This window comes from Flavobacterium movens, assembly GCF_039581425.1.
Lineage (GTDB): Bacteria > Bacteroidota > Bacteroidia > Flavobacteriales > Flavobacteriaceae > Flavobacterium > Flavobacterium luteolum.
Window position 1 is genome coordinate 1 of the sequence record NZ_JBCPXY010000011.1, and the last position, 113086, is coordinate 113086.

Genomic DNA, 113086 nt, shown 5'->3' on the forward strand with positions numbered 1-113086 from the left:
TATGTCGTCGCCTTTCTTTTGAAAAACCCTATCCGGATCGGATAGGGTTTTTCTGTTTATATTGGTTTTGGAAAAGATGCCGGCCGGCCGAGGGCAATAGCCGCTCATAGGCCGTATGCCGCGTTAGCGATGGAAGCGGCATCCTTTTGCGGGACACCTAAAAGCCTCTTTCGCCATTATCCTTGCCCGCAGGGAAACACCATAGAAATATAATCGTCTGATATTTTAAGCTTAGTTTTTGTTTTAATTCCGTTAATATTTATTCATAAAGGAAGAATATCAAATTTTAATTGTTAAGTCTTTAAAGTTCTTAAAATCTGTTAAAAACAAGGTTTGTTAATTTGGTTTAGCTTTTGTCTTAAATTCGTTTTAAATTTGGTTATAACGAAATAAAAAATAGATGGAAGAGCTAATTCAGATTATAAATAGTTTTGAGAAATTAGATTCGGAGACAGAGCTTGCTATAAAAGAAAATTTTGTTGAAGTAACTTTTAAGAAAGACGAATTTATTATTGAAGAGGGTAAAGTTTGTAATAATATCTATTTTATAAAATCGGGTGCAGTTCGAAGGTTTTGCATCGAAGATGGGGAAGAAGTTACCAAATGGATTTATACGGATAATCAATTTGTAACTTCAATGAGTAGTTTCTTTGAGCAGAAACCAGCATTTGAGAATTTTCAAACTTGTGAAAAAACAGTTGTCTATTCGCTGTCTTATTCTGATGAGCAGACTTTATTGGAATATCCGTTATTTACTAAATTTCATATAAAACAGCTTCGGTATTATCTTTCTCAAATAAATGAGTTTAATCATTTATTTCGTTTAATGACTGCCGAGAAAAAATACTTATTTCTTTTAGAGTCATTTCCTCAGATTATTAAAAAATCCAAATTGAAGCATATTGCGTCATTAATCGGCGTAAGCCAGGAAACATTGAGCAGGATTAGGACATCAATTATTTGATATTACATCAATAAAAAGTATTTAAACTTTTTGAATTTTTGTGGCTAATTAATGACGCAAAAATTGAAAGATACTTTTATTAATAAAAATGCTGTTTTAGGTAATAATATTTGCATAGGAAATGGTGTAACTATTGAGGAGGATGTTGTAATTGGCGATAATACTCGAATAGGAAATAACGTAACAATTTTAGGTGGATCAAGAATTGGCGAAAATTGTGAAATTCATTCTAATGCAGTTTTAGGCGGTATTCCTCAAGATTTGAAGTACAAAGGAGAATATACTCTTTTAGAAATTGGCGATAACAATATAATTAGGGAATTTGTAACAATTAATAAAGGGACAGTTTCTAAAGGAAAAACATGTATTGGTAATTCTAATTTAATTATGTCCAATGCACATATTGGCCATGACTGCATTATTGGAAATAATTGCATTATAGGTTTTAGTGTTGGAATGGCTGGTGAAGTAACTGTTGAAGATTGGGTAAATATTAGCGGACTAACAGCTATACATCAATTTTCAATTATTGGTGAGCATGCTATGATTAGTGGCATAAGCCGAGTTGTTAAGGATGTTCCTCCTTATATTGTTGCTGCTCATGAACCTTTAAGATTTGCAGGGTTAAATACTGTTGGTCTAAAAAGAAGAGGATTTAATTCTCAAAAAATTGATGAACTTCGGTCAATTTATAGAATTTTATTTCAAGAAAAGAGAAATACAAAATTTGCTTTGGAAATAATTAATGAAGAATTCGTGAAAACAGTTGAACGTGATAAGATTCTAAATTTTGTTCATCGATCTAAAAGGGGAATTATTAAAGGCTTTGACATTTAAATATATAAAAATGCTAAATTTATATATTTAATAAATTAACTCATCATGACAAAATATAGTACCAATTCTAAAGTTGATTTTTATTTCGAAAAAGCTGAAAAATGGAAAGCTGAAATTGAACAAATGAGAGAAATTGTTTTAGACTGTCATTTGTCTGAAGAATTGAAATGGGGATCTCCTTGTTATACTTTTGAAAAAGCAAATATTGTTTTGATTCATTATTTTAAAGAATATTGTGCTTTTTTGTTTTTCAAAGGCGCTTTAATGAAAGATCCAGATAATATCTTGATTCAACAATCAGAGAATGTTCAGGCGGCACGCCAAGTTCGATTTACAAATGTTGAAGATATTTTAGCTAAAAAAGAAATTCTGAAAAAGTATATTTTTGAAGCGGCCGAAATTGAAAAATCTGGACAAAAAGTAGAGTTGAAGAAAGTTTCTGAGTTTGAAATTGCAGAAGAACTTCAGAACAAATTTGATTCTGATGTTGATTTTAAAAAAGCGTTCTATGCTTTAACTCCTGGAAGACAGCGAGCGTATTTGCTCCATTTTTCTCAACCTAAACAATCTAAAACTAGAGAAGCTAGAGTAGAAAAAAATATTCTGCGTATTTTAGACGGAAAAGGATTGAATGATTAAAAAAATAAATAAAAATAAAAACTCCTTTTATACAAAGGAGTTTTTCTGTTTTAAGAGATTTGCTCTGTGATGTTGTTTTTCTTTCGAATGGAAATTAAAGATTGGAAAAGAACGGAAGTCATAACCAAGCTTATTCCTATGTAAAAAGAGAAATTAACCGATTGCCCTTCATTAAAAAATAAAAAGGCTAATATTATGGAATAAATTGGCTCTAGGTTAAATGTTAGGTTGATGGTAAACGCAGGAATCTTTTTAAGTGATTCTGCAAACATTACGTAAAGAGCAACAGTACAGCATGAAGCTAAAATTAACAGATAAAAGATATCTTTTAAATTTGGAATGAATGTTTGATCTGGAAAATTATAAAAATAAACAGGTAGAAGGAGCCCTAATGCTAAAGTTCCTCCAAACATCTGGTAGAAGTTGATTAGTTTGCTGTCATAAAATTGTACCAGCCTTTCATTGTAAATAGTGTACAAGGCAGCAAAGGCAGATGAAATTACTCCGAGTAAAATTCCAAGTTGATAGGAGGAGTCAAAATGAAAAATCAAGCTTATTCCTAGCAAGGTTAGCATACTTAGCAAAACTTGAACTAGGTTGAACCTTTTTTTATTGAGTATAGGTTCAAAAAAAGCTGTAAAAAAGCTAGTCAGGCAATAACAAACTACACCAATTGAGATGTTAGAATATTTAATGCTGGCATAGAAGAAAATCCAGTGAATGGTAATCAATACTCCGGCTTTGGAAATTTTTACGGCTTCAGAAAATGACTTCAGCATTTTAAGATTATAAATTTTTAAAATGAAAAAGAGAATAATTGAAGCAAATAATACTCTATACCAAACTAAAGTGATTTCATTAAGAGAAATAAGTTTTCCGAAAACGCCAGTAAAACCGGCCAGTAAAACTGCAGCATGCAGTATCAAATAAGATTTTTTCATAAGAAGTTGTCTATCCTTTTTGAGGATATATAGAAATTAATAATTGTTTAATTGGAGTAAAGACACAAGAAATCGGACTGAAAGCATACAGTCAAGTGTCAATACTAAAAAAGCATTATTAATTTATGGAGGAGGAAGACAACCTTTAAAACTCATGATAAAATTTGATTTTCGGTAAAATTAATAAAAAAGCATTCCGTGAAAAAGCATAAAAAGTTATTTAAATGTGAAACTTCAAACAATTTAACAGCTGAATTGAATAAATCTGATTTTGATTTGAATATTAATTTGTAGAACTTGCAACGATACCAAATTACCTAATTTATAAGTTTATTGCAATCTAATGAGTACAAGCCAGTCCACTACAGCAGTTCTTGAAACCAAACAGCATTTTGAAATTTTAGACGGATTAAGAGGCATCGCAGCTTTTGCTGTTGTTGTTTTTCATTTTATGGAATGGATTTTTACTGATCCAAGTCAGAACTTTATTGGACACGGATTTTTAGCTGTCGATTTTTTCTTTTGCCTGTCAGGATTCGTGATTGGATATGCTTATGATGACCGTATTGCAAAAATGGGACTTCGCAATTTCTTTATATCAAGAATTATAAGATTGCATCCTTTAGTGATTGCTGGATCTATATTAGGATTGTTGGCATTTTTATTCGATCCGTTTGGCGGTCATTTAGAATTATACAGTACAGGAAAAATTATTTTGACATTTATCTGTTCTCTGTTTCTTATTCCACTTCCAGTTATCGCCGATCGCGGATTTAACCTGTTTAGTTTTAATGCGCCTGCTTGGTCATTGTTTTGGGAATATATCGCTAATATAGTTTACGCATTTGTACTTTATAGAATCAGTAGGAGCTTTTTATTACTGCTAACTATATTAGCAGCAATTGCGATTTGCTATGTTGGATATAATTCAGGAAGTTTATTAGGAGGTTGGAGTGGTCCGACTTTTTGGGATGGATGTGCTAGAATTTCCTATTCTTTTTTAGCAGGATTACTTATTTACCGTTCCAACTGGATTATAAAAAATAAACTTGGTTTTGGCGGATTGACTTTTTTATTACTGTTAGCTTTTATTATGCCATTTTCAGAATGGAACTGGATTTCTGAACCTTTAGTAGTTTTATTGTATTTTCCATTGCTGATTTCTTTAGGAGCAGGTGCTGTTTTAAAACCAAGATTAAAAAGAGCATGCGTTTTTTCTGGAAAAATATCTTATCCGTTGTACATGACACATTATGCCGTTTTATGGATGTTTGGAAATTATTATACCAATTATAAACCCGATACAACACAATTGACTTTAATTGTAATTACTTCTGTAGTTCTACTTGTTGGTTTTGCATATTTAGTAATGGTGATTTATGATATTCCAGTACGAAATTATCTTAATGATAAAAGAAAGAAAAATATAGCGACAAATTCTTAAATAAGAACTTTCGATAAAAGGTCTTCGGTATTTATTTTTTGTATTAAAATATTAAAACTGATATCCTGTGGAAAAACATAGTATATTAGCTTTATAATCTTACAAATGTTTTAGTAACTTAAAATGAATAAACTTGAAAATTAGTATTGTAATAAAGTATTTGTTTCTCTTTTTAACCTTACAGACATTTGGACAAAATGCCTCTTTCAAAATTAAATATTCGGAGCAGTTGGCTGTTTTTGTTTTTTTAGAAAATCTATCCGAATATTATCCAGACAATGTTTTTAAAACAGAGTTTCAAAACTCAAAATATAATAGTGAGAAGTATAAAAATATAATCTCAAAATTTGATCAATTGTCTATTTCTTATAGTTTTCGCTTCGAAGATTTTCTGTATGGATCAAAGAAAACAATGCAGACACAGGATATTTTGAAAAAGAATTTGATTGAAACCGACAATTTAACTGATTTCAAAATTCGTTCTGCAGGAATGATTCCCAATAAAACGCTGAGTGATTTAGGAGAATGTATTTCAGAATTTATTCCTATCTATAATGACTTGATCTATAATCCGAATAAAGAAAAGTTTGAAAAACAGTTAGATGAAATTAAAAAATATTCTAACGATCACGAGATTGAAAATTATTTTAAAACCGGATTAGTATTTTATAATTCCAGTTGGGATAATTCGATCCCGTTTGTGGCTGCTTTTTATCCGTTGCCTAATTCAAAAGGCTTTACTGCTTCTGCATTTTGCAATAATTTTGTCAGCGCTATTCAAACCGATTTAAAATTGCATAAAGATTTATTTAGTGTAATGATGCATGAAACGTATCATATCATTTACGACGAACAATCGTTGGAAGTAAAAACTGAAATTGACACTTATTTTAAAGAGAATAAATCAAAATGCAGCAACTATGCTTATCAATTACTGAACGAAGTTTTGGCAACAGTATTAGGAAACGGCTATGTTTATGAAAAATTGGACGGAAAAGTTGACGTTGGAGAATGGTATAATAATAAGTATATCAATTTGATGGCAAAGCAGATTTATCCGTTAACCATAGAATACATCGAACAAAAGAAGCCGATCGATAAAAATTTTATAGATCAGTATGTCCATCTTTATGAAACCAATTTTCCAAATTGGATTAATGAACTTGATAATATAATGACGTATCGTTATGTGATTACAGAAAATGAAAAAGATTTTAAAACTATAAATAAAATATTCAGATATCGCTCCAGAACAGAATACGAAGATCAAATTTCAGAAAGTAGCATTGAAAAAATGAAGCAGACACCATTGACCAAAATGGTAATTATTTCAAAAGATAGTAAAGAAAAAATAAAACTTTTGAAAAGTAAGTTTACAGAATTGAAAAACTGGAAAGCAAATCCTGATAAAGAATTTGTAGAGAAAATTCTTTTAGACAATAAAAGTCAATTGATAATTGTCAACCAGAAAAAAACGGAATTGGAAACATTAATTAAATCTATAAATGAAAAAAGTAAATAGTTATTTAGTATTAGTTATTTGTATCTGCTTTTCGTCAGCAACCGCCTTTGGGCAAATTACATCACAAAATATTGATGTATTGATGGAATCTGCCTTAGCGAAATTTAAAGTAGCAGGAGCATCAATTGCAGTTGTTAAAGATGGAAAAATAATTCATTTAAAAGGCTACGGAGTTAGTTCTATAGAGACAAAAAAAGCTGTAAATGAAAATACTAATTTTCAAATTGCCTCTAATAGTAAAGCATTTACAACGGCAGCACTTTCTATTTTGGAGGATGAAGGAAAATTAAAATGGACTGATAAGGTAAAAGATTATGCTCCTGAATTTAAAATGTATAATGATTATGTAACGGAAAATTTTAATATACAGGATTTGCTGACTCATCGTAGCGGATTAGGATTGGGAGTAGGTGATTTGATGTTTTTTCCTGATGGTACTAATTTTACCATTAAAGATGTTTTGACAAGTTTTCAGCATTTTAAGCCTGTTTCAGCTTTTCGAACGAAATGGGATTATGATAATTTGCTTTATATAGTAGCCGGTGAAGTAATTGCAAGAGTAAGCGGTATGAGTTATGAGGAATTTGTACAAAAAAGAATTATTGATCCTTTACAAATGAACAATACTTTTGTTGGAAGTAGTTTAATAAAAGATACATCTAATTTTGCAGTTTCGCATTCGTCTGAGTCTGGAACGATAAAAAAAATAGAAGGGTTTAATGATCAAATTAATGCTGCTGCGGGCGGTATATTTTCTAATGCCCAAGATATGGCGAAATGGATGATAGTTCGTTTGAATAAAGGCCAGTACGGACCAGATTTGAAAACGACGCTTTTTTCCTTAAAAAACCACAATGAAATGTGGAGAATACATACTGTTCAGGAAACAGATCAAAACCCGAGATACAATTCTCATTTTAATGGTTATGGTTTAGGCTGGCAATTATCAGATGAAAAAGGAAATTTAAAAGTATCTCATACTGGAGGTTTGCCTGGAATGCTTTCTATTGTAACCATGTATCCAGATTTGAATTTGGGGATTGTAATTTTAACTAATACTGAAAATGGAGGAGGAGGACTTTTTACAGCAGTTAGCAATACCATTTCTGATAGTTATTTAGGTTTAGATGATTTTGGATGGACCGATAAATTGGTGCAGTGGATGAATGAAGATAGAAATTCTGGTGATGATGTAACTAAAAAAGTTTGGGAAAAAGTAAAGCTTTCAAAAAATGTAAAAATAAAGAATGAAGATTTTATTGGTGTTTATGCTGATAAATGGTTTGGTGAAATTGAAGTATTTGAAAAAAATAAACAATTATGGTTTAAATCGTACCGATCACCAAAATTAAATGGTCCAATGGCTTTTTACAACGCCAATACATTTGCCATAAAATGGGAATATCAAGCGATGAATTGCGATGCATTAGCAATGTTCTCTTTGGATGAAAATGGCAAAGCTCAATCTATTAAAATGAAAGGCATCTCTCCAAACATTGATTTTAGTTTTGATTTTCAGGACTTAGATTTAGTAAGAGTGAGATAACAATTAGTGTAAATAAAAAAAACTCCATTAGAAATAATGGAGTTTTTTATTGGGTTTCATAAAGTTGTAATTCAATAAACTAATTACGCTATTTTACAAATTATCCTTAATACGTTTTGTTATTTCTTCAATTGTACCCATTCCATCAAAAGTTAAGACTTTGATTTTTGATTTCATATATTCAATTGCAGGTCTAGTTGAACTTTCAAAAACCTCGATTCTTTTAAGATGGATGCTGGCATCTTTGTCGTCTTTTCTGTTAGAAGTTTCGGCTCTTTTTTGTGCTCTTTTTAAAAGCTCTTCTTTGGGAACATCAATATTGATTACTTTTCCAATTTCCAGATTTTTAGATTTTACGAGTTCCAATAAATCATTTACTTGGGGTTCAGTTCTTGGGTAACCATCTAAAATTATTCCTTTAGCATTTCTGTTTTCATCCAATATTTTACTAAAAAGATCTTTCATGATAGAATCAGGAACTAGATCTCCTTTTTCTTCATATTGAGACATTATTTTTCCAATTTCCGTTTCATTTTGTTTTTCCAAACGGCATCTGTCTCCAGTTGAAATATGCTCAAATTTAAGTTCGTCTTTTAAAATTTCGCATTGTGTGCCTTTTCCTGAGTATGGAGGTCCTGTAATTATTAATATTTCCATTTATTTGTGATGTTTATAATTCTATAACGTTCATCAAGATTATGAATGTTTTTTCTTTTTCATAAGAGTAACTAATTTACAAGAAAAACAATTGTTATTTCCAAAGCTTAAAAATAAAAAAACTCCATTTTGTTAAATGGAGTTTTTCATTCAAATATTTGCAATTATTGTAAACTACACCATTTGATTAATTCAGGATACAACTGATCAATTTTCTTTTTCTTGTTTTTGTTTCTAAGACTTTTCAATTCTTCGTTAAACTCTTTCATTTTAATGAAGCCTCTGTCAATCATTACAGAATTTACCTCATTGTTGATTTCTTGAAGGAGTTTTATGTCACTTTTGTAAATTTCTTCAGCATATAATATAAAGACGCCATAAGTCATATATTCATTAAAAACTTTAAAGCCATCGGGATAATATTCAGTTCCATATGCTTTTGTATTCACCCATTTTTCTCTTTCTTTTAGCGCTGTATTTAATTCTTCTTTATGTTTTACGCTTGGTTTTTCGACATAATTATGATCAATTTCGGTAAACATACTGCGTGTATTAAAAGCTTCACTGTTTTTTTCTGATCGGCCTTCTACTTTTTGTATAGTTGGTAAAACCATTTCGATAAGATGAAAATTGTTGTTTTCGTAGCCTCCAGTATAATTAAGACCGTTTATTAATGCAGAAGTATAGACAATATAACTATTGATTTTTGTGTCAAAGTTTTTTTCTAGCCAATTCCATTGTTTACGAAGATTTGAATATTTCTCATAATCAGAAATTATCTTGTCATAAAAAGGTTTTTCAGATTTATAGAATTCATTAAAATGAGATTTTTTAGCAAAATCTTCAATCTCTTTTTTATAAGTCGTAATCGGATTTACTTCAATCTTAACATTAGCTACTTTATTAGCAGGCAAAATGTAAGCATTGTTCGGAATTAGAACATCATTTTTTAAAAAATAGGTTTGAGCATTTCCAGTAAAGAAAATATACTCAAGCGGATTTTTCATTAAAAGAGAATTCATTGTTTTGATGATTTCTTCCTCTTTATAAGGTTTGAAATGTTTGAGAACACGTTGATAATAATCTCCTTTTTGTTCAAACATGTCGTCATTTTCCAAACCAAAATCGGTAATAGCTAACATGATTGTTAGAAGCTCTTTTACTTCGTTAATTTCAACAGTAGATTTTCCTTGGTTTTCTTTTTTAAATTCTTCTGTAAAATTTACTTTTTCTTGAGCGAATACGGTAATTGATAAAAATAAAAAGAAGGCAGATAAAATTTTTGTTTTCATAAAATGGTATTTGTTTTTTGAGTTCAATCAATTTACACTTTTGATGATATTAATCAAATGGGTAAAAGAAATTAGCGCTGTAAATGTCTTATAAATACAAGTGTAATTCAATATATTTTTTGTGTTTTTTATGGGGTTTTTATAAGTTTTTGATTTTAAACGGTTTGGTTTGTTTCTTCGAAAAATGAATTTCATAATTTTTAAAACATAAAAACAATTCATCTAGTAGAAACAACAATTCGGTCAATAAAAATTGAATGTTTTATTGAATAAAAATACTTTTACATCAAAATCAAAACAACCATAATTCAAAACCATGAAGAAAATTTTAAAATTTATCAAAATCACGTTTATTAGCCTTTTGAGTATTATTTTGCTTTTTATGGCCTATTTATTTATCAGCAATAAATTATTTTTAGAATCTAAAAATGATGATAATATCAGCTATTTATCAAAAAATAATGTTCAGATAGGAACTTCTATTGACGAAAAACTATTTGATGATGAGTTTTATAAATCGCAAGTTTTCTTATTAGGTGAAATTCATGGTTATGCAGATAATCAGAAAATAGATCAGGAAATGCTTTTTTTCTTGAATAAGAAAGTGGGAATCAAATATTATATTGCCGAAATGGATAGTTTGACAGCTAAAAAGTTGAATGCTTTTTTGTCTGAGAAACAAAAGAATAAAGCAATTTTGAAAGAAGTTGTTGAGTCTATTAAGAGAAGAATTCCGCAGCAAGCTAGCCAGGAATTATTTGATAAATGGAATGCCATATACGATTACAATCAAAATTTGGCTGATTCTCTAAAAATTACCGTGATCGGAATTGATAAAAATTTTGACGATGAATCTAAAGGTTCAAGAGATGAAGCAATGGTGAGTAATTTTAAAAATGCAATTCAGAAGGAGCATCTTGAAAATGAAAAATTCTACGGACTTTTTGGATATTTTCATACACTGCAAAAGAAAACAGAATCGGGCAGAGCAACTTTTGCTGCAGGATTAAAAGATTCGGGAGTAAAAGTGACAAGCTTTGTAAGCTATACAATTGATAGCGAAATGTATCTTCCTAAAAATCCTCAGTTTCCAACTCCTGAAAATGAAAAAGTAGATTGGATAAATGCCGACGGACCATTAATGCTTGTAAAAGGAATTAATGATATAAAAGAATTGAGCAAACCAGAATCAATCACACTTTTTAAAGTTAATTCGAAAAATTCACCTTACCTGAAATCGCAAAATTTAATAACAGTAAAATCGAGAGCTTTTGGAGAAAATATTGTGCCGCTTAAAGATGCTGTTACGGCTGATTATTTTCAATATGTGTTTTTGTTGAGAAATTCTAAAGCGCTGACGAAATTGAAATAAAGATTCCTCTTTAATTTTCAAAAACTCCATTAGAAATAATGGAGTTTTTTTATGTAAAATCTCATTTCTCGTGTTTTAAAATTTTAAAAGTAAAAACAATTAGTATATTTGTAACCGATAAGTATAGACTATACTCTATACTTTATTGTTTTTTCATCAAAAAAATAAAATTATGCTTGTAAACGAATTGTCAAAAAGAACCGGATTGTCAATCCACACTATTAGATATTATGAGAATTTAGGAATGATTAAAGGATTGACTGATGAAAAAGTGACCTCTAATAACTATAAACATTACGATGCTAATACTATTGAGCGTTTAGAAATTATTATAGAAGCAAGAGAAGTCGGATTTACTTTAGCAGAAATAAAAAAAATATTGATAAGCTGGTTCGAGACAACAGATTCGAAACCAGAAACACTAGAACTTTTTCAAGCCAAAATAAAAGAGATCGATGATAAAATGAAATATTTCAAGCAAACCAAAAGTCTTCTTGAAAAAGTATGCGAGAAAATACAAAGTAATAATGATTGATTATTAAAGTTTAAAAGCGTGTAAAGAACTCCTTAAGAAATTAAGGAGTTTTTTTATGATTCTTATTTTAACTGTTTAAGAAAAGTTTTATGCGGAATTTAAGAAATTAATAAGAGATTTTGCAAATAGTCTTATATTCGCTTTTGAATTTATAGAGTTAAATAGCGTACTAAAATAAACTTCAAATAACAACCCAAGTTAAAACTAGAAAACTAAATTATGCAAGAAGAGATAACCAAGCATTCAAACAAAATTTACAAAGCTGTCAAAAAATCAGAACACACAGTAGGTGAGAAAGTAAAAGAAATCATTATAGAAATATGCATTATCGTTTTTGCTGTTACACTTTCAATATCGCTGCACAGTTGGAGCGAACATAGGCACCAGCAAGAAGAAGTACAAGCGTTTCTTGGTAATTTAAAAAATGATTTAAAGAATGATATCGAAAGTATTGATAGAGAAGTGGGAATGTACCAAAAGACAAACGCAGACTACGAAAAAATTTTGGCATTAACGTCTTCTCAACTAGATAGTATTTATAAATCTAAAAGTAAAGTAAACTTTCCAATTCATTCGCACGGACAAACATTGACTATAGGTAATTACGAAAGTTTTAAATCAAGCGGTAAACTTGGCTATATTGAAGACGAAAAATTAAAACAGAAAATCTTAAACTACTACCAAATATTTGTTCCAGCTGCTAACGAAGTTGATAAAATGTACACTGAATTTTTGTTTAAGTGTTTTGATAAAGAAATAGAAAATGCAGATAAGCCAGAAAAAGAATTATATTCTGATCCAAAATATAAAAAGACACTTTCATATCTTGTTAAACTAGGTAAAAACAACATAAGGGTTTATAAAGAAAATACAAAACCACTTGCAGTTGAACTTATTAAAGAAATTGAAAAAAAGTTAGACAAATAAAAAAGCGAAAGCATAAAAAAACTCCATTAGAAATAATGGAGTTTTTTTATGCTTTAAAAAGGTTATTTTCCTTTTGCTATTTTTTCGAGATATTCAACTTTGTCTTTTTCGGCTTGGATTAAGCGTTCGTAAAGTTTTTCTTTTTCTCCGTAAAGTTCTACAATTTTATCAAGCGGATTAAAATTAGGTTGAACATTAATTGAATTAATTGTTGAACTATCGTGGCTAGTATTGGTAAAAGTATTGTTTATGATATTCAATACCATATCATCACAATAATTTTTAATAGCCTCTGCAGTTACTCCAAGTGCTTTTGCAACTTCAGCTAGTCTTGTGTCGTCTATAGTTTCGCTGTTTTCAATAGCGGAAACCGTTTGCTGGCTTGTGCCTAAAGCTTGCGCCAAAGCTTCCTGCTTCATGTCGCGAAGTTCACGAATACGACTAATATTTCTTCCGATATGTTTTGGTCTTGATAGTGTGCTCATAATTCAAAGATAATAATTAAGTGAATAAACCAGAACTGTAAAAAACAGATTTTAAATGTATGTTACAGATTTTCTTGGGGAGCGGTAAACAAAAATACAATTTTTATAGTAAGAATAAGACCATGAATAGTTGTTTGTGATTCTGGAATTTATAATACTATATTAGCATTTGTAAATTTTAAAATATAAACTCACTGTAGAAATGGATTGTATTATTATTGAAAATTTAAAAGTGCTGTCAGAAAACTTCAAACACAAATTTGATACTTTTTCAAATTCTGTCCTTTTTGTTAGCGAAGTGAATAAGATAAAAATACAATTTGAGGATGATGGCAATTTTAAAGTTACTTACAATTTATGTTTTAGTGAAAAAATAGTGTTTGTTCCAAAAGAGGCTCTTTATGATTTTTGTTTTGATTTATTTAGGAGACCAAATGATGATGCAGAAGTGATTTGTAATGCGGGTAAAACAATTGAAATAGAGAAGTGGCTGGAAATCGAAAAAAGCGAATCTTTAGATATACTTAATAATATTCATAAAGAATTGAATTACAATTATAGAATAAAACATTTAGCTCTGGAGAGTTCTCAATTTAATATGTTTTATTTCAATGGATTGCTTGTTTTTGAGCACAAAAACAAGGAGTATTTGTCTAATGTTTTTGATTTTAAAAGCATAAAATATTGATAGAAGGCTCTCGGTTAATTAAATAGTTTGGATTTAGTTATTCTTCTGTTTCTTCATCTTCATATTTCCAATATTCTGTTCCGTATTTTTCTCTTAACAAATGATATTTTTTAAGACCATTAGCTATAACTTCAAAATCATTTTTGTTACAGAAACCTAGTTTTACGTAATCTTTTGGTCTAGTGTCTCCATGAGTTTCTTCCTTATGTAATTTGAAAAGTATTTTTGGAATTTCTTTTTCAAATCTAAAAACTAATAAATTTTTGTGTCCCCTGTCAATAGTGTCCGTTGGCGCCCATCCTTCATAGATTGATTGAGTTAAAATAAATTTTTCGAAAACAAACTCATCAAGGTTGTTGATGTTGAAAATGCAATCGAATTCTTTATTTATCTTTAAGTCTGCATAAGCATAAAGTGTAAAGACAATAATTTCATTTTTTTTTCTTTCCCAGTTTATGTATCTATGATAAAACTCATCTTTATTGCGATCTGCGAATCGTTTAATTATGGCTTTTTTTGATAATTCAATCCCATCGTCAGATAGATACATGTCAGAAAATAAATATCGATGAATTCTTGGGCAATCTTCTTCGTTTTTCATGTATGCTTTTTTTTTGCTAAGTAAAGAGTTCTTTAATTAATCCAAAAGTAGAATATTAATAGATAAAAAAACACCTGCTGGCGCGAGCGTCTCGCTCGTGAATCCAGTTTATGCACGAGCGAGATGCTCGCGCGAGCAGGAGATATTAGTATTGATGAAAATGATAATTTTAATACTGAAATTACTTTACAAGATTATCTTCAAAATGATTTTGGTTTTAGGTTAAAAATTGAAAATTTTATTATCAAGCAAATAGAATATGATCCGATTCTATAAAAAGACAATATTTTGCTTTTTCAGTATGCGTAATTTTATATACGTAAAATGATTTTAATTCAGTTTAATTCCTGATTTTTACCATTCTCTAGGTGCGATTATTTCTTCCTTATCAGCATCAAATCCGTAAGATTTTGCAATAATATCAAAATCTTGTCCAATTGATTCTCTTGCGGCAGTTTCAATTTCACTATTATTCTCGTAAAAATCATCTTGTAATTCATTGATTTTTATTGTTGCAGAATGTGTTAATTGGTAGAATTCATCAAGATTTTTTGGAGATGTTTTCTCGATTTCAAAACATAGGTCGATAAGTATTGTCTTTACTTTATCAACAAGAAATTTTGGAAAGTATGAATCTGCATACATATCTTTCAAAAAGATATAATCTTTCATTTTCTCATTTTTTAAATCCTTTTGGGTTATTATTCTGTCTTGATTTTTTGATTGCTGACCATTGCAGGAAATTAAAATCAGGGAAACTATTGCTATTATATAACCTTTCATTTTTATAAGTTTTTTATTGTGTTTGTAAAGGTGTTTTTTGAAAAAAGAGCATAAAAAAAACTCCTTAATTTCTTAAGGAGTTTCTTAGTGGGCGATGAGGGGTTCGAACCCCCGACCCCCTCGGTGTAAACGAGGTGCTCTGAACCAGCTGAGCTAATCGCCCTATTTTACTAGGTCGCTATCATTTCGTGATTGCGAGTGCAAATATACGCTAGTTTTTGAGTTCTGCAAAGAAATTCGAATAAAAAATAAAACTTTTTTAAAAATAGTTTATATCTCCTTGTTTATGAATTTGTTATTAAAATGATTTTTTTGAAGTTTTTTCTACATCAAAAGTATATTTTAGTTCAAAGGCAGTTCGGCAACCACAAAAGTGCTTCCGCCAACATAAATAAAATCATTTTCTGAGGCATTTTTCTTTGCTTCCGCGAAAGCGATTTCAACAGAATCGTATTTTTCTCCTATTAAACTGAATTTTTCAGCCGCATTTTTTAAAGTTTCTGCAGGCAAAGCTCGCGACGAATCTGGATTGCAGAAATAATATTGCGCATCTTTTGGGAAAAGTGGCAAAATAGAATCTAAATCTTTATCATTTACAACCCCCAAAACAATATGAAGTTTATCGTATTTTTCGTTTTTCAGCTGATTCATTACAACCGTTAATCCGTGTTTGTTGTGTGCCGTGTCGCAAATGATTTTCGGGTTTTCTCCCAATTGTTGCCATCTGCCTTGCAAGCCAGTATTTTTTACCACATGCAATAAACCTTCTTTTAATTGTTCGGTCGAGATTTTAAAATTGGTTTCGTTATTCAAAATCGAAATCGTCTGCTGAACCGTCTTTTTATTATGAAACTGATAATCTCCAATCAAGTCCGACAAATAAATCTGATCAATCAAATCTGAAGCAAAATAAATCGGTGCGTTGTTTTCTTCGGCTTTAGCCAAAAATACAGGTTTTGTCTCATCTGTATATTCACCAATAACCACAGGAACATTCGGTTTAATAATTCCCGCTTTTTCGCCAGCAATCGCTTCCAAAGTATTTCCTAAAAACTGAGTATGATCTAAACCAATATTGGTAATTACCGATACCAAAGGCGTGATAATATTGGTAGCATCCAATCTTCCGCCAAGACCAACTTCGATAATAGCAACATCCACTTTTTCTACCGCAAAATAATCAAATGCCAAACCAACCGACATTTCGAAGAAACTCATATCATTGGCTTCAAAAAAAGATTTATGTTTTGCGATGAATTCAATCACGAATTCTTCAGAGATTTCTTTTCCGTTTATTTTAATTCTTTCTCTAAAATCTTTCAAGTGCGGAGAAGTATATAAACCTACTTTGTAGCCCGCTTCTTGAAGAACAGAAGAAAGCATGTGAGAAGTAGAACCTTTTCCGTTTGTTCCCGCAACGTGAATGCATTTTAGCTCGTTTTGCGGATTATCAAGATGAGCTGCCAACAATTTGATATTCGTTAAATCTTCTTTATACGCAGAAGCACCTTGCAATTGGTACATTGGAAGTTGATTAAACATCCAATTGGTAGTTTCTTGATAGTTCATTTGTTTAGATAAAATGGTTGTTGATTGAAATAAATTTCGATTTTTGTAGTTTAATATTACAGCGAAAATTATCTTTATTGCAAATTTCAAATATTTTTTAGAATTAATTATTAAAAACCAGAATTAATATATGTTTAGTTTTATTCAGTTACAAACAGATACAATCGCAAATGCTTCAAATGTAGTGATCGAGAAGATCGCAGCGCCACAAAATGAAATTTCAATGTTTGGTTTCATCATGAAAGGGGGAGTGTTCTTAATTCCAATCGCGATTTTATTGTTTTATACGATCTACCTGATTTTTGAACGTTATATGTACATTAGCCGAGCATCTAAAATTGACAGCAGATTGATGCAGGATATTGGCGAAAAATTACATTCTGGGAATATTGAATTGGCAAGAACTATTGTAGAAAGAAATAATACCGCAGCTGGAAATATCTTAAAAGAAGGTGTTTTGGTAATAGGAAGACCAATTGCTGAAATTGAATCTAACATGGATCGTGCTGCCGATATCGAGATTGGCGAAATGGAAAGGCATTTAGGCCATCTTGGACTTATTGCTGGTATCGCGCCAACGTTAGGTTTTATCGGGACGATTTCTGGGGTTATCAAGATTTTCTACAGCATTTCGGTTACTGAAAATATTAGTATCGGAAACATTTCTGGAGGTTTGTACGAGAAAATGATCAGTTCTGGTTCTGGATTAATTGTGGGAATTATTGCTTATAGCGCTTACCACTTATTAAACGGAAAGATTGATAATTTTGCTTTAAAGATTCAGAAACAGATTTTAGAATTTGTCAATATAATTCAAAGAGCATAAGCCATGTCTATTAAAAGAAAAAGAAGATTTCACGCCGAAGTTGCGACTTCATCTTTGAGCGATATCATGTTTTTCCTGCTGTTGTTTTTCTTAATTATTTCAACACTGGCAAATCCGAACGTAATTAAGATGACATTGCCAAAAGCTAAAGCGAATGAAAAGACCAATAAACAGCTAATAAGTTTATCGGTTACCGAAGATAAAAAGTTCTACATAGACAAACAGGAAGTAGATTTCGAAAATCTAGAAACCAGTTTAATGTCTAAAATAGGAACAGACAAAGAACAAACTGTCGTAGTTCGAATTCCGTTTAATCTGCAAGTTCAAGACTTAGTAGATGTTTTGCAGATAGGAGTGAAGAACAATTTGAAGTTTGTAATTGCTACAAGTCCGAAGTAAAAATAATTATTGTGGCGTGACCATACCAAGATAAAAAGGCAAATATACTTTGCGCATATACGCCTTTTTATCTCGGTACGGTCGGGCTATCCGCGCTACTTCGGTAGCTAGCTTCTATCCCTCACGCGAACTAATTGGTAATCTAGACCTAGACAGGTTTTTAAAGCCTGTCAGGTCTAATTGGAGAAGTAAAAGAACACAATTTTGTCATTTCGACCGAAGGGAGAAATCTTCACAAGTAACTCCGCAACGAAAATCCAATCTTTGTAGAGCTTCTCGCGGAGATTTGCTTCGCCTATTCGCTATCGCTCGAGTCTCCTTCGTCGAAATGATAAACTAGACGAAGTGGGCGAGTCGAAACAAAACTCAATAAAAAAAGGCTTTCAGAATTTCTGAAAGCCTTTTTTTATTGAAAACAGATTTAGTGTAAATCTGTGACTCGAGCCCGAAGGGCGAACAGACGAAGTAAATTCGTGTTTTTTAATCCAAACTAAAATTATAAATAATTTTCCCCACCTGTTTAGCAGCAGCATTCGAATCAGCAGACCATTTGGTATTTAATGCTGCAATTTTAGCTTGTTCCAATAAACAGCTTGCAGTATTGGTTGTTCCTTTTACTCCAGGCGTTGCGCTTATCGTTTTTCCGTTTTGATCGACCGTAACTTCAACCACTACTTTTCCTTCTTCGTTACAAGTATATTTTGGTGCTGGTTTAGATAATGCTTTTCTGTTTCCTAGAGAATATCCAGATCCTCCGCCAGAACCACCACCAGATCCTGCTCCGTAACCGCTTCCAGTGCCAATACCATTTCCAGTTCCGTTACCGCCTCCAGTTCCTCCGCCAGAACCACCAGAACCATAATATCCGTTTGAGTTTAAACTTCCGTTTGCTTTTCCTTTATTTCCTGCTGCTTTATCATCTCCGTCTCCGCCTTTGTTCGAACCTTTCATAATACTCGCCAAAGCATCGTTTGTTGAGTTAGAAACTTTTGGTTTTTCGGGTACAGGTTTTTGTGTCGGTTTTTCAACAGGAACAGGCTTCTTCGGTTTTTCTTTTGTCGGAATCACAACGTCATTATCTGTTGTCGTGTTTTCCTGCGTAATGATCGATTCTTCTTCTGGAGTTGCTTTTGCAGGAGCTTGTTTTACATTGTTTTTTACATCCAAAACTTCGCTTTTATAATTGGCACCAGAACCTAAATCGCTATCTCCGAAATTTACTGTAACGCCTCCGCCACCTCCGCCGCCATCTGCAAGGGCAACATTATTTTCAGGATTATATGGAGGCCAAAAACGTATAAAAAACAGCAACGCAATAACGACCGCATAAATAGCGATTGTGAATAGTAATGATTTCTTTTGATCTGAAGAAATAGAGGAACTCATTTAAATTCTGAATTTTGAAATGTATTATTTTAAAAACGTTTAAAAGTAGTAAAAATTGTTTAGAATGGAAGTCTCCGATCTATTTTGCATCGAATGTTTTTCTCGCAGATTTGGCAGATTGAACAGATTAAATGTAAAGCACAAAAAAAATCTGCATAATCTGCCAAATCTGCGGGAAACAAAAAAAAGGACCAAATTTAAATTTGATCCTTTTGTAATAAAGTAGAATATATCTTTATTATATCAACTGTTTCAATGCAATCTCAAAAGCAGTTGCACTAATATTTGTTTTTGACGAACTCAAAGCGTGAGCTTTAACGATCGCATTTTTAATCGTGTCTGATGTATCATTAAAAATAGCCTCGTCTGTCATTTGAACTTTTTTCTCCATGAAATAAGCAAAAACTCTTGCCATTCCGCAGTTTGAAATAAAGTCTGGAATCAAACTTACTTTGCTGTCTACTTCTTCCATAATAGAACCGAAGAAAATTTCTTTGTCAGCAAAAGGAACATTGGCTCCACAAGAAATTACTTCTAATCCGTTTGCGATTAAGCTGTCAATTTGCTCTTGAGTAACCAATCTTGAAGCCGCGCAAGGAGTGAAAATCTCAGCACCAATAGTCCAGATTTTAGAATTGATTTCTTCAAACGGAATCATATTCTCAGCAACTAATTTATTTCCGTCTTTATTTAAAAACAAGCTTCTGATTTCTTCAAAAGAAAAACCTTCCTCTTTAATTAATCCACCATCACGATCAATAATTCCGATAACTTTTGCTCCCATTTCAGCTAAATAAAAAGCTGCTGCCGAACCTACGTTTCCAAAACCTTGAACGATTGCTTTTTTACCTTTAATGTCTCCACCGTAAGTTGCGTAAAAATGACGAACTGCTTCTGCAACACCAAAACCAGTAATCATATCAGCAACTGTATATTTTCTAGTTACGTCTGGTGAGAACTTTGGGTTTTCAATCACTTTAATTACACCTTGACGCAATTGCCCAATTCTATTAATTTTATCAGCTTCAGTTGGTTTAAAGTGTCCATTAAAAACACCTTCCTGCGGATGCCAAACACCACATTCTTCCGTCATTGGAATTACTTCGTGAATCTCATCAACATTTAAATCTCCTCCAGTTCCATAGTAGCTTTTCAATAAAGGAGAAACGGCTTTGTACCAACGTTGCAAAACACCTTTTTTGCGAGGATCGTTTGGATCAAAATTTATTCCAGATTTAGCTCCTCCAATTGCAGGACCAGAAACTGAGAATTTAACTTCCATAGTTTTAGCCAAAGACAAAACTTCGTTCATGTCTAGACCTTTTCTCATTCTTGTTCCTCCACCCGCAGCTCCTCCACGAAGTGAATTAATAACAGTCCACCCTTCGGCTTCTGTTTCTGAATCTTTCCAATTGAAAACAATTTCAGGTGCTTTGTTTTCAAATTGTTGTAATAAATCTTTCATTTTGTTGTGATATGTTTATTTTGCGTAAATGTATAAAATAGAATAATGCGAATAATGTATTTTGCAGCAAATTTATAAAACATAAAAGAAAAGCCGTCCCGAAATTTTTCGGAACGGCTTTTTGAATATTTAAAAAATTAAGAACTATTGTCCTAATAAATGTTTTTTCAAAGTTTCGTCAACTGGTTTGTCAGAAAGCCAGATTCCGAATAATGCTTTTTTGAAATCGAATCCAGGAATTTTTCCTTTCAAAACTTCGTTTTTAGAAATGTAAACATTTTGGTCTAATGGGTTGTATGCTAAAATGAAAACATCTTTTTCTGTAATGGCATCGCTTAAGAAACTTTTTAATTGTTCAATTCTTGGACGTAACTGCTCAAGATTTGCACCCGCAGATTTTTCAAAACCTGTGTTCATAGCTTTTGTCAATTTGTTTGAAGAAACCATAGAAGAAGTGATTTCTATTCGAACAGCCATTTCAGTATCACTGTCAATAATGAATTGTGGGTCTTGAGTCAATTGAGATAAATACAATGCCTGAACATAAACTTCCAACCACATTTTTGATCTTCCGCCTGCTCCGTTTAATTGTAATGACTTACCTTGAAATTCTATTTTTCTTGGTACAGTTACACCATTAACATCAATTTGCGTTTGCGCTGAAACAGTCGAAAATTGCAAGCTTAAAAGCATTGTCAGCAAAAGTAAAATCTTTTTCATGTTCTATCAATTATTTATTTTTTGGTCAAAAATAATGTTAATTTCTTAATATTTGGCTCATATTGGTAATGTTTTTTTCTTCTCAATTTGATGTTTAATTTTTGTATTACATTAGAAATCACTTTAGTAAGACTAAGTTTACGTAGTTTTACTCATTTTAAGAATTGTTTAATTTTTTTAGATTTAATTGCCTTCAATTTTTTAATTAATAATGAAAATTCAAGCTAATTCGAATCTTAAATTTTAGAAAATTTGTTGCTAAATTGACGCTCTTTTGAAAAAAAAGCTAAATAATAGCGAAAACGTTATCGTAATCTTTGCTGATCTATCAATTTTGTATGCGTGCATTGTAATTTACACATTTAAAAAGTATCTTTGGAAGCCTTTGAACTGAAAAGTTTAGGCATTGAAAAAAACAAAAACATAAAAAACCATCAACTAAAAAGCTCTGTTTGAAATTTGGTTGAAAAAACTTTAAAGAATACTACTATGGATTTTAATCTTACCGAAGAACATTTAATGATTCAGCAGGCAGCAAGAGATTTTGCTCAAAATGAATTATTGCCGGGAGTTATTGAACGAGACGAAAAACAAATTTTTCCAACTGAGCAAGTCAAAAAAATGGGCGAGCTTGGGTTTATGGGAATGATGGTTGATCCTAAATACGGAGGAAGTGGTCTTGATGCCATTTCTTACGTTATTGCAATGGAAGAAATTTCTAAAGTAGATGCTTCTGCTTCTGTTGTAATGTCTGTAAACAATTCGCTAGTTTGCTGGGGATTACAAGAATATGGTACCGAAGAGCAAAAACAAAAATACTTGCCAGGTTTAGCTTCTGGAGAAATTCACGGAGCATTCTGTTTAAGTGAACCTGAAGCAGGAAGTGATGCTACTTCGCAAAAAACTACTGCAATTGATATGGGTGACCATTATTTAGTGAACGGTACCAAAAACTGGATTACAAACGGAAACACAGCTTCTGTATATTTAGTAATTGCACAAACTCATCCAGAATTAAAGCATAAAGGAATCAATGCTTTGATTATGACCAAAGATATGCCAGGTTTCTCAGTTGGTCCGAAAGAGCAAAAAATGGGAATCCGTGGTTCTGATACACATTCTTTAATGTTTACAGATGTAAAAGTTCCAAAAGAAAACAGAATCGGAGAAGATGGTTTCGGTTTTAAATTTGCTATGAAAACTTTGGCTGGTGGTAGAATCGGAATTGCATCTCAAGCATTAGGAATTGCTTCTGGAGCTTATGAAATGGCTTTGAAATATTCTAAAGAGCGTAAAGCCTTTGGAACTGAAATCTGCAATCATCAGGCAATTGCTTTTAAATTGGCAGATATGGCAGTGAATATCGAAGCAGCACGTCATTTATGTATGAAAGCAGCTTGGGATAAAGACAATCATAAAAATTACGATGTGAGTGGTGCAATGGCAAAATTATTTGCTTCGCAAGTTGCAATGGATACATCTGTTGAAGCTGTCCAAATTCACGGAGGAAATGGATACGTGAAAGAATATCATGTAGAGCGTCTAATGCGTGATGCTAAAATCACTCAGATCTACGAAGGAACTTCTGAAATTCAAAAAATTGTAATTTCTAGAGCAGTTATTGCAGGATAAATAAATTTCAAAATAAATTTTAAAACCCTTTCAGCTTTTAGTTTGAAAGGGTTTTTTTATGAATATTCTATTACTTTTCATAAGTTTATGCCTTCAAGTAAATTTTTGTTTTTTACTCAGTATTAAATCAAACCAAACATTATGAAAAAGCTATACTTTCTGCTTCCTCTTGTTTTTCTAGCATGCAAATCGGGAACTTCCACAACAAAAGAGAATGAAATAAAAGGAGCTTCAAAACCCATAGAAATCAGTTATAAAGTAAAGGAATCTGAAATTTCAGATTTTCTAAAATATCTTTCTTCTGATGAATTAGAAGGACGTGAGACTGGAACGAAAGGAATTGAAAAAGCGGCAGTTTTCTTGGAAGACTTTTTAAAGAAAAATAAAATTAAACCGTATTTTAAAACTTATCGTGATACTTTAACCAATTTCGAAAAACCAGCGTTTAATATTGTTGGAGTTATTGAGGGAACAGATCCCGAACTAAAAAAAGAATTTGTGGTATTGAGCGCGCATTATGATCATATTGGCCTGGAGACAAAAGATCAGGCTGATAAAATTAATAATGGTGCAAATGACGATGCTTCGGGCGTAACTTCTGTCGCAGCAATGGCAAAATATTTTAGCACAACTAAAGCTAACAAACGAAGTATATTAATTGTATTTTTTGCGGGAGAAGAAAAAGGATTATTAGGATCTAAAAGTTTAGTAGAGAAATTAAAAAAGCAAAATTTCAATCTTTACACACAATTAAATATCGAAATGATTGGTGTGCCAATGAAACGAGATTATCTAGCTTACATAACAGGTTTTGATAAATCGAACATGGCGCAAAAAATAAATGAATATACAGGAAAAAACACCATCGGATTTTTACCAAAAGAAGCAGAATATAAGCTGTTTTATAGATCTGATAATTATTCGTTTTTTCAAGCTTTCGGAAAACCATGTCAATCTCTAAGTACTTTTGACTTTGAGAATTTTGATTTTTATCATCATGTTTCAGATGAATTCAAATTAATGGACATTCCTCATATTACGGCTTTCACGCAGGAATTATTGCCAGCGGTAACAAAAATTGCCGATTCTCCAACGCAAGAAATAACCATGAACAAATAAGAGGCTGTTTTACACCATTTGATTATTTTTGCTCCATGAAAAATATTATTGTTACCGGAACGAGTAGAGGAATTGGTTATGAATTGGCATTGCAGTTTGCAAATGCAGGAAATCAAGTATTGGCCATTTCGAGAAAAATACCAAAAACACTTTTAGAACATCAAAATGTAACTTGTCTGTCGGTTGATTTAGCAGACGAAACTGCTTTGCATGAAGTAGAAAGTTTTCTTTCTTCAACATGGAAAAAAGTAGATGCAGTAGTTCATAATGCAGGCGCATTACTTTTAAAACCTTTTGCAGAAACTACACAAGCAGATTTTGAAAGCATTTATAAAGTGAATGTTTTTGCTGTTGCTAATTTGACTAGAATTTGTCTTCCGTATTTAGAAAAAGGAAGTCACGTAGTTACGATTAGTTCGATTGGTGGAGTTCGCGGAAGTTTGAAATTCGCAGGATTAGCCGCTTATAGTTCGAGCAAAGGTGCTGTAATTACTTTGACTGAATTATTAGCGGAAGAATATAAAGAAAAAGGAATTTCATTTAATGTTTTGGCTTTGGGTTCTGTTCAAACCGAAATGCTAAACGAAGCTTTTCCAGGATATCAAGCGCCAATTTCAGCAGAAGGAATGGCAACTTATATTTATGATTTTACGCTTAACGGTAATAAATACTTTAACGGAAAGGTACTTGAAGTTTCATCAACTAATCCGTAAGTTAAATTTCAAATTCCAATTTTAAAACGTTTAATATCTAACAAATAACATTTAACTTAAAATTGAGCGATACTTTAGCTAAATATATTCCAGAACATGCGGTAAAACCCGTTTTCGATTTGATAGTGGCCAATCAGGTTCACTTGAAAATTGTAAACGAACGTCAGACGCGTCATGGAGATTATAGACGCGGACCAAGCGGTAAGCATGAAATTACGGTCAATGCAAGTTTAAATAAATACAGATTTTTAATTACACTGATTCACGAAATTGCACATTTAGTTGCTTTTGAAAAGTTTGGACGAAATATAAAGCCACATGGAAATGAATGGAAGTATACTTTTCAGCGTTTAATGGTTCCGTTTATTCGACCAGAAATATTTCCGGGTCATATTTTACCTTTGTTAGCAAGACATTTCAAGAACCCATCTGCAAGTAGCGATACAGATACTACTTTGTCTTTGGCTTTAAAGCAATACGACAAAGAAAATGATAAAAATTACGTTTTCGAAATTCCTTACGGAAGTATTTTTAGAATTAAGAATGGCAAAGTCTTTAAAAAAATAGCCGTTAGAACAAAGCGTTTTGAGTGTTTAGAAATCAGCTCTGGGAAAACGTATCTTTTTAATCCGAATGCTGAGGTTGAATTAATCACTTTAAAAAATTCCAGTACCTAAATTCCAAATTCCAATTACTGGAGAAGTCAATAAAAAAATCCCAAATTCCAATAAGCAACTTGGAGTTTGGGATTTTTAATATTTTGGGTTTTAAAGTCTATAGTCCTTTTAAATAAGCTTCACGTACTTTCTTAAATAGGTTAGAAGAATATACGAATTTAACTATTGCTTCATTATCGGTTTTAAAGATTTCTTCTTTAGTTCCCTGCCAAGCTTTTAAGCCTTTCTTTAGAAAAACAATATTTTCACCGATTTCCATCACCGAGTTCATATCGTGTGTATTAATTACTGTAGTGATATTGTATTCTTTTGTAATTTCCTGAATCAAATTATCAATCAAAGTCGAAGTATTTGGATCTAATCCAGAGTTTGGTTCATCACAAAACAAATATTTCGGATTGTTTACAATAGCTCTTGCAATAGCCACACGTTTTTGCATACCTCCAGAAATCTCAGAAGGTAATTTTTTGTGAGCGTCAACAAGATTTACTCTTTCTAAAACAAAGTCAACTCTTTCTTTGATTTGTGCTTTGCTATTATTAGTGAACATTTTTAGCGGGAAAGCTACATTTTCTTCAACTGTCATCGAGTCAAATAAAGCAGAACCCTGAAATACCATTCCAATTTCAGTTCTCAATTCACGTTTTTCATCTTTATCTAAATCAGAATAAACTCTTCCGTCAAATTCGATTGTTCCTGAATCTGGCGTATGAATTCCTAATAACGTTTTTAATAAAACTGTTTTTCCAGATCCACTTTGTCCAATAATCAAGTTGGTTTTTCCAGTTTCAAATACCGTCGAAACGCCTTTTAAAACTTTACTATCGCCAAATGATTTCTCTATATTTTTTACTTCTATCATTATCCTAATAATAATTGAGTTAATATATAATTTAGAAGGATAATAGTAACAGATGTCCATACAAACGATGTCGTACTTGCCTTACCAACTTCTAATGCACCACCTTTCATATAATAACCATGAAAAGATGGAATTGTTGCCAATAACATCGCAAATATTAAAGTTTTGATAAATGCATAAGTAATATGAAACGGTATGAAATCTTTTTGAGCTCCCATAATAAAATCTGCACCAGTTGAAAATCCTCCATAAGCACAAGCAAGCCATCCTCCAAAAATCCCTAAAAACATACTAATTCCAATAACAAAAGGGTACATTAATAAAGCAATAATTTTAGGGAATACAAGATAATTTACAGAGTTAACCCCCATAACTTCTAAAGCATCAATTTGTTCTGTAACGCGCATTGTTCCGATACTTGAAGTGATGTAAGATCCCATTTTACCGGCCATAATTACCGAAATAAAAGTAGGGGCAAATTCCAAAACTACAGATTGACGTGTAGCAAAACCAATAAGATATTTAGGAATTAATGGGTTAGTTAAGTTTAAAGCTGTTTGAATGGCAACAACTCCTCCAATGAAAAAAGATATAAAGCAGACAATTCCAAGGGAGTCAATAATCAAATCATCGATTTCTTTGAAAATTAAATTTTTCATAACAGGCCATTTGGTCTGTTTATTGAAAATTTCTTTCAGCATTAAAAAATATTTTCCTATTTGGGATAAATAACGAATTAGCATCATAAGTTTTAAATATTGGCTAAGGTAAAAAGAAGTTATGAGTTATGAGTTATGAGTTCAGTTTTTTCGAGTGTTTTACTGATCAAATTAACTTTTCTTTCATTTTTTTTAAACGATAATTTCTAATAAACTTAGCTTGTTCGGGAGTTACTAATAAAGGAGTTTTGGCGCTTTTTGCTTTCATAAATCCTTTAATGTAATCTAAAAATAGAAATGGTTTTTTCTTCATCATTGCCAGTTTTGCCGAAGCAATCGCCGTGATCCAAAAACCATAACCTAAAGTGTAAAAAGCTTCGCCTTGTTTGTAACGAGCTGTTTTATTGTAGTTTGCACCTGTCGGTTTTAGGTGTTTTACATGTAAAGATTCGTCGGTAACTATTTTCCAATCGTAATACTTGCAAAGCAATTCGTCTACAGTATCCCATCCCATTGCTGGTCGCAAACCTCCAATTTGCTGGAAAGTTTCTTTTCGATACGCTTTCAAAGCACCACGAATGTGATCTTTATCAGTTAGATTTTCTAAAACCCATTCGCCGTTTTTATCAATATAGCAGAATCCGCCAGCCATTCCGATTTTAGGATCAGATTCAAAATGTTTGATTATGGTTTCAAAATAGTTTGGAGGAAAAATTAAGTCGCCGTCTATTTTTACAATAATATCATAATCAGAATCCAGAGTTTCAAAGCCTTTCTGAAAAGCCTGAATTACTTTACTTCCTGGTAAATGAATCGCATCTGAAGTTTTGTTTACAACAGAGATGTATGGGTTTTCTTTTGCAAAACCCAGTACAACTTCTTCTGTTTTATCTGTAGAATTGTCATTTACAACCACAACTTTTGTAGGCAAAACAGTTTGAGTAATTAGAGACTGCAATGTCAATCCAATTAAATCTTGTTCGTTATGTGCGGGAATGACGATGTAATATTTCATTTTAAGAATTTTAGATTTTAGATTTTAGATTTTAGATTGTATGGAAATCATCTAAAAATCAAAAATCAAAAATCGTTAATCTGCAATCTTAGTTCTTAACTTTTTCCGCGACAACAATATAATATCTCGGAGTGAAGTATCTTAATAATGGTCTGATTCCAAGTTTTTTTACTGGATGTGTAAATTGAAGACGATCTGTGATTTTCCATCCTGTTTTTTCTAAAAGCCAGTCCAGCTGCCAATCTTCAAATTCATGATAATGTCTGTCCCACATATCGGTTTTAGAACGATAAGCAGGCGAAAACCATAAACGTAACGGAATTGAAATTAACAATTTATCACACTTTACATTTTGCAAAATAGTGTACGGATTTAGTAAATGTTCGAAAATTTCAAAAGCTGTAAAAACGGTATAATCTTCTGTTTGTAAAGCCGTTTGGTCGTTGTCTAAATCTTCTCCTTTTGTATTTTTTACAGTATAACCGTTTTCTTCCATTATTTTTGAAAATGGATTTGGAACACCAAAATCAAAAATGGTTTCAGATGTGCTAACGTGCTTTTTTAAAAACTCTAAAGTAAGTTTGAATCTTTTATTCGGAAACGTTTTTTCGTACATATTCATTGTGAACGAATTAATCTCTCGTTCATGATTTGTTAATTAGGTCGCAAATATACTAAAAAAGTCCGCATCTTATAGTGCGGACTTTTTTAGTTTTCAGTCTCAATCACAGTTTACAGTTAGTTAAACTGAATACTGTGACTGTAAACTGCGACTAGTATCGGTAAACAAAAGCATTAATATTCATTCCGGCTCCAACTGAAGCAAAAATAAGAACATCACCTTTATTTATTTCATGATTTTCAACTTTTCCCTGAAGTATTAAATCATACAATGTCGGGACAGTTGCAACACTACTATTTCCTAAATCGTGAATACTCATTGGCATGATATCTTTAGGAGCCGTTTTGTCGTATAGTTTGTAGAAACGTTCGATGATTGCTTCGTCCATTTTTTCGTTTGCTTGATGGATCAGGATTTTTTTCACTTCATCTATTGCAATTCCGCTTTTATCTAAACAGCTTTTCATCGCACACGGTACATTGCTTAAAGCAAATTCGTAGATTTTGCGTCCATACATTTTAATATATTTCGTATCTGGATCTAAATCTTTATTGTATGATTTTCCGAAGAAAAGATAATTGGCTTCATCAGTTGCATAAGTCGCGCTTTCATAAGCTAATAATCCAGCTTCATCAGTTGCGGCTTCTAAAATTGAAGCACCGGCACCATCAGAATAAATCATTGAATCACGATCGTGATCATCAACAACTCTTGATAGCGTTTCAGCTCCAATTACCATAACCCTTTTTGCCATTCCAGATTTGATGAAAGCATTGGCTTGTAAAACACCTTCGATCCATCCTGGACATCCAAAAATAATATCGTAAGCCACACACTTAGGATTTTTGATGCCTAGTTTGTTTTTAACACGTGTTGCTAAACTCGGTAAAATATCTGACTGAGTAGTTCCTGGTTTTACATCTCCAAAATTATGAGCGATGATAATATAGTCTAAAGTTTCTGCATCAATGGCAGCATTTGCAATAGCTTTTTCAGCAGCAAAGAAAGCTAAATCGGAAGCATTGTATTGTGGTTCAGCATAACGACGATTTTCAATTCCCGTAATACCTTTAAATTTTTTAATAACAACTTCGTTCGGATAACCAAAAGGAGTTCCATCCTCATTTAAAAAAACATGTTTATCAAAATCTGTGTTTTTTACTTCTAGATTAGGAATATAGCTCCCAATACCAATAATTTTTATTTTCATTTTTCCCTTTAATTATCCGATAAATTTAATGCTAATGTATAAATAATATTATGATAACTATCATAAAAAATACTATGCATGCATATAATTGTCAAAAAACGATTTTTCGGTTGATATATTGTTTTTTTTCTAATGATTTTTTAATATTTCCTAGATTTCAAACGATTGAAGACGATTTGGAGACCAATGTTTTTTGACTATTATTTCAATTTTATTGAAATAATTTCACAAAAGATTAGCAGAAAGTTATGTTTCTTTAAATCAGATTTCTTCTTTGCTATTTGGTTTAAAAAAGTTTCAGGTTTCGGGTTTCAAGTTATGCTGAAACCTGAAACTTGAAACTTGAAACCTGAAACAAAAATAAAACCCGACAAGTTTTTAAATCTGTCGGGTTTGGATATTTATAAGAAAACTAAATTTTAGCTTTCCATGTAAGCTTCAATAGGAGCACAGCTACAAACTAAGTTTCTGTCACCATAAGCATCGTCAACACGACGAACTGATGGCCAGAATTTATTGTCAGCGATATAATCTAAAGGATAAGCCGCCGTTTCTCTTGAATAAGGGAAATCCCAAGAATCAGCCGTTAACATTGCTAATGTGTGAGGTGCATTTTTCAATACATTGTTTTTGTCATCAGCAGTTGCAGTTTCGATCTCTTTTCTGATTGAGATAAGCGCATCACAAAAACGATCTAATTCTGCTAAATCTTCAGATTCAGTCGGTTCGATCATTAAAGTTCCAGCAACTGGGAAAGAAACTGTAGGAGCGTGGAAACCGTAATCCATTAAACGTTTTGCGATATCACCTACTTCAATTCCGTTTTCTTTAAATGAACGGCAATCTAAGATCATTTCGTGAGCCGCTCTTCCACATTCTCCAGTATAAAGAATTGGGTAGTGGTCTTCAAAACGAGATTTCATATAGTTGGCATTCAAAATCGCATGTTCTGTAGCACTTTTTAATCCGTCAGCACCCATCATTGTGATGTAACCGTAAGAAATTAAACATACTAAAGCAGATCCGTAAGGTGCAGATGAAATAGCAGTAATTGCTTGCTCGCCACCAACTTTTAAGATTGGGTTTGTTGGCAAGAACGGAACTAATTTTTCGTTCACACAAATTGGTCCAACTCCAGGTCCACCACCACCGTGAGGAATAGCGAACGTTTTGTGTAAATTCAAGTGACAAACGTCAGCGCCAATTGTAGCAGGATTTGTTAATCCAACTTGCGCGTTCATGTTTGCACCATCCATATATACTAAACCACCATTATCGTGGATTAATTTTGTGATTTCGATAATTGAAGATTCGAAAACTCCGTGAGTAGAAGGATATGTTACCATTAAACAAGATAAATCATCTTTGTGCTCAATCGCTTTTTCTCTTAAATCTTCTACGTCAATATTTCCTTCTGGAGTCGTTTTCGTAACAATGATTTTCATTCCGGCCATAGCTGCAGAAGCAGGATTGGTTCCGTGAGCTGATGATGGAATTAAACATACATTACGGTGCCCTTCGTTTCTTGACATGTGGTAAGCACGAATCGCCATTAAACCTGCATATTCGCCTTGAGCTCCTGAGTTTGGCTGTAAAGTTGTTCCAGCGAATCCAGTAATTACATTTAATTGCTGTTCTAATTTTTTAAGCATTGTGATGTAACCTTCAGCTTGCTCTACTGGTGCAAACGGGTGAATACTGTTCCAGTTTGGCATTGAAAGAGGCAACATTTCAGAAGCTGCGTTTAATTTCATTGTACAAGAGCCTAATGAAATCATCGAATGATTCAATGATAAATCTTTACGCTCTAATTTTTTGATATAACGCATTAACTGGCTTTCTGAATGATGATTGTTGAAAACATCATGCGTTAAGAAAGAAGAAGTTCTTTCTAAAGAAGCCGGTAATTGACTAGCCTCAGTTAATTCAGAAACTGTGAAAGCTTCTTTTCCTAAAGCTTCAGCGAAAATCGCAATAATTTGGTTGATGTCAGCAATTGAAGTTGTTTCGTTGAACGAAATAGAAATTGTATCAGCATCAACATAGAAGAAGTTTACTTCATTTTTCTCTGCAACAGCTTTTACTTTTTGAGCATCAGCTTTTACTAAAATAGTATCAAAGTAAGCCGTATTAGTTTGGTAAACTCCTAATTTATTTAAAGCTTCAGCAGCAGTAACCGCCGATGCGTGAACTTTGTTTGCAATGTATTTTAATCCTTCTGGTCCGTGGTAAACCGCATACATTCCTGCCATAACTGCCAATAAAACCTGAGCAGTACAAATATTTGAAGTCGCTTTTTCACGTTTAATGTGTTGTTCGCGAGTTCCTAAAGCCATACGTAAAGCACGGTTTCCATTTGTATCAACAGAAACTCCAATAATACGACCCGGCATAGAACGTTTGTATTCGTCTTTAGTTGCAAAGTAAGCTGCGTGAGGCCCGCCGTAACCCATTGGCACACCAAAACGTTGAGTAGTTCCGACTACAACTGCTGCACCCATTTCTCCCGGAGAAGTTAAAGCAGCTAATGATAAAATATCAGCAGCAAAGGCAACTTTGATTTCGTTTTCTTTTGCTTTAGCAACAAAAGCGCTGTAATCGTTTACTTGACCGTATTTTCCTGGGTATTGTAAAATAGCTCCAAAGAATTCATTTGAAAAATCAAATGTTTCATGGTTTCCAACAACTAATTCAATTCCAATTGGAGTTGAACGCGTTTGAAGTACAGATAAAGTCTGAGGTAAAATTTCTTCAGAAACGAAGAATTTATGTGTATTATTTTTCTTTTGATCTCTTGTACGAACGTCAAATAATAAAGCCATAGCTTCTGCAGCAGCAGTTCCTTCATCTAATAAAGATGCGTTTGCAATTTCCATACCTGTTAATTCGATAACCGTAGTCTGGAAATTTAAAATTGCTTCCAAACGACCTTGAGCAATTTCGGCTTGGTAAGGTGTGTAAGCTGTGTACCATCCTGGGTTTTCAAAGATGTTTCTTTGAATTGGAGCAGGAACAATAGTTGGGTGATAACCCAATCCAATATAAGATTTGAATACTTTGTTTTTTCTTCCTAACTCTTGAATGTGATTTGCAAATTCGTACTCGGTCATTGCAGGATCTAAATTCAAAGGTGCTTTTAAACGAATGTCATCTGGAAGGGTTTCATAAACAAGTCGCTCGATTGAGTCAACTCCAATAGTTTTCAGCATATGCTGAAGATCAGTTTCTCTTGGACCAATGTGTCTTAAAGCAAAAGCATCTGTTTTCATGTAGCTATCTAAGTTTTTTTAATTAATGTGTTCGTACACCATTTTATGGTGCGAATCACATTTAAAAGTAAATGTGTTGTTTTTTTGTGGCGCAAAATTAAGTATTATTACTAATTTAATAGGTATTTTTAACTTCATTTTTTATCAAATTTATAATCAAAGACTTGGTTTGTTAATAAAATATTAGATTTGAGGTATGATAGTATCAAAACGAATCTTAGATTTTTATCTAAATAGCAGTATTCATGTGGCTTTATCGTGTTACGCTCTTGTGCGAATTACGTTTCATGTATTTCATATTCAATATGATGAGCCGATGGCACTTTTTGTTTTTTTTGGCACAATTGTAGGATATAATTTCGTAAAATATGATGCGCTGGTTCGCGTAAAGAAAAATCAAATAGGAACGCAGCTAAAAATTATAGCCGTTTTGAGTTTTATTTCGCTGATTTTGGTTGGGTATTATTTTTTCCATTTAAAGCGAATTACCCAAATTGTCTCCGTTGGAATTTTTGCCATAACGGCGCTTTATACTTTACCCTTTTTTCCAAACCGAAAAAATGCTAGGAATTGGGCTGGCGTAAAAATTTATATTGTAGCGCTCTGCTGGGTTGGTGCAACTTTGGTTTTGCCTCTCATAAATGCCGAAATTCCATTTACAATAGATTTCTTTATCAAATGTATTCAGCGATTTATATTGGTTTTTGTGTTGATTTTGGTTTTTGAGATTCTGGATCTCGCAAATGATGATCCGCATCTTCAAACCGTTCCGCAGACAATTGGCGTTAAGAAAACCAAACTTTTAGGATTTCTGTTATTGATTCCGTTTTGGTTTTTAGAAGTTTTTATTTCAACATTCAATTATCACGATGCAATTATAAATCTTATCATGGTTATTATGCTGATGTTGTTTATTGCATTTGCCAATCCAAATCGGTCCAAATATTATACTTCTTTTTGGGTAGAAAGTGTACCGATTTTTTGGTGGCTGATGATTCTTTTTCTATAAAAATATTTAGGGCGTGCCCCCGATAATACAGGCGGGTAAAATTACTTTGCGCTTATTTGCCCGCCTGCATTATCGGGGTCGGGCTATCCGCGCTACTTCGGTAGCCAGCTCCTATCCCTCACGCAACCGTAAAACGAGGAAAATTCATTTTTAAAATATATTCAGAGAAACAACATATTAAGAATATTGCAAATAATTTTAACCATTGAAACCACGGGCTATGTTTAAAATTAGAATTTGAAAAATAAATTTTAATTTAATTGTTTTGAATTGCCTCCAGCTTTAGCTGGAGGTAAAAGAAGTCTTCAAACAGGGCTTTAGCCAAATGACAAAGTTCAGCTAAAGCCAAGACAATCTATCATAATTTATCCTCGAGCTAAAGCTGTAGGCAATTGAAATTAGCTTTTTTTATCTGCCCAATCTGTTAAATCTGCGAGAGAAAATTATTTCGTTTTCTGTTCCGCCAAAGCTTTATTTAAATCAGCTTTAGCTTCATTTAGTTTTTTCCTTTTTTTGTCGATTTTTTCTTTGCTTTCATTCTCTTTAATAGCTTTGTTCAACTCGGCTGTTCTTTCATTTACTTCTTGCTGTTTCTCTTTTACCTTTTTGTCAAGATCTTTATTTACTGTTTTAGTAGTGCAGTTTTTCTTGGTTTGCGCAATAGCCTCTTCAAGACCTTTTATCTGATTTTGATTTCCGGCTTTTTTTGCAGCAGCTAATTTTGTGTTTAATTCACATAATTTTCTTTCGCATCCTTTTAAAGCGGCGCAATTACTTTGAGAAAATCCAACAAAAGAAATGGTAAAAAGAAGTATAATTAATATCGTTTTCACTTTCATAAGTATATTTTTTGATTTGTAATTAATTCTTTTTGAGAATAATACTTATAAAGTTAAATAAATTATCTAAACGTACTTCTCTGAAACCAATTTTAAAATTTTATTTCTTTCCAAAAGAAAATTCGTCAAATGTTTTTTCAAAAACAAAACATCAAACAATTTTCCAAATATCCCAAACGGAGTTTCATATTGCAATTTATCTTTCATGACTGTAATGCCATTTTCTTCTTCAAAAAAATGTTCATGTTTGAAGGTTTTGAATTTGCCTTTTTCCATTTCATCTACAAAACAATCATAAAAATTCATTGCAGTAATTCGGCTTTCGTGAATGATGTAAAATCCAAAATGTTTGCCGCGCCAAGTTACCGTTTCTCCAAAATTTATTAAACCAGATGTTATTCCAGCAATCGCTTTTTCTTTTGAAGGACTAGCAGATTGCTGGTGAACATCGATATTTCGAGATGCATCAAAAACGATTTTTTTTGATGCTTTTATTTTGGTTGTGAGGTTTATTGTTGTCATGATTTTCTTGTTTGTGCGTTGTTTTGTCATTTCGACGAAGGAGAAATCCTCGCAAGAAGCTCGACAAAGATTGGCTTATTGGCGCGGAGTTACTTGTGAAGATTTGCTTCGCCTATTCGCTATCGCTCGTGTCTCCTTCGTCGAAATGACAAAACTATGTGAATTTGGGTTTTAAATTAAATCTCGAAAAGCCTCATCAATATCCCCAAACTTAAATAGAAACCCATTTTCTAAAAGTCGTTTCGGAATCACATTTCTGCTTTTTAAAACCAATTCAGTTTCTGTTCGAATAAAGAAAGATCCAATTTCAAGAAAGAATTTGTTCAACGGAATTCCAAAAGGAAAACCAACAGCTTTTCGAAGTTTTTCCATGAAATCAACATTTCTAATTGGAGTAGGAGAAACGATATTGATAACGCCAATAATTTCTTTTTCAATTATAAAATCAACAGCATTCGCAAAATCTTCTTCGTGAATCCAGCTTACAAACTGATTGCCACTTCCTTGTTTTCCTCCAAAACCTATTTTTGTCAAAGTCTTTAACGGAACAAAAGCACCGCCATTTTTACCTAAAACAATTGAAGTTCGCAAAGCTGTTTTTAAAGTCTTTGGAGTTTCGGTTTTAAAGAATGCTTTTTCCCAAGAAAGCGCCACATTTATAGAAAAATCATTTCCAATTTCGCCGTCTATTTCATTCATTTGTTTGTCAAGTGAAAAGCGGTAAATAGTTGCTGTTGAAGAATTCAGCCAATGTTTAGGAGGATTTTTACAATTCAAAACCGCTTTATTTAAGACTTTTGTACTGTCAATTCGTGACCAAAGAATCTCTTTTTTGTTCTCTTTCGTATAACGGCAATCAACAGATTTTCCTGCGAGATTGATTAAAACGGTTGCATTTTCTAATTCCTTTTCCCAACCAGTAAAAGTTCTGGCATTCCAGTTTACATATTTAATTCCGTTTAAGGTTTGAGATTTTCCTCGAGTCAGAATTACAATTTCTTCAAATTTATCTTTGAAATGATTCACTAAAACTTGTCCTAAAAAACCTGTTCCGGCCGCGATTATGAGTTTTTTCATTTGAGTTTTTTTTTTAGCCACGAATCACACGAATTTTCACGAATTTAAAAATGTATAAAAGCAATTTGAAAATTAATTCGTGAAAATTTGTGTAATTCGTGGCAAACTATTTTAAGCTTTAAAAACCAATCTTTCTTCTCTTTGAGCTTCTTTTGCTTTTCTTTTTCCTCTAAAAAAGAAATACAAATTAAAGAACAACATAATACCAAGATAAATAGAAAATCCGCCGATTTTATAACTCAGTCTTTCAATTAATTCCTGATAGCTATCTTGATTTAATTGAAGTTCCAAAATCATTAATGCAAAACCAATATTTAAAAGATAGAATCCAGTTTCAAAAAGTTTGTTCGTCGCTTCAGCAATTTCTTCACGGCCTTTAAATATGTCGAGCATAAAGATTTTTCCATTTTTGAAAAGGGTTTTAGAAACGTAATAAGTTAAAAATAAAGCGACTGGTAAATAAATTCCGTAACCGATTAAGATTTTTGTAGTTTCCATAATATTTGAATTTTAGTTGTTGTGAATTAGTTTTTGAACGTATTTGGTTATAATCAAAATGTTGAGGTAATGCAGAATTGAGATAATAAAAATTATAACAGATGTTTTGATACAGAGTATTTCGACCAATTGAGATGAAGAAATAATTTTTTGCCAGGAAATTAAAGTCATTGCACAATAGCCAATGTTTAAAAGGCAATAGGCTAAAAGTAAAACCTGATTAATTTTTTGGCAGAGATCGGCGTGATTTGGAATTAGTTCTAAAACAAAAATATTTCCGTTTTTGTAGCAGATTTTCCCAACTTTTAGGATAATGAAAATGGTTATGCTGAGGTAAACAAAATACCCAATGATATTAAAATTCATGATTTCCCAATTTATGAGGTTAATACATCTCTTTCAGAGCAGGAAGCATTTGCAATTTTCTTTTGTTCTTCACTGTAATTTTTGAGCCTTGAGCTAAGAAAACCGAAGTTGGTTTTTGAGTTTGAAGGAATCCAAAATCACTTCCATAATTTTTTTCGAAATCAATATCAATTTTATGATTTACAACTTCAAATTGTTCCCATCTCGGATATGTCACTTCATATTCAAAAGTGGTTTCTTCATCGATTTTTGTATACCCGAAGTAATGCTCTGTAATGAATTCAGCTTCAGAATCGATTTCGATTTTGCTTAAGTCTTTTTTGGTTTCAATTTCAATTGTATTCCATTCCTTGTCATTCTTCCATTGATATATAAAAGTATTCGTGTTTTGATTTTCTATTATTTCATGTCTCATTTTCTGAGTTTCATAATGTTCTTGATACAAAGTATTGGCGATAAAAGTGATGGCTTTTTTAGGAACAATTTCTTTAATGAAAACTACACCACGTTTCCATTCACCGTTTTCAAAACGTTTTACATAAAATCTCAGATTCACTTCTTCAAAATCGATATGAAACGGAACTTTCAATCCTAAAACTCTGGTATTTTTAAACATAAATCCAACTAGACTGACATAACATTTGTTGTCCCAAATATCGATATCAGTTCCTGCAGGAAGATATTTTTCTAAGATTTCAGCATCAATTTCATAATTGGCAAGTGCTAAGTTTTTCCATTCTGCTTTTAAGAAGTTCATATCAATTGTTTTTAAGATTTTAAACTTTCAGAAAAAAATGAAAGTTTAGGTTAAATTTTTTTACTTCATCATTTTCATGACCAATTTACCTAACCAGTTATCATTGAATTCAGTCATTTTGTCTAACATATTATCTGCTTTCAAAACAAAATCGTATAATTTGGTGGTTTGATCTACAAAGTGTTTTTCTTCTGCTGAATCTTTCGCTTCAATTGTCGAAACTTCTTTTAAGATTTTAAGCGTTGGTTTAATTTCTCTTTTACTTCTTTCTCTGGAAATTTTAACTGCTAATTCGTCTAAATCTTTTTCTGCGGTGAAAAATTCTTTTCTTTCTCCTGCTTTAAATTCTTTATAGACAATTCCCCAATCCATTAAACTTCTTAAATTCATGCTTGCATTTCCGCGAGAAATTTGCAATTCTTCCATAATGTCTTCCATAGAAATAGGTTCGTTTGAAACCATCAATAAAGCGTGGATCTGTGCCATTGTTTTATTAATGCCCCATTGAGAACCTAATGCTCCCCAAGTTTGAACGAACTTATTTTTTGCTTCTTTGAATTCCATGAAACAAATGTATGTAAAAGTTTTTAAACTTTCAAAAATAATTGAAACATATTTAACGAATAATAAAGTTATGTTAATTCAACGCAAGAAATTTTTGATTAAATAATGGTACAGTTATTTTTGTAAAAATCACAATTTATGGAATTATACTACACATTTTCGGTGCTAATTGTATTGGCATCTTTCTTCGCCTATTTGAATTTAAGATTTTTAAAACTTCCTGGAACCATCGGAATCATGATTATTGCCATGTTGGTTTCAGTCGGAATTCGTCTTTTGGGAGATTCTTATTTTCCCGCAACTACCAAGCATTTTTTCGATCTGATAAAAGAATTCGACTTCAACGAAATCCTAATGGGAGCCATGTTGAATTTTCTTTTATTCGCTGGAGCATTGCACGTAAATATGGCTGATCTGAAAGAACAAAAAGTGCCTATTATGATTTATTCTACAGTAAGTGTTGTCTTATCAGCTTTGATAATTTCGATGCTTCTTTTTTATATCGCGCCACTTTTAGGGATAAAAATACCTTACATATTTTGTTTAGTTTTTGGAACTCTAATTTCTCCAACTGATCCAATTGTGGTTTTAGGAGTTTTAAAAGAAGCGAAAGTTCCAAAAAGAATAGAAACTAAAATTGTTGGTGAGTCATTGTTTAATGATGGAGTGGCAGTAGTAATGTTTGCTGTTGTTCTAAAAATGGCAACCGATCCAACATTTGATGCGACTTTTGGCTCAATCTCTTTGCTGTTTATAGAAGAAGGAGTCGGCGGACTTTTATTAGGAGCGGTTTTTGGATTCACAGCTTCAAGAGTCATGAAAAAAGTTGATGACTATAAAGTTTCGGTTTTAATTACTCTCTCTATAGTAACGGGCGGATTTTTAGTTGCCCAAGCATTACACGTTTCTAGTCCGCTGGCGATGGTAGTTGCAGGATTGATTATTGGAAATTACGGTAAAAAAGTTGCTATGAGCGAAGTCACTAAAGATTATCTTGGGAAGTTTTGGGAGCTTATCGACGAAATCTTAAATGCGGTTTTATTCCTGTTTATTGGTTTTGAATTGTTGTTGCTGCCAGATTTAAACAAACAATTATTAACAGGTTTTGTAGCTATTTTTATCGTTCTTTTTTCAAGATTAACGGCTATCGTTTTACCTTGGAAGTTCTTTGATATCTTTAAGTTTTTTGGAATAAGGTCTGCATATAACAAAGGTTCTCTTATGGTTTTGGTTTGGGGCGGAATTCGCGGAGGAGTTTCTATTGCATTAGTACTTTCTATGCCCGAAGGAGAATACAAAAACCTTTTACTTGAAGTAACTTATATCGTAGTATTATTTTCAATTGTAGTGCAAGGTTTGACAGTTGGAAAGCTTGCAAAACGAGTTTTGGAGAAAGAGTAGAGAAAAAATATAGAATAAAGAGTAAAGAAAATAGATGCTAGAATAAAGATTTTATTTTTAAACTATTTAAAAAAAAGACTTGCAAATATTCTTGCAAGTCTTTTTTTATGAATTGTTTTCGTTAGATATTTTAACTTTAGGATATTTCGGTTTTGAAAGGCATTTCTTATTTTTGTAGCATGATTCGATTTGCGACTAAATTATAGTTGCAAATTAAAGATATAATGATAAATTTGTATGAGTAAGGTTGAAAAACTTATTGAAAGATTAAAATCAAAACCAAAAGATTTTTCTTGGGATGAAATGCTGAAAGTTTTAAATCACTTTGGTTATAAACAAATCTCACAAGGAAAAACTGGTGGTTCAAGAAGAAAATTTGTGAATGAAAATAAACAGATTATTAGCTTGCACGAACCACATCCGCAAAAAGTCTTGAAAGGATATCAACTTGATATAATTATTGAATATTTAGAATTGTAAGATGAAAAACTACTTAGAATATAATGGGTATATTGGTACATTAGAATTTTCTGCAGATGATAAAATGTTCTTTGGAAAAATTCAAGGTATAAATGATTTGGTGAGCTTTGAAGGTTCTTCTGTTACAGAATTGGAAGAAGCTTTCAAAGAAGCTGTTGAGGATTATTTAGAGACATGTAAATTATTAAATAAAATCCCAGATAAAACATATAAAGGATCTTTTAATGTGAGAGTTTCACAAGAATTACATCAAAAAATAGCCCTTTTGGCTTCTAGAAAAGGATTGAATTTAAATGAAGTTGTAAAGGAGGCTTTGTCTTATGTGGTCAAACATGAAGAAATTTTAAATTAAGAAAACCCGAAACATTTCTGTTTCGGGTTTTCTTTATCGCTTATCTTCTTTAGAATAATTAGATTCTCCATTAATATTAATTTCTCCACCTAAAAAACGAGGTTCACGATTTCTTAAAACATCGAAAAAAGATTTAAAAACCGAACCATATTCTCTAAAGCGAACATAATTATATCCAAGATATTCTCCTTTATTGGCAGAATATCCAGAAGATTTAATGCCTAGTTTTTGTCCAATATAAATGGCGCGATTTAAATGATATTCTTGCGAAATTAAAGTTGCTTTTTTAATCTTAAAAATGTGTTTGGCGCGATACATTGTTGAATACGTATCAAATCCCGCGTAATCAATAAAAATTTTTGTAGTGTCAACGCCATGATTGTAACAATAATTTTTCATTACTGTCAATTCATCGTATTCGTCACGACCATTATCTCCAGAAAGCAGAATTTTATTGATACGTTTTGCTTTCCAAAGCATAATTCCTGCATCTAAACGATCTTTTAAATATTTGCTTGGCTGATTTCCATTAATTCCTGCGCCAAAAATAATTCCGACATCATTTTTAGGAAATTTTTTTATGGAATAATAAATGTTCTTTTTAGTCGAAGATTTAACATAATAGTTTACCGAAACAATGGCAATCAATCCGATAATTGAAAGATAAAGCGCTATTTTAAAATATTTTTTCATGGCTTGTATTTGTAAGATAAGATTTAAAAATACGAAGGTAGTTAAAGTAAAATCAAATAAAAAACCGAAGTATTTCTACTTCGGTTTTAAAATTTAATTCTGTAAGAAGCTTAGCAACTTAGGAGCTTAGTATCTTAGAAGCTTTATAACAATCCAGCTCTTTTCAATAAAGCCTCTGGTTTCGGTTCTTGACCTCTAAAGCGTTTGTATAAAATCATTGGGTGTTCTGTTCCTCCTTTTGAAAGAACGTTATCTTTAAATTTCTTAGCAATATCTTCGTTAAAGATTCCATTTTCATGGAAATATTCAAAAGCATCTGCATCTAAAACTTCAGCCCATTTGTAGCTGTAATATCCAGAAGAATATCCACCTTGAAAAATATGTGAAAAAGCGGTACTCATCGCGTTTTCTTTTACATCAGGATACAATTGCGTGTTGGCAAATTGCTCAGTTTCGAAGGTTTTTAAATCGGTAATATTTGTTGGATCTTGTCCGTGCCAAGCCATGTCTAATAATCCAAAACTTAACTGACGCAATGTTGCTAAACCTTCTTGAAAACTCGCACTTTCTTTGATTTTCTGAACGTACTCAATCGGAATAATTTCTCCCGTTTCATAATGATTCGCAAACAAAGCCAAAGCTTCTGGTTCGTAACACCAGTTTTCCATAATCTGACTTGGTAATTCTACAAAATCCCAATAAACTGAAGTTCCAGATAAACTTGGGTAAACTGTGTCAGCCAACATTCCGTGCAAACCGTGCCCGAATTCGTGGAATAAAGTTGTTACTTCATTAAAAGTCAATAATGAAGGTTTTGTTTCGGTTGGTTTTGTAAAATTACAAACGTTTGAAATGTGTGGTCTTTCGTTTACGCCGTCTTTTACATATTGTGATTTGAATGAAGTCATCCATGCACCGTTTCTTTTTCCTTTTCTTGGGAAGAAATCAGCGTAGAAAATCGAAACTAGATTATTATCAGCATCTCGAACTTCATATGTGGTTACTTCTTCGTGGTATTTATCTATGTCAAAAACCTCTGTAAAAGTTAAACCGTATAATTTTTTGGCAACTGTGAATGCACCGTCTAAAACTTTTTCTAATTGAAAATAAGGTTTCAATTTTTCATCATCTAAATTAAAAAGCTGTTGTTTTAATTTTTCAGAATAATAAGCGCCGTCCCATTTTTCTAATTGCTCGATTCCGTCTAATTCTTTTGCGAAAGCAGTCAATTCGGCAAATTCTTTTTGAGCTGCTGGTTTTGCTTTTGCCAATAAATCATTCAAGAAAGAGAAAACTTTCTCCGGACTTTCGGCCATTCTTTCTTCCAAAACAAAATGAGCATGCGTTTTGTAGCCTAATAAATTGGCTCTTTCATGACGAAGTTTAGCAATTTTCAGAACGTTTTCTTCATTGTTGAATTCGTTTTTCTGAAAACCTTTTGCGCCAAAAGCGATTGCCATTTTTTTACGCAATTCACGATTGTCAGCATAAGTCAAAAACGGAACGTAACTTGGATAATCTAAAGTAAAAATCCAGCCTTCTTTTTCCTGATTTTTTGCCAATAATCTTGCCGCTTCAATTGTGCCTTCTGGTAAACCGGCTAAATCTTTTTCATCAGTTAAATGCAATTCGAAGTTGTTGGTTTCAGCCAAAACATTTTCGCCAAATTGTAAACTCAATTTCGATAATTCTTTGTCGATTTCTCTTAACTGATTTTTCTTGTCTTCTGGCAAATTGGCTCCGTTTCTCGAAAAGCTTTTGTATTTTTTATCTAATAAAGTAGTTTGTTCCGGATTCAGATTTAAACTTTCTTTCTGGTCATAAACCGCTTTTACTTTTGCAAATAATTCAGCATTTAAGCGAATGTCATTTCCAAATTCTGAAAGTAAAGGCGAAACTTCCTGTGCAATTTTCTGCATTTCGTCATTCGTTTCAGCCGAATTCAAATTGAAGAAAATGCTAGAAAGACGATCTAAAATATCTCCAGAATAATCCATTGCCACAATTGTATTTTCAAAAGTTGGTGCGTCTGGATTATTTACAATAGCATCAATTTCGGCTTTAGCCAAAGCAATTCCTTCTGTAAAAGCAGGAACGTAATCTTCGGTTTTAATTTGCGAAAAAGGTGCTGTGTTATGTTTGGTATTGAAATATTGTGTTAAGATACTCATATTGCAGTTTTTTATCCTGCAAGGTTTTCAAAACCTTGTAGGTATTTTAGAAGTATTTTATTTTGATTGTGATAATAAGACCTACAAGGTTTTGAAAACCTTGCAGGAATTTATGGGAGAATTATTTCTTCAAACCTTCAGCCGCTTTATTAACCGCCGCTTTCAATTCTTCTTTATAAGAAATAATAGTATCTAAAACTTTTTTGTCGTGACTTCCGATGATTTGCGCCGCTAAGATTCCAGCATTTTTTGCTCCGTTTAAAGCAACAGTCGCAACTGGAACGCCCCCTGGCATTTGCAGAATCGATAATACTGAATCCCAGCCATCAATTGAATTGCTTGATTTTACAGGAACTCCAATTACTGGAAGCGGCGACATTGAAGCCACCATTCCTGGTAAATGTGCTGCACCACCCGCACCGGCAATAATTACAGAGATTCCACGATTGTGTGCATTTTTGCTGAAATCGAATAATTTCTCCGGTGTTCTGTGTGCTGAAACAATATCTACTTCAACTTCTACATTAAATTGTTTTAATATGTCGATTGCATCTTGCATAACTGGCATGTCTGAGATGCTTCCCATTATAATAGCTACTTTGCTCATGTTTTTTATTTAAAGATTAAATGATTGAAAGATTTAAAAATTATCGCATGAATCTTTAAATTTTTCAATCTTTAAATTTTTTAATTATTGTGAAATCACTCTAATCGTGTTCTTAACTTCCTGCGCAATTCTTCTGGCTTCTGCCATATCTTCATTTACGATTGTAACGTGACCCATTTTTCTGAACGGACGCGTTTGTTTTTTACCGTAGATATGTGGCGTAACGCCATCCCATCCTAAAATAGTTTCGATGTTTTCATAGACTACATTTCCAGAATGACCTTCGGCACCCACTAAATTTACCATAATTCCGGCAACTTTACTGTCGGTATTTCCTAATGGAAGATCTAAAATCGCACGTAAGTGATTTTCGAATTGTGAAGTATAACTCGCTTCAATAGAATAATGTCCTGAATTGTGTGGGCGAGGCGCAACTTCGTTTACTAAAATCTCGTCGTCTTGAGTCTGGAACATTTCAACAGCCAAAAGACCAACGTGGTTGAAGTTCTCTGAAACTTGTAAAGCAATCGCTCTAGCTTTTTCAGCTACTTTTTTGTCAATTCTTGCTGGACAAATTACATATTCAACTTGGTTTGCTTCTGGATGAAATTCCATTTCGACAACCGGATAGGTTTTCATTTCTCCCGATGGATTTCTTACCACAATTACCGCCAATTCGTTTTTGAACGGAACCATAGTTTCTGCAATACATTCTACATTTGGAAGATTATCTAAATCTGAAACTTCGCGAACTATTTTTACTCCGTTTCCATCATAACCAAATTCGGTGCATTTCCACACGAAAGGCAATTTGATTGTTGATTGTTGATTAACGATTTCTGATTTTAGATTTTCAAGGTTCTCAAATCTTTTGAAAGGTGCGGTTGGGATATTATTTTTAGCGTAAAATTCTTTTTGAACGCCTTTATTCTGAATTCCTTTTAAGGTTTTTGGAGATGGATATACTTTTAAACCTTCATTTTCTAATTGCGTTAAAGCTTCAAGGTTTACCAATTCGATTTCGAAAGTCAAAACATCGACTTGTTTTCCAAAGTTGTAAACCGTTTCATAATCCATTAAATCGCCTTGAAAAAATTTGTTGCAGGCAATTTTACTCGGTGCTTCGTCGCTTGGATCAAGAACGTAAGTTTGTATGTCAAATTTTCGGGTATCAAACAAAAGCATTTTGCCTAATTGTCCGCCACCTAATATTCCTAATTTAAAATCAGAAGAAAAATAATTCATTTTGTGTTGTGTTTTTGCAAAGATACCTTTTAATCTTTTTTTAGCCAAAATTTAGTTTTTCTGTCACAAATTGATAAAGTTTTGCCACAGATTAAAAGGATTAAAAAGATTCTTCTCTATGTGTTTTTTTGGTTGCCACGAATAACACAAATTTTCGCGAATTATTTTTTTAAGTTCAGCTTAAAAAATTAGTGTGAATTTGTGTAATTAGTGGTAAAATGACAAAATAGAAAATCCTTTCTAATCCTTTTAATCTGTGGCTAACCCAAAACTATTTTATTTTTTTCAACACTTCTTTGGCGACGGCTTTATAGGCTGCTGAATGATCTCCGAAATCTTTATCAATAATCACTTTGAGTTCGGGGTGAATCCAGTCGTAATGATTTCCTAAAACATATAAAGTTCTTATAGAATAAGCTTTTGTTGCCACTTTGACATCGTTTATCAACCAATCAAAAGAAGCTTCAATAATATGTTGTAAGTTGTTTTCGGAAAGAGAAATACTATTTTCGTTTTTTTTGTAATGAGATTTTACCAAAAGCTGCGTCACTTTTGCGATTGGACGCATGGAACTTTCGTCTTTTAAAATTTTCAAATTCGAACAGAAAAAATCAAGATGTGGTTGTAGCCAAAGCAATTCTTCGTACGAAACAAATTCTAAAATCCAGCAGGCTTTATGATTGTTTTTGTCTTCTGGCGAAAAACAAATTGAAACTAATTCACTAAAAAGTGAAGGATTTTCTAAAACATCCTGCGCTGCTTTTAGACGGTTTTCTCTATAAGCATTGACATAATCCAGTTTTTTCTGCAGTTCGGAAAGCATTGTTTTTGATGTTTAGTACAATGCTAAAATACATAATTTAATGAGATAATTCCGTAATAGTTTATTGGTAAACCTGGATAATAGAATCTCGGTTGCGCATTTCCAATTCCTGTTGCATTGGTTAAAATCATTGAAGCATATTTTTCGTTCATGACATTATTTATTCCCGCATCAAGATGAGCTTTTAAACCTGATAGAATTTCAAATTGATAACCGGTTTTTAAATTCAAAAGTGAATAAGAATCGGAATAATCTGCATTAGAATCGTTCATCGGAATTTTATCTGTAAACTGGAAATCGGCAGTAAAGTAAAATCCCGAATTTAGGTTTAAAGTAAAACCTGCGCTTGCAGTATTGGCTGGAACTCCGGTGAGTTTATTTCCAGAGAAATCATTTCCATTATCTACAAATTCTTTGAACTCATATTTTCCGACTGAAGCGCCAACATAAGAGTTTAAAGTAAAAATTCGATTAATCGGCCAATTATGATTTAAGGAAATTTCAATTCCTTCATGAAAAGTTTTCCCGGCATTTACACCTTCGTATTGATCGTCTCCAATTCTTTTGGCGACTAATAAATCTTTAATTTCCATTCGGTAAATGGCAATTTCGGTGTAGAGTTTTTTATTGAAAAAATGCAATTTTTCGCCCAATTCAAAGTTATAGCCAGTTTCGGGTTTAATATCAGAATTGATGTTTCCTGTTGAAGTTAAAGTTTCTTCGGTTGCGGGAAGAGAAAATCCTCGGCTCACAGAAAAATAAACGGTCTGAATTTCATTTGGTTTGTAGAGAAAAGAAAGCTGAGGTGAAAAAATGCCATCATAACTATAATGTTCCGTTGGATTATTCGCGGAAGCGGGAAAATCATTCTGCAATTCAAATTTGGTTTTGTTGTAATTCAAACCAGCCTGAATTTCAAAATGTTCAGAAAGCAAAGTTCTGATTTGAGAAAAAATATTATAAAAATGCCTTTTTTGATTCGTTGCAGAGAGCTGATCGCCTTGTAAACTTCCATTTCCATTATTTTGTTGATATAAATTCTGAAAAGTATTTCCGCTATAATTGTCGTTGAAATATTCAATTCCGCCAATAAATTGATTTTTAATTTTTCCGATTCTAAAATCTCCTGAAAATTGCGTTCGTGCACCTGACGCAAAAGTATATTGACGCAAAACATCAAAAGGACGTGGCTCGTTGCTGTCTTTATAATTGATAAAAAAAGAAGTTGAATTTTGAAGATGATCATTTAATTTGAAATCATAAGCCAATCCTGCCAAAGTCGATTTGTATTCTTTAAAACCTTTTGAAGCAACCCAAGTTGGCGCGCCCGCTTGCGGATTATTCTCGAAAGTGGTTTTATTAATAGAACTCGGAATATAAGCTTTCAAATAAGTGTAATTGGAAAAGTATGTCAACTTGCTGTTTTCCTTTCCGAATAATTCTCCACCAAGTGTAATTCCTTCCCGATTGTAAGCGCTGTTTTCGCGCCAACCGTCGGTTTTTAAATTATGATAACTAAGATTTAAAGATGCGCTTTTTTCATTTAGATTAAAACCGACTCTGTTTTTCAATAAGCCAAAAGATCCAAAAACAGAACTGACTTCAGTTTGATAATTTCCTTTATTAAATGTTTGGGGCGAAATTAAAATCGCTCCGCCCAATCCAGCTCCGTAAATACTCGAAAGCGGGCCTTTAATCACTTCAACCTGATTGATGTTTTGAAGATCAATATCATCAATAACCGTTTCGCTGTTTCCAGAAGTTAGTGGAATATTTCCATAAAAAGCTCTTATTTTATTAGTTCCGTATGGAGTTCTGGCTCCAATTCCGCGAATCGAAATTCGGGTTGTGGTAATATTCGAAGATTGCATAAAAACACCAGGAATAGTATTAATGACGGTGCTAATATCCGTAGTGTTATTTCGAAGTAATTCTTTTTCAGATAAAACACCAATCGAAGCCGGACTATTCTGCAAATCCCGATTAATATGAAGCGGACTTATTAAAACTTCGTTTAGTTTTTGGGTTTTGGTAGAATCAATATTTTCTTGTGCTGAAATGTTTTTAGAAACAAAAAGAATCAAAAGAAAAAGAAAACATTTTTGAAAAGGCATAAATGAGCGAAGTTAAAAGTGCTGTTTTATTTTAACACATAGAAACATAGTCATTGATTGAGGCAAAAAAGGCGTTTCACTTATCAAAAGCCACACAGAAAAACTATGTGTGAAAACGAGTTTTCTTACTAACATCTTTTTAAACAAAAATCTATGTCTCTATGTGTTTAAAATCTTTTTATAGATTGGAATTTGGAATTTCAAAAATTGGAATTTTATTTAGCTGCTACCTTCCAAATCGTATTTCCGCTATCGTCATTTACCAAAAGCGATCCATCATTCATAACAGTAACCGCAACCGGACGCCCGTAAACTTCTGCTTTATCATTGTCAGAAATAAAGCCAGTTAAAAAATCTTCTGGCTTTCCTGATGGTTTTCCATCTTTAAAAGGAACAAATAAAACTTTGTAACCTGAAATTACAGATCGGTTCCAAGAACCATGTTGACCTACAAATGCGCCATTTTTGTATTTTGCAGGAAAAGCATCTTTAGTATAAAAAGCCAACCCAAGCGAAGCCGTATGCGCACCAACAGGAACATCGGGAACAATAGCTTTTTCTATTAAATCTTTTCGTTCACCTTTCCCTTTCCATCTAGGATCAGGAATGCTTCCAAAATAGGAGTAAGGCCATCCATAAAAACCGCCTCTTTTTACACTCGTAATATAATCCGGAACCAAATCGTCACCAAGTTCATCTCTTTCATTTACTGCAGTCCAAAGTTCTTTTTTATTGGCCGGATTCCAGTCCATTCCCATTGGGTTTCTAAGCCCGTCAGCATAAATTTTTTCGTCGTTTCCGTCAGGATTAATTTCTAAAATTGCCGCGCGACGAATTTCTTTATTCATTCCGTTTTCTCCCACATTACTTCCGGAACCTACGCCAATATAAATTTTTGTTCCTTCAGGATTAGCGAGCAAACTTCTTGTCCAGTGATTGTTGTATCCGCCAGCAGGAAGCTCAATAATTTTAGTTCCTTTGGTTTCTAATTTTAAAGGAGCATTTTTATAAGGATAACGGTAAAGTCCGTCAGTATTGGCAATGTAAAAAAAGTCGTTAAGAATTAGCATCCCTAAAGGTCTGTTTAAACCAGAAATAAAAACTTCGCGAGTTTCATATTTTCCATCTTTATCCTTGTCACGCAAAACTATAATTTGGTTTTTGCTTGTTCTGGTTCCGCTTTCAACAACAAAAATATCATTGTTTGGCCCTATATAACTCCAACGCGGATTTTCGAAACCGTCAGCAAATTTTGTAACTGTAAAACCTTCGGGAGCTTTTGGCGTTTTGCCTTCTGGCCAGCCTATAACTTTGCTGTTCTTTGTTTTTGATTCGGTTGCGTAGGGCGGAGGAAGTGTAATATCTCCGATAGCCGTTTTCACAACGTTTCCGGGCTGTTTGGCAAGTGCTTCCTTTTCTTCTTTTTTAACCTGTCCGTTACAGGCAGTCATTAAGGCTAATAGTGGTATAGATAACAGCGTTAAGGATTTTTTCATCGGTTTTTTGGAGTTAAATAATTATATCACAACAATTTACTGAAAAATCCTATAGTGTCAAAAAATGATTTGTAAACATTAACTGATATTTAACATTCACAAAAAATATCTTGATACAGTTTATTTTGATATAAGCTGTTAAGTTCTAATTCTGTATCTTTGTCCATTATTTTAAAAAGAAAAATAATGATACAACTTCACGATAAACAATTTGTTCCGTTTATTTCGGCTAAAGAAATTGATTTTGCTTTAACTAAAATAGTAGCTCAGGTAGAAGACGATTTTGGAGATGATACACCAATTTTTATTGGAGTGTTGAATGGTGCTTTTATGGTGGTGTCAGATTTTCTAAAAAAATATAAAAAACCATGCGAGGTTTCCTTTATCAAAATGGCATCGTATGAAGGAACTGAAACAACAAATTCGGTTAAAGAATTAATCGGAATCAATCAGGATCTTTCGGGAAGAACAGTTATTATCATCGAAGATATTATCGATACTGGAAATACAATCGAAGAATTGAAGCATTTGTTTAAAGCACAAAATGTAAAGCATTTTAAAATTGCAACATTATTCTTTAAACCAGAAGCATATAAAAAAGACATTAAAATAGATTATATCGGAATTCGTATTCCGAATAAATTTATTGTAGGTTACGGACTGGATTATGATGGTTTAGGACGAAACCTGACTGAGATTTACAAATTAGCAGAATAACACACAACTAAATATTCATTTTAAAACTTCTGAAAGACAGAAGTAACAACACTCATTTCAATTATGATTAACATCGTTTTATTTGGAAAGCCTGGTGCAGGAAAAGGAACTCAGGCAGAATTTTTAAAAGAAAAATACAATTTAACACACCTTTCAACAGGAGATATTTTTCGTTTCAATTTAAAAAATGATACTGAACTAGGAAAACAAGCAAGAGTTTTTATGGACAACGGAGAATTAGTTCCTTGCGAAGTAACAACTGCAATGTTAATCGATGAGGTAAAAAAACACCCTGATACAGCAGGATTTTTGTTCGACGGTTACCCAAGAACAATCAATCAGGCAGAAGCTTTAGACCAGTTTTTGCCAACAATTGGTTCTAGCGTGACGGCAACAATCGCTTTAGAAGCCGATGACGAAATTTTAGTAGCACGTCTATTAGAAAGAGGAAAAACAAGCGGAAGAGCAGATGATCAGGACGAAGAAAAAATTCGTGTGAGATACCAGGAATACAATGAAAAAACAGCTCCGCTAATCGATTACTATAAAGCGCAGAATAAATTTCACGCTGTAAACGGTATCGGAGAAATAAAAGATATTACAGAGCGCTTAACGTCAGTTATAGATAATTTGTAGAAGCTTTTTCCAGCTGTACGTTACGAGTCCTCACTAAAAAAACTATTTTTCTATACCATAAAACGAGCTTCCTTCGGTCGCTGTTTTCTGGCAAGAAAAATTAGTTTTTTTAGCTCCGGGCTCTTCACTTCCATCTGGGCTATTTAGATTACGATTACAAATTACATTAACGAGACTATTTTATAACGAATCCCCTATCAATTGGAAATACTAATAATATTTTTTCTAATTCTACTAAACGGAGTTTTCTCCATGTCTGAAATCGCTTTGATTTCGGCCCGTAAAAACAGGCTTGAAACAGCTGCGAAAAAAGGCAACAAAAGTGCTAAAACAGCACTTGATTTAGCCAATTCCCCAAATAAATTCTTATCGACAGTACAAATCGGAATCACCCTAATCGGAATTTTGACGGGTATTTATTCTGGAGATAAAGTTACTGCCGATGTTGAGGTTATTGTATCTGGAATTGTAGTTTTGAAACCTTATGCTCATTCAATTGCAGTTGGAATTGTAGTTGTAATTTTAACTTTCTTCTCATTGGTTTTGGGAGAATTACTTCCAAAACGTATCGGATTAAATTATCCGGAAGCTATTGCTAAAATGGTAGCAATGCCTATGAAAGTCATTTCGATTATTACGGCGCCGTTTATTTGGCTGTTAACTTCTTCAACAGATTTTTTGTTGAATATTTTACAGATCAAACCAACCGCTGACGGAAAAGTTACCGAAGAAGAAATTAAAGCGATTATTAAAGAAGGAACCGAAGTGGGAGAAGTTCAAGAAATTGAACAGGATATTGTGGAGCGTGTTTTCCATATTGGAGATAGAAAAGTAAGTTCGTTAATGACACACCGTAAATCGGTTGACATGTTGCCTTTAAAAGCGGATAAAGCTAAAATTAAAGAACTGGTAGTTCAAGATTTGCATGCGGTTTATCCGGTTTATAATGACAACTATGATGATATTGTTGGAGTTGCAACTCTAAAAAATATATTTGCGAATATAGAAAATGATAATTTTGATTTTTCATCAATTATAACTGAAGCACCTTATTTAATGGAGCAGACTACGGCTTACAAAGCTTTGGAAAACTTCAAGAAAACAGGAATTCATTACGCTTTAGTTTCAGATGAATATGGCGTTTTTCAAGGTATGATTACGTTGAATGACATTCTAGAAGCTTTAGTTGGAGACGCATCAGAGTTTTACAAAGACGAATTCCAGCTTATAGAAAGAGAAGACGGTTCATGGCTGGTTGACGGACATTATTCGTTACACGATTTTTTAACTTATTTCGAGTTAGATGAATTAACCAACGATTACGAAGTAAACACCGTAAGCGGAATGATTATGACGGAGCTTTCTCATATTCCAAAAGAAGGTGAGAAATTAGTCTGGCAGAAATTCGTCCTTGAAGTGATTGACATGGATGGCGTTAAGATTGACAAAGTGCTTGTGAGAGCATTAAAAGAGTAGAGAAATTTGTTTCAAGTTTAATGTTTCAAGTTTCAGGTTAACAGCAATGTGAGTAAACTTGAAACTTGAAATTTGAAACTTGAAACTACACATAAACAAAAACAATGACAGAAGGAAATTTTGTAGATTACGTTAAGATATATGTTTCTTCCGGAAAAGGAGGGAAAGGATCTACGCATTTACATAGAGAGAAATTTATTGAAAAAGGTGGGCCAGACGGTGGAGACGGTGGCCGTGGAGGACATGTGTATTTAGTTGGGAATAAAGGACTCTGGACATTATTTCATTTAAAGTTTGCGCGCCACATTAAAGCGGGTCACGGTGGAGATGGAGGTTCTGACAGAAGTACAGGTGCAGACGGAGAAGATAAAATCATTGAAGTGCCACTAGGGACTGTTGTGAAAGACAAAGAAACTGGAGAAACTCTCTTTGAAATTACAGAACACGGAGAAAAACAGATTCTTGCAAGAGGGGGAAAGGGAGGTTTAGGAAACTGGCATTTTAGAAGTTCGACAAATCAAACACCTCGTTATGCACAGCCTGGTTTATTGGGTGTAGAAATGGATGTGATTCTGGAACTTAAAGTTTTGGCAGATGTTGGTTTAGTTGGTTTCCCGAATGCAGGAAAATCTACTTTATTGTCAGTATTGACTTCGGCAAAACCAAAAATTGCAGATTATCCTTTTACGACTTTAAAACCAAATCTAGGAATCGTAGCCTACAGAGATTTTCAATCTTTTGTAATTGCAGATATTCCTGGAATTATCGAAGGCGCTGCCGAAGGAAAAGGTTTAGGACATTATTTCTTGCGTCACATTGAACGTAATTCGACTTTGTTGTTTTTAATACCAGTTGATACAGCGGACATAAAAGGAGAGTACGATATTTTGGTTAACGAATTAACGAAATACAATCCTGAAATGTTAGATAAAGAACGTCTTGTCGTGATTTCAAAATGCGATATGCTTGATGATGAATTGAAAGCTGAACTGAAAGCTGAATTAGATGTTTCTTTCAAAGGTGTTCCATACATGTTTATATCTTCTGTTGCGCAGCAAGGTTTGACAGATTTGAAAGACAGACTTTGGAAAATGCTTAACGAATAGTAAAGCTTACTTAGATATTAAAAAGGTGTTCTGTTTTAAGAACACCTTTTTTGTTTTATAATGTTAAATTCGTAATAAACTGCTAAAAATCTAATGTCATTTTTAATTTTAAGATTGCTTAGGTTGAGATAATTGCTAAAATGACTTATATTCGCATCACTTAAACAAAATAACATGAAAAAAGTAATTTTATTCTTGACCATGTGCCTTATGGCTTTCCCAATGAGAGCTGATGAAGGAATGTGGTTTTTGATGTTTATCGAAAGATTGAACCATAGAGATATGGAAAAAATGGGCTTGCAATTGACAGCCGAAGAAATTTACAGTATCAATCATCATAGCTTAAAAGATGCAATTGTACAGTTCAATGGAGGTTGTACTGCAGAAATTGTTTCAAACAGCGGATTGGTCCTTACAAATCACCACTGTGGATATAGCGCGATTGCAGAACTTTCGACAGCAGAACAAAATCATTTGAAAAATGGTTTTTGGGCAAAAAGTCGTTCTGAAGAGTTAAAGCCTAAATCTTTGTTTGTTCGTTTCTTCGTTCGTATGGATGATGTTTCTAAAAGAATCTTATCTAAAGTAAACGATCAAATGACAGAAACTGAAAGAAACAAAATCATTCAGCAAGAAATCGCTTTGATTGAAAAAGAAAACAGCGAAAACGGAAAATACACTGTTTCTGTTCGTCCTTTCTTTCAAGGAAATGAATATTACTATTTTGTTTACCAAGATTACACAGACGTACGTTTAGTAGGAACTCCTCCTGAAAGTGTTGGTAAATTTGGTGGAGATACAGACAACTGGGAATGGCCTCGCCAAACTGGAGATTTCTCTATGTTTAGAGTTTATGCAGATAAAGACGGAAATCCTGCAGCATATTCTAAAGACAATGTGCCATTACAGCCAAAACACCATTTACCTGTAAGTTTAAAAGGAGTAAAAGAAAATGATTTTGCAATGATCTTAGGATATCCAGGAAGAACAAACCGTTGGATGCCAGCTGGAGGAATTGAGCAAAACATTAAATATGCTTATCCTGCTTGGGTTGAAGGTGCAAAAACAGGAATGGATGTAATGAAAAAGTATATGGATAAAGATGCAACTGTTCGTTTACAGTATGCTTCTAAATATGCTTCGACTGCAAATTACTGGAAAAACCGTCAAGGTATGATTGATGCTTTAACAAAAGCGGGTACAGTTGATACTAAAACGGAACAAGAAGATAAATTCTATGAGTGGGCTACTAAACCTGCAAACAAAGAGAAATATGAAAATGTAATTCCGACTATCAACGATTATTATAGAGAGACAAACTTAAAAGCACGTCATGATAATTATTTGATGCAACTTTTGCGTACTTCTAGTTATGCTACAGGGCCTGCTAATTTAGGAAATGCATTAATCGCTTACTATAAAGAAAATGATGCAAAGAAAGCTGAAATGCTTCCTAAAATCAACGCAATGGTTGAGAATATTTATGGTGAGTTTTATGCTCCATTGGAAAAAGATATTTTAACAGCTCAGTTGAATTTATATGCTTCTAAAGCTGCTGAATATGGACTTGCTCCAGAAATCGCAAAAATGAAAACAGCTAATAATGGTGATTTTACTGCAGATGTAGCAAAAGCAACTGAGATTAGCTACTTTACAAGCAAAGAAAAAGTATTGGCTTTCTTAGCTGATCCGAAACCATTAGCAATTGTACACGATCCTTTGTATATTATTTCTAATGATTTATTGACAAAATATCGTGCTAAAACAGACGACCAAGCAAAAGCTGATGATGGTTTTGCTGCTGCTTACCGTAAATTGGTTGAAGGTTTAAGAGAATCTAAATTGAATGCAATTAAATATCCAGATGCAAACTCTACTTTGAGATTGACTTACGGAAAAGTTCGCGCTTTACCTGCAGATCCTCGTAATGATGCTAAAATCAATAACTATACTACAATGGAAAGTATGGTTAAAAAATATAAAGCAGGAGATCAGGAATTTGATTTGCCAGCTCGTTTATTAGAGTTGAACAAGAAAAAAGATTTCGGACAATATGCTGATAAAGCAGGTTACATGCCAGTAAACTTCTTAACTGATAACGATATTACTGGAGGAAACTCAGGTTCGCCAGTTCTTAACGGAAAAGGAGAGTTAATCGGTATTGCTTTTGACGGTAACATCGAAGCAATGGCTGGAGACGTAATTTTCGATTCTAAATTACAAAGAACTATCAACGTTGATATTCGTTATGTCCTTTGGATTATCGACAAATACGCTGGAGCTAAAAATATTATCGACGAATTGACGATTGCAAAATAATCTTCATTTCTTTATATAAAAATAAACCCGACAAGTTTTTGAAACCTGTCGGGTTTTTTAATTTTTCTGGATTAATTTATCTCCAAAAGCAAAGGAGGCATTCTAAAATATTTCCTTATTTTTGAAGAATAATTACAGCGTTTTATTAGTTATTTGCTATTTCGATTAACCGATGAAACAGTTTAACGATTAAACATTTTAAATGAAAACACATTTCATCGCAATTGGCGGAAGCGCTATGCACAATCTGGCATTAGCATTACATAATAAAGGATATCAAGTTACAGGAAGTGACGATGCTATTTTTGAACCTTCAAAATCAAGATTAGAAAAGAAAGGAATTCTTCCTGCAGAAATGGGTTGGTTTCCAGAAAAAATCACTTCAGATATTGATGCGATTATTTTAGGAATGCACGCAAAAGCAGATAATCCTGAATTATTAAAAGCGCAGGAATTAGGATTAAAAATCTACTCTTATCCTGAATTTTTATATGAACAATCTAAAAATAAAACACGTGTTGTCATTGGTGGTTCTCACGGGAAAACAACAATTACTTCGATGATTCTTCATGTAATGCATTATCATAATATTGCGGTTGATTATATGGTTGGTGCACAGCTGGAAGGTTTTGATACAATGGTGCATCTTACAGAAGAAAATGATTTTATGGTTTTGGAAGGCGATGAATATTTATCTTCACCAATTGACAGACGTCCGAAATTTCATTTGTACCAGCCAAATATTGCCTTGATTTCTGGAATTGCTTGGGATCATATTAATGTTTTTCCAACGTATGAAAACTATGTGGAGCAGTTTGAGATTTTCATCGAAAAAATTACAAATGGTGGAATTTTAGTTTATAACGAAAATGATCCAGAGGTAAAACTTGTTTCTGAAGCAGCAACAAATCCGATTAGAAAAATAGCTTATTCAACCCCAGAATATTCTGTGAGCGATGGAGTAACTTTATTAAAAACTCCTGAAGGCGATATGCCGATTGAAGTTTTTGGAGCACATAACTTAAACAATCTTGCAGGTGCAAAATGGATCTGTCAAAATATGGGTGTAGACGAAGCTGATTTCTACGAAGCAATTGCTAGCTTTAAAGGAGCTTCTAAACGTTTAGAAAAAATCGCTGAAGGAAAAGGAAAAGTCGCTTATAAAGATTTTGCACATTCACCAAGTAAAGTAGCTGCAACAACAAAAGCTGTAAAAGAGCAATATCCGAACAGAACTTTGGTTGCTTGTTTAGAGTTGCATACTTATAGTAGTCTAAATGCTGAGTTTTTAAAAGAGTACGAAGGTGCCTTAGAATATGCTGATGTTGCAGTTGTTTTCTATTCGCCAGATGCGGTAAAAATTAAGCAATTGGAAGAAGTGACTTATGAGCAAATAGCGACCGCATTTAATAGAAAAGATTTAATCATTTATACCAATCCAGCTGAATTTAAAGAATATTTATTCAATTTAAATTTAGATAATTCTGCACTTTTATTAATGAGTTCAGGAAACTACGGAGGTTTGAATTTTGATGAGGTAAAAGGGTTGATTGATTAGAAAGTTAGTCAATGAGATAATTTGCCGACTGTTTATACAGTCGGCTTTTTTTTGAATTATTGTAAATAATCAATGTATGATTTTGAAGGATTTTTCTTCTTTTTTGAATATCTTCGCATCTTAAAATTATAAGTATGGAAGGTGGGCATTTTGCTATAAAAAATTGGTCAGATGATGACAAACCTCGCGAAAAATTAATCCTCAAAGGAAAAGATGCTTTAAGTGACGCCGAATTATTAGCTATTCTAATTGGCTCGGGAAGCCGTAACGAATCTGCGGTTGCGTTAAGCCAACGTATTCTAGCTAATGTTGGAGGACTAAACTCACTGGCAAAATTATCTATTGCTCAATTAATGAAATTTAAAGGAATAGGAGAGGCAAAAGCTGTTTCTATAGTTGCTGCACTTGAATTGTGTGCACGCAGAAAATCAGAGCAAGCTAATGAAATGCTAAAAATCACTTCAAGTAAAAAGGTTTTTGATTTAATGCAGCCTGTAATAGGAGATTTATCTCATGAAGAATTTTGGGTGCTTTTTCTTAATAATTCTAATAGTGTAATTTCTAAGTGTCAATTGAGTAAAGGAGGAATTGGTGGTACAACTGTCGATGTTAGATTGATTTTTAAATTGGCGTTTGAGAAATATGCTACGGCCTTGATTTTGTGCCATAACCATCCTTCTGGAAGTTTGATTCCTAGTGATGCCGATAAACAAATTACTAGAAAGATTCGTGAAGCAGGAAATAAGTTAGATGTTAAAGTTTTGGACCATGTTATTATAACTGAATTAAAATATTATAGTTTTGTAGATGAAGGAATTTTTTAATACATGAACACCAATATTACCGACATCTTTTTTGATTTAGATCATACGCTTTGGGATTTTGATAAAAACTCAGAAATGGCTTTTGATCGTATTTTTAAAAGTAAACACCAAGAAATTGTTACTCAAGATTTTATTAAAGAATATATTCCGATCAATCAAGAATGTTGGAGATTGTATCAAAATGATGAAATTACGCACCAAGAATTGCGTTACAATCGTTTGAAGTTTTCTTTCGATGCTTTGAATTATGTTATTTCCGAAGAAAATATTTTGGAAATATCTAATGATTATATCGAGTTCTTGACAGATAACAATTATCTTTTTGACGGGGCAATTGAAGTTTTGGAGTATTTAAAGCCAAAATATAAGCTTCATATCATTACCAACGGATTTGCTCAAGTACAGGAAAAGAAAATTAATAATGCTTCGCTTGGAGGTTATTTCAGTACGATTACAAATTCGGAATTAGCAGGTGTAAAAAAGCCAAATAGTATTATATTTGATTATGCATTAAATTTGGCAAAAACTTCAAAAGAAAACAGTATTATGATTGGCGACGATTTTGAAGCAGATGTAAACGGAGCTTTGAATGCTGGTTTGGATGCTATTTTCTTCAATGAAAAAAAACTCGACGTTTCGGAAGAATATAAACAAATTAACCATTTATTAGAACTAAAAAAATATTTATAATGATGAGAATTAAATTTTTACTTGCTGCAATTTTATGTTCAGTTGTTGGATTTGCGCAGACTATTAATGATTACAAAGCTGTAATTATTCCTTTGAAATATGAGTTTATGAAGACTGATAATCAATATCGTTTGGCAACTTTGAGTAAACAAAATTTGACTAAAGCGGGTTTTGAAGCTTTTTATTCAAATGAGCAGCTTCCTGATGGTTATACAGATCGTTGTCAGGTTTTGTATATTGATGTTATAAAAGATAGTGCTTTCTTGGTAACTAAGCTTATAATAAACTTCAAAGATTGTTTCGGTCAGGTTGTTTATACTTCAGAAGTTGGAAGAAGTAAAGAGAAGGATTATGAGGTAGCTTACAAAGAAGCATTAGATAATGCTTTTAAGTCAGTTATTGCTTTACATTATAAATATAGCGGTAATCCAGTTGCGACTTCAAAAACACCAGCTCCTGCAAGAACTGCTGTAGCAGCAACTGCAGTTACAACTGTGGCAGCAACTCAAGTAGCTACTGCATCTTCGCCAGATTTGAAAGATCCAAATTTATTGTACGCTCAGCCAACAGAATCAGGTTATCAGTTGATCGATAAAACTCCAAAGGTGGTAATGAAGCTTTTCAAAACTTCACAACCAAATGTTTACATTGCGAGCAAAGATAATGTTCAGGGCTCTTTAATCTTAAAAGAAGACGGACAATGGTATTTTGAATCTTATCAGAATGATAAATTGGTTTCAGAAAAAATTGTAGTTAAATTCTAAATATAAAATAGGGTTTAATAACCGTATTTATCTTTCCAACGGTTCTTTAAAAATTCGCGGGTACTGTTCTCTCTAGAATTGTTTCCAGGATTGTAAAGAACCGTTTTTTTTATGGCATCTGGTAAAAACTCTTGTTCAGCAAAATTATTTGCATAATCATGCGAGTACTTATATTCATCTCCGTATCCTAGTTCTTTCATTAATTTGGTAGGTGCATTTCGCAAGTGGAGCGGAACAGGCAAATCGCCAGTTTGTTTTACCAATTGCTGTGCAGTTCCAATAGCCATATAAGACGCATTACTTTTTGGCGATGTCGCAAGATAAATTGCACATTGGCTTAATATGATGCGGCTTTCCGGATATCCAATAGTAGTAACGGCTTGAAAAGTATTATTGGCCATTATTAGCGCAGTTGGATTGGCATTGCCAATGTCTTCGCTTGCAAGAATTAGCATTCTTCTAGCAATAAATTTTACATCTTCACCGCCTTCAATCATTCTTGCCAACCAATAAACAGCTCCATTGGGATCACTTCCACGAATAGATTTTATAAATGCAGAAACAATGTCGTAATGTTGTTCGCCAGTTTTGTCATAAAGAACAGTGTTTTGCTGTACAAGTTCTAAAACGCGATCGTTGGTAATAGTAATTTCGTCACCAGCAGAGGCATTAATAACAAGTTCAAATACATTTAGAAGTTTTCTGCCGTCACCGCCTGAAATACGTATTAAAGCTTCTGTTTCTTTTAAATTTATTTTTTTTGTTAATAAATATGCGTCAGTTTTCATTGCGCGTTCTAAAAGAGCTTCTAAATCGGCTTTTGTAAATGCATTTAGTATATAGACCTGGCATCGTGACAATAATGCAGGAATCACTTCAAAACTTGGGTTTTCGGTTGTGGCACCAATCAAAGTTATCCACCCTTTTTCAACCGCAGCTAAAAGTGAATCTTGCTGCGACTTACTAAATCGATGAATCTCATCAATAAACAGAATTGGATTTTTAGCAGTAAAAAGTCCGCCGCTTTGTTTGGCTTTATCAATAACATCACGAATGTCTTTTACACCAGAGTTTATTGCACTCAGAATATAAAAAGGTCTTTTTGATTCTTGAGCAATAATTTGGGCTAATGTTGTTTTTCCCGTGCCAGGAGGTCCCCAGAAAATCAATGAAGGAATTATTCCTTTTGAGATCTGCTGTGTTAAAGAACCAGTTGGCCCAACCAAATGCTCTTGGCTTATATAATCTTCTAATTTCTGCGGACGAATACGCTCTGCTAAAGGTGCTTCCATAATTACAAAATTAATATTTTAAGATTTAAATATCGTTCATTCAAAAGTTAAAACAGTTTGAAGAGATAAGGATTGTTATGATTTGAGACATTTTATTAACTTGGTATGACAAAATATCAGTAAAATATTTTTGGATAGTTTTTTGAGTTCTTCTAAAAGTTATTTTGTAAAGATATGAGCGATACTAATTTTAAGTTTTCAAATTCGGTTATTGGACTCCCATTATTTTTTGTCCTTTTTTTATGGGTTGTATATTGGCTTCAAATCCGTTTTGATTTTGATTTTTATCGGTACGGAATTTATCCAAGAGACTTAATTGGTTTACGAGGTGTCTTGTTTAGTCCCTTTATTCATGAAAATTTAGATCATTTATATAATAACAGTATTCCACTTTTGATACTATTGGGGGCTATGCAGTTTTTTTATCCGAAACAGACTTTGGGTGTCATAGCGTATGGAATTTTATTTTCTGGATTAATCACCTGGATTGTCGGACGAGAGAATTTTCATATTGGAGCAAGCGGGTTGATTTATGTTTTGGTGAGCTTTATTTTTTTTAAAGGAATTCAAACTAAATATTATAGATTGGTTGCTCTTTCCTTGACAGTTATTTTACTTTATGGCGGAATGATATGGTATGTTTTTCCAGATGTTGATCAGTCTATTTCTTGGGAAGGGCATTTGGCGGGCCTTATTACTGGATTTGTTTTAAGTTTATTCTATAAAGCTCCCGAATATGCAAAGCCAATTGTTTACGATTGGCAACGTCCCGATTTTGATCCCGACAGCGATCCTTTTATGAAGCATTTTGATGAGAATGGAAATTTTGTTGTTTTTGCGAATGAGGAAGAAGACGACGATTTAGGATATTTTTTGTCTAGTCATCCAGTAAATTATATTGTGACCAAAAAAGAAGCTCCTGAAGAAGATGTCACTCAATAATTTTCTTTAAGATAAAAAGATTAAATTTGTTAGGTAACATTTTAATTATTGGGCATTATGAGAAAAATCAGTTTTTTAGTTTTGTTCTTGTGTTTTGTATTTAATGCAAAAAGTATTGCTCAATGTGAAATAAAAAATAGGGTACAGGCGGACGGCAGTATGATATATTTTTTTGAGCCTGCCGTATTTTATACTACGAAATCAAAATCGTTAAAAATTAATATCGTCACTGACAAAGAGCATTATTTTGTTGCATTACAGCCTACGCCATTTCCCGAAAAGAAAGTTGGGAAAAAGATAAAAGAAGATTTAGTAATGCATCTTGCCGATAACAAAACCTACACTTTAGCGCATTACGATACACAATATCGACGCAACGATTCTATAATGCAAGTTCTTTATTTGATTGATGATAAAGATCTTGATGCATTTTCTAATTACGAAGCTGTTAGTGCAGAAATCAATATGCAGGGTACTGAATTTGTTAGAAGCTATAATTTTAAACTTCATAAGAATGCTATTGTCGAACAGCTTAAATGTTTTTTGAAGAAAGAGGAAAACTAACTTTAATCTTCGTCTTTTACTGGAGGATTTTTTTTAGCATCAATTTTCTTTTTAAGGTTTCGAAAAAGATTATTGAAACTTATGGTAAGCGATGCTGCATTAGTTGTTTGATTTCCGCTGTTTCGTGGAAGATATTCGTTGCAATAAGTTAATTCTACTTGAAAGTCATCTGAAAACAAATAGCCTGCTCCAATATTGAAACGATTTCGGTCAAAGAAACTTTCTCCCGTAACATTGGCTCCAGATTTAAAATAAACTTCGTCTGATGCAATCGCATATACAACTCCGCTTCTTAAGAATTTACTGTTAAGAGGCTGTATATACTTAATTTGTTGACGATATCTAAAAACATTTTCATAATCATCATCTTTATTTTTCATATGACGGAATTCAGTACGCATTCTTGTACTTAAAGTATATCCAGTTTTATGAAAATAGTAAATTCCTTGAAGAGCAAATCGTGTCTCGGGAGACTCAAATTGACCTATTTCAGGAACATCTCTATTGTTGAAATATGCTATAAAAGCAGAAAATTTCCATCTTGGAGAAAAATAATAATGTCCCCAGCCTCTAATAGATCTTTGTATGGTATTTTCGAATAAGTTTGGTGATGAGTCGGTACTACTGTAAGCAGCCGCAAAGTCTATTTCAGTAGCCCATTTTTTACTTAAAGTTTGGTTAAACTGAATTTCATTCCAAAACTGATTATATGTAGTATTTTGTCCGTAGCTGTTTGTAATTAGTAAAATTACAAACAGACATCGGAGGACTATGATATTTAAATTTGAATTAGATTTTGAAAGCATTAATTAAAGGTATTTAATTATTCATTCTAATCTTAATCGCAATGTGTTTTTTAGGTTCTTTGACGAACAGCTTCATATAGAAAAGCACCACAGGCAACAGACACGTTTAATGACCCGATTGATCCAAACATTGGCAGTTTTGCTTTTTCATCTACTATTTTTAAAACAGATGGATTTATACCGCGATCTTCAGATCCCATAATAATGGCTAATGGTTCTGAAAGTGATACATCGTATATGTTTTGATCTGTTTTTTCGGTCGCAGCAACCGTTTTTATTCCAGAACCTTGTAGATAAAAGATAGCATCTTTGATGTGTTCAACTTTGCAAATAGGCACATTAAAAACAGCTCCAGCAGAAGTTTTAACTGTATCGCCATTTACTGGGGCAGATCCTGCTTTTTGTATAATGATTCCGTTTACACCTGTACATTCCGCAGTTCTAATAATAGCACCAAAATTTCTAGCATCTGATATTTGGTCCAAGATAAGAAAAAGAGGTTTTTTACCCGACTCCATTGTAGATTCAACTAGATGTTCTAAATCTATAAAGCCAATAGGAGAGATGGTAGCTACGGCACCTTGATGATTATTTGGAGTAAGACGGTTTAGTTTTTCTACAGGCACATAAGAAAAGTTAACGTTTGCACGTTTCATTACCTTCATTAAATCTTTCATAAGCTCACTAGAAATTTCTTTCTGTATGAAAACCTTGTCTACTTCTTTTCCTGCCTGAATTGCTTCTATGATGGCTCTAATGCCAAATATTTGATGTTCTTTTTCCATGAGACAAATATAGGTAATATGTTTATATAAAAAAACCACCCCAAATTAATGGAGTGGTTTAATATTTAGACTACTTGAATAAAAATTCTAGTATTCGTCTTCGTAGAAACCAGTTCTTTTGTGACCTTCATAAAGAATATCATATCCAGCTGGGTCATAATCAAAATGAGCTCTGAATGAGATTTTGTCTACTTTATGTCCACCTTTTGATGTTGCAGCTCCCTTTTCAATTTTTCCATTTGTAATAGTAACTTTAGATCCATCTAATAGGTTGTCTGCAGAAGTAGCTGTGAAAGTACCTGCCTTAACATCAACAGTTACTTTACATTTAATCCAATATCCGTGTTTTACATCATCAATCCACATTGTATTGTCATTAGCTGCAGTATTATAAGTTTCATGTATTGCGTTAGCTACAACCAATTTTCCATCACTATCTGTAAGTGTTATGAACCAGTCACCTGACATAGATTCTACAGATGTTCCTCCTGGATCTGTATCTCCAACTTCATCACAAGCTACAAATGACGTAAGTACAAGCATTGCTACAAGTACACGTGTTATATTTAGTTTTAATTTTTTCATTGTAATGTGTTTTTATTATCGTTTAAATATTCTGTCTGCTGTTCCAAATACTGCTGAAGCATAGATAACCCATTTCCAGTTGTTTTTGTCAGTAATAGTTCCTATGTTGCTTTCTGCAGATATTCCCGATTCAGAAGCACTTGGATTGTAAGGAGCATAAACCTGTTTGTCATCTATATTGTAGAATTCCATAGTTAAATTATCTGCAGCAACATTGTAACCTGTTGCATTATCGCAGATATATTTTCTTCCCGCGTATCCGTCTAGTTTAGTTACCACGTTAGGGTTACTATTTCTAAAGAAAGTACCAGTCAAATCAATTGTAGTTGGTTTGTTACTCAAAACTACTATTGTACGAGTTAAGGAAGCAGGGAAACCATCACTATTTGTAGCAGAGTATTTAATTTTGTAAACAGTTGGTTTACTAGTATCTACTGCACCATCGATTTTCACTTCAAGAGCTTTTCCGTCAGCTTCAGCTTCTACTCCAGCTTCTGTGTATGTATCTCCTTGAGTAAGAACAACAAGAGCGTCTCCATGCATAGTCAGGTTAGCATAAGCTGTTACTCTTGAAACATTGTCAGTAGAATCTGTTTCGCATGAAGTAAACAATAGTCCTGAGACTATCATTAGGGATATATATATTTTTTTCATTGTTTATTTTTTTTTAGTTAACATCCCACCAAACTGGCGCAGTTATTTTTGCTAAAGCCGGAGCATTTGGATTACGTGTTTTTACAGTATTTGGTAAAACAAGTCTTCTAGGGAAAACATCACTTGTAACGTTCTCAACAGATATTGCAAATTGTCCTGGGATATAATCTTCATCTGTCTGAGGAACAGCTGATTCTTTAGGGAAACCAGTTCTGTTTTGTTCGAAGAAAGATTCGTAACCGTTTCCAGGGAAACTAGCAATCCATTTTTGAGTGATAATTGCTTCAATTTGAGCAGTAGTTCCTGTTGCTGGGAATTCATATTTTCCTCCCGCAGCTAAGAAAGCAGCAGGGCTTCCAACTGGACCAGTAATTGGAGCAACAGAAGTAGTGTTGTCGTATTTCTTGAAGTTTGCAGCAACCCCTAAATCATATTTTTCTTTAGCTCCTGCACCTCCATAATATCTAACAAGAGCTTCTGCTTGCAAGAAGTAGCTTTCTTCTGCACTCATGAAATATAAAGGAGTTTTTGCATATAACGTTACTAATGAAAGTCCAGTAGCTCCATTTTCGAAATCACCTTGATTATTAGGTACTCCTGCTCCGTAATATTTATTTAAACGAGGATCTCCATTTGTTTGTAAATAAAGATATAAAGTTTTACTAGCTCTAAGATTTAATGTTGTATTTAACTGTCTTCTGTCAGTTTCATACAATGGATTACTTCTGTCAGCAGCATCTTCAAATTGAGTCATTGCAGCATCAACATCTAAGAATTGTGCACCAGAATCAATTAAACTTTTAATACCTGATTGAGCCAATGTAGGATCGACTTGTGTTAATCTAAGATGTAATTTTAATAGTAAAGAGTTACCAAATTTTGTCCAATTAGACATTGTACCATTAAAGATAAAATCATCTTTTCCTGGCGCTGCTCCAACAGAAGAACTTAGATTTTTAGATAAAGCTAATTTTAAATCAGCAATCATTAAAGCGTAAGTTTCTTTACCTGTATTGAATTTAGGTTGCAAGAAAGTTGGATTATTTGCTTCAGTATATGGAATTGCATCATACCAGTCTGTTAAAATTTGCGAAGCTTCAACTTCAAGAACAGTAGCAATTAAGTAATAGTTCCAGTTTCCTTCAGCTTCAGCTTGTTTTTTTACAGTTCTAATATCATTAAGTGCATCATACATTGCAGTCCATGCAGTTTGGAAATCATTTGTTCCAAGGCTGTACTGGTCAATGTTTTTATATTGATTTGAAGTAGTGTTTTGTGTCCAGAATTGAGACCAAAACCCTCCAATTAGAGCATAGTATGATCCTTGTGCACCAGCAAGACCAGCAATACCTGCAGGCAAAATAGTGCTATTAGCTTGTCCAGGAGGCAAAGCATCCGGGTCTCTATTAATGTCAAATGTTTCATCACATGACACTAATAAGAAAAGTGCTGTTATTATTGTTGCTATTTTTTTCATTTTCTATGAATTATATTTTTAGAATGATAATTTTAAAACTCCACCTACTGATCTTTGTGATGGGTTAGCTCCAAATTCTCCAAACTCAGAGAGTACTCCAGTTCCGTAAGTACTTACTTCAGGGTCAACATATGGATTTTCTCCAGGAGTCCACATGAAAAGGTTTCTTCCGTAAATACCAACTGTGATTTTGTTTAATCCCATGTTTTTAGTAAGTGTAGAAGGGAAGTCATAATTTAAAGCAATTTCTCTTAATCTTACAAAAGTTTTGTCAATTACATGTGTTCTTTCAATACCAGGGTTGTTTCCTGTGTTGTAGAAGTTTGTATAAGTACTAAATGTAAGAGGTGTTGTGTTTTCTGTATATGTAACAGCTCCAGTTGTTGCATCTACGTGCTCATTAACAGAATTAGGAACAATAAATGCATTTCTATCATTAAATGTAGTTTCAATACCATTACCTACGAAATGAGAAAGTCTTTTAGTGTAAGAGTAGAATTCTCCTCCTTGTTTCCAGTCTAATGAGAATGATAAGTTAAAGTTTTTGTATTTGAAAGAGTTTTGTAATCCCATAACAAAATCACGTTGTGCGTTTCCAACTTTTTGGATATCATCACTCACTTCATACATTCCAGTAGATGCATTTACAATATATTGACCTGCTGCATTTGTTTTAGGAACTTGTGAATAGAAACTACCAATTGGATCACCTTTAGTTGCTCTCATAGTTACACCATAAGCAGGAAGTAAATCAATATAATTTCCACCTGTGTTTAATTGTGTTACTTCGTTTAAGTTTTTAGTAAATGTGTAAGTTACGTTCCATGTAAAGTCCTGATTTTTAATTGGACTACCTGAAAGAGAAAGCTCAATACCTTTGTTCACAACATCTCCAGCGTTGATAGCTTTGATAGTATAACCTGTTGATGGGTCTAATGGTAGGTCTACAATAAGGTCAGAAGTCGTTTTGTGATATAATGCGATATCATAGCTAATTCTGTTTTTGAAGAAAGATCCTTCAGCTCCAACTTCATATTCTACTGTACTTTCAGGTTTTAACTCTGGATTACCAAGTCTTCCTGATGCTTCGAAGAAACTTACTCCTCCAATTGGAGATGCAATTATACCAAAGTTCGCGTTAGCAGAACCAGAGATATATGAGTCTTCTGTTGTGTATACCCTTGTATCATTTGCAATTTTTGAAGCAGCTGCTCTTAATTTAAGGAAAGTGTTTCCGTTATCAATTGCAATAGCGCCTAATGATAAAGATGGATAGAAATATGAGTTATTTCCTATTGGTAATGTTGATGTAATATCTTGTCTAGCTGTAGCCGTTGCAAAATATCTGTTTTTAAATGCAAACTCAGCAGATGCGTAAACAGCTCCTGTTTTTCTAAGACTGTTTGATTGATCAATTACTGGTCTTAAAGCTGAGTTTGAAAGCTCATAAAATCCTGGAAGGCCTAAATTTGTTACAGTGTTTTTCAATATATCAGACTCTCTTTTGTTGTAGTTAAAACCTCCTAAAAGATTTAATGTCCAATCTTCACTTAAGTTTGTGTTGTAATTAATATTGAAGAAAGTATCAAACTCACTGAATTCTGATCTTGATTCTGTTACACCTCCTACTACTGGATTAGCACCAGCAATTGCCTGAGGAGTACCTGGAGCATAATTTACAATTGCACCGTAGCTCTTAAGTCTTTCTGTTCTAACGTTACCACCAATTTGCCATGAAGCTGTAATCTTGTCAGTTATTTTGTAACTTAAATTAATGTTTCCGAAAAGGTTGTGTCCGTATACTTTTGTGCTGTTCTCATTAATTGAAAAATATGGATTAGCAGCGTATGGAGTAAAATAGTAATCTGGAGTATTGAAGACATTGTTTTTGTAATCTCTTAAATCTACAATACTAACGTCTCTAGGAATTTGTAATAAATCCTGTTGCAAAGTTGAACCTTGTCCTGCATCATCACCCTGACCTGTGTTAACTACACTTTGATCTTTGTAAACATAATTAAGAGAAGTTCTTAATGTGAATTTTTTACCTTTTAATCCACCATTAAATCCTAATGATTGTTTTTTGTATAAATCTGCATCAGTTGGTACAACACCATCACTGTTTACATTTGAAAAAACTAAAGAGAAATCAGAATTGTCTCCACCACCGCTTAGAGTTGCAGATTGTGTAGCTAGTGTACCTGTGTTGTAAAAATCTCTTACGTTATTTTTTAAACCAACATAAGGTTTGATTTGTTGAGTATTGTTGTAAACTGTTCCCCATGGTCTAACCTCTCCATTGAAAGCAGGTCCCCATGAACCATTTTCGTTACTGTAAGAATTAGATCCTGAGAATCCTAGTCCATTCCAACCTTCACCAAATTGATTTTGTAAATGCGGAACTCTTGCTACTTCGCTGAATTCTGTTGAAGCCAATAAATCAACTTTAATTCCAGAGTTAGCTTTACCTTTTTTAGTAGTAATGATGATTACACCACCACCAGCTCTTGAACCATATAATGCTGATGCAGCCGCTCCTTTAAGAACAGTCATGCTCTCGATGTTATTTGGGTCAATGTCACTGATTCCGTTACCAGTATCATACGATCTTGTTGATGTAGCAACTCCGTTATTACTAGTGCCAGTTGGGGTATTGTTAATCGGTGTTCCATCAACAACATAAAGTGGACCATTACTGTTTGTGATACTGTTTAAACCACGGATAACAACTTTAGTTGAAGCCCCTGGTTGAGAAGGTGCAGTAATGTCAACCCCTGCGATTTTACCAGAAAGAGTTTCAAATGGGTTAGTATTAACTACTTGTGTAAGTGCGTCCGCTTTTAAAGTTGTTGTTGCGTAACCAAGAGATTTTTTCTCTCTTTTGATACCAAAGGCAGTTACAACAACACCTTCTAGTTCTTGCGCACCAGCGTCTGCTAGTTTTACATTAACATTTGCAGATGTAGCAGCTACTTCTTGAGTTTTCATTCCGATGTAGCTAAATACCAAAACTTGGCTTGAAGAAGCTTTGATCGAAAATTTACCATCAAAGTCTGTTTGCGTTCCCGTTTTAGTTCCTTTTACTAATACACTAACACCTGGTAAAGGTATTCCTGCATTATCAGAAACTGTTCCCGAAACAGCTCTTTCTTGCGCAAAAGAAAGTTGCGCAACTAGTACTAATAAAAGCACTAAGAATCCATTGAACTTTAGTTTCATTTTTAAATATTTTGAATTAGTCCGACAAAAATCTTAATAATTTGTTAATCTACCTAATTTAAAAAGCTTTTTTTTTAGTTAAATAATAAATTTAGGGTGCGATTTTATCTTTTTATAGATTAAAACCTTCTTAAAATTACAAATCCGCAATTTTTAGTGTTAAATTTGAGGATAATTAAAAATTTTGTCAAGCGACGAAATGTTAAATTTATAGATGAAGGGTGATTAATTGTTTTTTTTATAACTTTTATCTTAAAAAAAACAGTCGGTCGAAGTGCTAAATTTTGTTAAAATAGTCGTGAATCTTTAATAGTCAGCGTTAATACGTGTGTAAACTATTTGTTTTGTAGTATTGCTTTTTGAAATTTATCAAATTTTTTTATCCTATGAAAATATTAGAAATATGGTTTATTTCTAATGTCTTTTTGTGATTTTGACTCTGATAAGGAGGTTTAATGTAAAATTACGGTTAACTGATTTCTAGAAAAAAAAAGGGTTGCAGGTATTTTGTAGCTACTTTCGGTTTTTAATAAACAAAAAAAAATCCTAATATTTTGTTGGTTTATTTTTTTGTGTTAGCTTAAAATTTAACATTATAGGAGATAGTAAGGATGCTGTTGTGAAATTTTATTTCTGAGTCATTTGTGCTTCCATTGGCTATTATTACTTTTAATAAAGCGCTTTTTGTTAGTAGTCCTAAGCCTATTCCGGCACTGATTAAATTATTAAATTTTGTGCTATTTTTTATTGCAGTTTGATCTTGATAAATACCGTAATCAAGAATGGTGTGTATGTATAAATTTGGAGAAAGTAGGTATCTATATTCGGTAATAAATAAATTTGCAATATTTCCTTGCAAGCTATTTTCTGAAAAACCTCGAATTGAATTTAATCCTCCAAATCTAAAAAGTTCATTTGTTATATAATTGTCGCTTTTTAGATATAGAATTTGAGGGTTGATGAAAACAAAGTTTTTTTTATTTAATTCGAAAGTATAAGACAGATTTAGGTTAGTGTAAAATTGATTAGTTGTTTCTGTAGTTTCGGGAGAGTTGTTTGTGCTTCTTTTTCCATAACCAAATAATAGATTTGCATACGATTTTCTTGGGAATAGATAGTTGGAGTAATTGTTTTTTTTATATTCTAAAGTAGCAGTGATATAGGAGTTTTTGAAATCACTGAGTGTGGCATTGTTGATGTTTTGGATGTCACTTGATTCTGTTGATTGGTATCCAACATATATTTTAGAATTGTAATTTAAATAATAGCCGAGATCGATTGCTGTTTTTGTGTTTTGAAATGTGCTGTCCTGCTTGAAAATATTAAGCTGAGCTTTTATTCCTAGTGCGGTTTTGAAAATGTAAGGAATTTCAAGTTTTGTATTAAAGGTTGTTTGTTTGTTACCGTCAGTTTTCCAGTATAATGAAAATTGTTCACCTGCATGGAGTGTATTTATTAATGAAATGTCTAAATATCCATTAAGTCGTATTTTTTTACTGTCATCATTTGAAAAACCTATGTAGCCATCAAAAGTATTGGCTTTCCTTTTTTCTATATAAGCATAGATTTTAGTTGAGTCGTTTGTGAATAAAATTTCTGGATATTTTAACTGATTTGCAAATTCGTAATTGTTGATATCTTGATAAAGTTCTTTTGTGATTTCTTGATTAAAGGTTTTGTTTAAATATTTTTTACGAAGTTGTTTTAAATGGCTATCTGGAAAAAAGTTCCTCTCATTTTGATTTCCATAATTTAGAATAATTGAATTTATACTACGTTTTTTTTCGGTTTTAAAGCTTAAATCGGCATAAAGGATGGTGTCTTTTTTCTGAATATTTTCGAGTTTAATCTTGCTCAGTGCAAAACCAGATTTTTCAGCCTCTAATATTTTTTGATTTAAGTAGTTTTCCACTTCGCTATAAGGAATTATTAGGCTGTCATTTTTTGTTTTTTCAGTTTTGAAAAGAGGATTGTTTGTTCCTATATATATATGCATGTATTTTATTTTTTTATTTAATGATATAATGGCTGTATAGGAGCTGTCGTTTATTTTGTCGGTTTGCAGTATTTTGCTGTTGATGTATCCGATTTTAGACAGCTTTTCGGTGGTTTTTCTTGTTTCGTTTAAAAGCGACTTTAGATTTGGATGTAGGTGATTGTAGTTTAATGAATCTATGATTTTACTTTCGGTATTGTTGGTGCCATTTATTTTTAGGTAAAAGTTTTGGGCATAACCAGAAATGCTTAAAAATAGAAAAAGAAATATTTGTATTAAGTGTTTCAAGGGCAGCTGTTTCATTTATTAAAAATATTGCAAATATCTATTGTTTGTTTGTAAAATCATAAGTCTAAATAATCTTATTGAAAATTAATGGTTTAACGTTTGTATAGTGAAAAATATTTTATACATTTGCAACCCCGTAAAAAGCGGGAATTTAATAAACATAATAATTTTTAGTATTAATTATGCCAACAATTCAACAATTAGTAAGAACAGGAAGAACTCAGATCACTAAGAAGAGTAAATCGGTTGCTTTAGATTCTTGTCCTCAAAGAAGAGGGGTTTGTACGCGTGTTTACACTACTACACCAAAAAAACCAAACTCTGCAATGCGTAAAGTTGCGCGTGTACGTTTGACAAATGGTAATGAGGTGAATGCTTACATCCCAGGAGAAGGACATAATCTACAAGAGCACTCGATAGTATTAGTGCGAGGTGGAAGGGTAAAAGATTTACCAGGTGTTAGATATCATATCGTTCGTGGAGCTCTTGATACGTCAGGTGTTGCAGGAAGAACGCAAAGAAGATCTAAGTACGGTGCTAAACGCCCAAAAGAAGCAAAAAAGTAATTTAAAAACTTTTAAGAAAAAGACATGAGAAAAAGAGCGGCAAAGAAAAGACCACTTTTACCGGATCCAAGGTTTAATGACCAATTAGTTACACGTTTTGTGAACAACTTAATGTGGGATGGTAAGAAATCTACAGCTTTTAAAGTATTTTATGATGCAATTGATATCATTGAAACTAAAAAGCAAAATGATGAGAAAACTTCATTAGAGATCTGGAAAGATGCTTTAACAAACGTTATGCCTCACGTAGAAGTACGTAGCCGTAGAGTTGGTGGAGCTACATTCCAAATCCCAATGCAAATTCGTCCAGACAGAAAAATTTCTATGGCAATGAAGTGGTTAATACTTTATTCAAGAAGAAGAAATGAAAAATCTATGGCACAGCGTTTAGCTTCTGAGTGTTTAGCAGCTGCTAAAGAAGAAGGTGCTGCGGTTAAGAAAAGAATGGATACTCACAAAATGGCAGAAGCTAACAAAGCATTCTCTCACTTTAGATTTTAATTCGTAAGAAATGGCTAGAGATTTAAAATATACAAGAAATATCGGAATCGCTGCTCACATTGATGCTGGTAAAACAACAACGACAGAGCGTATTCTTTTTTATACTGGAAAGTCACACAAAATTGGTGAGGTGCACGATGGTGCTGCAACAATGGACTGGATGGCTCAAGAGCAAGAAAGAGGTATTACAATTACTTCTGCTGCTACAACTTGTACTTGGAACTTTCCAACTGTACAAGGTAAAGTTATTCCAGAATCATTACCATACCACTTTAATATTATTGATACTCCTGGACACGTTGACTTTACTGTAGAGGTAAACCGTTCTTTACGTGTACTTGATGGTTTGGTTTTCTTATTTAGCGCTGTTGATGGTGTTGAGCCTCAATCAGAAACTAACTGGAGACTTGCGGATCAATATAGAGTTCCTCGTATGGGATTCGTAAACAAAATGGACCGTCAAGGTGCTAACTTTTTAGCTGTATGTGGGCAGGTTAAAGATATGTTGAAATCGAATGCGGTTGCAATTACTTTGCCTATTGGTGATGAGGCAGATTTTAAAGGTATTGTTGACTTAGTGAAAAATCAAGCTATTGTATGGCATGATGAAACTCAAGGAGCTACTTTTGATATCGTTGATATCCCAGCTGATATGGTTGATGATGTAAAACACTACCGTTCTATCCTTATCGAAGAGATTGCTACTTATGATGAGAATCTTTTAGATAAATACATGGAAGATGAAAACTCTATTACAGAGGAAGAAATCAACAATGCTTTAAGAGCTGCAACTATCGATATGGCAATCATTCCTATGCTTGCTGGTTCTTCTTTCAAAAACAAAGGAGTTCAATTTATGTTAGATGCTGTTTGTAAGTATTTGCCATCTCCATTAGATAAAGAAGGTATTGAAGGAATTCATCCTGATGATGCTGAATTATTAGAAGAAGATCAAACTAAAATCTTACGTCGCCCAGATGTAAAAGAGCCGTTTGCTGCTTTAGCATTTAAAATTGCTACTGACCCATTCGTAGGTCGTTTAGCTTTCTTCCGTGCTTACTCTGGACGTTTAGATGCTGGTTCTTATGTTTTAAATACTCGTTCTGGTAACAAAGAGAGAATCTCTCGTATTTACCAAATGCACGCTAACAAACAAAATCCAATCGAATTTATTGAGGCTGGAGATATTGGAGCTGCTGTAGGATTTAAAGATATCAAAACTGGAGATACTTTGTGTGATGAAAAGAATCCGATTATTTTGGAATCTATGAAATTCCCAGAGCCGGTAATCGGTATCGCTATTGAGCCTAAAACTAAAGCTGACGTTGATAAAATGGGTATGGCTTTAGCTAAATTAGCTGAAGAGGATCCAACGTTTACTGTAAGAACTGATGAGGCTTCAGGTCAAACTATTATTTCTGGTATGGGTGAGCTTCACTTAGATATCTTAGTTGATCGTATGAAACGTGAGTTTAAGGTAGAGGTTAATCAAGGTGAGCCACAAGTAGAATATAAAGAGGCGTTTACTAAATCTGCTCAACATAGAGAAACTTACAAGAAACAATCTGGAGGTCGTGGTAAATTCGGTGATATCGTATTTAGAATCGAGCCTGCTGATGAAGTTGATGGTAAAGTTCCAGTTGGATTACAGTTTGTAAATGAGGTAAAAGGTGGTAACGTACCTAAAGAGTATATTCCTGCTGTTGAAAAAGGTTTCCGTGAGGCTATGAAAACAGGTCCATTAGCTGGGTACGCTGTTGATAGTTTAAAAGTGACTTTATTAGACGGATCTTTCCACCCTGTGGATTCTGATGCTCTTTCTTTTGAATTAGCTGCTAGAATGGGTTATAAAGAGTCAGGACGTGCTGCTGGAGCTGTTATTCTTGAGCCAATCATGAAAATCGAAGTTATTACTCCAGAAGAAAACATGGGTGATATCGTAGGTGACTTGAACCGTCGTAGAGGTCAGGTTAATGACATGGGTGATAGAAATGGTGCTAAAACTATTAAAGCTGATGTGCCTTTGTCAGAAATGTTTGGTTATGTAACTACATTAAGAACATTATCTTCTGGTAGAGCTACTTCAACAATGGAGTTTTCTCACTATGCAGAAACACCTTCTAATATTTCAGAAGAGGTAATCAAAAAAGCAAAAGGTAACGCTTAATTTTAAGAAAATGAGTCAAAAAATCAGAATAAAACTAAAATCTTACGATCACATGTTGGTAGATAAATCTGCTGAAAAGATCGTAAAAACAGTAAAAACTACTGGAGCAGTTGTAACAGGTCCAATTCCGTTGCCAACTCACAAAAAACTTTTCACTGTATTGCGTTCTCCGCACGTTAACAAAAAAGCGAGAGAGCAATTTGAAGTAATGTCATACAAGAGATTGATTGATATTTATTCATCTTCATCTAAAACTATTGATGCTTTAATGAAACTTGAATTGCCAAGTGGAGTTGAAGTTGAGATTAAAGTATAATTTTATTATATTTTTTTATATAAAAAGCGAGGTAGAAATACTTCGCTTTTTTTGTTTGTGAAATATGATTTTGAGATGTGTGTTTTGTGATTTTTTATTTTTTTTAAATCTTGGATATTTTTGTAAAAGCCTTTGTTTAAAGGTAATGTGGAGGATTAGTGTCGCGATTCTGTTATTTAATTGTTAAGTAAAAAGTCTTTTTGTGTGATGAAAAAGGAATTGGGTTTTGGTGGCAAAAAAGTTTCTTTTATTGGTATTTTGAGGCTTGGATTTTGATAATGAGCGATTTAATTTTTCTAACTGTTTGGTTTATTCAATTTTAATATCTACTTTTGCACTCCCTGTTTGGAAATTTCTGTTATTTTCAAATTGAAGGGAATTTTAGTAATTAATAATTAATATTTATGTCTGGGTTAATTGGTAAGAAAATCGGCATGACTAGTATCTTCGACGAAAACGGGAAAAACATTCCTTGTACAGTAATCGAAGCTGGACCATGCGTTGTTACCCAAGTCAGAACCAACGAGGTTGACGGGTATGAAGCGTTGCAACTTGGTTTCGATGACAAAAACGAGAAACATTCTACTAAAGCGGCTTTAGGTCACTTTAAAAAAGCTGGAACTGTTGCTAAGAAAAAAGTCGTTGAATTCCAAGATTTTGCAACTGAACAAAAATTAGGAGATCTTATTGATGTTACTATTTTTGAAGAAGGAGAATTTGTAGATGTACAAGGTGTGTCTAAAGGTAAAGGTTTCCAGGGTGTTGTTAAACGTCACGGTTTTGGTGGTGTTGGACAAGCTACTCATGGTCAGCACAACCGTTTAAGAGCGCCAGGTTCTGTAGGAGCTTCTTCTTATCCATCTAGAGTATTCAAAGGAATGCGTATGGCTGGAAGAATGGGAGGAGAAAATGTAAAAGTTCAAAACCTTAGAGTTTTAAAAGTAGTTGCTGATAAGAATCTACTTGTTGTTAAAGGATGTGTTCCTGGGCACAAAAACTCTTATGTAATCATTCAGAAGTAATGGAAGTAAAAGTATTAGATTTCAACGGAAAAGATACTGGAAGAAAAGTTCAACTTTCTGATTCAGTATTCGCAATTGAACCAAACAATCACGCTGTATATCTTGATGTTAAGCAATATCTTGCTAATCAAAGACAAGGTACTCATAAAGCTAAAGAAAGAGCTGAAGTAACTGGAAGTACGCGTAAGATTAAAAAACAAAAAGGAACTGGTACTGCTCGTGCAGGAAGTGTTAAGAATCCTTTGTTTAAAGGTGGTGGAACAGTTTTCGGACCAAGGCCAAGAAGTTATTCATTTAAATTGAATAAAGGCTTAAAGAGATTAGCTAGAAAATCAGCTTTCTCAATCAAAGCAAAAGAGTCAAATATTGTGGTTTTAGAAGACTTTAATTTTGAAGTGCCAAACACTAAAAATTTCATTAACGTTTTGAAAGCTTTAGGGTTAGAAAATAAAAAATCTCTATTTGTGTTGGGTGAGTCGAATAAAAACGTATATTTGTCGTCACGCAATTTAAAGGCTTCAAATGTCGTAACTAGCTCAGAATTAAGCACTTACGCAATATTAAACGCTAATAATTTAGTGCTTTTGGAAGGTTCTTTAGAGTTAATTGAAGAAAATTTAAGTAAATAATAGGAATATGAGCATCATTATTAGACCTATAGTAACGGAAAAAGTAACCAAAGAAAGTGAAGTTCTAAACCGCTTCGGATTCGTTGTTAACAAAAAAGCAAACAAAGTTGAGATTAAGAAAGCTGTTGAAGCTGCTTATGGAGTAACTATCGTTTCTGTTAACACAATGAATGTGAGACCAGATAGATCTACTAAATACACTAAAAGTGGTTTAATCAGTGGAAAGACAAATGCATATAAAAAAGCAATTGTTCAAGTACAAGAAGGAGAAACAATTGATTTTTACAACAATATCTAAGATAGAAAAATGTCAGTAAGAAAATTAAAACCTATTACCCCGGGTCAGCGATTTAGAGTTGTGAATGGTTATGACGCTATTACAACTGATAAGCCGGAACGCTCTTTGATAGCGCCGATAAAAAACTCAGGAGGTAGAAATAGTCAAGGAAAGATGACCATGCGTTATACGGGTGGTGGTCACAAGCAGAGATATCGTATTATTGATTTCAAAAGAACTAAAGATGGAATTCCAGCTACAGTGAAATCAATTGAATACGATCCAAATCGTACTGCATTCATCGCTTTGTTAGCTTATGCTGATGGAGAGAAAACTTATATTATCGCTCAAAACGGATTGAAAGTTGGTCAGAAATTAGTTTCTGGGCCAGAATCTCAACCAGAGATTGGTAATACATTACCTTTAAGCAGAATTCCTCTTGGAACTGTTATATCTTGTATTGAGTTACGTCCAGGACAAGGAGCTGTTATTGCTCGTTCAGCTGGAACTTTTGCTCAGTTAATGGCAAGAGACGGGAAATATGCAACAATTAAAATGCCATCTGGTGAGACAAGATTGATCTTGTTGACTTGTTCGGCTACAATTGGAGCTGTTTCTAACTCTGATCATCAATTAGTTGTATCTGGAAAAGCAGGTAGAACAAGATGGTTAGGAAGAAGACCTAGAACTAGACCAGTAGCGATGAACCCGGTTGATCACCCTATGGGAGGTGGTGAAGGACGTTCTTCTGGAGGGCACCCACGTTCAAGAAACGGATTGCCAGCTAAAGGTTACAGAACTCGTTCTAAGAAAAACCCGAGTAACAAGTATATCGTAGAACGTAGAAAGAAATAATAAGATATGGCACGTTCATTAAAAAAAGGACCTTTCGTTCATTATAAATTAGACAAGAAAGTTCAAGAAAACGTAGAAAGTGGTAAGAATGCAGTTGTAAAGACTTGGTCTAGAGCTTCAATGATTACTCCAGATTTCGTTGGACAAACTATCGCAGTTCATAACGGTCGTCAATTTGTACCAGTTTACGTAACAGAAAACATGGTAGGTCACAAATTAGGAGAGTTTTCGCCAACTAGATCTTTTAGAGGTCATGCTGGAGCAAAAAATAAAGGTAAAAAATAAAAGAAGCAATGGGAGTTCGTAAAAGAGAAACAGCAGATGCGAGAAAAGAGACTAATAAGTCTATCGCTTTCGCAAAATTGAATAACTGCCCTACTTCACCTAGAAAAATGCGCTTAGTAGCGGACTTGGTAAGAGGTCAGAAGGTAGAAAGAGCACTTAACATTTTAAGATTCAGTTCTAAAGAAGCTTCAAGAAAATTAGAAAAACTATTATTATCTGCAATCAATAACTGGGAGCAAAAAAATAGTGAAGGTAATTTAGAAGAGGCTGGATTATTTGTTAAAGAGATCAGAGTAGATGGTGGAATGATGTTGAAAAGACTTCGTCCAGCTCCGCAAGGTCGTGCACACAGAATAAGAAAACGTTCTAATCACGTAACAATCGTGCTTGGAGCTATCAATAACACACAAAGCAATTCTTAAGCAGCATGGGACAAAAGACAAATCCAATTGGAAATAGACTTGGTATCATCAGAGGATGGGACTCAAACTGGTATGGTGGAAATGATTACGGTGATAAATTAGCCGAAGATCACAAAATCAGAAAGTATATCCACGCTCGTTTATCAAAAGCTAGTGTATCAAAAGTAATCATCGAGAGAACTTTGAAACTTGTAACCGTTACTATCACTACTGCTAGACCTGGTATTATTATCGGAAAAGGCGGACAAGAGGTAGACAAGTTAAAAGAAGAACTTAAGAAAGTTACTGACAAAGAGGTTCAAATTAACATCTTTGAAATTAAAAGACCTGAGTTAGATGCTTATCTTGTGGCGACAAGCATCGCTCGTCAAATCGAAAGCCGTATTTCTTACAGACGTGCAATCAAAATGGCTATTGCTGCTTCTATGCGTATGAACGCTGAGGGTATCAAAGTTTTGATTTCTGGTCGTTTGAATGGTGCTGAGATGGCGCGTTCGGAAGGTTTCAAAGAAGGTAGAATTCCTCTATCAACTTTCAGAGCTGACATTGATTATGCTCTTGCTGAAGCTCATACTACTTACGGTAGAATGGGAATTAAAGTATGGATCATGAAAGGTGAAGTTTACGGTAAGAGAGAACTTTCTCCACTTGCTGGAATGGATAAAAAACAATCTGGTACAGGTGGTGGAAAAGGTGGAGATGCTCCTAGAGGCAAATCTAACTTTAACAAAGGTGGAAAACCAGACGCTCGTAAAAGAAAGTAAATTTTTAAACTAAAGAAAAATGTTACAGCCTAAAAGAACAAAATACCGTAAGGTACAAAAAGGTAGAATGAAAGGTAACTCTCAAAGAGGGCATGAGCTTTCAAATGGAATGTTTGGTATTAAATCTGTACATGAAGATGGAATGTTCTTAACTTCTCGTCAAATTGAAGCTGCGCGTATCGCTGCAACTCGTTACATGAAAAGAGAGGGACAATTATGGATTAAAATTTTCCCAGACAAACCTATTACTAAGAAGCCTCTTGAAGTACGTATGGGTAAAGGTAAAGGAGCAGTTGAGTATTGGGCTGCTGTTGTTAAACCAGGAAGAATTATGTTTGAAGTTGGAGGAGTTCCATTGTCAGTTGCAAAAGAGGCTTTGCGCCTTGCAGCTCAAAAACTTCCAGTAAAAACTAAGTTCGTCGTTGCTAGAGATTTCGAAGCATAATTTATATTTATTATGAAACAATCAGAAATAAAAGATCTTTCTGCAGCGGAGTTGCAAGAAAAGCTTAGTCAAACTAAGAAAGTATATGCTGACCTAAAAATGGCTCACGCAATCTCTCCAATTGCTAACCCACTTCAGATTAGAAGCGTTAGAAGAACAGTTGCAAGATTAGCTACAGAGTTAACTAAAAGAGAGTTACAATAATTGTATTCTGCTGAAAGATGGAAGAAAAAAGAAATTTAAGAAAAGAAAGAATAGGTGTTGTTACTTCAAACAAGATGGATAAATCTATCGTGATTTCTGAAGTAAGAAAAGTAAAACACCCATTATACGGTAAGTTCGTGTTGAAAACTAAGAAATATGTTGCACACGACGAAACAAACGACTGTAACATTGGAGATACTGTAAGAATTAGCGAAACGCGTCCTTTAAGTAAAACAAAATGTTGGAGATTAGTTGAAATCTTAGAAAGAGCTAAATAATTATGGTACAACAAGAATCAAGACTAAAAGTAGCAGATAACACGGGAGCTAAAGAAGTTTTAACTATTCGTGTTTTAGGAGGTACTAAAAGAAGATATGCCTCTGTTGGTGACAAAATTGTAGTTTCTATCAAAGATGCAACTCCAAACGGAAACGTGAAAAAAGGAGCTGTTTCAACTGCAGTTGTTGTACGTACCAAAAAAGAAGTGAGAAGAGCTGATGGTTCTTATATCCGTTTCGATGACAATGCATGTGTTCTTTTGAACGCTGCAGGGGAAATGAGAGGAACTCGTGTTTTTGGTCCGGTAGCAAGAGAACTTCGTGAAAAACAATTCATGAAAATTGTATCATTAGCACCAGAAGTGCTTTAATTCGTTTTAAGATGATAAAGCTAAAAATAAAATCAGGAGATATCGTAAGAGTTATTGCTGGAGACCATAAAGGTGCTGAAGGTAAAGTTTTACGTGTTTACCGTGAGAAAAATAAAGCGATAGTTGAAGGTGTGAACATGGTTTCAAAACATACAAAACCAAGTGCTAAAAACCCTCAAGGTGGTATCGTTAAGAAAGAAGCTTCTATTCAAATTTCTAACATTTCTCTAATTGATCCTAAAACTAAGGAGACAACTAGAGTTGGTATTAGAGTAGAAGGAGATAAGAAAGTAAGATTTTCAAAAAAATCTAATCAAGTACTATAGTAATGGCATATACACCTAGACTAAAAGAAGAATATAAGAGTAGAGTAATCTCTGCTCTTAAAGAAGAGTTCGGATATACAAACGTAATGCAAGTTCCTAAACTTGAAAAAATCGTTTTGAGCCGTGGAGTTGGTGCAGCTGTATCTGATAAAAAACTTATTGACTATGCTGTTGATGAGTTAACAAAGATCACTGGACAAAAAGCAGTTTCTACAATCTCTAAGAAAGACGTTGCGTCTTTTAAATTGAGAAAGGGAATGCCTATTGGAGCAAAAGTTACATTACGTGGAGAAAGAATGTATGAGTTTTTAGATAGACTTATCACTTCAGCTTTACCACGTGTTAGAGATTTCGGTGGTATTAAAGCTACTGGTTTTGATGGAAGAGGTAACTACAATCTTGGAGTTTTAGAGCAAATCATTTTCCCAGAAATTGATATTGACAAAGTAAACAAAATTTCAGGAATGGATATTACTTTTGTTACTACTGCAAAAACAGACAAGGAAGCAAAGTCATTATTGGCTGAATTAGGATTACCTTTTAAAAAGAATTAAGACATGGCTAAAGAATCAATGAAAGCCCGCGAGGTTAAAAGAGAGAAAACGGTAGCTAAATATGCTGAGAAGAGAAAAGCTTTATTAGAAGCTGGAGACTACGAAGGTTTACAAAGATTACCTAAAAATGCTTCACCAGTTCGTTTGCACAATCGTTGTAAATTAACAGGTAGACCTAGAGGTTATATCCGTCAATTCGGTATTTCACGTGTAACTTTCCGTGAAATGGCTAACAATGGGTTAATTCCAGGAGTTAAAAAGGCTTCTTGGTAATCTCGCAATAAGTTATTACTTTTGCAAACCAGAAAATAATTTTAATTGATTAAAGGTTCGGGAGACGGGTGTCTCCCGAAAACCATAATCGCAATCAAATACATATGTATACAGATCCTATTGCAGATTATTTGACTAGAGTTCGTAACGCTGTGGCTGCAAACCACAAAGTTGTTGAAATTCCAGCATCTAATCTTAAAAAAGAGATAACTAAGATCTTATTTGATCAAGGTTACATCTTAAGTTACAAATTTGAGCAGAACACTGTACAAGGTTCTATCAAAATCGCTTTGAAGTACGATAAAGATACTAAAGAGCCTGTAATCAAAGATATCCAAAGAATTAGTAAACCAGGTTTGCGTAAGTACGCTGGTGCTGCCAAATTACCTAGAATCCTTAATGGATTAGGAATTGCTATTGTTTCTACATCAAAAGGTTTGATGACTGGAAAACAAGCTAAGCAATTAAATGTAGGTGGTGAGGTAATTTGTTACGTATACTAATTTTAAACACTAGATAAGATGTCAAGAATAGGTAAAAGTCCAATTGTAATCCCTGCTGGTGTAACTGTTGAAGTTAAAGATGGTATTATTACAGTAAAAGGAAAAAGAGGTCAACTAGTTCAGGAGTTTTCGGACGTAAATGTAACAGTTGAAGGCGATCAAGTTTTAGTAGAAAGATCGTCTGATCATAAAGACCATAGAGCAAAACACGGATTATTCAGATCTTTGATCAATAATATGATTGTTGGTGTTTCTGAAGGTTTCACAAAAGAACTAGAATTAGTTGGAGTTGGTTATAGAGCTTCAAACCAAGGTCAAAAGTTAGATTTAGCTCTTGGATATTCTCACAATATTGTTTTAGAGATTGCTCCAGAAGTATCTTTAGAAACAGTATCTGAAAAAGGTAAGAACCCAATCGTAAAATTAACATCATTTGATAAACAACTTTTAGGACAAGTTGCTGCGAAAATCAGAAGTTTCCGTAAGCCAGAGCCATACAAAGGTAAAGGTGTTAAATTTGTGGGTGAAGTATTAAGAAGAAAAGCAGGTAAATCAGCTTAAAATATAAGATTATGTCATTAACAAAATCTGAAAGAAGACAGAGAATTAAATTCAGAATTAGAAAATCGGTTAGTGGTACTGCTGCAAGACCTAGACTTTCTGTTTTTAGAAGTAATAAAGAAATTTACGCTCAAATCATTGATGATGTAAATGGAGTTACTATATTAGCTGCATCTTCAAGAGAAAAAGAAATAGGAAAAGGTACTAACGTTGAAGTAGCTGCTGCTGTTGGAAAACTAGTTGCAGAGAAAGCGTTAAAAGCTGGGATTGATACCATCACTTTTGATAGAGGTGGATATTTGTATCACGGTCGTATTAAATCATTAGCAGAAGGCGCAAGAGCCGCTGGACTTAAATTCTAATATATTATGTCTAAATACAAAAATGTAGAATTGGTAAAACCTAGTGGTCTTGAATTAAAAGATCGTCTAGTTAGTGTTAATCGTGTTACTAAAGTTACAAAAGGTGGTAGAGCTTTCGGTTTTTCTGCTATTGTAGTTGTAGGTGATGAAAATGGAGTAGTTGGTCATGGATTAGGAAAATCTAAAGACGTTTCTGAAGCAATTGCGAAAGCAGTAGAAGATGCTAAGAAAAATCTAGTTAGAATTCCTTTGAATGGACAATCTGTTCCTCACGAACAAAAAGGTAAATTTGGTGGTGCACGTGTATTCTTAATTCCAGCATCTCATGGTACTGGAGTTATTGCTGGTGGAGCTGTTCGTTCAGTTCTTGAGTCAGTAGGTATTCACGATGTATTGTCTAAATCTCAAGGATCGTCAAATCCACATAACGTAGTAAAAGCAACTTTTGATGCTTTATTGCAAATGAGAAGCGCTCATACTGTTGCAAAACAAAGAGGTGTTTCTTTAGAGAAAGTTTTTAAAGGTTAATTCAGGAAATTATGGCTAAATTATTAGTAAAACAAGTAAGAAGCAAAATCAACTGTCCTCTTTCTCAAAAGAGAGGGTTGGAAGCTTTAGGTCTACGTAAAATTGGACAAGTTGTGGAGCATGAGTCAAATCCTGCTATCCTTGGGATGATAAACAAAGTTAAACACTTAGTTTCTGTAGAAGAAGCTAAATAACAAATACTGTTATGAATTTAAGTAACTTACAACCTGCTGAGGGATCTACACACAATCAAAATAAAAGATTAGGTAGAGGAGAAGGTTCTGGAAAAGGTGGTACCGCTGCACGTGGACACAAAGGAGCAAAATCTCGTTCTGGTTATTCTAAAAAGATTGGTTTTGAAGGAGGGCAGATGCCACTTCAAAGACGTGTACCTAAGTTTGGTTTCAAAAACATCAATCGTAAAGAATACGAAGGTGTTAATTTAGATACTCTTCAATTATTAGTTGATAACGGTGTAATTACTGATTCTGTTTCTATGACAGATTTCGTAGCAAATCGTCTGGCTACTAAAAATGAAATCGTTAAGATTTTAGGTAGAGGAGAATTGAAAGCAAAATTAAAAGTAACTGCCCACAAATTTACTGCTACTGCAAAAGCTGCTATTGAGGCTGCTGGTGGAGAAGCTGTAACTATATAACTTATCTATTAAGATGAAGAAATTTATTGAATCAATAAGTAATGTTTGGAAAATCGAAGAACTAAAAAATAGAATCTTAATTACGTTAGGATTACTTTTAGTATATCGTTTTGGAGCACACGTTACGCTTCCTGGAATTGACGCAACGCAATTGACTGGATTAGCGGGACAAACTAAAAATGGTCTAGGATCTATTCTAGACATGTTCACCGGGGGTGCTTTCTCTAAGGCTTCAGTTTTTGCTTTAGGTATCATGCCTTATATTTCTGCGTCTATTGTTGTTCAGTTGATGGGGATTGCGATTCCATATTTACAAAAACTTCAAAATGATGGGGAAAGTGGTAGAAAAAAGATTAATCAAATCACTCGTTGGTTGACAATCGCTATCACATTGGTTCAAGGTCCAACTTATATCTATAATTTATACAGAACATTGCCTAGTAATGCATTTTTGCTAGGCTTTAATTCTCCTGAATTTTTGTTCTCGTCTGTTATCATTTTGGTTACTGGTACAATTTTTGCTATGTGGCTTGGTGAGAAGATTACAGATAAAGGTATTGGAAATGGTATTTCATTGTTAATTATGGTTGGTATTTTAGCTCGTTTACCACAAGCTTTTATACAAGAGTTTACAACTCGTGTTACCAATAACAATGGAGGTCCAATGTTATTAGTTATTGAAATTATTGTGTGGTTATTAGTTATTATATCTTGTGTATTGCTTACAATGGCAGTACGTAGAATTCCTGTACAGTATGCTCGTCGTACAACTACAGGAGATTACGAACAAGATTTGGCTGGAGGTAATAGACAATGGATCCCTCTTAAGCTTAATGCTTCTGGGGTTATGCCAATTATTTTTGCTCAGGCAATTATGTTTATTCCTGCTGCTGTAGCTGGATTGTCTAAATCAGATACATCACAATCTATTGTTGGTGCATTTAGTAATATGTTTGGTTTTTGGTATAATTTTGTTTTTGCAACTTTAATTATTGTATTTACATTCTTTTATACTGCAATCACTGTACCTACTAATAAAATGGCTGATGATTTAAAGAGAAGCGGTGGTTTCATTCCTGGAGTTCGTCCTGGAGCAGAAACTTCTGATTTCCTTGATAAGGTGATGTCTTTAATAACTTTCCCAGGATCTTTATTCCTTGCTTTGATTGCTGTGTTCCCAGCTATTGTTGTAAGTATTATGGATGTACAACAATCTTGGGCAATGTTTTTTGGAGGTACCTCATTAATAATTATGGTTGGAGTTGCAATAGATACTATTCAACAAATCAATTCATACTTGTTAAACAAACATTATGATGGTTTAATGAAGACTGGTAAAAATAGAAAAGCGGTAGCTTAATATATTTATGGCAAAACAATCAGCAATAGAACAAGACGGATCAATTATTGAAGCATTATCAAATGCGATGTTCCGTGTAGAGTTAGAAAATGGACATATTGTAATTGCTCATATTTCTGGAAAAATGCGAATGCATTATATCAAATTATTACCTGGTGATAAAGTGAAACTAGAAATGAGTCCTTACGATTTGTCAAAAGCAAGAATTACTTATCGATATTAAAGGATATTCACTATGAAAGTTAGAGCATCAGTAAAAAAGAGAAGTGCCGAGTGCATTATCGTGCGTAGAAAAGGGAGACTGTACGTAATAAACAAAAAGAATCCTAGATTTAAACAAAGACAAGGATAATTATGGCAAGAATAGCAGGGGTAGATATCCCAAAAAACAAAAGAGGTGTTATCGCACTTACCTATATCTTTGGATTAGGAAAAAGTAGAGCTATTGAGATTTTAGAAAAAGCTCAAGTTAGCCAGGATAAAAAAGTTCAAGATTGGAATGATGATGAAATCGGAGCGATTCGTGAAGCTGTTTCATTTTACAAAATTGAAGGAGAATTACGTTCTGAAATTTCTTTAAACATTAAACGTTTAATGGATATCGGATGTTACAGAGGTATTCGTCATAGATCTGGTCTTCCATTAAGAGGGCAAAGAACTAAAAACAACTCAAGAACAAGAAAAGGTAAAAGAAAAACTGTTGCTAACAAGAAAAAAGCAACTAAATAATAAGTAATATGGCTAAAGCAACTGCAAAAAAACGTAAAGTTATCGTTGAATCAACGGGTGAGGCTCATATTTCTGCCACTTTTAATAACATTATTATTTCTTTGACTAATAAGAAAGGTGAAGTTATCTCTTGGTCTTCAGCTGGTAAAATGGGTTTCAGAGGTTCTAAAAAGAATACTCCTTATGCAGCTCAAATGGCAGCAGAAGATTGCGCTAAAGTAGCACTTGAGGCAGGACTTAAAAAAGTGAAAGTTTATGTAAAAGGACCAGGTAACGGACGTGAGTCTGCTATCCGTTCTATTCATAACGGTGGAATCGAAGTTACAGAGATTATCGATGTTACTCCAATGCCACACAACGGATGTCGTCCTCCAAAAAGACGTAGAGTTTAATTTTTTATTTTTATAGTATAAACAAGGTAGAACATAGATTATCGAAGGATTAGACCTGAATTCATAATTTCTACCTTAAAATTTTTTTTAAAATGGCAAGATATACTGGTCCTAAAACCAAAATCGCTCGTAAATTTGGCGAGGCAATCTTCGGAGATGATAAATCTTTCGAAAAAAGAAATTACCCACCTGGACAACACGGGATGGCTAAAAAAAGAGGAAAAAAATCTGAGTATGCTGTTCAGTTAATGGAAAAGCAAAAAGCTAAATATTCTTACGGAATTTTAGAAAAACAATTCAGAAATTTATTCGAAAAAGCATCAGCTACTAAAGGAGTTACTGGTGAAGTTTTATTACAATTATGCGAAGCAAGATTAGATAATGTTGTTTTTAGAATGGGAATTGCTCCATCTAGAAGAGGTGCGCGTCAAATCGTTTCTCACAGACACATTACTGTAAATGGAGAGGTTGTTAATATTCCTTCTTACCACCTTAAGCCTGGTGATAAAGTTGCAGTTCGTGAAAAATCTAAATCTTTAGAAGCTATCGAACGTTCTTTATCAAATTCAAGTCATGTTTATGAATGGATTACTTGGAACAATGATCTTAAAGAAGGAACTTTTGTTTCTGTACCTGCGAGACTTCAAATTCCAGAAAACATTAAAGAACAATTAATCGTAGAGTTGTACAACAAATAATAATTGACTTAGTCGAAATTTATGGCAATATTTAATTTTCAAAAGCCCGATAAAGTTATCATGATCGATTCAACCGATTTTGAAGGTAAATTTGAGTTTAGACCTTTAGAGCCTGGTTATGGATTGACAGTTGGTAATGCACTTAGAAGAGTTTTGCTTTCAGCGTTAGAAGGTTATGCAATTACATCTGTTCGTATCGAAGGTGTAGATCATGAGTTTTCTACTATTTCAGGTGTTGTTGAGGATGTTACCGAAATTATCCTTAATCTAAAACAAGTACGTTTCAAACGTCAGATTGAAGATATCGATAATGAATCAGTTACTATTTCTGTTTCTGGTAAAGATCAATTAACAGCAGGTGATTTTCAAAAATTTATCTCAGGTTTTCAAGTTTTGAATCCAGACCTTGTTATCTGTAATTTAGATTCTAAAATCAAATTGAACTTCGATTTAACAATCGAGAAAGGTAGAGGATACGTTCCTGCTGAAGAGAACAAAAAACAGAATGCTGCAATTGGAACAATTTTTACAGATTCTATTTTTACTCCGGTAAAAAATGTAAAATATGCAATCGAAAATTTCCGTGTAGAGCAAAAAACAGATTACGAAAAATTAGTTTTTGAAATCAAAACTGATGGATCTATTAATCCAAAAGATGCTCTTACTGAAGCTGCTAAAGTTTTAATTCACCATTTTATGTTATTCTCTGACGAAAGAATTACACTTGAGGCTGACGAAATTGCACAAACAGAATCGTATGATGAAGAGTCATTGCATATGAGACAATTGCTTAAAACTAAGCTTGTTGATATGGATTTATCTGTGAGAGCATTAAATTGCTTGAAAGCGGCTGAAGTTGATACACTTGGTGATTTAGTATCGTTCAATAAAAATGACCTAATGAAATTCCGTAATTTTGGTAAAAAATCTTTAACTGAACTTGATGAACTTGTTGCGGTGAAGAATTTAACTTTCGGAATGGATTTAGCTAAATACAAATTAGATAAAGAATAATTTACTTCATATTTTGCTCTCCATAGTGGATTGTAGCAAGATGAAGATAAAAAAAACACGTCATGAGACACGGAAAAAAATTCAACCACTTAAGCAGACAGACTGGACATAGAAAAGCTATGTTGGCTAATATGGCTTGTTCTCTTATTGAGCACAAACGTATTAATACTACTGTTGCTAAAGCTAAAGCGCTTAAACAATTTGTTGAGCCTTTAATCACAAAATCAAAAGAGGATACGACTCACAATCGTCGTATTGTTTTTGCTTACTTGCGCAGTAAATATGCAGTAACTGATTTGTTCAGAGATGTAGCTGCTAAAGTTGGAGACCGTCCAGGAGGATACACTCGTATCATTAAAGTTGGAAATCGTTTGGGAGATAACGCTGATATGGCGATGATCGAACTTGTTGACTTCAATGAACTTTACAACGGAGGTAAAAAAGAAGTTAAAAAAGCGAAAAGCCGTCGTGGTGGTAAAGCTAAAAAAGCTGAAACTGCTGCTCCAGAAGCTCCTGCTGCTGAAACAGAAACGACTACTGAAGCTTCTGAATAATTATGAAAGTAATCATTCTATAGAAATCAAGGATAAACTAATTTTTAGTTTATCCTTTTTTTTTGATTTTTTTGAAACGGAAGAAATGTAACTTATTTAAAATGATAGGTTTTATTTTTACGAATGAAAGTTTTAAAAAATCTTGGAAGGGCTATTTTAAAGAAGTAAATTTGCAAAATTCTAATTACACTTAAAACCTATATTTTGGTTTTATAACTTGATTAAAAAACAATACAAATTAAATAATGAAATACACAACACGACAAAGCGCCATTTTATTACTTAGTGACGGAACAATCTTTCACGGAAAATCTATCGGAATTAGCGGTAAAACTTTTGGTGAAGTTTGTTTTAATACGGGAATGACTGGGTATCAGGAAATTTTTACTGATCCTTCTTATTTTGGACAAATAATGGTTGCGACAAATACACATATCGGAAACTATGGTGTTAATGATTCTGAAGTTGAATCTGATAGTATTAAAATTGCCGGTTTAGTTTGTAAAAACTTTAGTTTTAATTATTCTAGAGAAAATGCTTCTGGAAGTTTAGAAGATTATTTCACTAAACAAAATTTAATCTGTATTTCTGATGTTGATACGCGTGCACTTGTAAGCTACATCCGTGACAATGGTGCTATGAATGCTGTTATTTGTACAGATGGGACTTCAATAGAGGATTTGAAGAAAGAGTTGGCTAATGTGCCAAATATGGAAGGTTTAGAATTAGCGTCTAAAGTTTCGACTAAAGAACCATATTTCTTTGGTGATGAAAATGCTACTTACAAAATCTCGGCTTTAGACCTTGGAATTAAAAAGAATATTTTAAGAAATCTTGCTAAAAGAGATTGTTACATTAAAGTGTATCCTTTTAATTCTACTTATAAAGATATGTCTGAATTTAATCCAGATGGTTACTTCTTGTCAAATGGGCCTGGAGATCCAGATCCGTTGTTCGGGGCTATTCAAGTTGCTAAAGATATATTAGCAGATAACAAGCCTTTGTTTGGAATCTGTTTGGGGCATCAGGTAATTGGTCTTGCGAATGGGGTTGAAACTTATAAAATGTTTAACGGACACCGTGGAATTAATCATCCTGTAAAAAATATTATTACAGGTAAAGGTGAAATAACTTCACAAAATCACGGTTTTGCTGTTAAAAAAGAACAATTAGATAATCATCCTGAGTTAGAAATTACACACGTACATTTAAATGATGGAACTGTGGCTGGAATGAGAATGAAGAATAAGAATTGTTTCTCGGTTCAATATCACCCAGAGGCGAGTCCTGGACCGCACGATTCATCATATTTATTTGATCAATTTGTGGAGAACATAAAAACTGCAAAAGCCTAAAACGATGTAGTTAATAAATAAACGTGTTTAATGACGAGAGTGCGTTTATAGTATTAAATATTTTTATAATTTCGAAAAAAAAATATAATTTATTAATAAAAAACAAAAATAATGAGTATTATAATTAAAGTTCACGCAAGACAAATTCTTGATTCTAGAGGTAATCCTACTATTGAAGTTGATGTAGTAACTGAAAATGGAGTTTTAGGTAGAGCTGCTGTTCCATCTGGAGCATCAACTGGAGAGCACGAAGCTGTTGAATTACGTGATGGAGGTAAAGCTTACCTAGGAAAAGGTGTTTTGAATGCAGTGAATAATGTAAATACTATTATTGCTGAAGAATTAGTTGGTACTTCTGTTTTCGAACAAAACACAATTGACCAATTAATGATTGATTTAGATGGTACTCCAAATAAATCTAAATTAGGAGCTAATGCTATTTTGGGGGTTTCTTTAGCCGCTGCAAAAGCCGCTGCTAACGAACTTGGTTTACCATTATACAGATATGTAGGTGGTGTTTCTGCTAACACACTTCCTGTTCCAATGATGAACATTATCAATGGTGGTTCTCACTCTGATGCGCCTATCGCATTCCAAGAGTTTATGATTTTCCCTGTAAAAGCAACTTCTTTTACACATGCAATGCAAATGGGAACTGAAATTTTCCATAATTTGAAAAAGGTATTACACGATAGAGGTTTGAGTACTGCTGTAGGTGATGAAGGAGGTTTTGCTCCAAACTTAGCTGGAGGAACTGAAGATGCTCTAGATACCATTAAATTAGCTGTTGAAAAAGCAGGATATTCTTTCGGTGACGAAATTATGATTGCTCTTGACTGTGCTGCTTCTGAATTTTATGTAAACGGAAAATACGATTATACTAAATTTGAAGGTGAAACTGGAAAAATCAGAACTTCTGCTGAGCAAGCTGAATACTTAGCTGAACTTGCTTCTAAGTACCCAATCATTTCTATCGAAGACGGTATGTACGAAGATGACTGGGATGGATGGAAAGCTTTAACTGAGAAAATCGGAGATAAAGTGCAATTAGTAGGAGATGATTTGTTTGTTACTAATGTTGCTCGTTTGTCAACTGGTATCGAAAAAGGAATTGCTAACTCTATTTTGGTAAAAGTAAACCAAATTGGAACTTTAACTGAAACAATTGCTGCTGTAAACATGGCGAAAAACGCTGGATATACATCTGTAATGTCTCACCGTTCTGGAGAAACTGAAGATAACACAATTGCTGACTTAGCAGTTGCTTTAAACTGTGGCCAAATTAAAACTGGTTCTGCTTCTCGTTCAGATCGTATGGCAAAATACAATCAATTATTAAGAATTGAAGAAGAATTAGGAAGTACTGCTTATTTCCCTGGTTTGAATGCTTTTAAAATCAAATAATTGTACAAATTATATATTAGAAAAAACCATCTGTTTTTGCAGATGGTTTTTTTTTGGAGTTTTAACAAATTCATAGCAGTATTCTTTTTTTAATTAGTCTTAAATTCATTAGATTTGATAAATTATTATTTAAAGAATTATTTCCAGTATATTATGTCAAAAATAGCTACATTAGAAATAGATGGTAAAAAGGTTGAGCTTCCAGTAATCACAGGAAGTGAAAACGAATCAGCTATCGATATCAACAAATTACGTGATTTAACAGGTTATATTACACTTGATCCAGGTTATAAAAACTCAGGATCTTGTACAAGTGAAATCACTTTCCTAGATGGAGAAGAAGGGATTTTGCGTTACAGAGGATATTCAATCGAAGATCTTGCTGAAAAAGCTAGTTTCTTAGAGGTTTCATATCTTTTGATTTTTGGTGAATTGCCTACAGCTAAACAATTAGAAGATTTTGAAAATGGTATTAAAAAACATTCTTTGGTAAACGAAGAAATGAAAAATATCATTGATGGTTTCCCTAAAACAGCTCACCCAATGGGCGTGTTGTCTGCTTTAACTAGTGCTTTAACAGCTTTTAACCCAAAAGCGGTTAATGTAGATAACGAGAAAGAAATGTACGAAGCTATTTGTAAAACAATGGCAAAGTTTCTTGTAATTGCTACATGGACTTATAGAAAATCTATGGGGTATCCTTTAAATTACTACGATAATACAAAAGGATATGTAGAAAGCTTCATGCAATTAATGTTTAAATTGCCTACTGGACCTTACGCTGCAAATCCAGTAATTGTAAACGCTTTAGATAAATTATTTATTCTTCATGCTGATCATGAGCAAAACTGCTCTACTTCTACAGTTAGAATGGTAGGTTCTTCTCATGCAGGTTTATTTGCTTCAGTTTCTGCGGGAGTTTCTGCGCTTTGGGGGCCTCTTCATGGAGGTGCAAACCAAGCAGTACTTGAAATGCTTGAAGAAATCAACAAAGATGGTGGAGATACAGATAAGTTTTTGGCAAAAGCAAAGGATAAAAATGATCCATTCCGTTTAATGGGATTTGGACACAGAGTGTACAAAAACTTTGATCCAAGAGCTAAAATCATCAAAAAAGCAGCAACAGAAGTATTAGAAACTTTGGGTGTTGAAGATCCAATTTTAGATATTGCAAGAAAATTAGAAAAAGCAGCTCTTGAAGATGAATACTTCAAATCAAGAAACTTATATCCAAACGTTGATTTCTACTCTGGAATTATCTACAGAGCTTTAGGAATTCCAACCGATATGTTTACTGTAATGTTTGCTATTGGAAGATTGCCAGGTTGGATCGCGCAATGGAAAGAGATGCGTGAAAATAAAGAACCAATCGGAAGACCAAGACAAATTTATACAGGACATCCTTTACGAGAGTTTAAGTCTAATAAATAAAAAACGAAAGCTTCACTTAACTGTGAAGCTTTTTTTATATTTGCTCAAAATACAATAGAGTTATGTTGCAATTAAATGTAAAGAACGAAACGTCTCGACTTCGTGCTGTAGTTCTAGGTTCTGCTGTTCATAATGGACCAACTCCAACTATAGAAGAGGCTTATGATCCTAAATCATTGGAACATATTAAAGCAGGAACTTATCCTGTAGAAAAAGATATGGTTGCTGAAATGGAAGCTTTTAATGCTGTTTTTCAGAAATATGATGTAACAGTTTATCGTCCGCAGATGATTGAAAATTACAATCAGATTTTTGCTAGGGATATTGGGTTTGTAATTGATGATATCTTTGTGAAATCGAATATTCTTCCAGATAGAGAACGTGAATTAGATGCTATTCAATATGTAATTGATCAGATTGATCCATTAAAAGTAGTTCGTCCTCCAGAAGAAGTTCATATCGAAGGAGGAGATGTGATGCTTTGGAATGACCATATTTTTATTGGAACTTATAAAGGAAGCGATTATAAAGATTATATTACTGCAAGAACAAATATGCACGGTGTAAATTATATTAAATCGCTGTTTCCAAATAAAATTGTAAAAGAATTTGATTTAGTGAAATCTAAATTGGAAGCAAGAGATAATGCGTTGCATCTAGATTGTTGTTTTCAGCCGGTTGGAAAAAACAAAGGCATTATTTATAAACGAGGTTTTCGTGAAGAAGCAGATTATCTTTATTTAGTGAAACTTTTTGGTAAAGAAAATCTATTTCATATTGAAAGAAACGAAATGTATAATATGTTTTCAAATGTGTTTTCAATTGATGAAAATGTGGTGGTTTCTGAAAAGAATTTTACAAGATTAAACAACTGGCTTCGTGAAAATGATTTTGTAGTTGAAGAAATTCCATATGCTGAAATTTCAAAACAAGAAGGTTTGTTGAGATGCTCGACGCTTCCATTAATTAGAGACTAAAAAATAATTTTAAATTTCAGGCTTCTAGAAAAACTTGAAACCTGAAACTTGAAACAAAAAAATAAAGAATGAGACAGACTACTAATGCGATCGTAATGATTCGCCCAGTTGCATTCAGGATGAATGAGCAGACGGCTGTAAATAATTATTATCAAAAAGTATTAGACGGACTTTTACCAAGTACCGTTAATGCAAAAGCGCAACAGGAATTTGATGCCTTTGTAGAAAAGCTTAGGGCGGTCGGTGTAGATGTAACGGTTGTCGATGACAATTTAGAGACTGATACTCCAGATAGTATTTTTCCAAATAATTGGGTTTCATTTCATGAAAATGGAGACGTTGCACTTTATCCGATGTTTGCTGAGAATCGTCGTCAAGAACGTCGTGAAGATATCTTGGATACTTTGGAAGAAAAAGGATTCGAAATTGCGAATATCATGGATTACACTTCTGCAGAAGAAGATGGCATTTTCTTAGAAGGAACAGGAAGTTTGTTATTAGATAGAGTAAACGGAAAAGCGTATTGCGCATTATCGCCAAGAGCAGATGAAGAATTGTTTATAGAATTCTGTGAAGATTTTGATTATGCTCCTGTAATTTTTGAAGCTTTTCAAACTGTTGATGGTGAGCGTAAATTAATTTATCATACCAATGTGATGATGTGTTTAGGTGAAACTTTTGCAGTTATTTGCGCAGATTCTATTGATGATAAGAAAGAACGTAAAATGGTTCTAGATAATCTTAAACAAGATCAGAAAGAGGCAATTCTAATATCAGAAGATCAAGTGAATAACTTTGCTGGAAATATGCTGGAAGTTAGGGGGAAAGATGATAAGAGATATATTGTAATGAGTGCGTCGGCACATCAAAGCTTAACTCCGAAACAAATTTCGCAATTAGAAAACCACGCAGAAATTTTAAGTTCGAGTTTAGATACAATTGAGGCTTGCGGTGGTGGAAGTGCCAGATGTATGATGGCTGAAGTTTTCTTGCCAAGAGCTTAAAAAAAAGGATATGCCAAAAGAAAAAGGGATGAAATTATATAAATTTCATCCCTTTTTCTTTTGGATAGTACAGTGATATTTGTTAAAAATTCCCTTTAATAATATTGATTATAGCACTTACTATATATTGAATTCCAATTGAAATAACTATAAAGCCAACAATTCTAGAAATTGCAACAATACCCGAGGCTCCCAATATTCTAGCTAAATAATGTGCGCTTTTTAGAATAGCAAAGATGGCAATTGCAATTGCAAGGATTGCAAGGGTTGAAATTATAACTTCATTTATTTCATGGTGTTCTTGATAAAAAGCAATTAAAAGTGACATAGATCCAGGACCCGCAAGCATCGGGATTGCGAGGGGTGTAAGTGCAATATCATTTCTGTGCTGTGCTTCGTTTTCAATTTTTTTATTGATTCCTCGTTTCTTGTTAAATTTTCCAGATAATAAAGAGAATCCGGAATTTACGATCACGATTCCTCCAGCAATTCTTAAAGCATCTATGCTAATGCCAAAAAAAGTTAGAACATATTGGCCAATGAAATAAGAAACTAATAATATGATAAAAACATTAATCGCAGTCCAAAGAGAGATTCGAGATCTTTCTTTTTGAGAGTCGTGCTGGGTTAAACCAACAAAAATGGGCACAGTTCCAATTGGATTCAGTACCGAGAATAAGGCAGCAAATAAGTAAATAAATAATTCCATAAAATATTGGTTAGTGAAGTAAATGTAGTTATTTTTTGATGCTTTTGTACGAAATTATGTTATGATTTTGTTTTTATTGCTATTGATTCTGAATCAAAGATATAAGGTTTAATCGTTCTTTTTTGATTACTTTTGCAATCTAAATAAAAACTATGAAAAGCAAAAAAACATTAGTTATAGGAGCTTCAACAAATCCAGAACGTTATTCATTCAGAGCTGTAAATATGCTTGTAGGAAAAGGGCACTCGGTGTTAGCAATAGGGCAAAAAGCAGGTGAGGTTGCTGGAGTGAAAATTCAAACTAAAGCAATACCGGTTAAAAATATTGATACGATTACATTGTATTTAAATCCCTCTCGTCAAAGAGATTATTATAATTATATTATTGAGGCACATCCTAAGCGTGTAATTTTTAATCCTGGAACTGAAAATCCAGAATTGTATCAATTATTAGAATTAAATGATATTCAAATTGAAGTGGCTTGTACATTAGTTTTGCTAGCTACAAATCAATATTAAATAAAATAATTGATAGTGATTTCCTACTATCATTAAGGTTTGAATTTAATAGTTGTAATGTAGGCTAAACCATTAAAAGTATTACTTTTGTCGTCATGGAATTTTCATCAAAATTAATCGAAAAAGCAGTAAACGAAATGTCACAATTGCCAGGGATTGGTAAGCGTACAGCTCTTCGATTGGTTCTTCATTTGTTGAAACAGCCTAAAGAACAAACAGCCTTTTTATCTCAAGCGTTATTAAATATGCGTGAGGATATTAAGTTTTGTGAAAGTTGCCATAATATTTCGGATACTAAAATTTGTGAAATCTGCGCTAATCCTATTAGAAATCATGAAACGATATGTATTGTCGAGGATATTAGAGATGTCATGGCAATTGAAAATACTGGGCAATTTAAAGGAATATATCATGTGCTTGGTGGAAAAATTTCTCCTATTGAAGGGGTTGGACCCAATCAATTGAATATTTCTAGTTTAGTGACAAAAGTGAAATCTGGAAGTGTATCAGAGATTATTTTTGCATTAAGTTCAACAATGGAAGGTGATACGACAAATTTTTATATTTATAAACAAATTGCAGATTCTGAGATTATAATCTCAACGATTGCGAGAGGAATATCGGTTGGTGATGAATTGGAATATGCAGACGAAATAACATTAGGGCGAAGCATTTTGCACAGAATCCCTTTTGAAAAAACATTTAAAAATAATTAACCAACCCAAAATAATAACTTGGTTTTCCTGAACACTGTAAGGAAAAGCTATGTTTGTGATAAAATTGAACGAATGACAAAAAAAAGCTTTTTTCTGTTTCTATTAATTTCAATGTTGTTTACCTCATGCATTCCGATTAAAGATTTGGTTTATCTTCAGGATAAAAATGATTCTGGGGAACAATCAGCGATTGCAGCGGTAGAGGCGAAACCATATAGATTACAGGTAAATGATGTTTTGAGCATTAATATAAAAGCAATAGATCCTAAATTAGTTTCTATTTTTAATACCACAGAAAATCAATCAACTCAAACGGGTAAAACTGAATCTAGTTTGTATTTTGATGGGTTTACAGTTGATGATCATGGAAATATTAGAATGCCAATTTTAGGAGAAATAAATGTAATTGGCTATACTCTTGAAGAAGTTCGTTTAAAAATCGAAAAGAAATTATTAGAAGAATATTTTAAAAGCGAAGCTAATGTTTTTGTTACAGTGAAGTTGGCAGGTTTTAGATATACTATTAATGGAGAGGTTGGAAGTACTGGAACAAAAACATTGTTTAAAGATAATGTAACCATTTTGGAAGCTGTTGCAAATGCAGGAGATATTACGACTGTTGGCAATAGAAAAGAAGTAGCAGTAATTCGTCAAACTCCGACTGGTGTGCAAATGCATAATCTTGACCTTACAGATTTGAATGTAATGAAGTCACCTTATTATTATTTACAGCCAAATGATTATATATATGTAAAACCGCTGAAACAAAAAACTTGGGGAACAGGTCAGACGGGAATACAGTCAATAGGAACAATAATTACATTATTGTCTTTAGCTACTACAGTTTACCTAATTATAAAGTAAAAATAGATTTTTAAAATGTTAGATATTAAAGACTTTGCCATTTTTGAAAATCATTCTCATTTTGATTTTAAAGGTTTTTTGTTAAAAATTGTAGGCTATTGGAAATGGTTTCTTGCAAGTTTGATTATTGCGTTCACTATCGCTTATCAGATAAACATTCGTAAAGAGAAAATTTATGAAATGCAGACCTTGGTTTCTATTAAAGAAGAAAACAATCCTTTTTTTACTGCAAATACAAGTTTGGTCTTCAATTGGGGCGGGATTTCTGATCAAGTAAATGGTATTTCGACAATCTTACAATCGCGATCTCATAATGAATTGGTGGTAGATAAGCTTCAATTTTATACTGACTATTTAGAACAAGGAAAATATAATTTAATAGATTCATACGGAGCTGTACCATTTTATGTTGACATTGATAAAACAAAAGGACAGCTTGCAAATACATTAATTAGCATAAAGTTTTTAAGTGAAAATGAATATCAAATCGAGATTCCATTTGAAAATAGCTCAGTTTCACTGATTACTTATGGCAATAATTCTTATAGTAATACTTCTGTACAACCGATAACTTTTATAAAGAAATACAAAGTAGGTGAGAGTGTTAATCTTCCATTTTTGAATTGGAAACTTCAAATAAATGACAATCCAGGATTTTATAAAGGAAAGGAATACTTTGTTAGATTTAATGATTTTGATGGAACTGTATCTCGATATAAAAGTATAAATGTTGATACCGGAAGAAGTGGAGGGTCGATATTAACTTTATCGCTGCAAGGAACAAATAAGGCAAGGATGGTTGATTATTTGAACTCTACTGTAAAAATGCTTATTAAAATTCAACTTGATGGGAAAAATCAATTTGCGACAAATACTATTAGATTTATTGATAGCACACTTGTGGCAATGGAATCTCAGCTCAAACAGACAGGAAACGAATTAAAATCTTTTCAAAAAGATAAAAATGTTTACGAAATAGAAGGAGGTGGCTCTAAAGTTTCAGAGAAAATCATGGATTTCGATGTTGAAAAAGACCAGCTAACGAGAAAAATAGCGTACTATAATTCGCTAAAATCATACTTAAATAATAGCGTCGATTATTCTAGACTACCAGCGCCTTCTGTTGCTGGAATTGAAGATCCAAATATTGTGGCGAATGTTTCAAAACTTATAGCGCTTTCAACCCAAAGATCAGAAATGGCTTATGCAGTAAAAAGTGAAAAAATATTTAAAGATTTTGACAACCAGATGGCAGCAGTAAAAAATGTTCTTCAAGAGAATATTATTACTGCAAAAGCATCTTTATTGTATGATTTATCTTTGATAAATGCAAAAATTGGTCAGGCGGAAAGTACAGTAAGAAGACTCCCAGCAGAACAGCAGGAATTGCTAAAGATTAAAAGAAAATATGATTTAAATGATAATATTTATACAGAATTCCTTCAGAAGAGAAATGAAGCAGAAATTGTAAGAGCATCTAACCTGTCAGATATTCATTTTATTGATCCAGCAAAAGATATAGGAGAAGGTTTAATTGGTCCCAAAACCTCTGTAAATTATATAATGGCTTTGTTTTTAGGGGTTTTAATCCCGTTGTTATTTGTATTGATAATTTTTTTCATTAATAATTCAATTCAAAATAGTGAAGATATTAGTAAGCTAACTCAGATTCCACTGCTTGGAGTTATTGGGTTTAATAAGGATTCTAGTAGTTTGGCAGTTTTTGACAAACCTAAATCGGCTCTTTCAGAAGCTTTTAGAGGGATACGTTCTTCGCTCCAGTTTTTATATAAAAAACAGCAAGTTAGCGGATCAAAAACACTACTGATTACCTCTTCAATTAGTGGTGAAGGTAAAACATTCTGTTCGATTAATATTGCTACAGTTTTTGCTTTAAGTGAAAAGAAAACAGTAATTGTTGGTTTAGATTTGCGAAAACCAAGATTGGCGGGTGAATTTCAAATAAAGTCATCTTTGGGAGTTGTCAATTATTTAATTAAACAAAATAATTTGGAAGAGATAACTAATTCGACTCCAATTCCAAATTTAGATGTAATTCTTTCTGGACCAATTCCCCCAAATCCTTCGGAGTTAATTTTAAGCGATGCGATGAAAGAAATGGTTGATGAACTGAAAAAGAAATACGATTATATCATTTTAGATACTCCACCAGTTGGTTTAGTGGCAGATTCACTAGAATTAGTTCAGTTTGCAGATGTAACATTGTATATAGTAAGACAGAATTATACTAAGAAAGATATGATAACGTTGTTAAATACCAGACTTAAGCGTGGAGAGCTAAACAATGTGAGTATTGTGTTGAATGGTTATGAAAATAAAGCAAAATATGGTACGGGCTACGGATATGGATATGGTTATGGAGCTTATTCAAATGGTTATCATGAAGAGGAAGTCAAAGTTGGTTTTTGGAAATCATTTATGAATCGGTTTAAAAAAAGCTAAATTTGAATAAATGGGAAGAGAAATGAAAAGTACAATTTTGATTACAGGAGGAGCTGGATTTATCGGTTCGAATTTGACGGAGTATTTTTTAGGCTTAGGTTACAAAGTTGTTTGTTTGGACAATTTTGCTACTGGACATCGCCATAATCTGAAAGATTTTTTGAATAATCCAGATTTTAAATTGGTAGAAGGAGATATTCGAAATATGTCTGATTGTGTTTTAGCGGTTCAAGGTGCTGATTATGTTTTGCATCAGGCAGCTTTAGGTTCTGTTCCTAGATCAATTAAAGATCCAATTACGACCAATGATGTAAATGTTTCTGGGTTTTTAAATATGCTTACGGCAGCGCGCGATGCCAAAGTAAAACGATTTGTATATGCAGCAAGTTCATCTACTTACGGCGATTCTCAAGGACTGCCAAAAGTTGAGGATGTTATCGGGAAACCACTATCACCTTATGCAATTACTAAATATGTAAATGAGTTATATGCAGAAATTTTCAGTAAAACTTATGGCTTAGAAACAATAGGTTTACGTTATTTTAATGTTTTTGGAAGAAAGCAAGATCCAAATGGAGCTTACGCGGCGGTAATACCGAAATTTGTAAAACAATTTATGAATCATGAAAGTCCAGTGATCAATGGAGATGGAAATTATTCTCGTGATTTTACCTATATTGATAATGTTATTCAGATGAATGAATTAGCAATGACCTCACAAAATTCAGAAGCGATTAATTCTGTTTACAATACTGCATTTGGTGATAGAAATACATTAAATGATTTAGTTAAATATTTAAAAGAGTACCTGTCGGAATTTGATCCAGAAATAAAAGGTATTCCAGTCATTTATGGTGAAAATAGAGCCGGAGATATTCCGCATTCATTGGCAAGTATTGAAAAAGCAAAAAAAAATCTAGGGTATAATCCAAAGTATTCTTTGCAAGAAGGTTTAAAAGAAGCTGTTGGATGGTATTGGAATAATTTAAAATAAAATTTAAGATCAAGATAAAAGAGATCAAATGAAAATTACAAAAATTTGCTGCATTGGTGCAGGATATGTTGGTGGGCCTACCATGGCAGTTATTGCTCAAAAATGTCCACACATTCAGGTTACAGTTGTTGATTTAAATGAACAAAGAATAGCTGATTGGAATGATCCAAATCCTGAAAATATTCCAATATATGAACCAGGCCTTTCTGAAGTTGTGGCAGAAGCAAGAGGGAGAAACCTGTTTTTTTCGACAAATGTTGATGAAGCAATAGATGACGCTCAAATGATATTTATTTCAGTTAATACCCCAACCAAAACTTATGGTAAAGGGAAAGGTATGGCGGCTGACTTAAAGTATATTGAATTATGTGCGAGACAAATAGCACGAGTAGCAAAACAAAATAAAATTGTAGTTGAGAAATCAACTTTGCCAGTTCGAACAGCTGAAGCAATTAAAAGTATTTTAGATAATACGGGAAACGGTGTTCAATTTCAGATTCTTTCAAATCCAGAATTTTTGGCAGAAGGAACAGCAGTTACAGATTTATTAAATCCAGATAGAATTTTAATTGGTGGTGATACAACCCCAGAAGGAGAAGAGGCAATTAATTCATTGGTAGATGTTTATTCAAATTGGGTAAGTAAAGGTCGAATTTTGACAACAAATGTTTGGTCATCAGAATTATCAAAACTTACTGCAAATGCTTTTTTAGCGCAACGAATTTCTTCGATTAATGCAATGTCGGAATTATGTGAACAAACGGGAGCAGATGTAAGTGAAGTAGCGAGAGCAATTGGAATGGATAGCAGAATTGGACCTAAATTCTTAAAAGCTTCAGTAGGATTTGGCGGTTCTTGTTTTCAGAAAGATATTCTAAACTTAGTTTACATAGCAAAGTCATACGGATTGAATGAGGTGGCAGATTATTGGGAACAGGTTATTATTATGAATGATCACCAAAAAAGAAGATTTTCAAATAAAATTGTTCAGACTTTGTATAATACGGTAGCTGATAAAAAAATAACTTTTTTAGGCTGGGCTTTCAAGAAAGATACAAACGATACCAGAGAATCAGCAGCAATTTATGTGGCCGATGATTTAATAAACGAACAAGCTAAAATTTCAGTTTACGATCCTAAAGTATCTGAAAATAAAATGTTGAATGATTTAAATTATTTGGAAACAAGATCTAGTCAAGAAAATACAAATGCATTAAATGTGTTTGAAAATGCTTATGAAGCATGTAAAGGTGCTCATGCAATTGCAGTCTTAACGGAGTGGGACGAATTTACGACTTATGACTGGCAAAAGATTTATGATTCTATGCATAAGCCAGCTTTTATTTTTGATGGAAGAAATATTTTAGATGCGAAGTTACTAGAGGCTATTGGTTTTGTATATAGAGGAATAGGATCTTAAATTGATTTTTGTATTAAGTGAAGTGAAATGATGTAAGAATGTGAAGTAGTATTTGGGTTTTACTTCTTAATAAATAAAAAAATGAATTGGTACGTAGTTTATACAAAACCTAAATGGGAAAAAAAAGTAGCCGATAAGCTCAATCAATTAGGAGTCGAATGTTATTGTCCTATTATTACTCAGGTTAAACAATGGTCTGATAGAAAGAAGAAGATTGAGGTACCACTTTTTAACTCTTATGTTTTTGTTCAATTGTCAGATTCGGAGCGAAGTTCTGTTTTTAGTGTGGCAGGGGTTGTTCGGTATTTGTTTTGGCTTGGAAAACCCGCAATTGTGAAAAATGAAGAAATAGAATCAATAAAGAAAAGCCTTAAGGTACCTAATATTAGCGATGTTTCAGTTTCTGCTATTCAAGTTGGAGATAAAATTAAAATAGAATCGGGTGTATTCACCAATCAAAGTGGAGTGGTTCAAGAGGTTTCAAACAATTATTATACTTTGGTTTTAGAAAGTTTAGGATGTATTTTGAAAATAAAATATAAATAATAGCGTTATCCTAGTAAAATTAACAGAAGAGAAAGTCTTTTTTAGATTTTTTTCTTCTGTTTTTTTTATAAAGTAATTATTTACAGCCTGATTAATAAGTGTTTGGGATTAAGTGTTTTTTTTATTAACAATTAGTTTTTAAGGATTACGGGAAACCGTATTGAATAACTAGAGTTATTGTACTATATTTGCCGAAAATGATTAATTTAGGTAGCTGAGTCAGAGATATGTGACTTGGAATGGCGAAGCCGTGAATTTTAATGACCTAAATAAATTGAAAGAATGGAATTAGAAGAAAATGTGAAAATTGCGGTTATTGGTTTAGGATATGTTGGTCTGCCCTTAGCTCGATTATTTGCAACAAAATATGAAGTTGTTGGCTTTGATATAAATGAATCAAGAGTCAATTCTTTAAAAAAAGGAATCGATTCAACTTTAGAAGTTGAAGATGATATTCTGCAAGAGGTTTTAGTTGATAAACTTAACGAAAAAGGACTTTATTGTACAACTTCAATAGATGATATTGCAAGTTGTAATTATTACATTGTGACTGTTCCTACTCCAGTCGATAAAAATAATAGGCCAGATTTGACTCCGTTATATAAATCGAGTGAGACAGTTGGTAAAGTATTAAAAAAAGGGGATATTGTAATATATGAATCAACTGTATATCCAGGAGTTACAGAAGAACAATGCGTTCCTGTTTTAGAGCGAGTTTCTAATTTAAAATTCAATCAGGATTTTTTTGCTGGATATTCTCCAGAAAGAATCAATCCCGGAGACAAAGAACATACTGTTGAAAAAATTCTAAAAGTTACTTCTGGTTCAACCCCGGAAATAGGATTAAAAGTTGATGCTTTATATAAATCTGTTATTACAGCAGGAACTCATTTAGCTCCAACAATAAAAGTTGCAGAAGCAGCAAAAGTTATTGAAAATTCTCAGCGAGATATTAATATTGCTTTTGTTAATGAATTAGCTAAGATTTTCAATTTAATGAATATAGATACTCAAGAAGTATTAGCTGCAGCTTCAACAAAATGGAATTTTTTACCATTTAAACCTGGTCTTGTTGGAGGACATTGTATAGGCGTAGACCCATATTATTTAGCCCAACGAGCTCAAGAATTTGGATATCATCCTGAAATTATATTAGCAGGAAGACGATTAAATGACAGTATGGGAGAGTATGTCGCGTCGCAAATAGTGAAGCTAATGATAAAAAAAGGCATTTCTGTTAATGGAGCTGAATTATTAATGCTCGGTATTACCTTCAAAGAGAATTGTCCTGACGTGAGAAATACTAAAATTGTTGATGTTGTAAAAGCGTTAAAAGATTACGGAATAGTTGTAACTATTTTTGATCACTTAGCAAACCCAGAAGAAGTTAATAGAGAATATGGTTTAAAGACTATCAACTGTATTCCGAAAGAGAAATTTGATGCATTAGTATTAGGAGTAGCTCATTCGGAGTTTCTTCAGATCGAGTTTTCAAATTTGCAAAAGGAGAAAAGTTTAATTTATGATGTAAAAGGAGTTTTAGGATCTCTAGCTGATAACAGGCTTTAGACTTTAAGCTTCTTTTTTTTGCTTAAAAAAATATGAGTTCAGATAAAACTATAACACATGTAATTCTTACAGGAGGAGTTGGAAGTCGTCTGTGGCCACTTTCTCGTAAAAGTCGTCCAAAACAATACCTTGAAATATTTGAAGGGAAGTCTTTGTTTGAAATGACAGTTGAAAGAAATAGTCATTTAGCAAATAAAGTAATGGTAGTTGGAAATATTGACAATCATCAATTAAGTGGAAAAGTGATGAGTAAAACCAATACTCAGTATGTAAATATTATTGAAGCAACTCCACGAAATACTGCAGCGGCAATTGCTTTCGCAGCATTTGCATCAAATCCAGAAGATATTTTAATTATCACTCCATCAGATCATATTATAGATCAAATGGAAAATTATAATCAAGCAATCAATGAGGCGGTTACAAAAGCTAATGATGGTTTTATTGTAACCTTTGGTGTTATTCCAACTAAACCGGAAACAGGTTATGGTTACATAGAAGCAGAAGGAGACAATGTAATCTCTTTTCGTGAAAAACCAAACGAAACCACAGCAAAAGAATTTATCTCAAAAGGAAACTTTTTGTGGAATAGTGGAATGTTTTGTTTTAAAGCAAGTGTCCTTTTAGAAGAATTAAAGAAATTTCAGTTTGAAGTTTATGAAAAATCAAAAATAGTTTGGGAATCAAGTAAAAATGGATTTTTAAATTTGGATTTATCTATGCAAATCCCTTCCATTAGCATTGATTATGCAGTTATGGAACGTAGTAAAAAAATTAAAGTTGTTCCTGCGTCTTTTTCTTGGTCAGATTTAGGTTCATTTGAATCGGTTTATGATTATTTATACTCAAAAGGTCATTCAACAGATTCTAACGGTAACATGGTTATCGGATGTGATAAACATACAACTTTTCTTGGTTTGAAAAATACTATTTTTGTTTATACTAAAACTGCAAATCTAATTTTGCAAAAAGAAAATTCGCAAGATGTAAAAGATATATATAACGAATTAGAAAAGCAAAATTCAGATTTGTTAAATTAATAAAAAGCATTTAAAAATGAAAAAAATTCTAATAACTGGTGGTGCTGGTTTTATAGGTTCTCACGTAGTAAGACGTTTTGTAAACAAATATCCAGAATATCAGATTTTTAATTTGGATGCATTAACTTATGCTGGAAATCTGGAGAATATAAAAGACATTGAAGATAAATCGAATTATATTTTTGTAAAAGGAGACATTGTTGATGAGAGTTTTATTAATGATCTTTTTGATCTTCATAAATTTGACGGGATTCTACATTTAGCTGCAGAATCACATGTTGATCGGTCTATTGAAGATCCTCTTGCATTTGTTAAAACTAATGTTATTGGAACAATGAATTTGTTAAATGCAGCTAAAAATCAATGGAAAGGAAACTTTGAAGGAAAAAGGTTTTATCATATTAGTACAGATGAAGTTTATGGTTCTTTAGGAGCTACAGGATTATTTACAGAGGAAACTCCGTATACTCCAAATTCCCCTTATTCAGCTTCTAAAGCAAGCTCAGATCATTTTGTACGAGCATATGGAGAAACTTATGGATTACCATATGTACAAACCAATTGTTCAAATAATTATGGACCTTATCATTTTCCTGAAAAACTAATTCCGCTTTTTATAAACAATATTATCAATAACAAATCTCTTCCAGTTTATGGTGATGGGAATTATACAAGAGACTGGCTGTTTGTAGAGGATCACGCTATTGCAATAGATCTTGTTTTTCATGAGGGTAAAAATCATGAGACATACAACATTGGGGGTTTTAATGAATGGAAAAATATTGATTTAGTAAAACTGTTATGTGAGGTTATGGATAGTAAATTAGGAAGAGAAAAAGGAACTTCTGAGAGATTAATTATCCACGTAAAAGATAGGCCTGGGCATGATTTACGTTACGCGATTGATGCATCAAAAATTAATAAAGAATTAGGATGGAAACCACAAGTGAATTTTAAGGAGGGATTGGAAAAAACAATTAATTGGTATTTAGATAATGGAGAGTGGTTGAACAATGTCACTTCAGGAATGTATAAGGAATACTATAAAAAACAATATTCATAAAATTTACGATGCTAGTACGGCATTTGATTAAGATAAATTACTCTTACATATATGAAAAAAACAACATATTTTTTTACCTTACTTTTTGTTTTGTTAATGTCAATCAATGCTAATGCGCAAGATTTCATGAAAACGAAAGATTTATCTACTGTAAATGTAGATTATATTTCTGATGACGAATTAGCTAAAATTAGTGCTCAGTTAAAAAGCAATAATACAACTATCGACCAGGTGGAACCAATGGCTTTAGCTAAGGGAATGAGCCAGACAGAATTTAATAAATTAAGTGTTAAACTTAAAGAATATGAAAAAAGGAATATTGGGAAAGACTTCAAATCTAGTAATTCATCCAAAAAATTAGATAAAGAAATAGATTTAGGAAGAAAACAAGAAAAAATACTAAATGAAAAAGTAAAAGATTCTGCAAATTCTTTAATTTTTGGTTCTGAATTATTTGATAATCCAAAACTAAATTTCGAACCTGATTTGAAATTGGCCACCCCCATGAATTACATTTTAGGGCCAGGAGACGAATTGCAAATTAGTGTTTATGGAGTTCAGGAATATGACGGAAATATTCCTGTAAGTGTTGAAGGAAAAATAACGATTGATTACGTTGGACAAATTTCTGTGTCGGGAATGACAATAGAAGCAGCTTCCCAAAAAATAAAAGCAGCTATAGCAAGAGTTTATAGTACAGTACGTTCTGGACAATCTCAGGTAAGCGTAAGTTTAGGTCAAATACGAACAATTAAGATTACTATTGTTGGTGGTAAACAACCAGGTAACTATTCTATTTCTTCTTTAGCAACAGTTTATAATGCCTTGCATTTAGCAGGAGGACCAGGTAAAAATGGTAGTTATAGAAATATAGAATTAATTAGAAACAATAGGATATATAAAAATATTGATATTTATAGGTTTTTAGTAAAAGGTGATCAATCTGACAACGTTAGTTTAAAAGAAAATGATGTAATTAGAATTCCTGCATATACTCAAAGAGTTACTTTGCAAGGAGAAGTAAAGCGACCAGGGATTTTTGAAATGAAAAAGGGTGAAAAATTCTCTGATTTGTTAAACTATGCATCTGGTTTTAATGAATTTGCTTACACTAGTTCTGTAAATGTTTTACAAAAGACAGGGAAAGAGTATAAGGTTCATGATATAAACGAAAGCGAATATAATTCTTACCAACCTCAATCTGGAGACGTTTTTAGGATTACTAAGATTTTAAATCGATTTGAAAATCGTATCAAGATTGAAGGGGCCGTTTTTAGACCAGATTATTATTCCTTTACAGAGGGAATGAGAATTTCGGATCTTGTTACAAGAGCAGAAGGATTAAAAGAAGATGCTTACAGTAAAAGAGCAAGAATTATTCGTTTAAAAACTGATTTGACAACAGAAATTGTTAATGTAGATTTAGGTGCTGCTTTATTAGGTGATTTAAATGCAGACATAGAATTAAAAAGAGAAGATATTGTAACAGTGTATTCTATTTTAGATTTTAGAGAAGAATATAAAATTACAATTGATGGAGAAGTAAAAAATCCTGGTGAATACGAGTATTTTGAGAATCTTACGTTAAATGATTTAGTAGTTCAGGTTGGAGGATTGACAGGTTCAGCTTCGAAAAGAGTTGAAATTGCAAGAATGATAAAATCTGATGCGATTGACGATTCGAATCCTAAACGTATAGAATTGGTGGAGTTGGAGATAACGGCAGATAATAATGAGCAAATTAAAAACTTCGTTTTAAAACCATTTGACGTCATAAATATTCGTAGGATGGCGGTTTACGAAAAACCCGAGATGGTTAAAGTTAGTGGTGCAATTACTTATCCAGGGAAGTATGTACTTGCTAATAAAAAAGAGACAGTTTATAATATTGTAATGCGAGCGGGGGGGTTAACATCGATTGCTAATCTAGATGGTATGAAAATAAAAAGACCTATAAAAGAAGAACAGATTGAGCAATTAGAGAATATAAATCTTAATCTAGATAAAAAAGAAACTCTAGATAAAAAAGAAGGAGTAGCAGAGGAATCTAATTTAAGATCTAAGGATACTCTTAACTCGAAATTATCTAGAAAATTAAGAGATGAATTGAAATATGCAACAATACCAGTTAATTGGGAAAAAATAGTGAAAGATAAAAACCATTATTCAAATGTTACTCTATTTCCAGGAGATGAAATAGAAGTATCTGTTTATAATGAAGGAGTTAAAGTAACAGGAAATGTTCTGTTAACTTCTGAAATTCCGTACAGAAAAGGAAAAGGATTTAAATACTATTTGAATGCAGTCGGTGGCGTAGATAACAAAGGATGGAAGAAAAAAGCTTATATAATTTATCCAAATGGAAAAGCTTCAGTGACAACTTCATTTTTGTTTTTTAGATCTTATCCACAAGTTGAACCTGATTCTCAAATAGTGATTCCTGAAAAACCTGAAACTAAAAAAATGTCAACGGGTGAATGGGTTGGTATTGGAAGTGTTGTTTCAAGTTTAGCTTTATTAATCGTAACAGCATTTAAATAAAAAAATTAATGGAGAATACAACAGAAGAAATAGAAGAAATATCGTTAAAAGAACTTATAGAAAAGCTTAAAGAATGGTATATCTACTTGCTTTCAAAAATAAAAATTATTTTCGTAGCAGTAATCATTGGTGCAATTTTGGGATTAACGTATTCATTTATTAAAAAACCTGTTTACACTGCTACATTAACTTTTGCTTTGGAAGATGAAAAAGCTGGTGGTGGAGGCTTAGGTGGAGCTTTAGGCTTGGCTAGTTCATTAGGGTTTGATCTAGGAGGAGGAGGAGGAAGTATCTTTACTGGTTCAAATTTGACTGAATTGTTTAAGTCTAGAACTATGGTTGAGCAAACTTTAATGACTCCTGTAAATGTAAATGGTAAGATAATTTCTTTAGCAGAAATGTATATTCAAAATGTTGAATGGAGAGATAAATGGGCAGACAATAACAAATTAAAGGATATCCAATTTTTGCCCAATACTAAACGTCAAGACTTTACGAGAGTTCATGATAGTATTTTAGGTGTAATTTATAAAGATTTGTCAAAATCATCTTTATCAGTAGCTCAAAAGGATAAAAAAATAGCTATAATATCTATGGATGTTAGTTCAACAAACGAATTGTTTGCTCTGTATTTTTGTGAGGCACTTGCGAAACAAGTTGGAAAATTTTATATAGATACAAAAAGTAAGAAAGCGCGCAATAACATGGAGATTTTGGAACGCCAAACAGATTCTATTCGAAACGAGTTGAATAGTGCAATTACGGGTGTTGCTATTGCAAATGATAATACTTTTAAGTTAAATCCAGCACTTAATGTGCGTAGGACTCCTTCGGTCAGAAAGCAAGTAGATGTACAGGCAAATACAGCCATTTTGACTGAGTTAGTTAAGCAATCTGAACTAGCTAAAGTCACGTTACGAAAAGAAACACCATTAATACAAGTTATTGATCGTCCTATTTTACCATTATACGAGGAACATTTTGGTAAAGTAAAAGGTTTTTTTATGGGAAGTGTTTTGGGTATTTTTTTTTCAATATTAATACTCGTAATACGTAGACTTTTAGAGGGATTGGAAGATCAGTAAATTATTGATAAAATTGTTATTAATAATTAAATGAGCTATTCTCATTTAAAGTTTTATTTTATAAATTATGTATAACTAATTTTTGGAGAAGAAAATTGCTAATTAAAATGAATAAAGATATAAAGATATACATCGCTGGGCACAATGGAATGGTTGGAAGTGCTATTTGGAGAGTATTACAAACTAAAGGATATTCAAATCTAGTAGGAATGTCGAGTTCAGAATTGGATTTGAGAAATCAAAAAGCGGTAAAAGAATTTTTAAATAAAGAAAATCCTGATGTAATAATTGATGCAGCAGCTAGAGTCGGAGGAATACTGGCAAATAGTGATTTTCCATATCAATTTATTATGGAAAATATGCAAATCCAAAACAACTTAATTGATTCAGCTTTGCAATCTGGAGTTGAAAAGTTTATTTTTCTTGGGAGCTCTTGTATTTATCCTAAACTTGCACCACAGCCTCTGAAAGAAGAATATTTGCTAACAAATGAACTAGAACCAACTAATGAATGGTATGCAATTGCCAAAATTGCTGGTGTAAAAGCATGTCAAGCAATTAGAAAGCAATTTGGAAAAGATTATGTGAGTTTAATGCCAACTAATTTATATGGTACTCATGACAATTTTGATTTGAATACTTCTCATGTGTTACCTGCTATGATAAGAAAATTTCATATCGCAAA

The 113086-nt window shown here is 33.0% G+C and carries 121 protein-coding genes and 1 tRNA gene (1 of these 122 cut by a window edge); 82 read left to right on the forward strand and 40 right to left on the reverse strand.

The annotated features are described in order from the left end of the window. The first annotated feature begins 400 nt into the window (after nucleotides 1–400). Genes AAYQ05_RS17865 through AAYQ05_RS17875 form a run of 3 tightly spaced genes read left to right on the forward strand, consistent with a single transcriptional unit; the run spans nucleotide 401 to nucleotide 2440 of the window. Nucleotides 401–964, forward strand: coding sequence for a Crp/Fnr family transcriptional regulator (locus AAYQ05_RS17865; protein WP_343544746.1), 564 nt, complete (start codon nucleotides 401–403; stop codon nucleotides 962–964). Nucleotides 965–1015: 51 nt separating this feature from the next. After that, nucleotides 1016–1801 carry an acyl-ACP--UDP-N-acetylglucosamine O-acyltransferase gene (lpxA, locus tag AAYQ05_RS17870; protein ID WP_445709720.1) on the forward strand — a complete coding sequence of 262 codons (786 nt, stop codon included), beginning with the start codon at nucleotides 1016–1018 and terminating at the stop codon, nucleotides 1799–1801. A 45-nt stretch (nucleotides 1802–1846) separates the two neighbouring features. Beyond that, entirely contained in the window at nucleotides 1847–2440 is a 594-nt protein-coding gene (locus AAYQ05_RS17875) for a YdeI/OmpD-associated family protein (protein ID WP_343544748.1), read from the forward strand. Nucleotides 2441–2490: 50 nt separating this feature from the next. Here the strand turns inward: AAYQ05_RS17875 and AAYQ05_RS17880 are convergent, their stop codons facing one another. Beyond that, nucleotides 2491–3381 carry a DMT family transporter gene (locus tag AAYQ05_RS17880; protein ID WP_343544749.1) on the reverse strand — a complete coding sequence of 297 codons (891 nt, stop codon included), beginning with the start codon at nucleotides 3379–3381 and terminating at the stop codon, nucleotides 2491–2493. Between the two features lie 343 nt (nucleotides 3382–3724). Here AAYQ05_RS17880 and AAYQ05_RS17885 point away from each other — a divergent pair, with 343 nt between their 5' ends. From AAYQ05_RS17885 to AAYQ05_RS17895, 3 genes are all read left to right on the forward strand, one after another. After that, nucleotides 3725–4825 carry an acyltransferase family protein gene (locus tag AAYQ05_RS17885; RefSeq protein ID WP_343544750.1) on the forward strand — a complete coding sequence of 367 codons (1101 nt, stop codon included), beginning with the start codon at nucleotides 3725–3727 and terminating at the stop codon, nucleotides 4823–4825. A gap of 133 nt (nucleotides 4826–4958) precedes the next feature. Next, nucleotides 4959–6347, forward strand: coding sequence for a hypothetical protein (locus tag AAYQ05_RS17890; RefSeq protein ID WP_343544751.1), 1389 nt, complete (start codon nucleotides 4959–4961; stop codon nucleotides 6345–6347). Further along, the gene (locus tag AAYQ05_RS17895; RefSeq protein WP_343544753.1) at nucleotides 6331–7893 is read left to right on the forward strand and encodes a serine hydrolase; all 1563 of its coding nucleotides are present in this window, start codon (nucleotides 6331–6333) and stop codon (nucleotides 7891–7893) included. Before AAYQ05_RS17890 ends, AAYQ05_RS17895 begins: the two co-directional genes overlap by 17 nt. A 93-nt stretch (nucleotides 7894–7986) precedes the next feature. On the opposite strand, the gene AAYQ05_RS17900 is transcribed toward AAYQ05_RS17895, so the two are convergent. Both AAYQ05_RS17900 and AAYQ05_RS17905 read right to left on the reverse strand, forming a co-directional pair. Then, nucleotides 7987–8550, reverse strand: a complete 564-nt coding sequence (locus AAYQ05_RS17900) for an adenylate kinase family protein (protein WP_281633975.1) — start codon at nucleotides 8548–8550, stop codon at nucleotides 7987–7989. 164 nt (nucleotides 8551–8714) lie between these two features. Then, nucleotides 8715–9842: a DUF4932 domain-containing protein gene (locus AAYQ05_RS17905; protein WP_343544754.1), complete on the reverse strand. Its 1128-nt coding sequence runs from the start codon at nucleotides 9840–9842 to the stop codon at nucleotides 8715–8717. A 316-nt stretch (nucleotides 9843–10158) separates the two neighbouring features. Between AAYQ05_RS17905 and AAYQ05_RS17910 the strand changes: the two genes are divergently transcribed. The 3 genes from AAYQ05_RS17910 (at nucleotide 10159) to AAYQ05_RS17920 (ending at nucleotide 12676) form a co-directional block, all read left to right on the forward strand. Continuing rightward, nucleotides 10159–11214 carry a hypothetical protein gene (locus AAYQ05_RS17910; RefSeq protein WP_343544755.1) on the forward strand — a complete coding sequence of 352 codons (1056 nt, stop codon included), beginning with the start codon at nucleotides 10159–10161 and terminating at the stop codon, nucleotides 11212–11214. Nucleotides 11215–11386: 172 nt separating this feature from the next. Next, on the forward strand, nucleotides 11387–11749 hold the full coding sequence (locus AAYQ05_RS17915) for a MerR family transcriptional regulator (RefSeq protein ID WP_177211968.1): 363 nt from the start codon (nucleotides 11387–11389) through the stop codon (nucleotides 11747–11749). A 219-nt stretch (nucleotides 11750–11968) separates the two neighbouring features. Then, the gene (locus AAYQ05_RS17920) at nucleotides 11969–12676 is read left to right on the forward strand and encodes a DUF6090 family protein (protein ID WP_343544756.1); all 708 of its coding nucleotides are present in this window, start codon (nucleotides 11969–11971) and stop codon (nucleotides 12674–12676) included. A gap of 62 nt (nucleotides 12677–12738) precedes the next feature. On the opposite strand, the gene AAYQ05_RS17925 is transcribed toward AAYQ05_RS17920, so the two are convergent. Then, on the reverse strand, nucleotides 12739–13161 hold the full coding sequence (locus AAYQ05_RS17925; RefSeq protein ID WP_343544757.1) for a helix-turn-helix domain-containing protein: 423 nt from the start codon (nucleotides 13159–13161) through the stop codon (nucleotides 12739–12741). Nucleotides 13162–13363: 202 nt separating this feature from the next. On the opposite strand from AAYQ05_RS17925, the gene AAYQ05_RS17930 reads away from it, so the two are divergent. Then, a complete protein-coding gene (locus AAYQ05_RS17930) occupies nucleotides 13364–13849 on the forward strand; it encodes a hypothetical protein (RefSeq protein WP_343544758.1) in 486 nt (161 codons plus the stop codon). A 37-nt stretch (nucleotides 13850–13886) separates the two neighbouring features. Here the strand turns inward: AAYQ05_RS17930 and AAYQ05_RS17935 are convergent, their stop codons facing one another. Beyond that, on the reverse strand, nucleotides 13887–14450 hold the full coding sequence (locus AAYQ05_RS17935) for a hypothetical protein (RefSeq protein ID WP_343544759.1): 564 nt from the start codon (nucleotides 14448–14450) through the stop codon (nucleotides 13887–13889). Between the two features lie 123 nt (nucleotides 14451–14573). Here AAYQ05_RS17935 and AAYQ05_RS17940 point away from each other — a divergent pair, with 123 nt between their 5' ends. Further along, on the forward strand, nucleotides 14574–14726 hold the full coding sequence (locus tag AAYQ05_RS17940; RefSeq protein ID WP_343544760.1) for a hypothetical protein: 153 nt from the start codon (nucleotides 14574–14576) through the stop codon (nucleotides 14724–14726). Between the two features lie 78 nt (nucleotides 14727–14804). Here AAYQ05_RS17940 and AAYQ05_RS17945 read toward each other — a convergent pair whose 3' ends face one another. The 3 genes from AAYQ05_RS17945 to AAYQ05_RS17955 form a co-directional block, all read right to left on the reverse strand. Then, nucleotides 14805–15122, reverse strand: a complete 318-nt coding sequence (locus AAYQ05_RS17945; protein WP_343544761.1) for a DUF5713 family protein — start codon at nucleotides 15120–15122, stop codon at nucleotides 14805–14807. Nucleotides 15123–15321: 199 nt separating this feature from the next. Further along, nucleotides 15322–15396 (reverse strand) — tRNA-Val (locus AAYQ05_RS17950). 179 nt (nucleotides 15397–15575) lie between these two features. Beyond that, entirely contained in the window at nucleotides 15576–16802 is a 1227-nt protein-coding gene (locus AAYQ05_RS17955; protein WP_343544762.1) for a bifunctional folylpolyglutamate synthase/dihydrofolate synthase, read from the reverse strand. 130 nt (nucleotides 16803–16932) lie between these two features. On the opposite strand from AAYQ05_RS17955, the gene AAYQ05_RS17960 reads away from it, so the two are divergent. Both AAYQ05_RS17960 and AAYQ05_RS17965 read left to right on the forward strand, forming a co-directional pair. Next, a complete protein-coding gene (locus AAYQ05_RS17960; RefSeq protein ID WP_343544763.1) occupies nucleotides 16933–17628 on the forward strand; it encodes a MotA/TolQ/ExbB proton channel family protein in 696 nt (231 codons plus the stop codon). A gap of 3 nt (nucleotides 17629–17631) precedes the next feature. Then, nucleotides 17632–18027, forward strand: coding sequence for an ExbD/TolR family protein (locus tag AAYQ05_RS17965; protein WP_008464192.1), 396 nt, complete (start codon nucleotides 17632–17634; stop codon nucleotides 18025–18027). A 480-nt stretch (nucleotides 18028–18507) separates the two neighbouring features. On the opposite strand, the gene AAYQ05_RS17970 is transcribed toward AAYQ05_RS17965, so the two are convergent. The 3 genes from AAYQ05_RS17970 to AAYQ05_RS17980 all read right to left on the reverse strand — a co-directional run bounded on the left by AAYQ05_RS17970 (nucleotide 18508) and on the right by AAYQ05_RS17980 (nucleotide 21598). After that, the gene (locus tag AAYQ05_RS17970) at nucleotides 18508–19413 is read right to left on the reverse strand and encodes an energy transducer TonB (RefSeq protein ID WP_343544764.1); all 906 of its coding nucleotides are present in this window, start codon (nucleotides 19411–19413) and stop codon (nucleotides 18508–18510) included. 238 nt (nucleotides 19414–19651) lie between these two features. Beyond that, nucleotides 19652–20878, reverse strand: coding sequence for a Glu/Leu/Phe/Val dehydrogenase dimerization domain-containing protein (locus AAYQ05_RS17975; protein WP_343544765.1), 1227 nt, complete (start codon nucleotides 20876–20878; stop codon nucleotides 19652–19654). 144 nt (nucleotides 20879–21022) lie between these two features. Then, a complete protein-coding gene (locus tag AAYQ05_RS17980; RefSeq protein ID WP_343544766.1) occupies nucleotides 21023–21598 on the reverse strand; it encodes a chalcone isomerase family protein in 576 nt (191 codons plus the stop codon). A 489-nt stretch (nucleotides 21599–22087) separates the two neighbouring features. Here AAYQ05_RS17980 and AAYQ05_RS17985 point away from each other — a divergent pair, with 489 nt between their 5' ends. From AAYQ05_RS17985 to AAYQ05_RS18000, 4 genes are all read left to right on the forward strand, one after another. Next, nucleotides 22088–23230, forward strand: coding sequence for an acyl-CoA dehydrogenase (locus AAYQ05_RS17985; RefSeq protein WP_343544767.1), 1143 nt, complete (start codon nucleotides 22088–22090; stop codon nucleotides 23228–23230). Nucleotides 23231–23371: 141 nt separating this feature from the next. Beyond that, entirely contained in the window at nucleotides 23372–24349 is a 978-nt protein-coding gene (locus AAYQ05_RS17990) for a M28 family peptidase (RefSeq protein WP_343544768.1), read from the forward strand. Nucleotides 24350–24384: 35 nt separating this feature from the next. After that, nucleotides 24385–25062, forward strand: a complete 678-nt coding sequence (locus AAYQ05_RS17995; RefSeq protein ID WP_343544769.1) for an SDR family NAD(P)-dependent oxidoreductase — start codon at nucleotides 24385–24387, stop codon at nucleotides 25060–25062. 62 nt (nucleotides 25063–25124) lie between these two features. Then, nucleotides 25125–25739: a SprT-like domain-containing protein gene (locus AAYQ05_RS18000; RefSeq protein ID WP_343544770.1), complete on the forward strand. Its 615-nt coding sequence runs from the start codon at nucleotides 25125–25127 to the stop codon at nucleotides 25737–25739. A 97-nt stretch (nucleotides 25740–25836) separates the two neighbouring features. Here the strand turns inward: AAYQ05_RS18000 and AAYQ05_RS18005 are convergent, their stop codons facing one another. The 6 genes from AAYQ05_RS18005 to gcvP all read right to left on the reverse strand — a co-directional run bounded on the left by AAYQ05_RS18005 (nucleotide 25837) and on the right by gcvP (nucleotide 33376). Beyond that, nucleotides 25837–26601 carry an ABC transporter ATP-binding protein gene (locus AAYQ05_RS18005; protein WP_177211981.1) on the reverse strand — a complete coding sequence of 255 codons (765 nt, stop codon included), beginning with the start codon at nucleotides 26599–26601 and terminating at the stop codon, nucleotides 25837–25839. Then, nucleotides 26601–27347: an MlaE family ABC transporter permease gene (locus tag AAYQ05_RS18010; protein ID WP_012022541.1), complete on the reverse strand. Its 747-nt coding sequence runs from the start codon at nucleotides 27345–27347 to the stop codon at nucleotides 26601–26603. The genes AAYQ05_RS18005 and AAYQ05_RS18010 overlap by 1 nt, the downstream gene beginning before the upstream one ends. 79 nt (nucleotides 27348–27426) lie before the next feature. Continuing rightward, a complete protein-coding gene (locus AAYQ05_RS18015; protein WP_343544771.1) occupies nucleotides 27427–28275 on the reverse strand; it encodes a glycosyltransferase family 2 protein in 849 nt (282 codons plus the stop codon). A gap of 88 nt (nucleotides 28276–28363) precedes the next feature. Then, nucleotides 28364–28891: a methyltransferase gene (locus tag AAYQ05_RS18020; protein WP_177212549.1), complete on the reverse strand. Its 528-nt coding sequence runs from the start codon at nucleotides 28889–28891 to the stop codon at nucleotides 28364–28366. Between the two features lie 157 nt (nucleotides 28892–29048). Continuing rightward, on the reverse strand, nucleotides 29049–30107 hold the full coding sequence (locus tag AAYQ05_RS18025; RefSeq protein ID WP_343544772.1) for a 3-oxoacyl-ACP synthase III family protein: 1059 nt from the start codon (nucleotides 30105–30107) through the stop codon (nucleotides 29049–29051). Nucleotides 30108–30526: 419 nt separating this feature from the next. Beyond that, nucleotides 30527–33376 (reverse strand): aminomethyl-transferring glycine dehydrogenase, encoded by a 2850-nt coding sequence (gene gcvP / locus AAYQ05_RS18030; RefSeq protein WP_343544773.1) that lies wholly within the window; start codon nucleotides 33374–33376, stop codon nucleotides 30527–30529. Nucleotides 33377–33572: 196 nt separating this feature from the next. Here gcvP and AAYQ05_RS18035 point away from each other — a divergent pair, with 196 nt between their 5' ends. Beyond that, nucleotides 33573–34385 carry a UbiA prenyltransferase family protein gene (locus AAYQ05_RS18035; RefSeq protein WP_343544774.1) on the forward strand — a complete coding sequence of 271 codons (813 nt, stop codon included), beginning with the start codon at nucleotides 33573–33575 and terminating at the stop codon, nucleotides 34383–34385. Nucleotides 34386–34828: 443 nt separating this feature from the next. Here the strand turns inward: AAYQ05_RS18035 and AAYQ05_RS18040 are convergent, their stop codons facing one another. From AAYQ05_RS18040 to AAYQ05_RS18070, 7 genes are all read right to left on the reverse strand, one after another. After that, on the reverse strand, nucleotides 34829–35224 hold the full coding sequence (locus tag AAYQ05_RS18040; RefSeq protein ID WP_343544775.1) for a DUF1090 domain-containing protein: 396 nt from the start codon (nucleotides 35222–35224) through the stop codon (nucleotides 34829–34831). 66 nt (nucleotides 35225–35290) lie between these two features. After that, on the reverse strand, nucleotides 35291–35746 hold the full coding sequence (locus AAYQ05_RS18045) for an SRPBCC family protein (protein ID WP_343544776.1): 456 nt from the start codon (nucleotides 35744–35746) through the stop codon (nucleotides 35291–35293). Nucleotides 35747–35917: 171 nt separating this feature from the next. Further along, the gene (locus AAYQ05_RS18050; RefSeq protein WP_343544777.1) at nucleotides 35918–36823 is read right to left on the reverse strand and encodes a TIGR01777 family oxidoreductase; all 906 of its coding nucleotides are present in this window, start codon (nucleotides 36821–36823) and stop codon (nucleotides 35918–35920) included. Nucleotides 36824–36934: 111 nt separating this feature from the next. Further along, a complete protein-coding gene (locus AAYQ05_RS18055; RefSeq protein WP_066033505.1) occupies nucleotides 36935–37321 on the reverse strand; it encodes a hypothetical protein in 387 nt (128 codons plus the stop codon). A 12-nt stretch (nucleotides 37322–37333) separates the two neighbouring features. Further along, nucleotides 37334–37687, reverse strand: a complete 354-nt coding sequence (locus tag AAYQ05_RS18060; RefSeq protein ID WP_343544778.1) for a hypothetical protein — start codon at nucleotides 37685–37687, stop codon at nucleotides 37334–37336. 19 nt (nucleotides 37688–37706) lie between these two features. Continuing rightward, the gene (locus AAYQ05_RS18065) at nucleotides 37707–38444 is read right to left on the reverse strand and encodes a YqjF family protein (RefSeq protein WP_343544779.1); all 738 of its coding nucleotides are present in this window, start codon (nucleotides 38442–38444) and stop codon (nucleotides 37707–37709) included. Between the two features lie 60 nt (nucleotides 38445–38504). Then, complete coding sequence (locus AAYQ05_RS18070; RefSeq protein WP_177211992.1) at nucleotides 38505–39008, reverse strand: GbsR/MarR family transcriptional regulator; 504 nt, start codon at nucleotides 39006–39008, stop codon at nucleotides 38505–38507. Between the two features lie 138 nt (nucleotides 39009–39146). Between AAYQ05_RS18070 and AAYQ05_RS18075 the strand changes: the two genes are divergently transcribed. The 3 genes from AAYQ05_RS18075 to AAYQ05_RS18085 all read left to right on the forward strand — a co-directional run bounded on the left by AAYQ05_RS18075 (nucleotide 39147) and on the right by AAYQ05_RS18085 (nucleotide 41241). Further along, the gene (locus AAYQ05_RS18075) at nucleotides 39147–40409 is read left to right on the forward strand and encodes a cation:proton antiporter (RefSeq protein WP_343544780.1); all 1263 of its coding nucleotides are present in this window, start codon (nucleotides 39147–39149) and stop codon (nucleotides 40407–40409) included. Between the two features lie 237 nt (nucleotides 40410–40646). After that, nucleotides 40647–40889 (forward strand): type II toxin-antitoxin system HicA family toxin, encoded by a 243-nt coding sequence (locus AAYQ05_RS18080; RefSeq protein ID WP_343544781.1) that lies wholly within the window; start codon nucleotides 40647–40649, stop codon nucleotides 40887–40889. 1 nt (nucleotide 40890) lies between these two features. Next, nucleotides 40891–41241, forward strand: coding sequence for a type II toxin-antitoxin system HicB family antitoxin (locus AAYQ05_RS18085; protein ID WP_343544782.1), 351 nt, complete (start codon nucleotides 40891–40893; stop codon nucleotides 41239–41241). 33 nt (nucleotides 41242–41274) lie between these two features. Here the strand turns inward: AAYQ05_RS18085 and AAYQ05_RS18090 are convergent, their stop codons facing one another. The 7 genes from AAYQ05_RS18090 to AAYQ05_RS18120 form a co-directional block, all read right to left on the reverse strand. After that, complete coding sequence (locus AAYQ05_RS18090; protein ID WP_343544783.1) at nucleotides 41275–41934, reverse strand: SanA/YdcF family protein; 660 nt, start codon at nucleotides 41932–41934, stop codon at nucleotides 41275–41277. 143 nt (nucleotides 41935–42077) lie between these two features. After that, the gene (locus AAYQ05_RS18095) at nucleotides 42078–44105 is read right to left on the reverse strand and encodes a M3 family metallopeptidase (RefSeq protein WP_343544784.1); all 2028 of its coding nucleotides are present in this window, start codon (nucleotides 44103–44105) and stop codon (nucleotides 42078–42080) included. A gap of 121 nt (nucleotides 44106–44226) precedes the next feature. After that, nucleotides 44227–44712, reverse strand: coding sequence for a 5-(carboxyamino)imidazole ribonucleotide mutase (purE, locus tag AAYQ05_RS18100; protein WP_073418297.1), 486 nt, complete (start codon nucleotides 44710–44712; stop codon nucleotides 44227–44229). 84 nt (nucleotides 44713–44796) lie between these two features. Then, nucleotides 44797–45957, reverse strand: a complete 1161-nt coding sequence (locus AAYQ05_RS18105; RefSeq protein ID WP_343544785.1) for a 5-(carboxyamino)imidazole ribonucleotide synthase — start codon at nucleotides 45955–45957, stop codon at nucleotides 44797–44799. Nucleotides 45958–46228: 271 nt separating this feature from the next. Continuing rightward, nucleotides 46229–46780 carry a HEAT-like fold family protein gene (locus AAYQ05_RS18110; protein WP_343544786.1) on the reverse strand — a complete coding sequence of 184 codons (552 nt, stop codon included), beginning with the start codon at nucleotides 46778–46780 and terminating at the stop codon, nucleotides 46229–46231. A 23-nt stretch (nucleotides 46781–46803) separates the two neighbouring features. Further along, complete coding sequence (locus AAYQ05_RS18115; protein ID WP_343544787.1) at nucleotides 46804–48894, reverse strand: TonB-dependent receptor; 2091 nt, start codon at nucleotides 48892–48894, stop codon at nucleotides 46804–46806. Nucleotides 48895–49109: 215 nt separating this feature from the next. Continuing rightward, nucleotides 49110–50390 (reverse strand): PQQ-dependent sugar dehydrogenase, encoded by a 1281-nt coding sequence (locus tag AAYQ05_RS18120; RefSeq protein WP_343544788.1) that lies wholly within the window; start codon nucleotides 50388–50390, stop codon nucleotides 49110–49112. A gap of 186 nt (nucleotides 50391–50576) precedes the next feature. On the opposite strand from AAYQ05_RS18120, the gene hpt reads away from it, so the two are divergent. From hpt to AAYQ05_RS18165, 9 genes are all read left to right on the forward strand, one after another. Further along, nucleotides 50577–51107 carry a hypoxanthine phosphoribosyltransferase gene (gene hpt, locus AAYQ05_RS18125; protein ID WP_343544789.1) on the forward strand — a complete coding sequence of 177 codons (531 nt, stop codon included), beginning with the start codon at nucleotides 50577–50579 and terminating at the stop codon, nucleotides 51105–51107. A gap of 63 nt (nucleotides 51108–51170) precedes the next feature. Further along, nucleotides 51171–51743 carry an adenylate kinase gene (locus AAYQ05_RS18130; RefSeq protein ID WP_343544790.1) on the forward strand — a complete coding sequence of 191 codons (573 nt, stop codon included), beginning with the start codon at nucleotides 51171–51173 and terminating at the stop codon, nucleotides 51741–51743. 201 nt (nucleotides 51744–51944) lie between these two features. Then, nucleotides 51945–53219 (forward strand): hemolysin family protein, encoded by a 1275-nt coding sequence (locus AAYQ05_RS18135; protein ID WP_343544791.1) that lies wholly within the window; start codon nucleotides 51945–51947, stop codon nucleotides 53217–53219. Between the two features lie 104 nt (nucleotides 53220–53323). Beyond that, nucleotides 53324–54325 carry a GTPase ObgE gene (gene obgE / locus AAYQ05_RS18140; RefSeq protein ID WP_289057119.1) on the forward strand — a complete coding sequence of 334 codons (1002 nt, stop codon included), beginning with the start codon at nucleotides 53324–53326 and terminating at the stop codon, nucleotides 54323–54325. A gap of 174 nt (nucleotides 54326–54499) precedes the next feature. Beyond that, the gene (locus tag AAYQ05_RS18145) at nucleotides 54500–56644 is read left to right on the forward strand and encodes a S46 family peptidase (protein ID WP_343544792.1); all 2145 of its coding nucleotides are present in this window, start codon (nucleotides 54500–54502) and stop codon (nucleotides 56642–56644) included. Between the two features lie 202 nt (nucleotides 56645–56846). Next, entirely contained in the window at nucleotides 56847–58202 is a 1356-nt protein-coding gene (locus AAYQ05_RS18150; protein WP_343544793.1) for a UDP-N-acetylmuramate--L-alanine ligase, read from the forward strand. Nucleotides 58203–58336: 134 nt separating this feature from the next. Beyond that, complete coding sequence (radC, locus tag AAYQ05_RS18155; RefSeq protein ID WP_343544794.1) at nucleotides 58337–59026, forward strand: RadC family protein; 690 nt, start codon at nucleotides 58337–58339, stop codon at nucleotides 59024–59026. Between the two features lie 3 nt (nucleotides 59027–59029). Then, a complete protein-coding gene (locus tag AAYQ05_RS18160) occupies nucleotides 59030–59716 on the forward strand; it encodes a YjjG family noncanonical pyrimidine nucleotidase (protein WP_343544795.1) in 687 nt (228 codons plus the stop codon). Then, a complete protein-coding gene (locus AAYQ05_RS18165) occupies nucleotides 59716–60480 on the forward strand; it encodes a hypothetical protein (protein ID WP_343544796.1) in 765 nt (254 codons plus the stop codon). The genes AAYQ05_RS18160 and AAYQ05_RS18165 overlap by 1 nt, the downstream gene beginning before the upstream one ends. A gap of 14 nt (nucleotides 60481–60494) precedes the next feature. Here AAYQ05_RS18165 and AAYQ05_RS18170 read toward each other — a convergent pair whose 3' ends face one another. Beyond that, on the reverse strand, nucleotides 60495–61772 hold the full coding sequence (locus tag AAYQ05_RS18170) for a replication-associated recombination protein A (protein WP_343544797.1): 1278 nt from the start codon (nucleotides 61770–61772) through the stop codon (nucleotides 60495–60497). A 174-nt stretch (nucleotides 61773–61946) separates the two neighbouring features. Here AAYQ05_RS18170 and AAYQ05_RS18175 point away from each other — a divergent pair, with 174 nt between their 5' ends. Then, entirely contained in the window at nucleotides 61947–62714 is a 768-nt protein-coding gene (locus tag AAYQ05_RS18175) for a rhomboid family intramembrane serine protease (RefSeq protein WP_343544798.1), read from the forward strand. A gap of 57 nt (nucleotides 62715–62771) precedes the next feature. After that, complete coding sequence (locus AAYQ05_RS18180; RefSeq protein ID WP_343544799.1) at nucleotides 62772–63278, forward strand: hypothetical protein; 507 nt, start codon at nucleotides 62772–62774, stop codon at nucleotides 63276–63278. A gap of 2 nt (nucleotides 63279–63280) precedes the next feature. Here AAYQ05_RS18180 and AAYQ05_RS18185 read toward each other — a convergent pair whose 3' ends face one another. The 7 genes from AAYQ05_RS18185 to AAYQ05_RS18215 all read right to left on the reverse strand — a co-directional run bounded on the left by AAYQ05_RS18185 (nucleotide 63281) and on the right by AAYQ05_RS18215 (nucleotide 73103). Further along, nucleotides 63281–64084: a DUF2490 domain-containing protein gene (locus AAYQ05_RS18185; protein ID WP_343544800.1), complete on the reverse strand. Its 804-nt coding sequence runs from the start codon at nucleotides 64082–64084 to the stop codon at nucleotides 63281–63283. Nucleotides 64085–64134: 50 nt separating this feature from the next. Then, nucleotides 64135–64869 (reverse strand): 23S rRNA (guanosine(2251)-2'-O)-methyltransferase RlmB, encoded by a 735-nt coding sequence (rlmB, locus tag AAYQ05_RS18190; RefSeq protein WP_343544801.1) that lies wholly within the window; start codon nucleotides 64867–64869, stop codon nucleotides 64135–64137. A gap of 87 nt (nucleotides 64870–64956) precedes the next feature. Continuing rightward, nucleotides 64957–65454: a lipid-binding protein gene (locus tag AAYQ05_RS18195; RefSeq protein ID WP_281633933.1), complete on the reverse strand. Its 498-nt coding sequence runs from the start codon at nucleotides 65452–65454 to the stop codon at nucleotides 64957–64959. 15 nt (nucleotides 65455–65469) lie between these two features. Continuing rightward, complete coding sequence (locus tag AAYQ05_RS18200) at nucleotides 65470–66108, reverse strand: immunoglobulin-like domain-containing protein (protein WP_343544802.1); 639 nt, start codon at nucleotides 66106–66108, stop codon at nucleotides 65470–65472. A gap of 13 nt (nucleotides 66109–66121) precedes the next feature. Continuing rightward, nucleotides 66122–67585, reverse strand: coding sequence for a SusD/RagB family nutrient-binding outer membrane lipoprotein (locus AAYQ05_RS18205; protein WP_343544803.1), 1464 nt, complete (start codon nucleotides 67583–67585; stop codon nucleotides 66122–66124). Nucleotides 67586–67603: 18 nt separating this feature from the next. After that, nucleotides 67604–70804 carry a SusC/RagA family TonB-linked outer membrane protein gene (locus tag AAYQ05_RS18210; RefSeq protein ID WP_343544804.1) on the reverse strand — a complete coding sequence of 1067 codons (3201 nt, stop codon included), beginning with the start codon at nucleotides 70802–70804 and terminating at the stop codon, nucleotides 67604–67606. A gap of 580 nt (nucleotides 70805–71384) precedes the next feature. Beyond that, nucleotides 71385–73103 carry a BamA/TamA family outer membrane protein gene (locus AAYQ05_RS18215; protein ID WP_343544805.1) on the reverse strand — a complete coding sequence of 573 codons (1719 nt, stop codon included), beginning with the start codon at nucleotides 73101–73103 and terminating at the stop codon, nucleotides 71385–71387. 167 nt (nucleotides 73104–73270) lie between these two features. On the opposite strand from AAYQ05_RS18215, the gene rpsL reads away from it, so the two are divergent. The 37 genes from rpsL to ctlX all read left to right on the forward strand — a co-directional run bounded on the left by rpsL (nucleotide 73271) and on the right by ctlX (nucleotide 96873). Then, nucleotides 73271–73654: a 30S ribosomal protein S12 gene (gene rpsL / locus AAYQ05_RS18220; protein ID WP_007136570.1), complete on the forward strand. Its 384-nt coding sequence runs from the start codon at nucleotides 73271–73273 to the stop codon at nucleotides 73652–73654. A 24-nt stretch (nucleotides 73655–73678) separates the two neighbouring features. Then, the gene (gene rpsG / locus AAYQ05_RS18225; RefSeq protein ID WP_026727879.1) at nucleotides 73679–74155 is read left to right on the forward strand and encodes a 30S ribosomal protein S7; all 477 of its coding nucleotides are present in this window, start codon (nucleotides 73679–73681) and stop codon (nucleotides 74153–74155) included. Nucleotides 74156–74165: 10 nt separating this feature from the next. Continuing rightward, complete coding sequence (fusA, locus tag AAYQ05_RS18230; protein ID WP_343544806.1) at nucleotides 74166–76322, forward strand: elongation factor G; 2157 nt, start codon at nucleotides 74166–74168, stop codon at nucleotides 76320–76322. A 10-nt stretch (nucleotides 76323–76332) separates the two neighbouring features. Further along, on the forward strand, nucleotides 76333–76638 hold the full coding sequence (gene rpsJ / locus AAYQ05_RS18235; RefSeq protein WP_007803605.1) for a 30S ribosomal protein S10: 306 nt from the start codon (nucleotides 76333–76335) through the stop codon (nucleotides 76636–76638). Between the two features lie 404 nt (nucleotides 76639–77042). Further along, entirely contained in the window at nucleotides 77043–77660 is a 618-nt protein-coding gene (gene rplC / locus AAYQ05_RS18240) for a 50S ribosomal protein L3 (protein WP_111379743.1), read from the forward strand. Further along, the gene (rplD, locus tag AAYQ05_RS18245) at nucleotides 77660–78289 is read left to right on the forward strand and encodes a 50S ribosomal protein L4 (protein WP_163407835.1); all 630 of its coding nucleotides are present in this window, start codon (nucleotides 77660–77662) and stop codon (nucleotides 78287–78289) included. The genes rplC and rplD overlap by 1 nt, the downstream gene beginning before the upstream one ends. A 7-nt stretch (nucleotides 78290–78296) precedes the next feature. After that, nucleotides 78297–78587 carry a 50S ribosomal protein L23 gene (gene rplW / locus AAYQ05_RS18250; RefSeq protein ID WP_008464286.1) on the forward strand — a complete coding sequence of 97 codons (291 nt, stop codon included), beginning with the start codon at nucleotides 78297–78299 and terminating at the stop codon, nucleotides 78585–78587. Between the two features lie 9 nt (nucleotides 78588–78596). Further along, the gene (rplB, locus tag AAYQ05_RS18255) at nucleotides 78597–79421 is read left to right on the forward strand and encodes a 50S ribosomal protein L2 (protein WP_008464287.1); all 825 of its coding nucleotides are present in this window, start codon (nucleotides 78597–78599) and stop codon (nucleotides 79419–79421) included. Nucleotides 79422–79427: 6 nt separating this feature from the next. Then, complete coding sequence (rpsS, locus tag AAYQ05_RS18260; protein WP_008464288.1) at nucleotides 79428–79706, forward strand: 30S ribosomal protein S19; 279 nt, start codon at nucleotides 79428–79430, stop codon at nucleotides 79704–79706. Nucleotides 79707–79714: 8 nt separating this feature from the next. Continuing rightward, a complete protein-coding gene (rplV, locus tag AAYQ05_RS18265) occupies nucleotides 79715–80128 on the forward strand; it encodes a 50S ribosomal protein L22 (RefSeq protein WP_343544807.1) in 414 nt (137 codons plus the stop codon). Between the two features lie 5 nt (nucleotides 80129–80133). Next, on the forward strand, nucleotides 80134–80892 hold the full coding sequence (gene rpsC, locus AAYQ05_RS18270; RefSeq protein WP_008464292.1) for a 30S ribosomal protein S3: 759 nt from the start codon (nucleotides 80134–80136) through the stop codon (nucleotides 80890–80892). Nucleotides 80893–80911: 19 nt separating this feature from the next. Then, nucleotides 80912–81337, forward strand: a complete 426-nt coding sequence (gene rplP, locus AAYQ05_RS18275) for a 50S ribosomal protein L16 (protein WP_008464295.1) — start codon at nucleotides 80912–80914, stop codon at nucleotides 81335–81337. A 12-nt stretch (nucleotides 81338–81349) separates the two neighbouring features. Then, nucleotides 81350–81541, forward strand: coding sequence for a 50S ribosomal protein L29 (gene rpmC, locus AAYQ05_RS18280; RefSeq protein WP_008464297.1), 192 nt, complete (start codon nucleotides 81350–81352; stop codon nucleotides 81539–81541). Between the two features lie 17 nt (nucleotides 81542–81558). Then, nucleotides 81559–81819 (forward strand): 30S ribosomal protein S17, encoded by a 261-nt coding sequence (gene rpsQ / locus AAYQ05_RS18285; protein WP_012022485.1) that lies wholly within the window; start codon nucleotides 81559–81561, stop codon nucleotides 81817–81819. A 2-nt stretch (nucleotides 81820–81821) separates the two neighbouring features. After that, the gene (rplN, locus tag AAYQ05_RS18290; protein ID WP_007803649.1) at nucleotides 81822–82190 is read left to right on the forward strand and encodes a 50S ribosomal protein L14; all 369 of its coding nucleotides are present in this window, start codon (nucleotides 81822–81824) and stop codon (nucleotides 82188–82190) included. 11 nt (nucleotides 82191–82201) lie between these two features. After that, the gene (rplX, locus tag AAYQ05_RS18295; protein WP_007803650.1) at nucleotides 82202–82516 is read left to right on the forward strand and encodes a 50S ribosomal protein L24; all 315 of its coding nucleotides are present in this window, start codon (nucleotides 82202–82204) and stop codon (nucleotides 82514–82516) included. A 2-nt stretch (nucleotides 82517–82518) separates the two neighbouring features. Further along, the gene (gene rplE / locus AAYQ05_RS18300; protein ID WP_012022484.1) at nucleotides 82519–83070 is read left to right on the forward strand and encodes a 50S ribosomal protein L5; all 552 of its coding nucleotides are present in this window, start codon (nucleotides 82519–82521) and stop codon (nucleotides 83068–83070) included. 3 nt (nucleotides 83071–83073) lie between these two features. Next, a complete protein-coding gene (gene rpsN, locus AAYQ05_RS18305; RefSeq protein ID WP_008464305.1) occupies nucleotides 83074–83343 on the forward strand; it encodes a 30S ribosomal protein S14 in 270 nt (89 codons plus the stop codon). A 104-nt stretch (nucleotides 83344–83447) separates the two neighbouring features. Continuing rightward, nucleotides 83448–83846 (forward strand): 30S ribosomal protein S8, encoded by a 399-nt coding sequence (rpsH, locus tag AAYQ05_RS18310; RefSeq protein WP_008464306.1) that lies wholly within the window; start codon nucleotides 83448–83450, stop codon nucleotides 83844–83846. 18 nt (nucleotides 83847–83864) lie between these two features. Then, nucleotides 83865–84407: a 50S ribosomal protein L6 gene (rplF, locus tag AAYQ05_RS18315; protein ID WP_263522122.1), complete on the forward strand. Its 543-nt coding sequence runs from the start codon at nucleotides 83865–83867 to the stop codon at nucleotides 84405–84407. An 11-nt stretch (nucleotides 84408–84418) separates the two neighbouring features. Then, entirely contained in the window at nucleotides 84419–84769 is a 351-nt protein-coding gene (gene rplR / locus AAYQ05_RS18320) for a 50S ribosomal protein L18 (protein ID WP_008464310.1), read from the forward strand. A gap of 3 nt (nucleotides 84770–84772) precedes the next feature. Beyond that, the gene (rpsE, locus tag AAYQ05_RS18325) at nucleotides 84773–85297 is read left to right on the forward strand and encodes a 30S ribosomal protein S5 (RefSeq protein WP_085949269.1); all 525 of its coding nucleotides are present in this window, start codon (nucleotides 84773–84775) and stop codon (nucleotides 85295–85297) included. A gap of 11 nt (nucleotides 85298–85308) precedes the next feature. Further along, nucleotides 85309–85491: a 50S ribosomal protein L30 gene (gene rpmD / locus AAYQ05_RS18330; RefSeq protein ID WP_008464315.1), complete on the forward strand. Its 183-nt coding sequence runs from the start codon at nucleotides 85309–85311 to the stop codon at nucleotides 85489–85491. Nucleotides 85492–85502: 11 nt separating this feature from the next. Beyond that, on the forward strand, nucleotides 85503–85955 hold the full coding sequence (gene rplO, locus AAYQ05_RS18335; protein ID WP_109190654.1) for a 50S ribosomal protein L15: 453 nt from the start codon (nucleotides 85503–85505) through the stop codon (nucleotides 85953–85955). Between the two features lie 13 nt (nucleotides 85956–85968). Next, nucleotides 85969–87315, forward strand: a complete 1347-nt coding sequence (gene secY, locus AAYQ05_RS18340; protein WP_007803669.1) for a preprotein translocase subunit SecY — start codon at nucleotides 85969–85971, stop codon at nucleotides 87313–87315. Nucleotides 87316–87322: 7 nt separating this feature from the next. Beyond that, nucleotides 87323–87538, forward strand: coding sequence for a translation initiation factor IF-1 (gene infA / locus AAYQ05_RS18345; protein ID WP_007136545.1), 216 nt, complete (start codon nucleotides 87323–87325; stop codon nucleotides 87536–87538). Nucleotides 87539–87550: 12 nt separating this feature from the next. Beyond that, the gene (gene ykgO, locus AAYQ05_RS18350; RefSeq protein WP_002987490.1) at nucleotides 87551–87667 is read left to right on the forward strand and encodes a type B 50S ribosomal protein L36; all 117 of its coding nucleotides are present in this window, start codon (nucleotides 87551–87553) and stop codon (nucleotides 87665–87667) included. 2 nt (nucleotides 87668–87669) lie between these two features. After that, nucleotides 87670–88044, forward strand: coding sequence for a 30S ribosomal protein S13 (gene rpsM, locus AAYQ05_RS18355; RefSeq protein ID WP_008464322.1), 375 nt, complete (start codon nucleotides 87670–87672; stop codon nucleotides 88042–88044). An 8-nt stretch (nucleotides 88045–88052) separates the two neighbouring features. Further along, the gene (gene rpsK, locus AAYQ05_RS18360; protein WP_026727866.1) at nucleotides 88053–88436 is read left to right on the forward strand and encodes a 30S ribosomal protein S11; all 384 of its coding nucleotides are present in this window, start codon (nucleotides 88053–88055) and stop codon (nucleotides 88434–88436) included. A 92-nt stretch (nucleotides 88437–88528) separates the two neighbouring features. After that, nucleotides 88529–89134 (forward strand): 30S ribosomal protein S4, encoded by a 606-nt coding sequence (gene rpsD, locus AAYQ05_RS18365; RefSeq protein ID WP_008464326.1) that lies wholly within the window; start codon nucleotides 88529–88531, stop codon nucleotides 89132–89134. A gap of 21 nt (nucleotides 89135–89155) precedes the next feature. Continuing rightward, the gene (locus tag AAYQ05_RS18370; RefSeq protein WP_008464329.1) at nucleotides 89156–90148 is read left to right on the forward strand and encodes a DNA-directed RNA polymerase subunit alpha; all 993 of its coding nucleotides are present in this window, start codon (nucleotides 89156–89158) and stop codon (nucleotides 90146–90148) included. 62 nt (nucleotides 90149–90210) lie between these two features. Next, nucleotides 90211–90702, forward strand: coding sequence for a 50S ribosomal protein L17 (gene rplQ / locus AAYQ05_RS18375; RefSeq protein ID WP_095931493.1), 492 nt, complete (start codon nucleotides 90211–90213; stop codon nucleotides 90700–90702). A 245-nt stretch (nucleotides 90703–90947) separates the two neighbouring features. Further along, nucleotides 90948–92057: a glutamine-hydrolyzing carbamoyl-phosphate synthase small subunit gene (gene carA / locus AAYQ05_RS18380; protein ID WP_343544809.1), complete on the forward strand. Its 1110-nt coding sequence runs from the start codon at nucleotides 90948–90950 to the stop codon at nucleotides 92055–92057. A gap of 111 nt (nucleotides 92058–92168) precedes the next feature. Then, entirely contained in the window at nucleotides 92169–93461 is a 1293-nt protein-coding gene (gene eno / locus AAYQ05_RS18385; RefSeq protein WP_177212028.1) for a phosphopyruvate hydratase, read from the forward strand. A gap of 153 nt (nucleotides 93462–93614) precedes the next feature. Further along, nucleotides 93615–94892 carry a citrate synthase gene (locus AAYQ05_RS18390; RefSeq protein ID WP_111379752.1) on the forward strand — a complete coding sequence of 426 codons (1278 nt, stop codon included), beginning with the start codon at nucleotides 93615–93617 and terminating at the stop codon, nucleotides 94890–94892. Between the two features lie 62 nt (nucleotides 94893–94954). After that, the gene (locus tag AAYQ05_RS18395; RefSeq protein ID WP_343544810.1) at nucleotides 94955–95869 is read left to right on the forward strand and encodes a dimethylarginine dimethylaminohydrolase family protein; all 915 of its coding nucleotides are present in this window, start codon (nucleotides 94955–94957) and stop codon (nucleotides 95867–95869) included. A gap of 68 nt (nucleotides 95870–95937) precedes the next feature. Then, complete coding sequence (gene ctlX, locus AAYQ05_RS18400) at nucleotides 95938–96873, forward strand: citrulline utilization hydrolase CtlX (RefSeq protein ID WP_343544811.1); 936 nt, start codon at nucleotides 95938–95940, stop codon at nucleotides 96871–96873. 82 nt (nucleotides 96874–96955) lie between these two features. Here ctlX and AAYQ05_RS18405 read toward each other — a convergent pair whose 3' ends face one another. Beyond that, complete coding sequence (locus AAYQ05_RS18405; protein WP_177212032.1) at nucleotides 96956–97582, reverse strand: MarC family NAAT transporter; 627 nt, start codon at nucleotides 97580–97582, stop codon at nucleotides 96956–96958. Nucleotides 97583–97734: 152 nt separating this feature from the next. On the opposite strand from AAYQ05_RS18405, the gene AAYQ05_RS18410 reads away from it, so the two are divergent. The 13 genes from AAYQ05_RS18410 to AAYQ05_RS18470 all read left to right on the forward strand — a co-directional run. Then, on the forward strand, nucleotides 97735–98100 hold the full coding sequence (locus tag AAYQ05_RS18410; RefSeq protein ID WP_343544812.1) for a CoA-binding protein: 366 nt from the start codon (nucleotides 97735–97737) through the stop codon (nucleotides 98098–98100). Nucleotides 98101–98195: 95 nt separating this feature from the next. Beyond that, entirely contained in the window at nucleotides 98196–98816 is a 621-nt protein-coding gene (recR, locus tag AAYQ05_RS18415) for a recombination mediator RecR (RefSeq protein ID WP_281633923.1), read from the forward strand. Nucleotides 98817–98888: 72 nt separating this feature from the next. Further along, on the forward strand, nucleotides 98889–99680 hold the full coding sequence (locus AAYQ05_RS18420; RefSeq protein WP_343544813.1) for a polysaccharide biosynthesis/export family protein: 792 nt from the start codon (nucleotides 98889–98891) through the stop codon (nucleotides 99678–99680). Nucleotides 99681–99695: 15 nt separating this feature from the next. Beyond that, nucleotides 99696–102143: a polysaccharide biosynthesis tyrosine autokinase gene (locus AAYQ05_RS18425; protein ID WP_343544814.1), complete on the forward strand. Its 2448-nt coding sequence runs from the start codon at nucleotides 99696–99698 to the stop codon at nucleotides 102141–102143. A 22-nt stretch (nucleotides 102144–102165) separates the two neighbouring features. Next, nucleotides 102166–103137, forward strand: coding sequence for an SDR family oxidoreductase (locus AAYQ05_RS18430; RefSeq protein ID WP_343544815.1), 972 nt, complete (start codon nucleotides 102166–102168; stop codon nucleotides 103135–103137). Nucleotides 103138–103165: 28 nt separating this feature from the next. Beyond that, nucleotides 103166–104557 (forward strand): UDP-glucose 6-dehydrogenase, encoded by a 1392-nt coding sequence (locus tag AAYQ05_RS18435; protein WP_343544816.1) that lies wholly within the window; start codon nucleotides 103166–103168, stop codon nucleotides 104555–104557. An 81-nt stretch (nucleotides 104558–104638) separates the two neighbouring features. Next, nucleotides 104639–105103 (forward strand): UpxY family transcription antiterminator, encoded by a 465-nt coding sequence (locus tag AAYQ05_RS18440; protein WP_343544817.1) that lies wholly within the window; start codon nucleotides 104639–104641, stop codon nucleotides 105101–105103. A gap of 282 nt (nucleotides 105104–105385) precedes the next feature. Next, the gene (locus AAYQ05_RS18445; RefSeq protein WP_343544818.1) at nucleotides 105386–106672 is read left to right on the forward strand and encodes a nucleotide sugar dehydrogenase; all 1287 of its coding nucleotides are present in this window, start codon (nucleotides 105386–105388) and stop codon (nucleotides 106670–106672) included. Nucleotides 106673–106704: 32 nt separating this feature from the next. After that, nucleotides 106705–107712: a mannose-1-phosphate guanylyltransferase gene (locus AAYQ05_RS18450; RefSeq protein ID WP_343544819.1), complete on the forward strand. Its 1008-nt coding sequence runs from the start codon at nucleotides 106705–106707 to the stop codon at nucleotides 107710–107712. Nucleotides 107713–107728: 16 nt separating this feature from the next. Beyond that, nucleotides 107729–108775 carry a dTDP-glucose 4,6-dehydratase gene (gene rfbB, locus AAYQ05_RS18455; protein ID WP_343544820.1) on the forward strand — a complete coding sequence of 349 codons (1047 nt, stop codon included), beginning with the start codon at nucleotides 107729–107731 and terminating at the stop codon, nucleotides 108773–108775. A gap of 51 nt (nucleotides 108776–108826) precedes the next feature. Continuing rightward, the gene (locus tag AAYQ05_RS18460) at nucleotides 108827–111316 is read left to right on the forward strand and encodes an SLBB domain-containing protein (RefSeq protein WP_343544821.1); all 2490 of its coding nucleotides are present in this window, start codon (nucleotides 108827–108829) and stop codon (nucleotides 111314–111316) included. Between the two features lie 8 nt (nucleotides 111317–111324). Further along, nucleotides 111325–112401, forward strand: a complete 1077-nt coding sequence (locus AAYQ05_RS18465; protein WP_343544822.1) for a Wzz/FepE/Etk N-terminal domain-containing protein — start codon at nucleotides 111325–111327, stop codon at nucleotides 112399–112401. Nucleotides 112402–112508: 107 nt separating this feature from the next. Continuing rightward, nucleotides 112509–113086 carry the 5' portion of a GDP-L-fucose synthase family protein gene (locus AAYQ05_RS18470; protein WP_343544823.1) on the forward strand. It continues 373 nt past the right edge of the window, so the window shows 578 of its 951 coding nt (coding positions 1–578); its start codon is at nucleotides 112509–112511; its stop codon lies beyond the right edge, outside the window.

What these genes read in the sequence shown, in the direction of transcription:
- AAYQ05_RS18045 (WP_343544776.1), bottom strand. Translation starts at nt 35,746, where the DNA reads ATGACAACAATAAACCTCACAACCAAAATAAAAGCATCAAAAAAAATC.
- rpsL (WP_007136570.1), top strand. Translation starts at nt 73,271, where the DNA reads ATGCCAACAATTCAACAATTAGTAAGAACAGGAAGAACTCAGATCACT.
- AAYQ05_RS17920 (WP_343544756.1), top strand. Translation starts at nt 11,969, where the DNA reads ATGCAAGAAGAGATAACCAAGCATTCAAACAAAATTTACAAAGCTGTC.
- AAYQ05_RS17980 (WP_343544766.1), bottom strand. Translation starts at nt 21,598, where the DNA reads ATGAAAAAGATTTTACTTTTGCTGACAATGCTTTTAAGCTTGCAATTT.
- AAYQ05_RS18060 (WP_343544778.1), bottom strand. Translation starts at nt 37,687, where the DNA reads ATGAATTTTAATATCATTGGGTATTTTGTTTACCTCAGCATAACCATT.
- rplE (WP_012022484.1), top strand. Translation starts at nt 82,519, where the DNA reads ATGGCATATACACCTAGACTAAAAGAAGAATATAAGAGTAGAGTAATC.
- fusA (WP_343544806.1), top strand. Translation starts at nt 74,166, where the DNA reads ATGGCTAGAGATTTAAAATATACAAGAAATATCGGAATCGCTGCTCAC.
- AAYQ05_RS18420 (WP_343544813.1), top strand. Translation starts at nt 98,889, where the DNA reads ATGACAAAAAAAAGCTTTTTTCTGTTTCTATTAATTTCAATGTTGTTT.
- AAYQ05_RS18105 (WP_343544785.1), bottom strand. Translation starts at nt 45,957, where the DNA reads ATGAATTATTTTTCTTCTGATTTTAAATTAGGAATATTAGGTGGCGGA.
- AAYQ05_RS17990 (WP_343544768.1), top strand. Translation starts at nt 23,372, where the DNA reads ATGAAAAAGCTATACTTTCTGCTTCCTCTTGTTTTTCTAGCATGCAAA.
- rpsS (WP_008464288.1), top strand. Translation starts at nt 79,428, where the DNA reads ATGGCACGTTCATTAAAAAAAGGACCTTTCGTTCATTATAAATTAGAC.
- AAYQ05_RS18115 (WP_343544787.1), bottom strand. Translation starts at nt 48,894, where the DNA reads ATGCCTTTTCAAAAATGTTTTCTTTTTCTTTTGATTCTTTTTGTTTCT.
- infA (WP_007136545.1), top strand. Translation starts at nt 87,323, where the DNA reads ATGGCAAAACAATCAGCAATAGAACAAGACGGATCAATTATTGAAGCA.
- lpxA (WP_445709720.1), top strand. Translation starts at nt 1,016, where the DNA reads ATGACGCAAAAATTGAAAGATACTTTTATTAATAAAAATGCTGTTTTA.
- AAYQ05_RS17940 (WP_343544760.1), top strand. Translation starts at nt 14,574, where the DNA reads ATGCTCGCGCGAGCAGGAGATATTAGTATTGATGAAAATGATAATTTT.
- rpsC (WP_008464292.1), top strand. Translation starts at nt 80,134, where the DNA reads ATGGGACAAAAGACAAATCCAATTGGAAATAGACTTGGTATCATCAGA.
- rplV (WP_343544807.1), top strand. Translation starts at nt 79,715, where the DNA reads ATGGGAGTTCGTAAAAGAGAAACAGCAGATGCGAGAAAAGAGACTAAT.
- AAYQ05_RS17885 (WP_343544750.1), top strand. Translation starts at nt 3,725, where the DNA reads ATGAGTACAAGCCAGTCCACTACAGCAGTTCTTGAAACCAAACAGCAT.
- AAYQ05_RS17930 (WP_343544758.1), top strand. Translation starts at nt 13,364, where the DNA reads ATGGATTGTATTATTATTGAAAATTTAAAAGTGCTGTCAGAAAACTTC.
- AAYQ05_RS18055 (WP_066033505.1), bottom strand. Translation starts at nt 37,321, where the DNA reads ATGGAAACTACAAAAATCTTAATCGGTTACGGAATTTATTTACCAGTC.
- AAYQ05_RS18215 (WP_343544805.1), bottom strand. Translation starts at nt 73,103, where the DNA reads ATGAAACAGCTGCCCTTGAAACACTTAATACAAATATTTCTTTTTCTA.
- ykgO (WP_002987490.1), top strand. Translation starts at nt 87,551, where the DNA reads ATGAAAGTTAGAGCATCAGTAAAAAAGAGAAGTGCCGAGTGCATTATC.
- AAYQ05_RS17910 (WP_343544755.1), top strand. Translation starts at nt 10,159, where the DNA reads ATGAAGAAAATTTTAAAATTTATCAAAATCACGTTTATTAGCCTTTTG.
- AAYQ05_RS17880 (WP_343544749.1), bottom strand. Translation starts at nt 3,381, where the DNA reads ATGAAAAAATCTTATTTGATACTGCATGCTGCAGTTTTACTGGCCGGT.
- rpsK (WP_026727866.1), top strand. Translation starts at nt 88,053, where the DNA reads ATGGCTAAAGCAACTGCAAAAAAACGTAAAGTTATCGTTGAATCAACG.
- purE (WP_073418297.1), bottom strand. Translation starts at nt 44,712, where the DNA reads ATGAGCAAAGTAGCTATTATAATGGGAAGCATCTCAGACATGCCAGTT.
- AAYQ05_RS18120 (WP_343544788.1), bottom strand. Translation starts at nt 50,390, where the DNA reads ATGAAAAAATCCTTAACGCTGTTATCTATACCACTATTAGCCTTAATG.
- gcvP (WP_343544773.1), bottom strand. Translation starts at nt 33,376, where the DNA reads ATGAAAACAGATGCTTTTGCTTTAAGACACATTGGTCCAAGAGAAACT.
- AAYQ05_RS18145 (WP_343544792.1), top strand. Translation starts at nt 54,500, where the DNA reads ATGAAAAAAGTAATTTTATTCTTGACCATGTGCCTTATGGCTTTCCCA.
- AAYQ05_RS17875 (WP_343544748.1), top strand. Translation starts at nt 1,847, where the DNA reads ATGACAAAATATAGTACCAATTCTAAAGTTGATTTTTATTTCGAAAAA.
- AAYQ05_RS18065 (WP_343544779.1), bottom strand. Translation starts at nt 38,444, where the DNA reads ATGAACTTCTTAAAAGCAGAATGGAAAAACTTAGCACTTGCCAATTAT.
- rpsM (WP_008464322.1), top strand. Translation starts at nt 87,670, where the DNA reads ATGGCAAGAATAGCAGGGGTAGATATCCCAAAAAACAAAAGAGGTGTT.
- rplN (WP_007803649.1), top strand. Translation starts at nt 81,822, where the DNA reads ATGGTACAACAAGAATCAAGACTAAAAGTAGCAGATAACACGGGAGCT.
- rpsJ (WP_007803605.1), top strand. Translation starts at nt 76,333, where the DNA reads ATGAGTCAAAAAATCAGAATAAAACTAAAATCTTACGATCACATGTTG.
- hpt (WP_343544789.1), top strand. Translation starts at nt 50,577, where the DNA reads ATGATACAACTTCACGATAAACAATTTGTTCCGTTTATTTCGGCTAAA.
- AAYQ05_RS18460 (WP_343544821.1), top strand. Translation starts at nt 108,827, where the DNA reads ATGAAAAAAACAACATATTTTTTTACCTTACTTTTTGTTTTGTTAATG.
- AAYQ05_RS17955 (WP_343544762.1), bottom strand. Translation starts at nt 16,802, where the DNA reads ATGAACTATCAAGAAACTACCAATTGGATGTTTAATCAACTTCCAATG.
- rpmD (WP_008464315.1), top strand. Translation starts at nt 85,309, where the DNA reads ATGGCTAAATTATTAGTAAAACAAGTAAGAAGCAAAATCAACTGTCCT.
- AAYQ05_RS17985 (WP_343544767.1), top strand. Translation starts at nt 22,088, where the DNA reads ATGGATTTTAATCTTACCGAAGAACATTTAATGATTCAGCAGGCAGCA.
- AAYQ05_RS18440 (WP_343544817.1), top strand. Translation starts at nt 104,639, where the DNA reads ATGAATTGGTACGTAGTTTATACAAAACCTAAATGGGAAAAAAAAGTA.
- AAYQ05_RS18150 (WP_343544793.1), top strand. Translation starts at nt 56,847, where the DNA reads ATGAAAACACATTTCATCGCAATTGGCGGAAGCGCTATGCACAATCTG.
- AAYQ05_RS17970 (WP_343544764.1), bottom strand. Translation starts at nt 19,413, where the DNA reads ATGAGTTCCTCTATTTCTTCAGATCAAAAGAAATCATTACTATTCACA.
- rlmB (WP_343544801.1), bottom strand. Translation starts at nt 64,869, where the DNA reads ATGGAAAAAGAACATCAAATATTTGGCATTAGAGCCATCATAGAAGCA.
- rpsN (WP_008464305.1), top strand. Translation starts at nt 83,074, where the DNA reads ATGGCTAAAGAATCAATGAAAGCCCGCGAGGTTAAAAGAGAGAAAACG.
- rplC (WP_111379743.1), top strand. Translation starts at nt 77,043, where the DNA reads ATGTCTGGGTTAATTGGTAAGAAAATCGGCATGACTAGTATCTTCGAC.
- AAYQ05_RS18050 (WP_343544777.1), bottom strand. Translation starts at nt 36,823, where the DNA reads ATGAAAAAACTCATAATCGCGGCCGGAACAGGTTTTTTAGGACAAGTT.
- AAYQ05_RS17995 (WP_343544769.1), top strand. Translation starts at nt 24,385, where the DNA reads ATGAAAAATATTATTGTTACCGGAACGAGTAGAGGAATTGGTTATGAA.
- rplW (WP_008464286.1), top strand. Translation starts at nt 78,297, where the DNA reads ATGAGCATCATTATTAGACCTATAGTAACGGAAAAAGTAACCAAAGAA.
- rpmC (WP_008464297.1), top strand. Translation starts at nt 81,350, where the DNA reads ATGAAACAATCAGAAATAAAAGATCTTTCTGCAGCGGAGTTGCAAGAA.
- AAYQ05_RS18370 (WP_008464329.1), top strand. Translation starts at nt 89,156, where the DNA reads ATGGCAATATTTAATTTTCAAAAGCCCGATAAAGTTATCATGATCGAT.
- AAYQ05_RS18445 (WP_343544818.1), top strand. Translation starts at nt 105,386, where the DNA reads ATGGAATTAGAAGAAAATGTGAAAATTGCGGTTATTGGTTTAGGATAT.
- AAYQ05_RS18110 (WP_343544786.1), bottom strand. Translation starts at nt 46,780, where the DNA reads ATGCTTTCCGAACTGCAGAAAAAACTGGATTATGTCAATGCTTATAGA.
- recR (WP_281633923.1), top strand. Translation starts at nt 98,196, where the DNA reads ATGGAATTTTCATCAAAATTAATCGAAAAAGCAGTAAACGAAATGTCA.
- AAYQ05_RS18195 (WP_281633933.1), bottom strand. Translation starts at nt 65,454, where the DNA reads ATGAAAAAATTAAAACTAAATATAACACGTGTACTTGTAGCAATGCTT.
- AAYQ05_RS17915 (WP_177211968.1), top strand. Translation starts at nt 11,387, where the DNA reads ATGCTTGTAAACGAATTGTCAAAAAGAACCGGATTGTCAATCCACACT.
- rplX (WP_007803650.1), top strand. Translation starts at nt 82,202, where the DNA reads ATGATAAAGCTAAAAATAAAATCAGGAGATATCGTAAGAGTTATTGCT.
- AAYQ05_RS18180 (WP_343544799.1), top strand. Translation starts at nt 62,772, where the DNA reads ATGAGAAAAATCAGTTTTTTAGTTTTGTTCTTGTGTTTTGTATTTAAT.
- AAYQ05_RS17895 (WP_343544753.1), top strand. Translation starts at nt 6,331, where the DNA reads ATGAAAAAAGTAAATAGTTATTTAGTATTAGTTATTTGTATCTGCTTT.
- AAYQ05_RS18085 (WP_343544782.1), top strand. Translation starts at nt 40,891, where the DNA reads ATGAAAAACTACTTAGAATATAATGGGTATATTGGTACATTAGAATTT.
- AAYQ05_RS18430 (WP_343544815.1), top strand. Translation starts at nt 102,166, where the DNA reads ATGAAAAGTACAATTTTGATTACAGGAGGAGCTGGATTTATCGGTTCG.
- rpsH (WP_008464306.1), top strand. Translation starts at nt 83,448, where the DNA reads ATGTATACAGATCCTATTGCAGATTATTTGACTAGAGTTCGTAACGCT.
- AAYQ05_RS17900 (WP_281633975.1), bottom strand. Translation starts at nt 8,550, where the DNA reads ATGGAAATATTAATAATTACAGGACCTCCATACTCAGGAAAAGGCACA.
- AAYQ05_RS18075 (WP_343544780.1), top strand. Translation starts at nt 39,147, where the DNA reads ATGGAATTATACTACACATTTTCGGTGCTAATTGTATTGGCATCTTTC.
- AAYQ05_RS18410 (WP_343544812.1), top strand. Translation starts at nt 97,735, where the DNA reads ATGAAAAGCAAAAAAACATTAGTTATAGGAGCTTCAACAAATCCAGAA.
- AAYQ05_RS17960 (WP_343544763.1), top strand. Translation starts at nt 16,933, where the DNA reads ATGTTTAGTTTTATTCAGTTACAAACAGATACAATCGCAAATGCTTCA.
- AAYQ05_RS18160 (WP_343544795.1), top strand. Translation starts at nt 59,030, where the DNA reads ATGAACACCAATATTACCGACATCTTTTTTGATTTAGATCATACGCTT.
- AAYQ05_RS17935 (WP_343544759.1), bottom strand. Translation starts at nt 14,450, where the DNA reads ATGAAAAACGAAGAAGATTGCCCAAGAATTCATCGATATTTATTTTCT.
- rplQ (WP_095931493.1), top strand. Translation starts at nt 90,211, where the DNA reads ATGAGACACGGAAAAAAATTCAACCACTTAAGCAGACAGACTGGACAT.
- AAYQ05_RS18435 (WP_343544816.1), top strand. Translation starts at nt 103,166, where the DNA reads ATGAAAATTACAAAAATTTGCTGCATTGGTGCAGGATATGTTGGTGGG.
- carA (WP_343544809.1), top strand. Translation starts at nt 90,948, where the DNA reads ATGAAATACACAACACGACAAAGCGCCATTTTATTACTTAGTGACGGA.
- AAYQ05_RS18170 (WP_343544797.1), bottom strand. Translation starts at nt 61,772, where the DNA reads ATGGAAGCACCTTTAGCAGAGCGTATTCGTCCGCAGAAATTAGAAGAT.
- rpsQ (WP_012022485.1), top strand. Translation starts at nt 81,559, where the DNA reads ATGGAAGAAAAAAGAAATTTAAGAAAAGAAAGAATAGGTGTTGTTACT.
- rplB (WP_008464287.1), top strand. Translation starts at nt 78,597, where the DNA reads ATGTCAGTAAGAAAATTAAAACCTATTACCCCGGGTCAGCGATTTAGA.
- AAYQ05_RS18175 (WP_343544798.1), top strand. Translation starts at nt 61,947, where the DNA reads ATGAGCGATACTAATTTTAAGTTTTCAAATTCGGTTATTGGACTCCCA.
- rplP (WP_008464295.1), top strand. Translation starts at nt 80,912, where the DNA reads ATGTTACAGCCTAAAAGAACAAAATACCGTAAGGTACAAAAAGGTAGA.
- AAYQ05_RS18450 (WP_343544819.1), top strand. Translation starts at nt 106,705, where the DNA reads ATGAGTTCAGATAAAACTATAACACATGTAATTCTTACAGGAGGAGTT.
- secY (WP_007803669.1), top strand. Translation starts at nt 85,969, where the DNA reads ATGAAGAAATTTATTGAATCAATAAGTAATGTTTGGAAAATCGAAGAA.
- rfbB (WP_343544820.1), top strand. Translation starts at nt 107,729, where the DNA reads ATGAAAAAAATTCTAATAACTGGTGGTGCTGGTTTTATAGGTTCTCAC.
- radC (WP_343544794.1), top strand. Translation starts at nt 58,337, where the DNA reads ATGGAAGGTGGGCATTTTGCTATAAAAAATTGGTCAGATGATGACAAA.
- AAYQ05_RS18130 (WP_343544790.1), top strand. Translation starts at nt 51,171, where the DNA reads ATGATTAACATCGTTTTATTTGGAAAGCCTGGTGCAGGAAAAGGAACT.
- AAYQ05_RS18205 (WP_343544803.1), bottom strand. Translation starts at nt 67,585, where the DNA reads ATGAAAAAAATAGCAACAATAATAACAGCACTTTTCTTATTAGTGTCA.
- AAYQ05_RS18165 (WP_343544796.1), top strand. Translation starts at nt 59,716, where the DNA reads ATGATGAGAATTAAATTTTTACTTGCTGCAATTTTATGTTCAGTTGTT.
- obgE (WP_289057119.1), top strand. Translation starts at nt 53,324, where the DNA reads ATGACAGAAGGAAATTTTGTAGATTACGTTAAGATATATGTTTCTTCC.
- AAYQ05_RS17975 (WP_343544765.1), bottom strand. Translation starts at nt 20,878, where the DNA reads ATGAAAGATTTATTACAACAATTTGAAAACAAAGCACCTGAAATTGTT.
- AAYQ05_RS18035 (WP_343544774.1), top strand. Translation starts at nt 33,573, where the DNA reads ATGATAGTATCAAAACGAATCTTAGATTTTTATCTAAATAGCAGTATT.
- AAYQ05_RS18210 (WP_343544804.1), bottom strand. Translation starts at nt 70,804, where the DNA reads ATGAAACTAAAGTTCAATGGATTCTTAGTGCTTTTATTAGTACTAGTT.
- AAYQ05_RS18020 (WP_177212549.1), bottom strand. Translation starts at nt 28,891, where the DNA reads ATGTACGAAAAAACGTTTCCGAATAAAAGATTCAAACTTACTTTAGAG.
- AAYQ05_RS18025 (WP_343544772.1), bottom strand. Translation starts at nt 30,107, where the DNA reads ATGAAAATAAAAATTATTGGTATTGGGAGCTATATTCCTAATCTAGAA.
- AAYQ05_RS18040 (WP_343544775.1), bottom strand. Translation starts at nt 35,224, where the DNA reads ATGAAAGTGAAAACGATATTAATTATACTTCTTTTTACCATTTCTTTT.
- AAYQ05_RS18090 (WP_343544783.1), bottom strand. Translation starts at nt 41,934, where the DNA reads ATGAAAAAATATTTTAAAATAGCGCTTTATCTTTCAATTATCGGATTG.
- rplO (WP_109190654.1), top strand. Translation starts at nt 85,503, where the DNA reads ATGAATTTAAGTAACTTACAACCTGCTGAGGGATCTACACACAATCAA.
- AAYQ05_RS18200 (WP_343544802.1), bottom strand. Translation starts at nt 66,108, where the DNA reads ATGAAAAAAATATATATATCCCTAATGATAGTCTCAGGACTATTGTTT.
- rplR (WP_008464310.1), top strand. Translation starts at nt 84,419, where the DNA reads ATGTCATTAACAAAATCTGAAAGAAGACAGAGAATTAAATTCAGAATT.
- AAYQ05_RS18015 (WP_343544771.1), bottom strand. Translation starts at nt 28,275, where the DNA reads ATGAAATATTACATCGTCATTCCCGCACATAACGAACAAGATTTAATT.
- eno (WP_177212028.1), top strand. Translation starts at nt 92,169, where the DNA reads ATGAGTATTATAATTAAAGTTCACGCAAGACAAATTCTTGATTCTAGA.
- AAYQ05_RS18465 (WP_343544822.1), top strand. Translation starts at nt 111,325, where the DNA reads ATGGAGAATACAACAGAAGAAATAGAAGAAATATCGTTAAAAGAACTT.
- rpsG (WP_026727879.1), top strand. Translation starts at nt 73,679, where the DNA reads ATGAGAAAAAGAGCGGCAAAGAAAAGACCACTTTTACCGGATCCAAGG.
- AAYQ05_RS18095 (WP_343544784.1), bottom strand. Translation starts at nt 44,105, where the DNA reads ATGAGTATCTTAACACAATATTTCAATACCAAACATAACACAGCACCT.
- AAYQ05_RS18080 (WP_343544781.1), top strand. Translation starts at nt 40,647, where the DNA reads ATGAGTAAGGTTGAAAAACTTATTGAAAGATTAAAATCAAAACCAAAA.
- AAYQ05_RS18425 (WP_343544814.1), top strand. Translation starts at nt 99,696, where the DNA reads ATGTTAGATATTAAAGACTTTGCCATTTTTGAAAATCATTCTCATTTT.
- AAYQ05_RS18010 (WP_012022541.1), bottom strand. Translation starts at nt 27,347, where the DNA reads ATGATGCTAATTCGTTATTTATCCCAAATAGGAAAATATTTTTTAATG.
- AAYQ05_RS18395 (WP_343544810.1), top strand. Translation starts at nt 94,955, where the DNA reads ATGTTGCAATTAAATGTAAAGAACGAAACGTCTCGACTTCGTGCTGTA.
- AAYQ05_RS17945 (WP_343544761.1), bottom strand. Translation starts at nt 15,122, where the DNA reads ATGAAAGATTATATCTTTTTGAAAGATATGTATGCAGATTCATACTTT.
- ctlX (WP_343544811.1), top strand. Translation starts at nt 95,938, where the DNA reads ATGAGACAGACTACTAATGCGATCGTAATGATTCGCCCAGTTGCATTC.
- rplD (WP_163407835.1), top strand. Translation starts at nt 77,660, where the DNA reads ATGGAAGTAAAAGTATTAGATTTCAACGGAAAAGATACTGGAAGAAAA.
- AAYQ05_RS17905 (WP_343544754.1), bottom strand. Translation starts at nt 9,842, where the DNA reads ATGAAAACAAAAATTTTATCTGCCTTCTTTTTATTTTTATCAATTACC.
- rplF (WP_263522122.1), top strand. Translation starts at nt 83,865, where the DNA reads ATGTCAAGAATAGGTAAAAGTCCAATTGTAATCCCTGCTGGTGTAACT.
- AAYQ05_RS18185 (WP_343544800.1), bottom strand. Translation starts at nt 64,084, where the DNA reads ATGCTTTCAAAATCTAATTCAAATTTAAATATCATAGTCCTCCGATGT.
- AAYQ05_RS17865 (WP_343544746.1), top strand. Translation starts at nt 401, where the DNA reads ATGGAAGAGCTAATTCAGATTATAAATAGTTTTGAGAAATTAGATTCG.
- AAYQ05_RS18005 (WP_177211981.1), bottom strand. Translation starts at nt 26,601, where the DNA reads ATGATAGAAGTAAAAAATATAGAGAAATCATTTGGCGATAGTAAAGTT.
- AAYQ05_RS17925 (WP_343544757.1), bottom strand. Translation starts at nt 13,161, where the DNA reads ATGAGCACACTATCAAGACCAAAACATATCGGAAGAAATATTAGTCGT.
- AAYQ05_RS18070 (WP_177211992.1), bottom strand. Translation starts at nt 39,008, where the DNA reads ATGGAATTCAAAGAAGCAAAAAATAAGTTCGTTCAAACTTGGGGAGCA.
- rpsD (WP_008464326.1), top strand. Translation starts at nt 88,529, where the DNA reads ATGGCAAGATATACTGGTCCTAAAACCAAAATCGCTCGTAAATTTGGC.
- AAYQ05_RS18405 (WP_177212032.1), bottom strand. Translation starts at nt 97,582, where the DNA reads ATGGAATTATTTATTTACTTATTTGCTGCCTTATTCTCGGTACTGAAT.
- AAYQ05_RS17965 (WP_008464192.1), top strand. Translation starts at nt 17,632, where the DNA reads ATGTCTATTAAAAGAAAAAGAAGATTTCACGCCGAAGTTGCGACTTCA.
- AAYQ05_RS18390 (WP_111379752.1), top strand. Translation starts at nt 93,615, where the DNA reads ATGTCAAAAATAGCTACATTAGAAATAGATGGTAAAAAGGTTGAGCTT.